Source organism: Nonomuraea marmarensis (assembly GCF_043197025.1).
GTDB lineage: Bacteria > Actinomycetota > Actinomycetes > Streptosporangiales > Streptosporangiaceae > Nonomuraea > Nonomuraea marmarensis.
The window spans coordinates 389,783-503,888 of sequence record NZ_JBICRM010000001.1 but is presented as its reverse complement, the minus strand read 5'-3'; the positions used below and the strand labels follow the sequence as shown (position 1 = coordinate 503,888).

103 protein-coding genes, 1 tRNA gene and 3 pseudogenes (2 of these 107 cut by a window edge) are annotated in these 114,106 nt (G+C 70.2%); 58 read left to right on the top strand and 49 right to left on the bottom strand.

The features are described from left to right. A protein-coding gene (locus ACFLIM_RS02475) for an ANTAR domain-containing response regulator (protein ID WP_393161374.1) crosses the window boundary here: on the bottom strand, positions 1-115 show its beginning. It extends 602 nt beyond the left edge of the window; only the first 115 of its 717 coding nucleotides appear in the window; its start codon is at positions 113-115; its stop codon lies beyond the left edge, outside the window. Between the two features lie 63 nt (positions 116-178). Between ACFLIM_RS02475 and ACFLIM_RS02470 the strand changes: the two genes are divergently transcribed. The 3 genes from ACFLIM_RS02470 (at position 179) to ACFLIM_RS02460 (ending at position 4,043) form a co-directional block, all read left to right on the top strand. Further along, entirely contained in the window at positions 179-1,999 is a 1,821-nt protein-coding gene (locus ACFLIM_RS02470) for a SpoIIE family protein phosphatase (RefSeq protein ID WP_393161599.1), read from the top strand. A 106-nt stretch (positions 2,000-2,105) separates the two neighbouring features. Further along, positions 2,106-3,209: a glycosyltransferase gene (locus ACFLIM_RS02465; protein WP_393161372.1), complete on the top strand. Its 1,104-nt coding sequence runs from the start codon at positions 2,106-2,108 to the stop codon at positions 3,207-3,209. 114 nt (positions 3,210-3,323) lie between these two features. Continuing rightward, the gene (locus tag ACFLIM_RS02460) at positions 3,324-4,043 is read left to right on the top strand and encodes a glycoside hydrolase family 16 protein (RefSeq protein ID WP_393161370.1); all 720 of its coding nucleotides are present in this window, start codon (positions 3,324-3,326) and stop codon (positions 4,041-4,043) included. Here ACFLIM_RS02460 and ACFLIM_RS02455 read toward each other — a convergent pair. Beyond that, complete coding sequence (locus tag ACFLIM_RS02455) at positions 4,028-5,089, bottom strand: PucR family transcriptional regulator (protein ID WP_393161368.1); 1,062 nt, start codon at positions 5,087-5,089, stop codon at positions 4,028-4,030. The two genes, ACFLIM_RS02460 and ACFLIM_RS02455, sit on opposite strands and share 16 nt — an antisense overlap. A 75-nt stretch (positions 5,090-5,164) precedes the next feature. Here ACFLIM_RS02455 and ACFLIM_RS02450 point away from each other — a divergent pair, with 75 nt between their 5' ends. After that, positions 5,165-6,082, top strand: a complete 918-nt coding sequence (locus ACFLIM_RS02450; RefSeq protein WP_393161366.1) for a proline dehydrogenase family protein — start codon at positions 5,165-5,167, stop codon at positions 6,080-6,082. Further along, on the top strand, positions 6,083-7,708 hold the full coding sequence (pruA, locus tag ACFLIM_RS02445; RefSeq protein WP_393161364.1) for an L-glutamate gamma-semialdehyde dehydrogenase: 1,626 nt from the start codon (positions 6,083-6,085) through the stop codon (positions 7,706-7,708). It begins immediately after the preceding gene. A 174-nt stretch (positions 7,709-7,882) separates the two neighbouring features. Here pruA and ACFLIM_RS02440 read toward each other — a convergent pair whose 3' ends face one another. After that, positions 7,883-8,755, bottom strand: a complete 873-nt coding sequence (locus ACFLIM_RS02440) for an SDR family oxidoreductase (RefSeq protein WP_393161362.1) — start codon at positions 8,753-8,755, stop codon at positions 7,883-7,885. A 116-nt stretch (positions 8,756-8,871) separates the two neighbouring features. Between ACFLIM_RS02440 and ACFLIM_RS02435 the strand changes: the two genes are divergently transcribed. Then, positions 8,872-9,294, top strand: a complete 423-nt coding sequence (locus ACFLIM_RS02435) for a winged helix-turn-helix transcriptional regulator (protein WP_393161360.1) — start codon at positions 8,872-8,874, stop codon at positions 9,292-9,294. 181 nt (positions 9,295-9,475) lie between these two features. On the opposite strand, the gene ACFLIM_RS02430 is transcribed toward ACFLIM_RS02435, so the two are convergent. After that, positions 9,476-10,081: an ArsR/SmtB family transcription factor gene (locus ACFLIM_RS02430; protein WP_393161358.1), complete on the bottom strand. Its 606-nt coding sequence runs from the start codon at positions 10,079-10,081 to the stop codon at positions 9,476-9,478. 67 nt (positions 10,082-10,148) lie between these two features. Between ACFLIM_RS02430 and ACFLIM_RS02425 the strand changes: the two genes are divergently transcribed. Both ACFLIM_RS02425 and ACFLIM_RS02420 read left to right on the top strand, forming a co-directional pair. Next, positions 10,149-11,552 (top strand): MFS transporter, encoded by a 1,404-nt coding sequence (locus ACFLIM_RS02425; protein ID WP_393161356.1) that lies wholly within the window; start codon positions 10,149-10,151, stop codon positions 11,550-11,552. A gap of 57 nt (positions 11,553-11,609) precedes the next feature. Next, positions 11,610-12,416, top strand: coding sequence for a serine/threonine-protein kinase (locus ACFLIM_RS02420; RefSeq protein WP_393161354.1), 807 nt, complete (start codon positions 11,610-11,612; stop codon positions 12,414-12,416). Positions 12,417-12,448: 32 nt separating this feature from the next. On the opposite strand, the gene ACFLIM_RS02415 is transcribed toward ACFLIM_RS02420, so the two are convergent. After that, on the bottom strand, positions 12,449-13,195 hold the full coding sequence (locus ACFLIM_RS02415) for a lysophospholipid acyltransferase family protein (RefSeq protein ID WP_393161352.1): 747 nt from the start codon (positions 13,193-13,195) through the stop codon (positions 12,449-12,451). Positions 13,196-13,297: 102 nt separating this feature from the next. On the opposite strand from ACFLIM_RS02415, the gene dhaK reads away from it, so the two are divergent. Genes dhaK through ACFLIM_RS02400 form a run of 3 tightly spaced genes read left to right on the top strand, consistent with a single transcriptional unit; the run spans position 13,298 to position 15,269 of the window. Beyond that, the gene (dhaK, locus tag ACFLIM_RS02410; protein WP_393161350.1) at positions 13,298-14,278 is read left to right on the top strand and encodes a dihydroxyacetone kinase subunit DhaK; all 981 of its coding nucleotides are present in this window, start codon (positions 13,298-13,300) and stop codon (positions 14,276-14,278) included. Beyond that, a complete protein-coding gene (dhaL, locus tag ACFLIM_RS02405; protein WP_393161348.1) occupies positions 14,278-14,895 on the top strand; it encodes a dihydroxyacetone kinase subunit DhaL in 618 nt (205 codons plus the stop codon). Before dhaK ends, dhaL begins: the two co-directional genes overlap by 1 nt. Beyond that, positions 14,895-15,269: a PTS-dependent dihydroxyacetone kinase phosphotransferase subunit DhaM gene (locus ACFLIM_RS02400; protein ID WP_393161346.1), complete on the top strand. Its 375-nt coding sequence runs from the start codon at positions 14,895-14,897 to the stop codon at positions 15,267-15,269. Before dhaL ends, ACFLIM_RS02400 begins: the two co-directional genes overlap by 1 nt. Here the strand turns inward: ACFLIM_RS02400 and ACFLIM_RS02395 are convergent. The 4 genes from ACFLIM_RS02395 to ACFLIM_RS02380 all read right to left on the bottom strand — a co-directional run bounded on the left by ACFLIM_RS02395 (position 15,266) and on the right by ACFLIM_RS02380 (position 18,802). Further along, on the bottom strand, positions 15,266-16,927 hold the full coding sequence (locus ACFLIM_RS02395) for a thiamine pyrophosphate-binding protein (protein WP_393161344.1): 1,662 nt from the start codon (positions 16,925-16,927) through the stop codon (positions 15,266-15,268). The genes ACFLIM_RS02400 and ACFLIM_RS02395 overlap by 4 nt on opposite strands. Next, a complete protein-coding gene (locus ACFLIM_RS02390) occupies positions 16,924-17,697 on the bottom strand; it encodes a cyclase family protein (protein WP_393161342.1) in 774 nt (257 codons plus the stop codon). The genes ACFLIM_RS02395 and ACFLIM_RS02390 overlap by 4 nt, the downstream gene beginning before the upstream one ends. Positions 17,698-17,761: 64 nt before the next feature. Continuing rightward, positions 17,762-18,352: a hypothetical protein gene (locus tag ACFLIM_RS02385; protein WP_393161340.1), complete on the bottom strand. Its 591-nt coding sequence runs from the start codon at positions 18,350-18,352 to the stop codon at positions 17,762-17,764. Positions 18,353-18,373: 21 nt separating this feature from the next. Further along, the gene (locus ACFLIM_RS02380) at positions 18,374-18,802 is read right to left on the bottom strand and encodes a CBS domain-containing protein (RefSeq protein ID WP_393161339.1); all 429 of its coding nucleotides are present in this window, start codon (positions 18,800-18,802) and stop codon (positions 18,374-18,376) included. Positions 18,803-18,939: 137 nt separating this feature from the next. Here ACFLIM_RS02380 and ACFLIM_RS02375 point away from each other — a divergent pair, with 137 nt between their 5' ends. The 15 genes from ACFLIM_RS02375 (at position 18,940) to ACFLIM_RS02305 (ending at position 33,204) form a co-directional block, all read left to right on the top strand. Beyond that, positions 18,940-20,331 (top strand): aminopeptidase P family protein, encoded by a 1,392-nt coding sequence (locus ACFLIM_RS02375; protein WP_393161337.1) that lies wholly within the window; start codon positions 18,940-18,942, stop codon positions 20,329-20,331. Between the two features lie 141 nt (positions 20,332-20,472). Continuing rightward, positions 20,473-21,264 (top strand): MlaE family ABC transporter permease, encoded by a 792-nt coding sequence (locus ACFLIM_RS02370; RefSeq protein WP_393161335.1) that lies wholly within the window; start codon positions 20,473-20,475, stop codon positions 21,262-21,264. After that, positions 21,264-22,118 (top strand): MlaE family ABC transporter permease, encoded by an 855-nt coding sequence (locus ACFLIM_RS02365; protein ID WP_393161333.1) that lies wholly within the window; start codon positions 21,264-21,266, stop codon positions 22,116-22,118. Before ACFLIM_RS02370 ends, ACFLIM_RS02365 begins: the two co-directional genes overlap by 1 nt. Before the next feature lie 4 nt (positions 22,119-22,122). Then, the gene (locus tag ACFLIM_RS02360; RefSeq protein WP_393161331.1) at positions 22,123-23,142 is read left to right on the top strand and encodes an MlaD family protein; all 1,020 of its coding nucleotides are present in this window, start codon (positions 22,123-22,125) and stop codon (positions 23,140-23,142) included. A 1-nt stretch (position 23,143) separates the two neighbouring features. Next, a complete protein-coding gene (locus ACFLIM_RS02355) occupies positions 23,144-24,178 on the top strand; it encodes an MCE family protein (protein ID WP_393161329.1) in 1,035 nt (344 codons plus the stop codon). Then, positions 24,178-25,203 (top strand): MlaD family protein, encoded by a 1,026-nt coding sequence (locus ACFLIM_RS02350; protein WP_393161327.1) that lies wholly within the window; start codon positions 24,178-24,180, stop codon positions 25,201-25,203. Before ACFLIM_RS02355 ends, ACFLIM_RS02350 begins: the two co-directional genes overlap by 1 nt. Beyond that, positions 25,200-26,222 (top strand): MCE family protein, encoded by a 1,023-nt coding sequence (locus tag ACFLIM_RS02345; protein WP_393161325.1) that lies wholly within the window; start codon positions 25,200-25,202, stop codon positions 26,220-26,222. Before ACFLIM_RS02350 ends, ACFLIM_RS02345 begins: the two co-directional genes overlap by 4 nt. After that, positions 26,219-27,229, top strand: a complete 1,011-nt coding sequence (locus tag ACFLIM_RS02340) for an MCE family protein (RefSeq protein ID WP_393161323.1) — start codon at positions 26,219-26,221, stop codon at positions 27,227-27,229. The genes ACFLIM_RS02345 and ACFLIM_RS02340 overlap by 4 nt, the downstream gene beginning before the upstream one ends. Positions 27,230-27,295: 66 nt before the next feature. Beyond that, positions 27,296-28,648 carry an MCE family protein gene (locus tag ACFLIM_RS02335; RefSeq protein WP_393161321.1) on the top strand — a complete coding sequence of 451 codons (1,353 nt, stop codon included), beginning with the start codon at positions 27,296-27,298 and terminating at the stop codon, positions 28,646-28,648. Continuing rightward, positions 28,645-29,502, top strand: coding sequence for a hypothetical protein (locus ACFLIM_RS02330; RefSeq protein ID WP_393161319.1), 858 nt, complete (start codon positions 28,645-28,647; stop codon positions 29,500-29,502). The genes ACFLIM_RS02335 and ACFLIM_RS02330 overlap by 4 nt, the downstream gene beginning before the upstream one ends. Before the next feature lie 17 nt (positions 29,503-29,519). Continuing rightward, on the top strand, positions 29,520-30,107 hold the full coding sequence (locus ACFLIM_RS02325; RefSeq protein WP_393161597.1) for a 4'-phosphopantetheinyl transferase family protein: 588 nt from the start codon (positions 29,520-29,522) through the stop codon (positions 30,105-30,107). A 10-nt stretch (positions 30,108-30,117) separates the two neighbouring features. Next, positions 30,118-30,294: a hypothetical protein gene (locus ACFLIM_RS02320; protein ID WP_393161317.1), complete on the top strand. Its 177-nt coding sequence runs from the start codon at positions 30,118-30,120 to the stop codon at positions 30,292-30,294. A gap of 76 nt (positions 30,295-30,370) precedes the next feature. Continuing rightward, positions 30,371-30,829 (top strand): MarR family winged helix-turn-helix transcriptional regulator, encoded by a 459-nt coding sequence (locus ACFLIM_RS02315; RefSeq protein ID WP_393161315.1) that lies wholly within the window; start codon positions 30,371-30,373, stop codon positions 30,827-30,829. Between the two features lie 60 nt (positions 30,830-30,889). Then, on the top strand, positions 30,890-31,537 hold the full coding sequence (locus tag ACFLIM_RS02310) for an LppX_LprAFG lipoprotein (protein WP_393161313.1): 648 nt from the start codon (positions 30,890-30,892) through the stop codon (positions 31,535-31,537). Beyond that, positions 31,534-33,204, top strand: coding sequence for an MFS transporter (locus tag ACFLIM_RS02305; RefSeq protein WP_393161311.1), 1,671 nt, complete (start codon positions 31,534-31,536; stop codon positions 33,202-33,204). The genes ACFLIM_RS02310 and ACFLIM_RS02305 overlap by 4 nt, the downstream gene beginning before the upstream one ends. 2 nt (positions 33,205-33,206) lie before the next feature. Here the strand turns inward: ACFLIM_RS02305 and aspS are convergent, their stop codons facing one another. The 5 genes from aspS to ACFLIM_RS02280 all read right to left on the bottom strand — a co-directional run bounded on the left by aspS (position 33,207) and on the right by ACFLIM_RS02280 (position 38,868). Further along, positions 33,207-34,469, bottom strand: coding sequence for an aspartate--tRNA(Asn) ligase (aspS, locus tag ACFLIM_RS02300; RefSeq protein ID WP_393161309.1), 1,263 nt, complete (start codon positions 34,467-34,469; stop codon positions 33,207-33,209). A 293-nt stretch (positions 34,470-34,762) separates the two neighbouring features. Then, positions 34,763-36,154 carry a ribosome biogenesis GTPase Der gene (der, locus tag ACFLIM_RS02295; protein ID WP_393161307.1) on the bottom strand — a complete coding sequence of 464 codons (1,392 nt, stop codon included), beginning with the start codon at positions 36,152-36,154 and terminating at the stop codon, positions 34,763-34,765. A 33-nt stretch (positions 36,155-36,187) separates the two neighbouring features. Next, positions 36,188-36,844 (bottom strand): (d)CMP kinase, encoded by a 657-nt coding sequence (gene cmk, locus ACFLIM_RS02290; RefSeq protein ID WP_393161305.1) that lies wholly within the window; start codon positions 36,842-36,844, stop codon positions 36,188-36,190. A 51-nt stretch (positions 36,845-36,895) separates the two neighbouring features. Further along, positions 36,896-38,251, bottom strand: coding sequence for a carotenoid oxygenase family protein (locus ACFLIM_RS02285; RefSeq protein WP_393161303.1), 1,356 nt, complete (start codon positions 38,249-38,251; stop codon positions 36,896-36,898). Positions 38,252-38,253: 2 nt separating this feature from the next. Further along, on the bottom strand, positions 38,254-38,868 hold the full coding sequence (locus ACFLIM_RS02280; protein WP_393161301.1) for a TetR/AcrR family transcriptional regulator: 615 nt from the start codon (positions 38,866-38,868) through the stop codon (positions 38,254-38,256). A 107-nt stretch (positions 38,869-38,975) separates the two neighbouring features. Here ACFLIM_RS02280 and ACFLIM_RS02275 point away from each other — a divergent pair, with 107 nt between their 5' ends. After that, positions 38,976-39,824, top strand: a complete 849-nt coding sequence (locus ACFLIM_RS02275) for a glycosyltransferase family 2 protein (RefSeq protein ID WP_393161299.1) — start codon at positions 38,976-38,978, stop codon at positions 39,822-39,824. 50 nt (positions 39,825-39,874) lie between these two features. Here ACFLIM_RS02275 and ACFLIM_RS02270 read toward each other — a convergent pair whose 3' ends face one another. The 10 genes from ACFLIM_RS02270 to ACFLIM_RS02225 form a co-directional block, all read right to left on the bottom strand. After that, entirely contained in the window at positions 39,875-41,020 is a 1,146-nt protein-coding gene (locus tag ACFLIM_RS02270; RefSeq protein ID WP_393161297.1) for an NAD(P)/FAD-dependent oxidoreductase, read from the bottom strand. A 97-nt stretch (positions 41,021-41,117) separates the two neighbouring features. Next, positions 41,118-42,215 (bottom strand): prephenate dehydrogenase, encoded by a 1,098-nt coding sequence (locus ACFLIM_RS02265; RefSeq protein ID WP_393161295.1) that lies wholly within the window; start codon positions 42,213-42,215, stop codon positions 41,118-41,120. 64 nt (positions 42,216-42,279) lie between these two features. After that, positions 42,280-42,639, bottom strand: coding sequence for a chorismate mutase (aroH, locus tag ACFLIM_RS02260; protein WP_393161293.1), 360 nt, complete (start codon positions 42,637-42,639; stop codon positions 42,280-42,282). 69 nt (positions 42,640-42,708) lie between these two features. Further along, positions 42,709-43,572 (bottom strand): pseudouridine synthase, encoded by an 864-nt coding sequence (locus ACFLIM_RS02255; RefSeq protein ID WP_393161291.1) that lies wholly within the window; start codon positions 43,570-43,572, stop codon positions 42,709-42,711. Between the two features lie 878 nt (positions 43,573-44,450). Then, complete coding sequence (gene scpB / locus ACFLIM_RS02250; RefSeq protein WP_393161288.1) at positions 44,451-45,146, bottom strand: SMC-Scp complex subunit ScpB; 696 nt, start codon at positions 45,144-45,146, stop codon at positions 44,451-44,453. Between the two features lie 370 nt (positions 45,147-45,516). Then, positions 45,517-46,323 carry a segregation and condensation protein A gene (locus ACFLIM_RS02245; RefSeq protein WP_393161285.1) on the bottom strand — a complete coding sequence of 269 codons (807 nt, stop codon included), beginning with the start codon at positions 46,321-46,323 and terminating at the stop codon, positions 45,517-45,519. After that, positions 46,320-47,261 carry a ParA family protein gene (locus tag ACFLIM_RS02240; RefSeq protein ID WP_393161283.1) on the bottom strand — a complete coding sequence of 314 codons (942 nt, stop codon included), beginning with the start codon at positions 47,259-47,261 and terminating at the stop codon, positions 46,320-46,322. Before ACFLIM_RS02240 ends, ACFLIM_RS02245 begins: the two co-directional genes overlap by 4 nt. 117 nt (positions 47,262-47,378) lie before the next feature. Then, entirely contained in the window at positions 47,379-48,284 is a 906-nt protein-coding gene (gene xerD / locus ACFLIM_RS02235; protein ID WP_393161281.1) for a site-specific tyrosine recombinase XerD, read from the bottom strand. A gap of 15 nt (positions 48,285-48,299) precedes the next feature. Then, positions 48,300-48,902 (bottom strand): NUDIX domain-containing protein, encoded by a 603-nt coding sequence (locus ACFLIM_RS02230; RefSeq protein ID WP_393161279.1) that lies wholly within the window; start codon positions 48,900-48,902, stop codon positions 48,300-48,302. After that, positions 48,899-50,563, bottom strand: coding sequence for a CTP synthase (locus ACFLIM_RS02225; protein WP_393161277.1), 1,665 nt, complete (start codon positions 50,561-50,563; stop codon positions 48,899-48,901). Before ACFLIM_RS02225 ends, ACFLIM_RS02230 begins: the two co-directional genes overlap by 4 nt. A gap of 110 nt (positions 50,564-50,673) precedes the next feature. Here ACFLIM_RS02225 and ACFLIM_RS02220 point away from each other — a divergent pair, with 110 nt between their 5' ends. The 3 genes from ACFLIM_RS02220 to ACFLIM_RS02210 all read left to right on the top strand — a co-directional run bounded on the left by ACFLIM_RS02220 (position 50,674) and on the right by ACFLIM_RS02210 (position 53,332). Further along, positions 50,674-51,336 (top strand): DapH/DapD/GlmU-related protein, encoded by a 663-nt coding sequence (locus tag ACFLIM_RS02220; RefSeq protein ID WP_393161275.1) that lies wholly within the window; start codon positions 50,674-50,676, stop codon positions 51,334-51,336. Positions 51,337-51,387: 51 nt separating this feature from the next. Beyond that, positions 51,388-52,512 (top strand): NAD(P)H-dependent flavin oxidoreductase, encoded by a 1,125-nt coding sequence (locus ACFLIM_RS02215; RefSeq protein ID WP_393161273.1) that lies wholly within the window; start codon positions 51,388-51,390, stop codon positions 52,510-52,512. Positions 52,513-52,573: 61 nt separating this feature from the next. Beyond that, a complete protein-coding gene (locus tag ACFLIM_RS02210; protein ID WP_393161271.1) occupies positions 52,574-53,332 on the top strand; it encodes a GntR family transcriptional regulator in 759 nt (252 codons plus the stop codon). On the opposite strand, the gene ACFLIM_RS02205 is transcribed toward ACFLIM_RS02210, so the two are convergent. Beyond that, positions 53,310-55,667: a GcvT family protein gene (locus tag ACFLIM_RS02205; RefSeq protein ID WP_393161269.1), complete on the bottom strand. Its 2,358-nt coding sequence runs from the start codon at positions 55,665-55,667 to the stop codon at positions 53,310-53,312. The two genes, ACFLIM_RS02210 and ACFLIM_RS02205, sit on opposite strands and share 23 nt — an antisense overlap. Before the next feature lie 69 nt (positions 55,668-55,736). On the opposite strand from ACFLIM_RS02205, the gene ACFLIM_RS02200 reads away from it, so the two are divergent. Together ACFLIM_RS02200 and ACFLIM_RS02195 are read left to right on the top strand one after the other, a co-directional pair. After that, positions 55,737-56,642 (top strand): phosphotransferase, encoded by a 906-nt coding sequence (locus ACFLIM_RS02200; RefSeq protein ID WP_393161267.1) that lies wholly within the window; start codon positions 55,737-55,739, stop codon positions 56,640-56,642. Positions 56,643-56,646: 4 nt separating this feature from the next. Beyond that, positions 56,647-57,252 carry a DUF4126 domain-containing protein gene (locus tag ACFLIM_RS02195; RefSeq protein WP_393161265.1) on the top strand — a complete coding sequence of 202 codons (606 nt, stop codon included), beginning with the start codon at positions 56,647-56,649 and terminating at the stop codon, positions 57,250-57,252. A gap of 10 nt (positions 57,253-57,262) precedes the next feature. On the opposite strand, the gene ACFLIM_RS02190 is transcribed toward ACFLIM_RS02195, so the two are convergent. The 3 genes from ACFLIM_RS02190 to ACFLIM_RS02180 are packed head-to-tail and all read right to left on the bottom strand — an operon-like array spanning position 57,263 to position 59,795. Further along, positions 57,263-58,054, bottom strand: a complete 792-nt coding sequence (locus tag ACFLIM_RS02190) for an alpha/beta fold hydrolase (RefSeq protein ID WP_393161263.1) — start codon at positions 58,052-58,054, stop codon at positions 57,263-57,265. Continuing rightward, positions 58,055-58,999 (bottom strand): alpha/beta hydrolase, encoded by a 945-nt coding sequence (locus tag ACFLIM_RS02185; RefSeq protein ID WP_393161261.1) that lies wholly within the window; start codon positions 58,997-58,999, stop codon positions 58,055-58,057. After that, a complete protein-coding gene (locus ACFLIM_RS02180) occupies positions 58,989-59,795 on the bottom strand; it encodes a glucose 1-dehydrogenase (RefSeq protein ID WP_393161259.1) in 807 nt (268 codons plus the stop codon). The genes ACFLIM_RS02185 and ACFLIM_RS02180 overlap by 11 nt, the downstream gene beginning before the upstream one ends. Before the next feature lie 139 nt (positions 59,796-59,934). Here ACFLIM_RS02180 and ACFLIM_RS02175 point away from each other — a divergent pair, with 139 nt between their 5' ends. Beyond that, positions 59,935-60,540: a hypothetical protein gene (locus ACFLIM_RS02175; protein WP_393161257.1), complete on the top strand. Its 606-nt coding sequence runs from the start codon at positions 59,935-59,937 to the stop codon at positions 60,538-60,540. 58 nt (positions 60,541-60,598) lie between these two features. Continuing rightward, positions 60,599-61,174 (top strand): Uma2 family endonuclease, encoded by a 576-nt coding sequence (locus ACFLIM_RS02170; RefSeq protein WP_393161255.1) that lies wholly within the window; start codon positions 60,599-60,601, stop codon positions 61,172-61,174. 10 nt (positions 61,175-61,184) lie between these two features. On the opposite strand, the gene ACFLIM_RS02165 is transcribed toward ACFLIM_RS02170, so the two are convergent. Beyond that, positions 61,185-61,670 carry a hypothetical protein gene (locus ACFLIM_RS02165; RefSeq protein ID WP_393161253.1) on the bottom strand — a complete coding sequence of 162 codons (486 nt, stop codon included), beginning with the start codon at positions 61,668-61,670 and terminating at the stop codon, positions 61,185-61,187. A gap of 344 nt (positions 61,671-62,014) precedes the next feature. Between ACFLIM_RS02165 and ACFLIM_RS02160 the strand changes: the two genes are divergently transcribed. Together ACFLIM_RS02160 and ACFLIM_RS02155 are read left to right on the top strand one after the other, a co-directional pair. After that, positions 62,015-62,890 (top strand): serine protein kinase RIO, encoded by an 876-nt coding sequence (locus ACFLIM_RS02160; protein WP_393161251.1) that lies wholly within the window; start codon positions 62,015-62,017, stop codon positions 62,888-62,890. A 64-nt stretch (positions 62,891-62,954) separates the two neighbouring features. Next, on the top strand, positions 62,955-63,728 hold the full coding sequence (locus ACFLIM_RS02155; protein WP_393161249.1) for an alpha/beta fold hydrolase: 774 nt from the start codon (positions 62,955-62,957) through the stop codon (positions 63,726-63,728). A gap of 61 nt (positions 63,729-63,789) precedes the next feature. On the opposite strand, the gene uvrB is transcribed toward ACFLIM_RS02155, so the two are convergent. The 3 genes from uvrB to ACFLIM_RS02140 are packed head-to-tail and all read right to left on the bottom strand — an operon-like array spanning position 63,790 to position 66,616. Then, on the bottom strand, positions 63,790-65,898 hold the full coding sequence (gene uvrB, locus ACFLIM_RS02150) for an excinuclease ABC subunit UvrB (protein WP_393161247.1): 2,109 nt from the start codon (positions 65,896-65,898) through the stop codon (positions 63,790-63,792). A 35-nt stretch (positions 65,899-65,933) separates the two neighbouring features. Beyond that, positions 65,934-66,167, bottom strand: coding sequence for a helix-turn-helix transcriptional regulator (locus ACFLIM_RS02145; protein WP_393161245.1), 234 nt, complete (start codon positions 66,165-66,167; stop codon positions 65,934-65,936). 14 nt (positions 66,168-66,181) lie between these two features. Beyond that, entirely contained in the window at positions 66,182-66,616 is a 435-nt protein-coding gene (locus tag ACFLIM_RS02140) for a hypothetical protein (RefSeq protein WP_393161243.1), read from the bottom strand. A 100-nt stretch (positions 66,617-66,716) separates the two neighbouring features. On the opposite strand from ACFLIM_RS02140, the gene ACFLIM_RS02135 reads away from it, so the two are divergent. The 7 genes from ACFLIM_RS02135 to ACFLIM_RS02105 all read left to right on the top strand — a co-directional run bounded on the left by ACFLIM_RS02135 (position 66,717) and on the right by ACFLIM_RS02105 (position 73,345). Beyond that, positions 66,717-68,333 (top strand): SPFH domain-containing protein, encoded by a 1,617-nt coding sequence (locus ACFLIM_RS02135; protein WP_393161241.1) that lies wholly within the window; start codon positions 66,717-66,719, stop codon positions 68,331-68,333. After that, positions 68,330-69,571, top strand: coding sequence for an SPFH domain-containing protein (locus tag ACFLIM_RS02130; protein ID WP_393161239.1), 1,242 nt, complete (start codon positions 68,330-68,332; stop codon positions 69,569-69,571). Before ACFLIM_RS02135 ends, ACFLIM_RS02130 begins: the two co-directional genes overlap by 4 nt. Positions 69,572-69,580: 9 nt before the next feature. Continuing rightward, a complete protein-coding gene (locus ACFLIM_RS02125; RefSeq protein ID WP_393161237.1) occupies positions 69,581-70,354 on the top strand; it encodes a sporulation protein in 774 nt (257 codons plus the stop codon). Between the two features lie 189 nt (positions 70,355-70,543). Continuing rightward, positions 70,544-71,563, top strand: a complete 1,020-nt coding sequence (locus tag ACFLIM_RS02120; protein ID WP_393161235.1) for a hypothetical protein — start codon at positions 70,544-70,546, stop codon at positions 71,561-71,563. Further along, positions 71,560-72,177, top strand: coding sequence for a hypothetical protein (locus tag ACFLIM_RS02115; protein WP_393161233.1), 618 nt, complete (start codon positions 71,560-71,562; stop codon positions 72,175-72,177). The genes ACFLIM_RS02120 and ACFLIM_RS02115 overlap by 4 nt, the downstream gene beginning before the upstream one ends. Positions 72,178-72,187: 10 nt before the next feature. Beyond that, complete coding sequence (locus ACFLIM_RS02110) at positions 72,188-72,997, top strand: inositol monophosphatase family protein (RefSeq protein WP_393161231.1); 810 nt, start codon at positions 72,188-72,190, stop codon at positions 72,995-72,997. Between the two features lie 105 nt (positions 72,998-73,102). Then, on the top strand, positions 73,103-73,345 hold the full coding sequence (locus ACFLIM_RS02105; protein WP_393161229.1) for a hypothetical protein: 243 nt from the start codon (positions 73,103-73,105) through the stop codon (positions 73,343-73,345). A gap of 6 nt (positions 73,346-73,351) precedes the next feature. Here ACFLIM_RS02105 and ACFLIM_RS02100 read toward each other — a convergent pair whose 3' ends face one another. Next, a complete protein-coding gene (locus ACFLIM_RS02100; RefSeq protein ID WP_393161227.1) occupies positions 73,352-74,524 on the bottom strand; it encodes an ArsB/NhaD family transporter in 1,173 nt (390 codons plus the stop codon). Between the two features lie 108 nt (positions 74,525-74,632). Here ACFLIM_RS02100 and ACFLIM_RS02095 point away from each other — a divergent pair, with 108 nt between their 5' ends. Beyond that, positions 74,633-80,212 carry a WD40 domain-containing protein gene (locus ACFLIM_RS02095; protein ID WP_393161225.1) on the top strand — a complete coding sequence of 1,860 codons (5,580 nt, stop codon included), beginning with the start codon at positions 74,633-74,635 and terminating at the stop codon, positions 80,210-80,212. 29 nt (positions 80,213-80,241) lie between these two features. On the opposite strand, the gene coaE is transcribed toward ACFLIM_RS02095, so the two are convergent. Next, complete coding sequence (coaE, locus tag ACFLIM_RS02090; RefSeq protein ID WP_393161223.1) at positions 80,242-80,844, bottom strand: dephospho-CoA kinase; 603 nt, start codon at positions 80,842-80,844, stop codon at positions 80,242-80,244. 31 nt (positions 80,845-80,875) lie between these two features. Between coaE and ACFLIM_RS02085 the strand changes: the two are divergent. After that, positions 80,876-81,004 (top strand): annotated as a pseudogene (locus ACFLIM_RS02085) (Clp protease N-terminal domain-containing protein); the annotation flags it as partial. A 445-nt stretch (positions 81,005-81,449) separates the two neighbouring features. Here ACFLIM_RS02085 and ACFLIM_RS02080 read toward each other — a convergent pair. The 5 genes from ACFLIM_RS02080 to polA all read right to left on the bottom strand — a co-directional run bounded on the left by ACFLIM_RS02080 (position 81,450) and on the right by polA (position 89,213). Then, positions 81,450-81,923 (bottom strand): GNAT family N-acetyltransferase, encoded by a 474-nt coding sequence (locus ACFLIM_RS02080; RefSeq protein ID WP_393161221.1) that lies wholly within the window; start codon positions 81,921-81,923, stop codon positions 81,450-81,452. 15 nt (positions 81,924-81,938) lie between these two features. Continuing rightward, the gene (locus tag ACFLIM_RS02075) at positions 81,939-83,474 is read right to left on the bottom strand and encodes an alpha/beta fold hydrolase (protein WP_393161219.1); all 1,536 of its coding nucleotides are present in this window, start codon (positions 83,472-83,474) and stop codon (positions 81,939-81,941) included. 201 nt (positions 83,475-83,675) lie between these two features. Continuing rightward, a complete protein-coding gene (gene rpsA / locus ACFLIM_RS02070; RefSeq protein ID WP_393161217.1) occupies positions 83,676-85,163 on the bottom strand; it encodes a 30S ribosomal protein S1 in 1,488 nt (495 codons plus the stop codon). Positions 85,164-85,355: 192 nt separating this feature from the next. Further along, complete coding sequence (locus tag ACFLIM_RS02065) at positions 85,356-86,450, bottom strand: polysaccharide deacetylase family protein (RefSeq protein ID WP_393161215.1); 1,095 nt, start codon at positions 86,448-86,450, stop codon at positions 85,356-85,358. A 72-nt stretch (positions 86,451-86,522) separates the two neighbouring features. Next, positions 86,523-89,213 carry a DNA polymerase I gene (gene polA, locus ACFLIM_RS02060; protein WP_393161213.1) on the bottom strand — a complete coding sequence of 897 codons (2,691 nt, stop codon included), beginning with the start codon at positions 89,211-89,213 and terminating at the stop codon, positions 86,523-86,525. Positions 89,214-89,344: 131 nt separating this feature from the next. Here polA and ACFLIM_RS02055 point away from each other — a divergent pair, with 131 nt between their 5' ends. From ACFLIM_RS02055 to ACFLIM_RS02030, 6 genes are all read left to right on the top strand, one after another. Next, positions 89,345-89,689, top strand: a complete 345-nt coding sequence (locus ACFLIM_RS02055) for a PaaI family thioesterase (RefSeq protein WP_393161595.1) — start codon at positions 89,345-89,347, stop codon at positions 89,687-89,689. A gap of 438 nt (positions 89,690-90,127) precedes the next feature. Further along, positions 90,128-91,417: a branched-chain amino acid ABC transporter permease gene (locus ACFLIM_RS02050; protein WP_393161211.1), complete on the top strand. Its 1,290-nt coding sequence runs from the start codon at positions 90,128-90,130 to the stop codon at positions 91,415-91,417. A 16-nt stretch (positions 91,418-91,433) separates the two neighbouring features. Then, positions 91,434-92,432: a branched-chain amino acid ABC transporter permease gene (locus ACFLIM_RS02045; RefSeq protein WP_393161209.1), complete on the top strand. Its 999-nt coding sequence runs from the start codon at positions 91,434-91,436 to the stop codon at positions 92,430-92,432. After that, complete coding sequence (locus ACFLIM_RS02040) at positions 92,422-93,372, top strand: ABC transporter ATP-binding protein (protein WP_393161207.1); 951 nt, start codon at positions 92,422-92,424, stop codon at positions 93,370-93,372. The genes ACFLIM_RS02045 and ACFLIM_RS02040 overlap by 11 nt, the downstream gene beginning before the upstream one ends. Beyond that, entirely contained in the window at positions 93,369-94,163 is a 795-nt protein-coding gene (locus tag ACFLIM_RS02035; RefSeq protein WP_393161205.1) for an ABC transporter ATP-binding protein, read from the top strand. Before ACFLIM_RS02040 ends, ACFLIM_RS02035 begins: the two co-directional genes overlap by 4 nt. A 61-nt stretch (positions 94,164-94,224) precedes the next feature. Then, the gene (locus ACFLIM_RS02030) at positions 94,225-94,626 is read left to right on the top strand and encodes a hypothetical protein (protein ID WP_393161203.1); all 402 of its coding nucleotides are present in this window, start codon (positions 94,225-94,227) and stop codon (positions 94,624-94,626) included. 42 nt (positions 94,627-94,668) lie between these two features. On the opposite strand, the gene ACFLIM_RS02025 is transcribed toward ACFLIM_RS02030, so the two are convergent. Further along, positions 94,669-95,964 carry an ABC transporter substrate-binding protein gene (locus ACFLIM_RS02025; RefSeq protein WP_393161201.1) on the bottom strand — a complete coding sequence of 432 codons (1,296 nt, stop codon included), beginning with the start codon at positions 95,962-95,964 and terminating at the stop codon, positions 94,669-94,671. A 326-nt stretch (positions 95,965-96,290) separates the two neighbouring features. On the opposite strand from ACFLIM_RS02025, the gene ACFLIM_RS02020 reads away from it, so the two are divergent. After that, on the top strand, positions 96,291-96,995 hold the full coding sequence (locus tag ACFLIM_RS02020) for a hypothetical protein (RefSeq protein ID WP_393161199.1): 705 nt from the start codon (positions 96,291-96,293) through the stop codon (positions 96,993-96,995). A 126-nt stretch (positions 96,996-97,121) separates the two neighbouring features. On the opposite strand, the pseudogene ACFLIM_RS02015 reads toward ACFLIM_RS02020, so the two are convergent. The 3 genes and pseudogenes from ACFLIM_RS02015 to ACFLIM_RS02005 form a co-directional block, all read right to left on the bottom strand. Beyond that, positions 97,122-97,340, bottom strand: a pseudogene (locus ACFLIM_RS02015) (ABC transporter substrate-binding protein); the annotation flags it as partial. A gap of 145 nt (positions 97,341-97,485) precedes the next feature. Further along, positions 97,486-98,079: pseudogene (locus ACFLIM_RS02010) on the bottom strand (ABC transporter substrate-binding protein); the annotation flags it as partial. Between the two features lie 416 nt (positions 98,080-98,495). Continuing rightward, positions 98,496-99,080: an ANTAR domain-containing response regulator gene (locus ACFLIM_RS02005; protein WP_393161197.1), complete on the bottom strand. Its 585-nt coding sequence runs from the start codon at positions 99,078-99,080 to the stop codon at positions 98,496-98,498. A 114-nt stretch (positions 99,081-99,194) separates the two neighbouring features. Here ACFLIM_RS02005 and ACFLIM_RS02000 point away from each other — a divergent pair. From ACFLIM_RS02000 to dapD, 5 genes are all read left to right on the top strand, one after another. Then, positions 99,195-99,269 (top strand) — tRNA-Leu (locus tag ACFLIM_RS02000). A gap of 65 nt (positions 99,270-99,334) precedes the next feature. After that, a complete protein-coding gene (locus ACFLIM_RS01995; protein ID WP_393161195.1) occupies positions 99,335-100,102 on the top strand; it encodes a helix-turn-helix domain-containing protein in 768 nt (255 codons plus the stop codon). A 21-nt stretch (positions 100,103-100,123) separates the two neighbouring features. Further along, entirely contained in the window at positions 100,124-100,288 is a 165-nt protein-coding gene (locus tag ACFLIM_RS01990; RefSeq protein WP_393161193.1) for a hypothetical protein, read from the top strand. A gap of 101 nt (positions 100,289-100,389) precedes the next feature. Continuing rightward, a complete protein-coding gene (locus tag ACFLIM_RS01985) occupies positions 100,390-100,812 on the top strand; it encodes a pyridoxamine 5'-phosphate oxidase family protein (protein WP_393161191.1) in 423 nt (140 codons plus the stop codon). Between the two features lie 24 nt (positions 100,813-100,836). Next, positions 100,837-101,799 carry a 2,3,4,5-tetrahydropyridine-2,6-dicarboxylate N-succinyltransferase gene (gene dapD / locus ACFLIM_RS01980; protein ID WP_393161189.1) on the top strand — a complete coding sequence of 321 codons (963 nt, stop codon included), beginning with the start codon at positions 100,837-100,839 and terminating at the stop codon, positions 101,797-101,799. Positions 101,800-102,018: 219 nt separating this feature from the next. On the opposite strand, the gene pyk is transcribed toward dapD, so the two are convergent. The 6 genes from pyk to gltB form a co-directional block, all read right to left on the bottom strand. Next, positions 102,019-103,449 carry a pyruvate kinase gene (gene pyk, locus ACFLIM_RS01975; RefSeq protein ID WP_393161187.1) on the bottom strand — a complete coding sequence of 477 codons (1,431 nt, stop codon included), beginning with the start codon at positions 103,447-103,449 and terminating at the stop codon, positions 102,019-102,021. Between the two features lie 35 nt (positions 103,450-103,484). After that, entirely contained in the window at positions 103,485-103,835 is a 351-nt protein-coding gene (locus ACFLIM_RS01970; protein ID WP_393161185.1) for a DUF2784 domain-containing protein, read from the bottom strand. Further along, on the bottom strand, positions 103,832-105,514 hold the full coding sequence (locus ACFLIM_RS01965) for a S8 family peptidase (protein ID WP_393161183.1): 1,683 nt from the start codon (positions 105,512-105,514) through the stop codon (positions 103,832-103,834). Before ACFLIM_RS01965 ends, ACFLIM_RS01970 begins: the two co-directional genes overlap by 4 nt. Before the next feature lie 130 nt (positions 105,515-105,644). Beyond that, the gene (locus ACFLIM_RS01960) at positions 105,645-107,087 is read right to left on the bottom strand and encodes an MDR family MFS transporter (RefSeq protein WP_393161181.1); all 1,443 of its coding nucleotides are present in this window, start codon (positions 107,085-107,087) and stop codon (positions 105,645-105,647) included. 31 nt (positions 107,088-107,118) lie between these two features. Next, positions 107,119-108,597, bottom strand: a complete 1,479-nt coding sequence (locus ACFLIM_RS01955; RefSeq protein WP_393161179.1) for a glutamate synthase subunit beta — start codon at positions 108,595-108,597, stop codon at positions 107,119-107,121. Positions 108,598-108,609: 12 nt separating this feature from the next. Beyond that, a complete protein-coding gene (gene gltB / locus ACFLIM_RS01950) occupies positions 108,610-113,115 on the bottom strand; it encodes a glutamate synthase large subunit (protein ID WP_393161177.1) in 4,506 nt (1,501 codons plus the stop codon). 409 nt (positions 113,116-113,524) lie between these two features. Between gltB and ACFLIM_RS01945 the strand changes: the two genes are divergently transcribed. Continuing rightward, a protein-coding gene (locus tag ACFLIM_RS01945; protein WP_393161175.1) for a bis-aminopropyl spermidine synthase family protein crosses the window boundary here: on the top strand, positions 113,525-114,106 show its 5' portion. Its footprint extends 966 nt past the window's final position; 582 of the gene's 1,548 nt are visible here — the first part of the coding sequence; the start codon lies at positions 113,525-113,527; its stop codon lies beyond the right edge, outside the window.

Genomic DNA, 114,106 nt, shown 5'->3' with positions numbered 1-114,106 from the left:
CCAGCGCCGTGGTCAGCCCGCGCAAGACGCTCTCCGTCGAAGTGTCCTCGCCCAGGCGCCCGAGCGTGGCCAGGTCGCGGGCGAGACCGGGGGTGATCATCGCGGTCGATTCCATAGCAACAAGCCTCTACCCGATATGGCTCCCCTTATCCGGGTGACGTAGCGTCAGAGGGTGAGCATGCCGGACCTCGAACACGCGCTGGACGCGCTGGCCGGGCGCGTCTCGTCGTTGCGTGAGGCGAGGACCGCCTACCCCGCTGAGCTGGCGCCCACGCTCGACGCCGCGCTCGCGGAGCTCGACACCGCGGCCGAGCTGCTGGCCGAGGCCGGCGAGGCGCTGCGCAAGGCGCCCAAGCGGCCCGGGAAGGACGGCGCGCAGCGGGAGCTGAAGCTGTTGCGCCAGGTGTTCAGGGCGTTTCCGGTGCCGGTCGTGGTGCTCGACGGCGGCGGCGTGGTCAGGCGGATCAACCCCGAGACCTCGCGGATGCTCGGCAGCCCCGACGGCTACCTGGTCGGCCGGTCGTTCCCGCTGCTGGTGGACGTGTCGCGGCGGGCGGCGTTCCGCTCGCATCTGACGTCGGTGCTGCAGACCGGGCAGCCGGCGGCGTTCGAGACGCGGCTGGCGCACCAGGGGCGCACGCACACGGTGCAGGTGGCGCTGACGAGGCTGACGATGCCGGGCGAGCCGCAGCAGATGGTGGCGGCGGTGGTGCTGCCGACCGAGGTGCAGCTGCCCGAGCCGGGCGGGCGGCGGCCGGAGCAGACCGACGGCGCGCTGCTGCTGGCGGCGGCCAAACGCCAGGATCTGCTGGTCAAGACGGCCACGCTGCTGCTGGACGAGGAGGCGCTGCTGCGGCCCGTCGCGCTGCCGAGGGCCACCAGGATGCTGGCGGCCGAGTGGGCCGACTGGGTGATCGCCGACATGGTGCGTGACGGGCTGCCACGCCGTTCTGTCGTGATGGCGCCCAAGAACCAGCCGATCGGCGAGCTCGTACGCCAGGTGGAGTCCGCCGACCCGGCGGGCAGCCACGTGGTGCTGCAGGTGCTGGAGCGCCGCTCCGGCGTGGTGCAGGAGATGGTGGACGACGAGACCCTGCTCGGGTTCTGCGCCGACGGGCCGCTGCTGACGGTCATGGGCGCGGGCTCGATGTTGTGCGTGCCGATCGGCGTCGCCGACGGCGTGCTGACGCTGGTGCGCACGCACGACAGGCCGCCGTTCACGCTGGCGGACCTGGCCGTCATGCAGGAGGTGGGGCTGCAGCTCGGGCTGGCGGTACGCGCGCAGACGAGCTTCCAGAGCCGTTCGCGGGCGGCGGACGCGCTGTCGGCGAGCGTCGCGCCGCGCAACCTGCCCGACGTGCCCGGCTATGAGGCGGCGGCCGTCTACCACCCCGGGTCGTCGGTGGGCGCCGAGTTCTACGACGTGTTCCCGGTCTCGGGCGGGTGGGGGTTCGCGCTGGGCGGCGCGGCGGGCAAGGGCGAGGAGGCGGCCTCGGTCAGCGCCATGGTCCGCGGCGGGCTGCGGGTGCTGAGCGGCTGGGAGTCCGATCCCGACCTGGTGATGCGCAAGGTCAACGAGGCCCTGGTCACGCAGGGCACCGGGCTGTTCGTGATGGTCGTGGCGGGGTTCGTACGAGGCCGGGAGATCAGGCTGTCGTCGGCCGGTCACCATCCGGCCGCGTTGCTGCAGTCCGACGGCGCCGTGCGTTTCGCCGCGGGCGGCGGCGTGCCGCTGGGCATCGCGCCCGAGGCGGAGACCTGCGTCGAGACGCTGACGGTGGCCACGGGCGAGACGCTGGTGCTCTATTCGGAGGGGCTGGTCTCCTCCAGGAACGACCTGGGCGAGCCGTACGGCGAGGAGCGGCTGGCCGACGTGCTCGGCCGGTGCGCGGGCCAGTCGCCGTCCACCGTGGTCAAGGCGGTGGAGGCGGACCGGCACGCGTTCTCGGCCGGCCAGGTGTGGGACGAGATCGTGGTGCTGGCACTGCGGGGTGTCTGATCTGCGGGGGTTTGCGACCCGGCCGAACCTGGGTATCGTCGGAGATATAGACCGCTGTGCCTAAGACGCAGGCACACCTTTCACGCATTCCACGCTGAGGTGTGCCATGAATATCGCGATCGTCGCTTCCGCCGGGGGAAACCAGCGTCACCGCATTCTCGCCGTCGCGCGCGAGCTGGGGCGCGAGCATCACGTCACGATCTACACCCGGCGTGACAACACCGAGGGCAAGCCCAAGACGCGGGTGGCCCCTGGGGTCACGCTGGAGCACATCGACGTGGGCCCCCCCAAGGAGCTCGCGGCCGACGAGGTCGCGCCGTTCCTCAACGACGTCGGCCACCACCTCATGGAGCGGTGGAGCCAGGACCGGCCCGACGTGATCCACGCGCATTCGTGGACGTACGGGCTGGCCGCCGTGGCGGGCGCGAAAGGGCTGAGTGTGCCGGTAACGCAGACGTTCCACGCCGTGGACGCCACGCACATCGAGCTGGAGCGGGCGCTCGGGCGCAGGGCCGACGCGGTCATCGCGGGCTCGGGCGACGAGGAGTCGGCGCTGATCCGGCTCGGTGTGCCGCGCGGCAACATCGCCGTCGTCCCGTACGGCGTCGACACCGAACGTTTCCAGCGCCGCGGCGCGGTGGCCACGCGGGGCACGCGCAAGCGGCTGCTGCACGTGGGCCCGCTCACGACGGACCGCGGCGCGCACACGATCGTCCGGGCGCTGCAGGGGCTCGGCGACGTGGAGCTCGTCATCGCGGGCGGGCCCGAGCCGGAGGACCTCGACGCCGACCGGGACGCCCGCCGCCTGCGCGCTCTGGCGGAGCAGCTCGGCGTGGCCGACCGGGTCACGCTGCTCGGCCAGGTGAGGCGGGCCGCGGTGCCGAAGCTGATGCGCAGCGCGGACTCCGTGGTGTCGGTGCCGCGCGAGGCCGTGACGGGGATCGTCGCGCTGGAGGCGATGGCGTGCGGCGTGCCGGTGATCGCCTCGGCCGTCGGGGCGCACCTGGACTCGATCATCGACGGCGTCACCGGGCTGCTGGTGCCGCCCGACCGGCCCGCGCGTACCGCGCGGCTGGCCCGCGAGCTGCTGTGGGACCCGACGCTGCGCACCGCGCTCGGCTACGCGGGGGCCGACCGGGCGCGCTCGCGCTACTCCTGGGAGCGCGTCAGCCAGGAGCTGGTACGCGTCTACGAGGCGACCTGCGCCTGAGACTCCGGCAGGTGGCACGGGTCACCTGCCGGCATCCTGTCCGGCCTGTGGCGAAATTGGCCAATGGGACGGATGGGGTGTCGTCGGAGTGAGATATTTGCTTCGATGGTCGGCATGTCCAGACGCAGTCCGATCTTGGCGGCGGCGGTGCTCGCGGGCATCGCCGCCCTCCCGCAGGCCGCGCAGGCGCAGACGTCGAGCTGGGGCGCCCCTGTCCTCGTGGAGAACTTCAACGGCTCCTCGGTCAACACGAGCAAATGGATGATCTACCACTCGCCCCGGGCGGAGCGTAACCCCCGCACCGGGAAGGCGGCGACGGTCTCGAACGGCGTGCTGCGCCTCAAGGGCGGCAGGTACGGCGGCAAGGACCTGTCGGGCGGCGTGGCCACCAGGCTCGCGCAGCGGTACGGCCGGTGGGAGGTCAGGTTCAAGGCCGAGGCGGGCGCCGGTTACACGCCGGTGGCGCTGCTGTGGCCGACGGCGCAGGGCGGGGGCGACGGCTACGCCGAGATCGACTTCGCCGAGATCGTGGACCCGAGGCGGCGGGGCGGCGGCATCTTCGTGCACGGCGGGCACGGCCGGGCGCAGCGGCAGTTGCGGGCCGACTTCACCAGGTGGCACACGGTGGCGGTGGACTGGTTGCCGGGCCGCCTGACGTTCTGGCTGGACGGGAGGAAGGTGTGGGACTACCGGGGCGCGTACGTGCCCGACGGGCGCAGGATGGGGCTGGCGCTGCAGAACGACGTGGTGTGCGAGCCGCGCTGCCGCGACGCCTCCACGCCTGAAACGGTGTCGATGTACGTGGACTGGGTGAAGGTCTACCAGGCGTCCTGAGTGCGCAGCCGGGCGGCCTTGAGGCCCAGGTGCAGGGCCAGGCGGTCGTCGCCGTCCGACAGGTCCCGGTGCGTGAGGCGTTCGGCCTTGCCCAGCCGGTAGTAGAGCGTCTGGCGGTGGATGCCGAGCTCGGCGGCGCTCTTCTGGACGTGGCCGCCGTGGTCGAGATAGACCTCCACCGTCTGGGCCAGCTCGGCGTCCAGCGCCGCGGTCTCGGCCGCCAGCTCGCGCAGGTCCGACTGGCCGAGCCTGGCCAGCAGGCGATGCACGCCCAGGTCCTGCCAGCGGGCGACGGGAGAGTGCCTGGGGAAGTGCTCGGCGATGCGCAGTGCCTGGCGGGCCTCGCGCCAGCTCAGCCAGGCGTCGGCCGGATCCGCCCTGGTCGTGCCGATGCCGGCGGCGGTGCCGTACGCGCTCTGGAGGGTTTGCGCCACCTCGCTCGCGAGGTGGGCGGGGGTGAGCAGGGCGACGGGCGAGCCCGTGCGGGCCAGGACGCCGCGCGGGAGCGTCCAGAGGGCGGCGAGGCGTTCCTGCGACTCGCGTACGGCGACGGCGGTGACGGGACCGGCGATCTCGATGGCGGCGCTCGCGCGTTCCTCGGGGTCGGCGGAGAGCAGGGCACGCAGGCCGTGGCCGAGGTCCTGCCTGCTCCTGGCCTCCTGGGCGAGGGCGGCGGCGGCCCTGGCCACCAGGGGCGCGACGGCGTCGAGGTCCGTGAGCTCGCCCGAGTCGAGCAGCCACAGGTAGCCGTAGGTCACGTCACCGTGCCGCAGCGGCCAGCAGACTCTGGCCAGCACCTTGAGCTCGGCGTCCGCCGGGATCCTGACCGGGCCTGCGGCCTTGGCGATGCCGTAGCGTTCGAAGTATTCGCGTACCTCGCCCGTGGCGCGCCTGCGCAGGATCGACTCCTGGCGGACCGTGTCGATGTCGCCGTGCTGCGCCCCGTAGGCCAGGAGGCGGAACGAGCGGTCCTCCAGCGTCGCGGACGCCCCCAGCCTGGCGGCGATCTCGTCGACGATCTCTTGTAGGTCTGCCGAGTCGTACATTTGTATGACAGCCTGCCACAAGCCGCGTTACGCACGTCGATGGCCCCCTCTGAGCTGCGTTTTTAGACTGGAGCCATGCTCGGTCAACTGCTGCTCGCCGCTTCCAGGAGCCGGGTCGTACGCGGCTCGGTGTCAGGCTTCCCGCTCACCCGGAAGGTCGTGCGGCGGTTCGTCGCCGGGGAAGGCGTCCAGGAGGCCCGCGACGCCGTCGAACGGCTGCGCGACGCGAAACTCGCCGTGACCGTCGACCACCTCGGCGAGGAGACGCGCGACGCGCGGGCCGCCGAGGACACCGCGAACGCCTACCTCACGCTGCTGGAGGCGCTCAGGCCGCTCCAGCTCGGGCGCCGGGGCGAGGTGTCTGTGAAGTTGTCGGCCGTCGGGCAGCGGCTGGACGAGTCGATGGCGCTGGAGTTCGCCCGCGAGATCTGCGCCGCCGCCGCGGTCAACGGCTCGACCGTCACCCTCGACATGGAGGACCACACCACCGTCGACTCGACGCTGACCATCCTGCGCAAGCTGCGCGAGGACTATCCCACGACGGGCGTGGCGATCCAGGCGTACCTGTTCCGCAGCGAGGAGGACTGCCGCGACCTGTCGGCGGAGGGCTCCAGGGTGCGCCTGGTCAAGGGCGCCTACCGCGAGCCCGCCTCGGTCGCGCACCAGGGCAGGACGGCCGTGGACAAGGCGTACGTGCGATGCCTGCGGATCCTCATGGCGGGGAAGGGGTACCCCATGGTGGCGACGCACGACGACCGGATGATCTCGATCACGGAGCTGCTCGCCGACCGGTTCGGGCGGACGATCGGCGACCACGAGTTCCAGATGCTCTACGGAATCCGGACCGACCGGCAGGAGGCCCTGGCCGGGGCCGGTCACACGGTCCGCGTCTACGTCCCCTACGGCGACGACTGGTACGGCTACTTCATGCGCCGCCTCGCCGAGCGGCCCGCCAACGTCGCCTTCTTCCTTCGTGCCCTTGGGGGTAAGTAAATGGATGCCATCAGCAACGTCCCGGTTCCCGCCAACGAGCGCGTGTTCGGCTACGCGCCGGGCAGCGCCGAGCGTTCCGTGCTGGAGGACCGCGTCAAGGAGCTGGCCGGGTCCTCGATCGACCTGACCATGACCATCGGCGGCGAGCAGCGCCTCGGCGGCGGCTCCCCCATCGACGTGGTGCAGCCGCACAACCACGCCTCCGTCCTGGGCCGTGCCAACGACGCCACGGCCCAGGACGTGCAGGACGCCGTCTCCGCCGCGCTGCGGGCGGCGCCCGCCTGGCGGGCCCTGTCGTTCGACGAGCGGGCCGCGATCTTCCTGAAGGCCGCGGACCTGCTCTCCGGGCCGTGGCGGGCGACGCTGAACGCCGCGACCATGCTGGGCCAGTCCAAGTCGGCGCAGCAGGCGGAGATCGACGCGGCCTGCGAGCTGATCGACTTCCTGCGGTTCAACGTGGCCTACGCCCGGCAGCTCTACGCCGACCAGCCGATCTCGTCGCCCGGCGTGTGGAACAGGATGGAGTACCGGCCGCTCGAGGGGTTCGTGCTCGCGATCACGCCGTTCAACTTCACCGCCATCGCCGGAAATTTGCCGACTTCTGCCGCTTTGATGGGGAATGTCGTCGTCTGGAAGCCGTCGCCCACCCAGCAGTTCGCCGCGCACTTCACGATGCGGCTGCTGGAGGCCGCCGGACTCCCGCCCGGCGTGATCAACATGGTCACCGGCAACGGGCAGGCCGTCTCCGAGGTGGCGCTCGCGCACCCGGCGCTGGCCGGGATCCACTTCACCGGCTCGACCGCGACGTTCCAGCACCTGTGGGGCACGGTCGGCGCGAACATCGCCCACTACCACGGCTACCCGCGCCTGGTCGGCGAGACCGGCGGCAAGGACTTCGTGCTCGCGCACCCGTCCGCCGACCCGGCCGTGCTCTCGACGGCGCTGATCAGGGGCGCGTTCGAGTACCAGGGGCAGAAGTGCTCGGCGGCCTCGCGGGCGTACGTGCCGCGCTCGGTCTGGAACCGCATGCGCGACGACTTCGTCTCCGTGTCCGAGTCGCTGACCGTGGGGGACGTGGCGGGGGACCTGTCGACGTTCATGGGGGCGGTCATCGACAACCGGGCGTTCGCCAAGCACAAGGCGGCCATCGACCGGGCGCGGGCGTCCGCGAACATCGACCTGCTCACCGGCTCGTACGACGACTCGGTCGGATATTTCGTGAAGCCGACCATTCTGGAGTGCGCCGACCCGGCCGACGAGATCTTCGTCAAGGAGTACTTCGGGCCGATCCTGGGCGTGCACGTCTACGAGGACCGCGACTTCGACACGGTGCTCGACCAGATGGAGGGCATCGCCCCGTACGCGCTGACCGGGTCGATCATCGCCCAGGACCGGTACGCCATCGCGTCGGCGTCGGAGCGGCTGCGCTTCGCGGCCGGCAACTTCTACGTCAACGACAAGCCGACCGGCGCGGTCGTGGGCCAGCAGCCGTTCGGCGGCGCCCGCGCCTCGGGCACGAACGACAAGGCGGGCTCGATCTTCAACCTGATCCGCTGGGTGAACGCCCGCACGATCAAGGAGACGTTCGTCCCGCCGACCGACCACCGCTATCCGCACATGGGCTGATCCATCACCCTGCGCCCCCGGCCCGGACGATCGGCCGGGGGCGTTCGACTCTCCACGCCGCGGGCGGCGGGTATCGGTGGTCATCTCCTTTCACGTCGGCCAGCAGCCGGAAACGATCGAGGCGTCCGCACCGGCGCGGCGACGCCGGGGACCGTCCCGGAGGACGCGGACGTCTCAGGACGCCAGCGCCGCCGCGATCGTGTCGGCGATCGGCGTCGTCGGGCGTCCGATGAGCCGCGACAGATCGCCCGGCGTGCCCGACAGCACGCCCCGGCTGATGGCGTTGTCAAGGTCCACGAGGACGTCGGCGAAGGCGTCGGGGACCCCCGCGCCGGTGAGCAGCGTCTTGCGCTCGGCGGCGGTGAGGGAGGTGTGGACGATCTTCTTGCCGCTCTGCCGAGACACCTCCTCGGCGAACTCCTCGAAGGTCCACGCGGTGTCGCCGCTCAGTTCGTACGCGGTGTTCAGGTGCCCGTCGTCCTTCATGACGACCGCGGCGGCCGCGCCGAAGTCCCTGCGCGGAGCCGTGGCGATGCGGCTGCCGGCGGCGATGTTGGTGACGATGGCGCCCCGCTCCAGCACTCCGGCGAAGTCACTGATGTCGCCCGCGTACACCTCGGAATACCAGTTGTTGCGCAGGAAGGTGTAGGGCAGCCCGGAGTCGAGGATCAGTCGCTCGGTCTTGCTGTGGTCGTCCGCGAGCAGGAAGTCGGCCTCGGGCCCGCCGAACGCGCCGGCGTACCCCAGTTGTGCCGCGCCCGCCTCCCTCGCCGCGTCGATCACCGTCGCATGCTGCTCCGCGCGCCTGCCAACGTCGCCGCCGGGGATCAGCAGCACCCGGTCCCCGGACCGGAACGCCCCCGCGAAGGTCTCGGGCCGGTCGTAGTCGGCGGTGTGCAGCCGGACGCCCTTCGCCACCAGATCGGCGGCCTTGTCCTTGCTGCGCGCGACGGCCGTGATCCCGTCCGCCGGTACACCGGCGGCAAGCAGGTCCGCGATGATGATACGGCCGAGCCGTCCAGTCGCTGCGGTGATGACGATGCTCATCGGAGTGCTTCTTCCCGTTCAGTGTGTGCCATCAGTGCAGGTCCTGCACCTGTAAGCTCACCATAGGACCTGTACTGAGGCTGCAATAAGTACCCACTTTGAAGTAAGGTACTGGTATGGCTGTAAGGGAAAGGCCGGTATCCGGAGGGCTCGCGCCGCGGGAGGAGACCCTGGGATCGCCGCCGAACGTCAATCGCGCGGACTGCCCCTCACGCGGTGTGCTCGAACATGTCACCAGCCGCTGGGCCGTACTGATCCTGGCCGCGCTGCGGCAGCGCTCGTACCGCTTCAGCGAGCTGCGCCGCCAGGTCGGAGGGGTGAGTGAGAAGATGCTCGCGCAGACCCTGCAGACCCTGGAACGTGACGGCTTCATCCACCGCGACGCCAAGCCCGTCATCCCACCCCGCGTGGACTACTCGCTGACCCCCATCGGCCACGAGGTCGCCGAGCAGGTATGGACGCTGACCCGATGGGTCGAAGGCAAGCTGGACCACGTCCTCGGGGCCCGCGAGGCATACGACGGGGCCCGCGAGACCTGAGATCACCCTTGGTCGCAGGGCCTTACACGGCGCCCGGCCACGCGACCTTGGTCATCACCTCGTCCAAGGTCGGGACCGAGGCCTCCTCGTTCAGCAGGTCGCGCACATAGTCCGTCAGCGACTTGCCTTCGCTCTCGGCCCTGCCATGCCCGTGTGCCCTGCTTCTTCGCCGGTGAGGCGCCTATCCGCCATCCCGTGTCCCCACTGGCAGGACGTCGAAGTGGATGACCACGTGGCCGAGCGACGGGTCCTCGGCGGCGGCGCGCGGCTCGCGTTCCCTGCGGTCCGACACCGTCCGGTACCGTTCCAGCACCTCGAACACCTCGTCCCGCATCTCCGCCGTCTCCGCCGGCGTGAGCCGCAGCGACCGCCGCCCGAACGTGCTGGCCTGCACCCACTCCTCCGGCGCCCCGGACGCCTCCTCGCGCCACCGGGCCAGCTCCGCGCCGCGCTGGCGCACCAGGTCGTCCAGCAGGAACTCCAGGGCGCTCGCCGCCTCGGCGTCGGGCGGCGTGTCGCCGTACGTGAAGCCGCCCCGCACGATGCGCCAGTATTTCTCCTTCCCGCGGCCCATCTCCGGCGCGACCTCGATCATGCCGTGCCTGGCCAGCTCACGCAGGTGGTAGCTGGTCGCGCCGGTGTTGTGCCCCAGCAGGGCGGCGAGCCTCGTGGCGGTGGAGGGCCCGTGCTCGTCCAGCAGGTCGTAGATCCGCAGTCGCAGCGGGTGGGCGAAGGACTTCAACGCGTTCGCGTCGAGCGTACGGGCGGAGAACCTCTTGCTCTGCATTCTGTGCAAGCCTATCTTTGCAAAGGAATCCATGCACACTTTCCCTTACACACTACTGGAGTGAACTGTGGCAGGTCTTGGGCGCTCGTTCGGGTTTCTGTGGTCCTCCACCGCGCTGTCCAATCTGGCGGACGGCGTGCTGAAGGTCGGCGCCCCGCTGCTGGCCGTGTCGATGACGCGTTCGCCCACCCTGGTGTCCCTGGTGGGAGCGGCCGCGACGGCGCCCTGGCTGCTGTTCGCGCTGCACGCGGGCGCCATCGCCGACCGGGCCGACCGGCGCCGCATTATGGTGCTGGCCAACACCGCCCGCACCGCGATCCTCGCCGCCACCGCCCTCCTGGCGGCCCTCGGCGTGCTGGACCTCTGGGTCCTGCTCGCGGCCGTGCTCCTGGCCAGCGTGAGCGAGGTCTTCGCCGACGTCTCGGCGCAGTCCATCCTGCCCATGACCGTGCCGCAGGAGCACCTCACCAGGGCCAACGGCCGCGTGTCCACGGCCCAGATGATCGGCAACGACTTCGTCGGCGCCCCGGTGGCGGGCCTGCTCGTCGCGGCCCTCCCCGCCGTCATCTTCGGCGCCCCGGCCTTGCTGTACGGCGTCGCGGGCCTGCTCCTGCTGGGCATGCGCGGCACGTTCGCGTTAGCCGGCTCCCGCAGGGGCGACCGCCCCAGTGACCCGGCGGACTCCCCTACGGGCGGTGCCGACGCCGGCGCAGACGGCCCCACCCACGCCGATCCCCGTATGCACGGCTACCCGAGCGAGGCGGCCGGACATCGGACGAGCCACGACCCTTCCGGCTCTCCGGCAGATCGGCGGCGGACGCTGTGGCAGGACATCGGCGAGGCACTGCGTTATCTCTGGTCCCACCGGGTCCTGCGGAGCCTGGCGATCACCGCGGGCCTGCTCAACCTCGCCAACGCCGCCTACTTCGCCGTCTTCGTGTTGTGGGCGGTCGGCGACGGGTCGATGATCGGGCTGGAGCCGAGCGAATACGGCCTGATGACGACGGCCTTCGCGGTCGGGGCGGTGTTCGGGTCGCTGCTGTCAGGGCGGGCGGCGAGGCTCTTCGGGGAGTTCGGGACGCTCGTGGGCGCGTGGCTGATCACCAGCCTGCTGCTCCTGGTGCCGATGATCGTACCTTCGCCGTGGACGCTCTACCCGACCGCCGTCCTGTGGGGCGTGACCGGGGCGGCCGGGAACGTGCTGGTGATCTCGATCCGGCAACGGCTGATTCCGGCGGAATTGCTCGGGCGGGTCAATTCGGCATACCGGCTCGTCGGGATGGGTGGGATGCCGCTGGGGGCGGCGCTCGGGGGCGTCGTGGCCGAGTTCGCGGGCCTCGGGGCCGTCCTGGCGGGCGCCACAGGAGTATGTTTGCTAGCAGTCGGACTCGTGTGGCGCGCTTTGTCGGATCGAATTTCTAGGCCGCTGACCAGCGAACCTACACTTTCCGACATATCCAGATCACGTTAGGCACCCTACAGCCTTTGCTGAAGTGACATGATTATCCCCCGAGCTTGAGGGGATGGTATGCGGGAGATCGGCGGACGGTACCTCCTGAACGAGGAGGCCGGTCGTGGGGGTATGGGAGTCGTCTGGCGGGCGTTCGATCAACTCCTCCACCGTTCGGTGGCGCTTAAGGAGCTGACCTTGGCCGGTGAGGCCGAGATGGTACGCCGCCGGGTGCTGCGCGAGGCCAGGATGGCTGCCGGCCTGTCGCACCCGAACATCGTGACGGTGCACGACCTGATCGAGGAGGGCGGCAAGCTCTGGATCGTGATGGAATACCTCGACGGGTTGTCGTTGCACCAACTGCTCTCCCAGGTGGGCACGCTGCCCGCGCAGTCGGTGGCGGCGATCGGCCAGCACCTGCTCGCGGCGCTGCGTACCGCCCACCAGGCCAGCGTGCTGCACCGTGACGTGAAGCCCGCCAACGTCATGCTGACCGGCGACCGGGTGGTGCTGACCGACTTCGGCATCGCCACGGCCGAGGGCGACATCCGCATGACGACGTCGCGGCGGCTGCGCGGCACGCCCGCGTTCATGGCGCCGGAGCGGCTGCACGGCGGGCCGGCCAGCAAGGAGGCCGACATGTGGTCCTTCGGCGCCACGCTCTACAGCGCCATCGAGGGCCAGCCGCCCTACCCCGGGCAGGACGCCGCCACGGTGCTCGGCATGGCGCGGAGCGGCCCCTACCCGCCGCCCCGGCGCGCCGGGGTGATGCGGCCGCTGATCGAGGGCCTGCTGTACCACGACCCGGTCCGCCGCTTCACGCCGGAGCAGACCGCGAGTCTGCTGGCAGGCATGCGCGCCAGCGCCTACCAGGCCGCCATCTGACCCCACCGGCGCCCCCGCCCAGGCGGGGGACGCTACTCCTTCTTCGCCCGGGCCTCGGCCTCGGCCGCGTCCATGGCGGCCGCCTCCTCCGGGGTCGGCGCGGTGCCCCCGAGGTGGGCAGGTTGCCACCACACCCCCGGTGGCACCTCCGGGTACGTGCGTTGCGCCCGGTCCACGAGCTCCGACATGCGCGCGTGCAGATTGGCCGCGTGCTCGTCGACGTTCTCGCCCCGCTTCGGGTGCATGGGCTCGCCCACCAGGATCGTGAGCGGCACGTGCCGCTGCAGGAGCTGCTTCGACCGCCCCTTGGTCCAGAAGCGCTGGCTGCCCCACAACGCCACAGGGATGACGGGCGTCTTGGTCGCCTGGGCCATCCGGATGGCACCGTTCTTGATCTCCTTGACGGTGAACGAACGGCTGATCGTGGCCTCGGCGAAGACCCCGACCACCTCTCCGGCCTTCAGCATCCGCAGAGCGGTGGCGTACGAGCCCGCCCCCGCCCCCCGGTCGACCGGAATGTGGTGCATCCCGCGCATCAGCGGCCCCGAGATCCGGTGGTCGAACACGTCCTGCTTGGCCATGAACCGCACCAGCCGCTTCGACGGCAGCGCCGAGAACCCGGCGAAGATGAAGTCGAGGTAGCTGATGTGGTTGCTCACCAGCACCGCTCCCCCGGTCCTGGGCACGTGCTCGGTCCCCTCCATGTGGAAGCGGACGTCGAGCATGCGAAACAGGGTCCGCGCGGCGGCGATCACCGGCGGGTACACGATCTCAGCCATGTCCAGAAGGTAGCCTACTCAGGCAGGTTTCACGGTAGTCGGGAGGCTGACCACCCACCGTCGACGCTTGCGTCTTCGTGAAAACGGGCAGATCTTTTCACCATGAAGAAGCTCATCAACACGGCCGACTCCGTCGTTGAGGACGCGCTGAACGGCATGGCCGCGGCCCACCCCTCGCTGCGGATCCGCGACCAGGTGGTCTACCGCGCCGAGGGCCCCCGCCCCGGGAAGGTTGGCCTGGTCTCCGGCGGCGGCTCCGGGCACGAGCCGCTGCACGCCGGTTTCGTCGGGTACGGCATGCTCGACGCGGCGTGCCCCGGCGAGATCTTCACCTCCCCGGTGCCCGACCAGATCATCGACGCGACCAGGGCGGTGGACGGCGGCGCCGGGGTCCTGCACATCGTCAAGAACTACACCGGCGACGTCCTGAACTTCGAGATGGCAGCCGAGCTGGTCGAGGACGTCGCGGTGGCGAGCGTGCTGGTCGACGACGACGTGGCCGTACAGGACTCCCTCTACACGGCGGGCCGGCGCGGCACCGGGGCGACGTTGTTCGTGGAGAAGATGGCGGGGGCGCTGGCCGAGCGCGGCGCGCCGCTGGCCGAGGTCGCCGCCGTGGCGGGCGAGGTGGACGAGCGCAGCAGGTCGTTCGGCATCGCGCTGACCTCCTGTACGACGCCGCACGCGGGCAAGCCGACCTTCGACCTGCCGGAGACGGACGTGGAGCTGGGCATCGGCATCCACGGCGAGCCGGGACGGGCGCGGGTGCCGATGGCCTCGGCCCGCGAGCTGGCCGGGATCGCCATGGAGGCCATCCACGGCGACCTGCCGCTGCGCGGCGACCTGCTGGTCATGGTGAACGGCATGGGCGGCACCCCCCTCATGGAGCTGTACGTGGCGTTCGCGGAGGTGGCGGCGTTCGTGAAGGGGAAGGGGGCGCGGGTGTCGCGCTCGCTCGTCGGCAACTACGTGACAAGCCTGGACATGGCAGGCTTCTCCGTGTCGATCTGCCTGCTCGACGACGCGGCCACCCGGCTGTGGGACGCGCCGGTCGAGACGCCCGGGCTGCGGTGGGGGCGCTGATGGACACCGACGTGTTCGTGGCCTGGTTCGAGGAGGCTGCCAGGCTGGTGCGCAGGGACCGCGACCGCCTGACCGAGCTGGACGCCGCGATCGGCGACGCCGACCACGGCACGAACCTCGACCGCGGCCTCACCGAGGTCGGCAAGGCGCTGGCCGACTCGCCGCCGTCCTCGCCGGGGCAGGTGCTGACGTCCGCGGGCGCGACGCTGATCCGCCGCGTCGGGGGCGCTTCCGGGCCGCTGTACGGGTCCGTGTTCCGGCAGATGGGCAAGTCGCTGGAGTCGCCAGTGACCTTGGCGGGGTTCGCGGGGGCCTTCGAGGACGGGGTTGTGGCGGTCGAACGGCTGGGCAAGGCCGCGCTGGGTGACAAGACCATGGTGGACGCGCTGGCTCCGGCCTCCCGTGCGCTGGCGCTGGCCGTACGGGATGGGGTGGGGGTGCGGGAGGCGTTCGAGCAGGCGGCGCGCGCGGCGGCGGAGGGGGCGAAGGCCACGATCCCCATGCGGGCGCGCAAGGGGCGGGCCAGTTACCTGGGAGAGCGGAGCGTCGGGCACGAGGATCCGGGCGCGGCCTCGGCGGCGTTGTTCATGGCGGCGCTGGCGGCTGTGGTCGCGTGATGGTGGGGCTCGTGCTGGTCTCGCACAGTGCCGGGCTGGCGGCGGAGGCGGCGGCGCTGGCCCGGGGGATCGCGGGCGCCGACACGCCCGTTGCCCCGGCCGGTGGCACGCAGGACGGCGGGCTGGGCACGAGCCTGGATCTCATCGAGGCGGCGGTGCGGGCCGTGGATCAGGGGGACGGAGTGGTGATCGTGCCCGATCTGGGCAGTTCGGTGCTGACCGCCCGCCTGGTGGAGGAGGATGGGCGGGTGGTGGTGGCGGACGTGCCGTTCGTGGAGGGCGCGATCGCGGCGGCGGTGGCGGCGGGCGCGGGCGTGCCGCTGGCCGACGTGCTGGCCGCGGCCGAGGAGGCCCGCACCTACCGCAAGCTCTAGTGCCCCTTGAACGCCTCCTCCAGCCACCAGGAGCCGTGCTCTCCGGTGACCTTGGCGTGCACCAGCAGCGGCCGATCTCGCGGCCCGTCCAGCCACTCGGCCACGCCCGCCAGGTCGGCCCGCTCCGTGACCGTCACGGCGGCGAAGCCGTGGCCCCTGGCGATGGCGGCCAGGTCGGCCGGTGGGAACCTGACCGTGTCGAGCGGGTGCCCGTGCGGCCCGAAATGGTGCACCTCGGCGCCGTACGCCTCGTCGTCGTAGACCACGATCACCATGGGCAGGCCGAGCCGGACGACGGTCTCCAGCTCCGCGATGCTCATGAGGGCGCCGCCGTCGCCGAGCGCGGCGACCGGCAGCCGGTCCGGCCGGGCCACGGCGGCGCCGATCGCCGTCGCCAGCCCCAGGCCGATCGACTGGAACGCCTGCGTGAAGCAGAATCCACCCTCGTCCGGGACATCGAGGAACATCGAGGGATATCCCATGAAATTTCCGGAATCGATGGAGATGATCCGCTCCCTGGGCAGCAGGTCGTCCAGGCCGATGGTGAGCGTCCTCGGGTCGATCCGGCCGCCGCCGCTCTCGTCCTCGTACGGCACCGCCCGCCAACGTCCCTCGGCCTGGATGCGGCGGGCGATCTCGGGCGAGCGATACCCCCGCCCGGCGGCTTCGGGCTTGGGCTCGGTGAGGTGGGTCGTCAGCGCGCTCGCGACGAGCCCCACGTCGCCCACCACACCCAGGTCGACGGGCACGTACGCCTTCAGCGCCGCCGGGTCGAGGTCCACCTTCGCCACCTTCGTGCCCGGTGAGATCAGCGTGCCGTGGCGAGTGGTCCACATGTTCAGCGCGCACCCCCACCCGATGACGAGGTCGGCGTCGCGGATCAGCTCGGCGGTCAGCGGCGTCGCGAAGCCGCCGCTCACGTCGAGGTCCCACGGGCTGCCGCGGAACAGCCCCCTGGCCACGGCCGAGGTGGCCGGCAGGGCGCCCACGAGGTCGGCGAGCTCCTCCAGCTCCCGCCGCGCGTGCCGGGCCCCGCGCCCGGCGATGAACACGGGCCGCCTGGACCCACTGAGCAGCCGCGCCAGCTCCATCACCGCACCGGGCGACGGCGCACCAGAGGTCCCTGTGACAGCGGATGACCGGCCCGACGCGCGCCCGGCCTCCAGCGGCCCGTCGAAGGGAGCGGCCTGGATGTCGAGCGGAAGGTTCAGCAGCACCGTACGCCGCTCCTCCACGGCCACCCGGTACGCCTCCGACGCCTGCTCCCCCGCACCCTCCGCGGAGGTGACCCGCATCGGCACCGCCCCCACCGCCCCGGCCAGGGCGGCCTGGTCGATGTGGAAGTTCGACGAGACCTCGGTGGCCTCTCCGGCGAGCAGGACCATCGGGGTACGGCTCTTGGCCGCCTCCGTGAGACCGGTCATCGCGTTCGTGAGCCCCGGCCCCTGATGCACCGACACGACCCCGACCCGGCCGCTCATCCGGGCATAGGCGTCGGCCATCGTGGTGGCCCCGCCCTCGTGGCGCGCGGCGACGTAGCGTACGCCGCTTGCCACGAGCGCGTTCGTGACGTGGAAGTTGCCGCTCCCGACCACGCCGAAGACCGTCTCGACGCCGCAGGCGGCGAGGACGCGGCCGACGGCCTCCGCGACGATCAACGTTCCACCAGAGCGAGCACCCGCACGGGGCTGCCGGAGCCGCCCACGATGGGCAGCGGCGGTGCGACCACGACGGCGCCGGTCCCCGGCAGGCGGTCGAGGTTGCGCAACTGGGTCAGGCCGTATTTGCCCGCGCCCAGCAGGAACGAGTGGCAGGGGAAGGCCGGGTCGAAGGAGTGGGCGGTGCCCGCGTCGGTGCCCACGGTCTCGACGCCGAGCCCGACGATCGGGGTCTCGGACGCCAGCCACGAGGCGCACTCCACCGAGATGCCGGGCGTGTGGGGACCGGTCTCGTCGGCGTTCAGGAAGGCGGCCTGGTCGCCGGATCGGGTGTCCCAGCCGGTCCGGTAGAGCAGCCAGCCGCCGTCGGGCAGCGGGCCGTTGGCGCGCTCCCACTCCTTGACGTGGTCGATCTGGAGGAGGAAGTCGGGGTCCTTGGCCGCCTCGTCGGCGAAGTCGAGCACGACGGCGGGCGCGATCAGGCTGCGCGCGGGCACCTGGGAGACGTCCTGGCCGTCACGGGCGGTCACCCAGTGGATGGGCGCGTCGAAGTGGGTGCCGGAGTGCTCGCCGGTGTGGATGTCGTTCCAGTACCAGGCGGGGCCGCGGTCGTCGTAGCGGCTGATCTCCTCCAGGCGGAACGGGATCGTGTTGCCGAACGGCTCGGGCAACTGGAGGATCGGTGTCTCGGACGAGAGGGGCGCGGTGAGGTCGATCACCTCGATCGCCCCGCTGCGCACGCTGTCCACGAAGCTCTGCAACACCGACATGTCTTCCTCCTTGATGGGCTGTGCGCATCCTCCTACGCCCGCCCGACCAGTGCAAACAACGGCGTTATGCCCTGGTCCACTGCGCGCATCCGCCGGTCTGGAACTCCTTGTCCGAGGGCCCGATGGTGACCGTGGCGGGCCCCGTCGGCATGCCGGTCGCGATCACACCGCCGGTGGCGCCCCGCAGCCGGGCCCAGAAGCACATGCTGTTGCCCGCCGTCGGCCCGGTCGTGCGGTAGGTCCCCGGCTGGATGTCGGTGCCCACGACGAGCGTGCGCAGGGACGCGGGATTGACGGCGGGAGTGGTACTGGCCCCTTGCGTCTGCCCCGGTGCGGTCTGGCTGGGCAAGGGCTGGCCGGTCTGAGCCGGTGGCGCGGTCGGTTGCGAGGTGGTCGCGGGCGGTGCCGTCTGGGTGGGCGCCGTCTGGGTGGGCGCCGTGGCCTCCGGTTCCGCGGTCTCGGTCTCCTCGACCGTGACCGTGACCCTGGGCGCGGCCGGCTCCGACGTCGTGCCCGCGCCGAACCCCACGAACACCCCCAGCAGGAACCCCAGCAGGGCGGCGAGCCCCGAGACGAGCAGGATGATCGTCGGACTGCTCGTCGCGCGAGGGTATTCAGGAGCCCGAGGGTAGTCAGGAGGCGGCCCGTACATCACGGACCAAGCCTGCCATCCCTGTCAACGATGGAGATAATCGACGAGCGACGCCTTCTCCGTCTCCAACTCCTCGATGGCGCTCTTGACCACGTCACCGATGCTCACGATGCCCACCAAGCGGCCGTTCTCGACGACCGGCATGTGCCGGAACCGCTGCGTGGTCATGGTCCGCCGGAGCGAGTCGACGTTCTCGCCCGGCCCGACCGTGCGGACCTCGGTGGTCATGATCGAGGACACCGGCTCGTCCAGGATCGCCGGGCCGCGGTCGTGCAGGCGGCGCACGACGTCACGCTCCGACACGATGCCCTCGATGGTGAAGCCGTCGGTGGAGACGACGACGGCTCCGATGTTGCGCTCTGCGAGTCTGGCGAGCAACTCCCGCACCGTCGCGCCCGGCGCCACGGTCGTCACGTCGCTGCCCTTGCCGCGCAGGATCGTCCCGATGAGCATGTGCACCACCTCTGCCCTCAGTGTTCCAGCCCTGCGTCCAGGCAAACAACCCCGCGGGGACGGAGTCAAGCGCTCACGTAGGCTGCTGCCGAACGTGAACCCGTACCAAAACCGAAATATCACTCAAGGACAGCTAAATGACCGAGCCGCTCAACACCGGAAGCCATGACCTGCCGATCACCGAGGAGCTGGCCGCGTTCATGCGGACGGGCTGGGCGGGCGCCCGGCGCGCCGAGGTGACCGCCCGGCCGATCGCGCCGTGGGCGGCCAAGCGCCGCACCGCGCTGGCGAACCGCTTCCCCGGCGAGCGGCTGGTGATCCCGTCGGGCAGGCTCAAGGTCCGCAGCAACGACAGCGACTACCGGTTCCGGCCGCACAGCGCGTACTCGTATCTGACCGGCGCGAACGAGTCCGACGACGTGCTGGTGATCGAGCCGTCGGGCGAGGCCGTCCTGTACGTGCGGCCGCGCGCGCCGCGCGAGGAGGGCCAGGAGTTCTACCGGGACCGCCGCTACGGCGAGTTCTGGACGGGACCGAGGCCTGACCTGGTGGAGGCGGCGGAGCTGTACCAGGTGGAGTGCGCGCACATTCGCGACCTGGACCTGGCGCGGCCGGCCAGGGTGCTGCGCGGCGTGGACGCCTCGGTGGACGCGACGGCGCCGCGTGGCGAGGGTGACGGCGAGCTGGAGTCGTTCCTGGCCGAGATGCGGCTGGTCAAGGACGAGTGGGAGGTCGGCGAGCTGCAGTCGGCCGTGGACGCGACCGTGCGCGGCTTCGAGGACGTCGTACGCGCGCTGCCCCAGGCGCTCGGGCACCCGCGCGGCGAGCGGTATCTGGAGGGCGTGTTCGGGCTGCGGGCGCGGCTGGAGGGCGACGCGGTCGGCTACGACAGCATCGTGGCCTCCGGGTCCCATGCCTGCGTCCTGCACTGGATCCGCAACGACGGCGCGCTGGACCCCGGGGACCTGCTGCTGCTGGACGCGGGCGTCGAGTCCGGCACGTTCTACACCGCCGACGTCACCCGCACGTTCCCCATGTCGGGCAGGTTCAGCGGCGTGCAGCGGCAGGCGTACGAGCTGGTGTACGAGGCCCAGACGGCGGCCATCGCCACCCTGAGGCCGGGCGCCCGCTTCCGCGACTTCCACCTGGCGGCGATGCGCGTCATCTGCGACGGCCTGCGCGACTGGGGCCTGCTGACGGACTCCACCGACGCCCTCCTGGAGACCGGCCTCTACCGGCGCTACACCCTGTGCAGCAGCGGCCACATGCTCGGCCTGGACGTGCACGACTGCGCGAAGTCACGCGCCGAGGTCTACCTGGACGGCGTCCTGAAGGAGGGCAACGTGCTCACGGTCGAGCCGGGCCTGTACTTCCAGCCGGACGACCTGACGCTGCCCGCGGAGCTGCGCGGCCTCGGCATCCGCATCGAGGACGACCTGGTCGTCACCGCCGGCGGCGCCGCGCTCATGTCCTCGGGTCTCCCCCGCCACCCGGACGAGGTCGAGTCCTGGATGGGTGCCCTGTTGTAACGGGGCGATCACGTTTCGTACCTGACTGACAACGTGTGACCTGCGTCTCATACCTTTCGCGCAAATTCCGGCGAAAGCATCGACTACTAGACAACCCGTCAGTAGGGTCAGTCATCCGTAGGCGGCGGAGGTGGTCACCTGATGGCCTTGTCCGGGTACGTCGGACGCCGGGCCGGATCGATGCTCGGCCAGGTCGGTGACCTGTTCGTCATCGTCCTGGAGGGATTGCGCAGGAGCTGGGACGTCCGGAGCTGGTGGTGGGAGTTCGTCGACCAGTGCTGGTTTCTCGCCCGCGTCACCAGCGTCCCCGTGTTGCTCGTCTCCCTGCCGCTGGGCGCCACCGTGGCGCTGCAGGTGGGCGAGCTGGCCTGGCAGCTCGGCGCCGGCTCGGCCACCGGCAGCGCGGTCTTCGTCGGCCTGATCCGCGAGGTGGCGCCGCTGGCCAGCGCGCTGCTGATCGCCGGGGCCGGCGGCAGCGCGATGACCTCCGACATCGGCGCGCGCAACATCCGCGACGAGCTGAGCGCGATGGAGGTCATGTCGGTCAACCCGATCCATCGCCTGGTCACCCCGCGCATGTGGGCGGCCAGCACGATCGCGGTGTGCCTGTGCCCGCTGGTCATCCTGTCGGGCGCGACCGGCGGCTACTTCTTCAACGTGGTCGTGCAGGGTGTCACCCCCGGCGCGTACTTCGACGGCGCGTTGTCGCTGGTCGTGGCCTCCGACCTGTACGTGACGCTGTTCAAGGCGTGGATCTTCGGGTTCATCGCGGCGGCGGTGGCCTGCTACAAGGGCATGACGTGCGCGACCAGCCCGGTCGGCGTGGGGCGGGCGGTCAACCAGGCGACCGTGGTGACGTTCATGCTGGTGTTCACGTTCAACTACGTGATCTCGGCCGTGTACTTCCTGGCCTACCCGCCGAGGTCGCTCTGATGGTGACGAGGACCGCCGGTCTCAGGCTCGCACTCAGGGGGCGGGATGTCGCCGAGCGGTTCGCGACGCTGGCCGACTGGCCGCTGTTCGTGTGGAAGGTGCTGTTCTACTCCGTCCGCGACGTGATCCTGCGGCTCAAATACTTCAAGGTCGTCATCAGGCAGGTCAGCGACGTCGTGGTCGGCGTCGGGGCGACCGTCATCGGCGGCGGCATGATCTTCGTGGTGTTCACGATGGCGTTCGTCGTCGGCGCGACCGTGGGCCTGCAGGGCTACCAGGGGTTGCAGGCGATCGGCGCGGAGTCGTTCATGGGCCTGGTGGGCAGCTTCGCCAACGTCCGCGAGATCACCCCGATCATCGCCGCGACCGCCCTGGCGGCCCAGGTGGGCTCGTCGTTCACGGCGGAGCTGGGCGCGATGCGGATCTCGGAGGAGATCGACGCGCTGGAGGTGATGGGCATCAACGCCTTCACCTACCTGATCTGCACCCGGGTCGTCGCGGCGCTGCTGGCGCTGATGCCGATCTACCTGATCGCGTTGTTCGCCAGCTTCTTCGCCACCCGGCTGATGTGCACGGTGTTGTTCGGTCTGGCGCCCGGGGTCTACGACTACTACTTCTACCTGTACCTGCCGGTCAGCGACATCGTGTTCAGCGTCGCCAAGGTCGGCGTGTTCGCCTTCGCCGTCATCGTGATCCACTGCTACCACGGCTTCCACGCCACCGGCGGGCCCGTGGGCGTGGGCGTGGCGGCGGGGCGCGCCATCCGCCAGTCGATCGTCACGATCGTGCTGCTCAACCTGCTGCTGTCGTACCTGTTCTGGGGTGGCGGCGGCAACATACCGCTGACGGGGTGAGCCGGTGACCCGATTCGAGCTCTCCCTCGCCGCCCGGATGGGCATCGCGCTCGCCGTGCTCGTGCTGTTCGCGGCCGGGACCTTCTACGTTGTACGCACCGCCAACGAGATCCGCGGGACCAGGATCGACGCCGTGTTCGGCCGGGCCGGGCAGGGCCTGGACACCAACTCCCCGGTTAAGATCCGCGGCATCACGGTCGGCGACGTGACGAACGTGTCGCTCGACGCCAAGGGCCACGCCGTGGTGACCATGCACGTCGAGCCCGGCGTCAGGGTGCCGCAGTCCACGGTCGCGTCCGTCGAGCCGACGTCGGTGTTCGGCCCCAAGTTCATCAACCTCAAGCTCGGCTCCGGCGAGACCACCGGCCCTTACCTGGCCGCGGGCGCCGTCATCACCGACACCGAGGAGCCGCTCGACCTGTCCGACACGCTCGGCGCCGCCTACCGCGGCCTGGACGCCGTCGATCCGCGCGAGGTCACGGTCATCGTGCACACCCTGGCCAAGGGGCTGGACGGCGAGGGCGAGAACCTGCGCGAGCTGATCGGCGACGCCGGCACCGTCGTCGGCGTCGCGCACCGGCAGCGCGGGCGGGCCAGGCAGTTCCTCCACGACGCCGCCCTGCTGGGCACGGCGCTGTCGGACAAGGGAGACGAGCTCGTCTCGATCTCGTCCGACGTCAACGTCATCACCCCGGACCTGCTGAAAAGGGCCGACAAGGTACGCGTCCTGCTCGACGAGGTGACCTCCGTCTCCGGCCTGGCGGCGCACGGGCTGTCCAAGCACCGGCAGGATCTGCGGGCCGGCGTGCACTCGGGCGAGCGGGTGGCCGCGCTCATCTACGCCCAGCTCGGCCTGGCCGGCGACGGCGTACGCGGCCTGAACAAGCTGGTGGACCTGCTCAACGAGCTGATCGAGGCCCAGGGTCCCGGCAACACCCGCCAGCTCCAGGTCGAGGCGTTCGTCGCCACCGACATCTGCGAGCTCATCGTCGGCGCCTGCGGCCCGACCGACGGGAGGCGGTGACATGCGGCACGCCTGGACGTTCGTGCGGTTCGCCCTGTTCGTCGGGTTGAGCGTGGCACTGATCGTGCTGATCACCGTGCAGATCGCCAGGGTGAGCACGGGCGGCGGATACCGGCTGATCGCGACTTTCGATGATGTGTCGGGGCTGGTCGAGGGCGACCAGGTCAAGATCGCCGGGGCGCCCGTCGGCCAGGTGGACACCATCAAGGTGGTCAACGGCCGGGCCGAGGTGAGCATGGAGGTGCAGGACGCGGTCAGGGTGCCGACCGACACCGAGGCCGCCATCCGCTGGCGCAACGCCGTCGGCCAGCGCGTGGTCTACCTGCTGCCCGGCACCGCGCCCGGCAGGCTGGCGCCCGGGTCGCGCATCGTGCGCACGTCGTCCGTCGTGGACATCGGCGAGCTGGTCAGCGACCTCGGCCCGCTGACCCGCAGCCTGGACCCCGACCAGATCAACCAGCTCCTCACCGCCGCCGCCAAGTCGCTCAAGGGCAACGAGCACAACATCCCGAGGCTGCTCGACAACGTCAACGCCATCACCACCACGGTCAACGACCGCAAGCAGACCATCCAGCAACTGCTGAAGGACTACGCCACCGTCACCGGCGTGGTCGCCAGGCGCGACAAGCAGATCGAGCAGCTCGTGGACAACCTCGTCACACTCTCGGAGGCGTTCGCCGACAACCGCGGGCTGATCGACGACGCGCTGGTGGAGCTGTCCACGACCGTGCACACCTCCAACGAGGTGCTCGGCAAGAACGCCGACGAGCTGGGCGCCCTGGTCGACAACCTGTCCGGCCTGACCGGCGGCATCCGGCGGCACGTGGACGAGATCGACAAGACGGTCAGCACGTTCCAGCCGTTGTTCGCCCGGGCCCACTCCACCGTCAATCGCGGCCACTACTTCATCACCGCGGTCCCCTGCGTCGCCCTGAGCGCCGCGCCCTGCCCGTACGGGATGCAGAGCCCGCCGCCGCTGCGCAACACCAGGATCCAGAGCGAGAAGGACCTGCGGAAGCTCATGGTGGGTCAGTGATGGCACTCAAGTCCTTCCGCGACCGCAACAAGATCGCCGTCGGCCTGGTGTCGGTGGCCACGCTCGCCGCGATCCTGGTCGCCACGTTCCTGGTCGGCAACCTGGGGCTGCTGGAGGGCGGCTACTACATGTCGGGCGTCTTCGTGGACTCGGGCGGCGTGCGCACCGGCAACGACGTCCGGGTCGCCGGGGTGCGCGTCGGCAAGGTCACCGAGGTGCGCCCCGACTACGCGCAGGGCAACGTGGTCGTCACCTGGAAGGTCGACAGCGACGTACGCCTCGGCCGCGGCACCCGCGCCGACATCGCCCTGTCCAACCTGCTCGGCGGCCGGTACGTCAAACTCACCGGCGCCGTCTCCGCCCCCTACATCGACCAGCTCCCCGAGGGCTGGCGGCGCATCCCCGTGAACCGGACCGGCGTGCCCACCCTCATCAACGACGCCATCAAGGACGCGACCCGGCTGGTCGAGCGGCTGGACACCGACGCCGTGGACGACCTGCTCACCGAGCTGGACAAGGTCGACCTCGCCAAGCGGGGCCGCGTCACCAGGCTGCTGAAGAACATCGGCGACCTGTCGGACACGATCAGCGAGAGCCAGCCCCAGCTCCAGCGCCTCCTCGACAACGGCACAAAGATCATTAATGTCCTGGAGAAGAAGGACAAGCAGCTCGGACGGCTCATCGACGCCATCGAGGTGATGCTTCGCGAGTTGCGCGCACGCCGTAACGAGCTGCGTACCCTGCTCGGCGACGGCAGCGACCTGGTGCGGAGCACGACCCGGCTGATCAACGAGCACGAGGGCTCGCTGATCCAGGTCCTCGACGACAACGCGGCCATCACCACGCGACTGAGCGACAGCAACAAGCAGCTCAATTCGCTCCTGGCATGGGCGGGCCCGACGTTCTCCGGTCTGTCCACGATGGGCGGCCAAGGCCCGTGGCTCGAGGCCATAGCCACGGGCCTGGGGCCCATCAACCCCGAGGTGCTCACCGCCATCGCCAAGGACAGAAAGAACGATCGATGAGACGACTTCTCGCGGTCCTGTTGGCCGGGATGCTCCTGACGTCGGGGTGCTCCGTGCTGGGGGCGGAGCCGTACCGGCTGGTGGCGATCTTCAGCAAGGCGCCTTCCCTGTACGAGGAGGCGCGGGTCAAGGTGATGGGGCTCGACGCCGGATATGTCGAGAAAATCCGCATTTTTGGGAATAAAGTGCGGGTTGATCTGCTGGTGGATCGGGTGGTTCCCCTTCCCGCCGATGTGAAGGCTGTGGTCGCGCCCCAGAACACGCTCGGCGAGCGGAACGTCGTCCTCTATCCCCCATGGAAGCCGGGCCAGCAGCGGATCCAGCCCGGGGCGACCATCCCGCTGGAGCGGACCGACCTGCCGGTGGAGATCGACGACGCGCTGGACGCGTTCACCAAGCTGACCGACGCGCTCGACGACGACAAGCTGGGCGACGTGGCGGGCGATCTCGCGCAGGGTGTGCGAGGGCGGGGCAAGACGATCAACAACGTGATCGCGGACACCTCCGAGCTCACCGGCACCCTGGCCAAGCAGGACCAGCAGCTCGTCGACCTGGCCAAAGGGCTGAACAGGCTGGCCACCAGCCTCAACAGGCGAGAGAGCCAGGTGACGGGCGCGATCGACTCGTTCGCCGAGGCCAGCGCGATCCTGGCGGAGGAGCGGCGGCGGCTGCGCGGCTTCATCTCCGGCATGGCCGACTTCGTGCGGCGCGGCGACGTGATCATCGAGCAGTATTCCGAACGGCTCCCGCAGGCCGCGAGCACCCTGGCCGAGCTGGTGCTGACGGTCCGGGCCAACAGCGCCTCCATGGCGCGGGCGGTCAAAGGAGCGGCCGACTTCGCCGACGTGATCGTCGACTCGTGGGACAGGAAGCAGCACGTGCTGAAGATCCGCGTCGTGCTCAACGCGATGACCAAGGCGTACCTGGCGCCGCTGTTCGACTCGCTGGGCCTGGGCAAGGTCCCGTGCCTGCCCGCCGGGCTCAGCAACTGCCCCTACGAGCAGGGGAGGAAACGATGAGATCGCGCCTCCTGGCCGGGCTGCTCGCGCTCGCCGTGACGGCGTCGTGCTCGCTGCAGACGCTCGGTGCCACCACCGGCGACCTCACCCTGAACGCGACCTTCGACGACGTGCAGAGCCTGGTGGCCGGGCACAGCGTGCAGATCTCCGACGTACGGGTGGGCACGGTCACCGGCATCCGGCTGCAGGGCTACCAGGCCAGGGTGACGATGTCGATCCAGTCCGAGCACCGGGTGCCCGAGGGCAGCACGGCCACGGTGGCCAAGACGTCGGTCCTGGGCGAGAACTACATCCTGCTCACCCCGCCGAAGGGCAAGGACCTGTCGACGGGACCGTACCTGAAGGACGGCGCCACGATCTCCGAGACGTCGGTCGAGCCGGACATCGAGCAGGTCACCGCGAAGGCCGGGCCGCTCATCGAGGCGCTCGGCGCGCAGGACGTGAACGCCATCCTGGACGCCGCCTCCACCGCGTTCGCGGGCCAGGGCGACGACGTCAACAAGCTGATCAAGCAGACGGCCGAGGTCACCGACGCCTACGCCGCGGCCCGCCAGGACCTCGGGACCAGCATCGACGCGCTGGCCAAGCTGGGCGACGACCTCGCCAAGGGCAGCCCCGAGCTGGACCGGCTGCCGGGGACGCTCGCCGCGGCCACCACGCGCATCGTGCACGGGCGCAAGCACGTGAAGAAGGTCATCGTCGCGCTGACCGAGCTGGCCAAGGAGGCCAACCTCACGGTCTACCCGCGGCACGCCGCCCGGCTGCGCACGCTGCTGCGCGAGCTGGCGGCGATCTCGTCGGCGATGCAGCGGGGCAAGGAGGATCTGAAGGCGCTGGTGGTGAAGCTGCAGAAGTTCATCGACGCGCCGCCGATCACCGTGAACGGGCAGGTGCTGATCTACCTCTGGCTGAAGGGCGTGCTGCTGCCCCAGCGAACCGCCACCGACAACGGGCCGCTGCCGAACCGGGTCGAGGACTTCCGCCTGCTGCTGGAGCCGCCGCGATGAAACACGGGAGCGAACCCGACGCAGTGAGCGGAGTGGACCGCGAGGAACGAGTGGGCCGCGTAGCGAATGAGGAGCGGTGAGCGACCAATGAAACACCGCATTTATCTGAATTTAGGGTTCTTTGTCGCGCTGGGCGTCGTCATGACGATCTGGGCCTTCAGCACGATCATCCGGCTCGACGCGATCGAGCGGCCGTACCGGGTGTCTGCCGAGTTCGTCTCCTCTCCCGGGCTGATCCGCGGCTTCGACGTGGCCTACCTCGGGGTACGGATCGGCAAGATCGGCGACGTACGGCTGGCGCCCGGCAGGATCGTCGTGGGGCTGGACATCGACAGGGAGATCCGGCTGCCGCAGGGCACCACGGCCGAGGTGCGGCGCAAGTCCGCCATCGGGGAGCCGTACGTGGAGCTCTCGCCGCCCGCCACCGGCGTGACCGGGCCCTCGCTCGCGGCCGGAGACACGATCCCGCTGGCCAAGACGTCGGTGCCGCTGGACTACAAGAAGCTGTTCGAGGGCGTCGGCAGGCTGCTGAACGCGGTGCCGCCCCAGGACGCCAAGACGATCACTCATGAGCTGGCGGTCGCCCTGGACGGCCGGGCCCCGGCGATCAGGAACATCATCGACGACGCCCACACCCTGACCGGCACCCTGGCCGACAACTCCGAGGTGCTCGACGACCTGTCGGTGCAGCTCACCCGGCTCACCCACACGCTCGCCGGCAAGCGGGGCAAGCTGGCCGCCGGGATCACGGACCTGAGCACGGTGACGGCCACGCTGCGCGCATCCCGTACCGACCTCAATGCCTTTCTCGACCAGGGGCCGGGGGTGTTCGCCCAGCTCGACGAGGCCGTCAAGAGGTCCAGGCCGGGGTTCTCGTGCCTGCTGACGGCGCTGGGACAGCCGCACGAGCCGGTGTTCTCGCCGCAGACCGAACGGAACGTGCACCACCTGCTGAGCATCGTGCCGACCGCTCTGAGCCTGTCCGACGACATCAGTGACCGGCGCGACGGCACGGTCTACGGCAGGGCGGCGTTCATCTTCAGCGTGCCGGGCGCGCCGGCGCCCGCCGAGGAGTACGCGGGCGCCGTCGGGCCGCCCACCGTACCCCGGCTGCGGGCCTGTCCCACCCCCGAGCCCGAGCCCGCCGAGGAGACCGACCCTCCCGAGAATGATCGTCGCCAGGAGGCCGCCGCGCCGGACCGATCCGAGCGTCCGGTGGCGCAGGACACCACGAAGCCTGACAACCCCGAGGCCACCGAGTCGCCCAGCGGCGTGGCCGCCACGAGTACCGCGTCCCCTACCCCACTGAACACCGCTCCCCTGATTGTCGCGATATTCCTCGCCATCGTGGCGAGTGGTGGCATCGTGGGCTGGATCGCGGCGGGCCGGGCCGCCCGCCGCCGTGAGGAGTCGACATGACCAAGCAGGACCTCGCCGAGGACCCCCGCACCGAGGAGGCCCACCCCGAGGAGACCAGCGACGCCGCCGCCGCAACGGACGCCCGCGCCGACCGCGAGCCACCGACGACAACGGCGGACGCGGCCCCCGCTGAGGCTCCGGACCCCGCTGCCGGTGACGACTCTCCGACGACAGCGGCGGGCGCGGCCTCGGACGCCGAGGAGGCAACGACGGCGGACACGACCTCCGACAGCGAGGAGCCGACGGCGGCGAGCGCGACTTCTGACGGCGCGGAGCCGGCCGGCACAGGGGGTGGCCGTTTCACCCGGGCCAGGGTCGTGGGGGCGCTGGCCGCGATGCTGGTGGCCGCCATCGCCGCCACGGCCGTCCTGCAGTGGATCTCCGCCGCCCAGGCCGAGGACGCGAGCGCCAAGCTGACGGCCGAGCGCTCATTGCGGCTGGAGGTCTCGGGCGCGGCGAGCGCGTTCAGCAAGGCCCTGCTCAGCTACGACTACCAGGACCTGCAGTCCACCCGCTCCACCCTGGCCGCCCAGGCGACCGGCGACTTCCTCGGCACCTACGACGCGGCGTTCGGCGGCGCGATGGCGCAGGTGATCGTCAAGCTCAAGGCCACCTCACAGGCCACGGTACGCGAGGTGTACCTCGCCGACGTGGACGAGGCCACCGCGCACGCCATCGTCGTGGTCGACCAGCAGGTGAACACCTCGGAGGCGATCCGCTCGGTGAAGGACTCCCACCTTAAGATCAGTCTGGTGAAGGAGAAGGGGGTCTGGAAGGTCCATGACGTGACCGTGCTCGGCGCGGCGTCCGAGGACCAGTACAACCTCACCGGCGACGACAAGAAGAAGGACTGACGATCGGCCCTTTGGCGATGGGCGGCCGCCCCGACGAGGTGCGCGCCCCTGAGAAGTGGCTAACCGAGGTGGAGCGGGAGCGGGCGGCGCGGTTCAGGTTCGAGGCGGACCGTGAGTGTTTCACCGCCGCCCACCTGCTCATACGCCTGTGCGCCGGCGCCGCGCTCGGTGCCGGGCCGCAGGAGCTGACGCTGCTGCAACACTGCGAGCTGCACGGCCCCGGGCACGGCAAGCCGTACATCGAGGAGGCTCCAGAGCTGGGCGTCAGCTTCAGCCACACGCGCGGCTACGTGTGCGCGGCGGCCGGTCCCGGCAAGGTCGGCGTGGACGCCGAGCACGTGCCGCCCGGCCCGCTGGACGCGCTGCTGGCCGACCGGGTGCTCACGCCGCGCGAACGCGCGCTGGTCACCGGGAACGACGAGCTGATCAGGCACTGGACGCGCAAGGAGGCGCTGATCAAGCGCGGCGAGCTGACGCTGGACCAGCTGCACGCCGGGGGTGACGACCTGACGGGCCGTCACCTGCTGGAGTGGAGCGCGGGGCCGGACATCAGAGTGGCCGTGATCACGGACACCGCCGCCAGGAGGGTGCCCGTCCCCGAATAGACTGGCACGCATGTTCTACCGCAAGTCCATCGAGGAGCGAATCGCCGATCGCATGGCTCAGCGCAAACCGCTCGAAGAGGGCAAGACCTTCGAGCACGGCCCGGCCAAGTTCGTGTTCATCTCCTTGATCGTCGCGGTGGTGCTCATGCACGTCGTCGGCGTCGCCATCGTCATGAAGTTCACCTGATACTTGCCGGCGCCCCGTGTTCGGCGGCCTGCCACAGGTCGCGGTGTCTGCACCCATGTGCGCTAGATTGGGGATCATGAGCGCGCCTCGCTGGCTTTCTCCCGCCGAACAGCGTGCCTGGCGCACGCATCTGGCGCTGCACAAGCTGCTCATGCACCGGCTCGACCGCGAGCTGCAGGAGTACGCACTCTCGTTGAACGACTACGAGATCCTCGTCAACCTGTCGGAGAGCCAGGACCGGCGCATGCGGATGAGCGACCTGGCGGAGGCGACGATCCAGTCGCGCAGCCGCTTGTCGCACCAGATCTCCCGAATGGAAGCCAAGGGCCTGGTGACCAGGGAGGACTGCCGGGACGACCGGCGGGGCACGTTCGCGGTGCTGACCGACGAGGGGTGGGAGACGATCCAGAAGGTGGCGCCGTTCCATGTGGCGAGTGTGCGCGAGCATTTCGTCGACCGGCTCACCGACGACCAGCTCGACGCGATCGAGGAGGCTTACGAGCCGATCGTCGAGCATCTGAAGAAGCTGCGCTGACACCCAACCGATATCGGTGACGGCCCACGGACGTTCCCGGGCGGTCGCTACGATCCGGACATGCTCAGAAAGCTACTGATCGTGGTCGTTCTCGCGCTGGTGTCGGCGTGCTCGTCGGGCGGCGGGGAAGAGCTGCCCGCTGGTCCTGATCTGATGAAGAAAGCCGCGGAGGCCATGAAGGCCGTCAAGTCGGCCAGCTTCTCGATCACGACGGAGGGCAAGCCGAAGGTGCCGGTCAAGAAGGCCGACGGCAGGCTCACCGCGACCGGGGACGCCGACGGCACGCTCACGATCGATCTGCTGGGCACGCTGCAGGAGATCAGCTTCGCCCTGGTCGGGGACACGGTCCACTTCAAGGGCCCGACGGGCGGCTTCCAGAAGATGACGCGGGATCAGCTCGCGCAGTTCTACGACCCTTCGGTGATCCTGGAGCCGACCAAGGGCATCTCCCAGTTGCTCGCCTCCGGCACGGATCCGAAGGTCGAGGGCGTGGAGGGCGGCTCGTACCGGGTGGCCACGACGTTCCCCGGGCAGGTCGTGGGCCAGATCATCCCGGGCGTCACGCAGGGCGTGAGCGGCAAGGTCTGGCTCGACCGGGCCACCAGCAGGCTCACCAAGGCCAGCCTGCCGTTGCAGGACGGCTCGGTGACGGTGTCGTTCAGCGACTATGACGCGCCGGTCACGATCACACCGCCCGCCGCCGGATGAGGCGCGCCCGCCGGGTCGTGCTCGGCGCGGGGGGCGCGGTGGTGCTGCTGGCCGCGCTGGACGCGTACGTGGTGGTGACGGTCCTGATCGACGTCGCCGAGGACGTGGACATCCCGCTGAACCACCTGGAGCGGGCCACGCCGATCGTCACCGGCTTCCTGCTCGGGTACGTCGCCGCGATGCCCCTGCTCGGCCAGCTCTCCGACCGCTACGGGCGGCGGCCGCTGATCCACGCGTGCCTGGCGGCGTTCGCCCTCGGCTCCGTGCTCACCGCGCTGGCGGCCGGTGAGGTGATGGTGGTCGCCGGGCGGGCCGTGCAGGGGGTGGCCGGTGGGGCGCTGCTGCCGATCACGATGGCGCTCATCGGCGACCTGTGGGACGAGCGGGAACGCCCGGTGGCCCTGGGGGCGGTGGGGGCGGCCCAGGAGCTGGGCAGCGCCCTCGGGCCCCTGTACGGCGGGGTGCTGGCGCTGATCCCCAGCGTCACGCTGCTGAACGTGGAGCTGGGCGGCTGGCACGCCATCTTCTGGCTCAACGTCCCCCTCGCGGCGCTGGCCGCCGTAGCGGTACAGCTCACGGTCCCGGCCGGTGGTACGGGGCGCGGCATCGCCTCGACGAAGGACGCGGCGACCCGCCCTCACGACGAACCGCAGGGCGACTCGGCCGACGGCAGAGCGACACCCGTTGACGCGACGAGCGAGGTGACACACACGGCCGACGCCGCTCACGCCGTTGAGGCGTCGTTGCGCGCGGCGGATCCCGTCGGCGCCGTTGCCGGGCGGCGGGTCGATGCCGTCGGCGGGGTGTTGCTGGCCCTGGCGCTCGGTCTCCTGGTCGTCGGCCTCTACAACCCCGACCCGGCCAAGGCCGTACTGCCGCCCTGGGGCCTGCCCGTGATCGCGGCCGGCGCGGTGGCGGCCGGGATCTTCGTGTGGTGGGAGATCCGCTCCCCCGTCCGCCTCCTCGACCTGTCCGGCACCCGCAAGGGCCCGCTCCTCGCCACCCTGGCCGTGAGCTTCCTGGCCGGGGCGGCGCTCCTGGTGACGATGGTGTTCGTCCAGTTCACCGCCCAGACCCTGCTCGGCAAGGACGCGCTGGGAGCGTCGCTGGTCCTGGCCAGGTTCCTCGCCGCGCTGACCGCCGGCGCCCTGTTCGGCGGTCTCCTGGCGCGCCGGCTGGGCGACCGTGTCGTGGCTGTGGCGGGCCTGGCGGTGGGGGCGGCGGGCTACTGGCTGATGAGCCGCTGGCCGCTCGACCTGGCCGGCGCGGGCCTCGTGGTGGACCTGGACCTGGTCGTCGCCGGGCTGGGCCTGGGCCTGGTCATCGCCCCGGTCTCGTCGGCGGTGCTGCGGGTCAGCCCGGCGGCCCAGCACGGCGTGGCGTCGGCGGCGGTCGTGGTGGCCAGGATGATGGGCATGCTGATCGGCATCGCCGCGGTGTCGGCGTGGGGTTTCTACCGTTTCCAGTCGCTGACCGCCCACCTGGACACGCCGCTCCCGTTCGGCGTGGACCCGGAGACGTTCCGGCGGCAACTGTCGGAGTACACGGCGCGGGTGCAGGCGGCACTGCACACCGAGTACACGGAGATGTTCCTGGTCACCGCGTTCATCTGCCTGCTGGGCGCGGCCGTCGCCCTGCTCATGCCACGCCGCGCCCAGAGGACCTGAAATTACGGCGAGAGGCGGTGCAGGTCGCGGGGGAAGGCGGTGGTCTGCCGGATGTTGGCGGCGCCGGTCAACCGCGCCGTCCACCGCTCCAGCCCGAGCGCGAACCCCCCATGCGGCGGCATCCCATACCGGAACGCCTGCAAATACCCCTCGTACGCCTCCGTCCCCTCACCCCGGGCGGCCAGCGCCTCCAGGTAGTCCGCGTACCGGTGCAGCCGCTGCCCGCCCGTCACCAGCTCCAACCCCCTGAACAGCAGGTCGAACCCGTTGGAGTAGCCAGGCCGCGCAGGGTCGGGATGGGTGTAGAAGGGCCGCTTGGACATCGGATAGCCGGTGACGTACAGGAACTCGGATCCGTGTTCCCGCAGCGCCCACTCCGACAACCAGCGCTCCTGCGCGGGTGACAGGTCCGGCTCCGGCGAGCCGGTCAGCCGCTGGGCCTCGGTGAAGTGCATGGCGGGGATCTCGGCGGGCACCTCGGGCAGCGTGCGGCCGAGGAGGTCGAGGGCGGCCCCGGCGCGGCGCCGTACGGACTCCAGCATGCCCGCCACCGCCTCCCGCAGCACCGCCATCACCTCCCGGTGGTCCTGGATGAAGCCCAGCTCGGCGTCGAGGCTGGTGTACTGGGCCAGGTGCCGTACGGTGTCGTGCGGCTCGGCGCGGAAGACGGGCCCGACCTCGTAGACCCGCTCGAACACCCCCACCATCGCCTGCTTGTAGAACTGCGGCGACTGCGCCAGATAGGCGGGCCTGCCGAAGTAGTCGATGCCGAAGACGTTCGCGCCCGACTCGGTGGCCGAGGCGACGATCTTCGGGGTGTGCACCTCCGTGAACCCGAGCCCGTCGAGCGTCTCGCGGAACCCGGCCACGCTCGCGGCCGAGATCTCCAGCGGCGCCTTGAGCAGCGGGTGCCGCAGCGCGACGGGCGCGTGGTCGAGGATGGTCGGCAGCGCCGCGCCCACCACGGGCCGGTAGAGGTCGAACGGCGGCGCCGCACAGGGCTCCGACACCACCTCGATCTCCGGCGAGACCAGCTCGAAGCCGCCAGGGGCCTGCGAGTTGGCGGCCAAGGTCCCGGTGACCTCGACGACGCTCTCCTCGCCCGGCAGGTCGCCCGCGGTCACCACCTGGGCGAGGCCGGTACGGTCCCTGACGACGAGGAAGGACACGGATTTCAGTTGCCGGCGGCGATGGACCCAACCGGCGATCGTCACTCGTTGGCCGGCGTGCTCAGCGAGCTCCGCCGACATGACACGAGAGATCATTACAGCTCCTCACGAGGAATTGCATGACCCCTTGGGAGTGCGGGGGAGAAGGGAGCTCCCGGTGCCACCGCACTTTCGCCGCCCCGGAGAGGCGGCCTCCACGACCCGATGACGGGGGTCAGACCGGCGGGGCATTTCCTCCCCGCACTCGGGAGTGTCTTCACCAGAGGGGCACGGGACCGCCTTCACAGCTGCCGGCGGCTCTCTGGACCCGGGCGGGACCTCTGGCTACTCGTCTCCGTCCACGTGTTGCGGTAGATCCTAAGGTCACGCCCGGCCGGACGGCAAAGCCATTACTTGTCCTTCTTGGCGCGCTTCTCCCGGATCTTCATGGTGACCTCGATCGGCGACCCCGAGAAGCCGAACTCCTCCCGGATGCGCCGCTCGATGAACCGCCGGTAGGTGTCCTCCAGCCACCCGGAGGTGAACAACACGAACTTGGGCGGCTCCACGGAAGCCTGCGTGGCGAAGAGGATCTTGGGCTGCTTTCCGCCCCGCACCGGCGGCGGCGTCGCCCGCACCAGCTCGGTCAGGAACGCGTTGAGCCGCGCCGTCGGCACCCGCGTGGACCACGAGTCGAGCGCCTTCTCCAGCGCGGGCACCAGCCGGTCCAGGTGCCGCCCGGTCACGGCGGAGATGTTGACCCGCAACGCCCACGGAGTGCGTACGAGCTGCCGGTCGATCTCCTTCTCCAGGTAGTAGCGCCGATCCTCGTCGACCAGGTCCCACTTGTTGAACGCCACCACCATCGCCCGCCCCGACTCGATGACCAGGCCGATGATGCGCAGGTCCTGCTCGGTGAGCGGCTCGCTGGCGTCGATCAGCACGATCGCCACCTCGGTACGCTCCAGCGCCGCCCGGGTGCGCATGGCGGCGTAGTAGTCGGCCCCCTGCAGCTCCCGGTCGCGCCGCCGGATGCCGGCCGTGTCGACGAAGCGCCAGGTGCGCCCGCCCAGCTCGACCAGCTCGTCCACCGGGTCGCGGGTGGTGCCCGCCATGGGGTCGACCAGCACCCGCTCCTCCCCCGCCAGCTTGTTGAGCAGGGAGGACTTGCCCACATTGGGCTTGCCGAGCAGCGCCACGCGGGCGGGCCCGCGCTGGGCCTCGAAGGTGACCTCGGGCGTCTCGGGCAGCGCGTCCAGGATGATGTCGAGCAGGTCGCCGCTGGAGCGCCCGTGCAGGGCCGAGACGGGGTACGGCTCACCGAGCCCGAGCGACCACAACGCGGCGGCCTCCAGCTCCATCTGCTGGTTGTCGACCTTGTTGGCGGTCAGGATGACCGGCTTGCCCGACTGCCGCAACACCGAGCCCACGATTTCGTCGGCGTCGGTCGCGCCCACGGTGGCGTCCACCACGAACACGATCACGTCGGCCAGCTCGACGGCCACCTGGGCCTGCTCGGCGATGCGCAGGCTCATGCCGGTGGCTTCGGGGTCCCAGCCGCCGGTGTCGACCACGGTGAAGCGGCGGCCGCGCCAGTTGGCGTCGTAGGTGACGCGGTCGCGGGTGACGCCCGGCACGTCTTCGACGACCGCCTCGCGGCGGCCGATGATGCGGTTGACCAGCGTGGACTTGCCGACGTTCGGCCGGCCCACGATGGCGACCACGGGCAGCGGCGTGGCGTCGCCGTGCTCGGTGATCTCAAGCTCGTCGAGGCCGGCCTCGACCCAATCCCCCGTTGACACGATTTTTCGTCCTTAGTGATGAGTGCCGCACCATCAGGTGCGCTCTTTGACCAGACTCAGCACCTCTGCGATGACCTCTTCGAGGCTCAAGGCGGTGGTGTCGAGCTCGACGGCGCCATCCGCCATCGAGAGTGGGTCCGTCTTGCGGGTCGAGTCCAGGTTGTCGCGCCTGGCCATGTCGGCCTGCTGGGCCTCCACGGTGGATCCGGCCAGCTCCGCGTTGCGCCGCCGGGCCCGGGCCTCCGCGCTGGCCGTCAGGTAGACCTTGACGGTGGCGCCGGGGCAGACGATCGTGCCGATGTCGCGGCCCTCGACCACGATGTCACCGGCGCCGATGATCTCCCGCTGCCGCGCGACCAGGCGGGTCCGCACCTCGGGGACGGCGGCCACGGCCGAGACCGCGCCGGTGACGTCGGCCTCCCTGATCGACCCCGCCACGTCGACGCCGTCGACGTGGATCGCAGGGCCGTCGGGGTCGGTGCCCGAGTCGATGCGCGGCTCGCCGCAGCGCGCGGCGATCGCGGCGGGATCGGCCAGATCGACGCCCTGCTGGAGCATCCACCAGGTCATCGCGCGGTACATCGCCCCGGTGTCGAGGTAACGCAGGCCCAGCGCACGGGCGACCCCGCGCGAAACGCTCGACTTACCCGACCCCGAAGGGCCGTCCATGGCGACGACCAGACCGGTCACGGCCTCTCCCTCTGCAAGTTTCTCCAACCTGAAGAGGCTACCGCCTCCAGCTCAGTCGGCGATCCAGCTTCCGTGGAAGCCGAGCGGCACCCTGGCGGGAAGGTGCACGGTGGCGACCGGTTCGCCGGTGAAGTCCTGTGCGGAAAGGATCATCAGGTCGGCCGCTCCCCTGGCGGGATCATTGACGTAGGAGAGTACGTAACCGTCGTCCTCGCCCGCTCCAGACCCGACGAACACCGGCTCCCCCACGTACGCACCCCGCCCGAAGTTCCGCGACTCCTGGGTTCCGCGTTCCAGGTCGTGCTTGATGAGCGTGTTGTCGAACGCCTCGTCGGGCAGATCCTCCAGCTCGGTGTCCGCCGGATAGACGACGTCGAGCAAGTCGTGGGTGGCCGAGGTGTAGCCGTAGCGGTACGGCCGGCCGGCGCGGCGCTCGTCCATGCGAGGGAACTCCTGCGCCCGGTCGTCCAGCCGGGTCCGCCCGACCTTGCCGGAGCGCGGGTCGATGCGCCACCGGTCGAGCTTGGGCGTCCCGCCCAGGTCGAGCCGCGCGTCCACGAACCGCTTCGGGTAGCGGACCACGTCCACGACCACCTCGTCGCCGTCGTCGTAGGCGTTGAGCGTGTGGAACACCCAGCACGGCTCCACCTCCACCCACCGGATGTCGCCGCTCTCGCGCGACATGAGCCCGAGCCTGGACCCGTGTGCATCGTTCCACGCGTACGGGAGCCGCCCCTGCTCGGCGTGGGCCATGCTGAACGTGACCGGCAGGTCGTAGATCACCACGTACCGCTCGGTGAGCGCGAAGTCGTGCAGCATCGGCTTGTCGGCGATGGGGATGTTCTTGACCTGCGAGACCACGCCCTTGGGATCGATCACGATGTGCTGGTGGTGGTCCCAGCCGAAGTGGTAGGCGACGGCGTGCAGCTCGCCGCTGAACGGGTCGAGGTGGGTGTGCGCGGCGAACCCGCCGGGCAGCCCGCCGTCGAAGTCGCACGCGCCGATGGTGTCGAGCTCGTACCCCAGCTCGTACGGCAGGCCGCCCGCCTCCACGGTCGCCAACGTGCGCCCGGCCAGGCCGATGACGTGCGTGTTGGCCGCCAGGTCCATGCCCGCGTGCACGGGCCCCGGCCTGGGCCGTTCGCCGAGATGTTCGGAGACGGCGGCGTTGCGCACCCAGCGGTTGCGGTACCACTCGGCGCGGCCGTCGCGCAGCCGCACGCCGTGCACCATGCCCTCGCCGGTGAACAGGTGACCGGCGTTCGGGTCGTCGAGGTTGAGCGGGTTGGGCCCGTTACGCAGGTAGCGGCCGTCGAGCTCGGCCGGGATGCGTCCGGTGACCTCGAGGTCGAAGGCGGTGATCTCCTCGGACGCCGGGGCGAACCCGCCGCGATAGGGAGTGGTCATGGTCACTTTCCCTCCGTCAGGAATGGCGTGAGGACCGAGGAGCAGAGCAGCCGGTATCGCGACGTTCCCTCAGCCCGATCGAAATAGCACGAAATTTCCAGACTTACGGCGCCATGCATGGCCATCCACAACACGTCCGCGATCTCCGCGGCGGGAGCCCCGCACAGCACCCCGGCCTCCACGCAGCCCGCCACGCAGTCGACCAGCATGTCGAACGTCCTCTTGGCCGTCTGAACCGCCTCCGGCCCCGGCTTGAACCCCGGAATCGCCCCCTGGAACATGACCCGGTAGTAGTCGGACTCGGTCAGCGCGTAGTCGCGGTAGGCCTCGGCCCCCGCGTGCAGGTGCCTGAGCGCGTCGTCGTCGGGCGGCACGGCGAGCAGCCGCCGCTCGAACCTGGCGAACCCCTCCAGCCACACCGCCTCGCTGAGCCCGTCCTTCCCGCCGAAGAGCGTGTAGATCACCTTCGTGGAGCAGCCCACCTCGCCGGAGATCCGCCGTACGGTCAGCGCCGCCGGGCCTTCGGTGACGAGCAGGTGGGTGGCGGCGTCGAGGATGGCCGCCCTGACGACGCTCTGCCCCTCCTGCTGGGCTTGCTGGTACGCGGTGACCATCATGTGTGGGTAACGCCGTTTCTAATCGGTAACGCTGTTACCACTCTTTCTACGCGCCCCTCGGTCCCTCGTCAAGGACTAAGGAGACATGTCCCGGTAAGTGACCTCTTGTGAGGGACGGAGCCCGGGTCACGGTCGTGGTGGCCAGCAAGGACAGGCTGCGGGCGCTGACCCGCTCGCTCCCCTTGCACCCGCGCCCGGTGATCCTCGTGGACAACGGCTCCACGGACGGTACCGCGGGGTTCGTCCGGCGGCACTTCCCCGACGTACAGGTGGTCGAGGCGGGCGCCAACCTGGGCGCACCCGGGCGCAACGTGGGGGTGCGCCGGGCCGAGACGCCCTATGTGGCCTTCGCCGACGACGACTCCTGGTGGGCGCCGGGGGCGCTGGAGCGGGCCGCCGACGTGCTGGACGCGTACCCGAGGCTGGGCCTGCTGGGGGCACGGGTGCTGGTGGGGCCGGAGGAGCGGCTGGACCCGGTCTCCGAGCAGATGCGGCGCTCACCGCTCGGCGTCGAGCCGGACCTGCCGGGGCCCAGCGTGCTGGGGTTCCTGGCGTGCGGGGCGGTGGTGCGCAGGGACGCGTTCCTGGAGGCGGGCGGGTTCGACGACGTCATCTTCTTCTACGGCGAGGAGGAGCGCCTGGCCGTGGACCTGGCCACGAAGGGCTGGGGACTGGCGTACGTGGACGACGTCGTGGCCCACCACCATCCGTCGCCGTCCCGGGATCCGCGGGCCAGGCGGGTGCTGGCCGCCCGCAACGCCGTGCTCACCGCGGTGCTGCGCCGCCCGTGGCGGGTGGTGGCACGGCGCTCGTTCGACGCCCTGTGTGCGGGTCCCGCGGGGTGGGAGGGGCTGCGTACCGCCGTGCCGAGGTTGCCCCGTGCGCTGTCCGAGCGGCGGGGACTGCCGCCCGCGGTGGAGCGGGCACGGCGCACGCTGGAGCGGGCCGGCGGCTGAGCGCGCACCACCAGGCGTCGCAGGCCGTATCGCACACCCGCCCTTACCTCTCAGCGCCCGGCCGTCAGCGAGAACACCCAGGCCGGCACCAGACCGCGCTTGAGCAGCTTGTACGTCGGGAGCGGGCTCCCGCTCACCGTCTCCTTGTACGCGACCGCCGCCCGCCCCTTGAGATACCACCTGCGCGGGCTGTCGTCCGGCCGGGTGAACTGGATGACCGCGTCCTTGCGCCCCAGGCTCAACGGCTGATGGAAATATCCGAACCTGAACGGCTTCGGCGTCTTCCCGCGCAGCGTGTCGGCCAGCGAGTCGGCCGCGTGCAACCCGGTCGGGATGCCGCCCTGGCAGGTGCCGTGCATGACGCCGAACCGCTGGCTGACCGCGGCGGCGTCGCCGACGGCGTACACGTCGGGGTGCGAGACGGAGCGGAGCGCGGAGTCCACCACGATCCGGCCGCGGGCGTCGGCGGTCAGCCCGGACGCCTCGGCCAGGGGCAGGCCCCTGGTCCCGGTGGTCCAGAGCGTCGCGTCGGAGTGGATCAGCTCGCCGCCGGCCGGCTCGACCGCGTCCGGCAGCACCTTGGTGATCTCGACGCCACTGCGTACCTCGACGCCGAGGCGGTCCAGCGCCGCGTCCAGGTAGGCGCGGGCCTGCTCGCCCATCATCGAGCCGGGCCGCCCTCTGGTGAGCAGGACGACGCGCAGGTGCGGGCGGGCCTCGGCCAGCTCGGCCGCCGACTCGACGCCGGTCAGCCCGCCTCCGGCGACGACGACTGTGCCTTCTTCGAGCGTGTCGAGGCGCTCGGCCAGCCGTACGGCCTGCCGGTAGTCGTCGTAGGCGTAGGCGTGCTCGGAGACGCCGGGCACCGCGGCGTCGGTGACGGTGCCGAGCGCGTAGACCAGCTTGTCGTAGCCGAGGACGCGCCCGCCTTGGAGCGTCACCTCACGGCGTTCGACGTCGAGCCGGGCCACCCGGCCCTGGACGAAGTCGATGCCGGTGCCCGCGACCACCTCGTCCAGCGGGTAGTCGGTCAGCCGCTCCCCCGCCGCCGTCTGGTGCAGGCGGAGCCGCTCGGTGAACCTCGTCGAGGCGTTCACCAGCGTGACCCGGCCGCCCGTGCGGCGGGTCTTGACGGCGGCCCTGATGGCCGCGGTGGTGCCGGTGTAGCCTGCGCCGAGTACCAGGATGTCGGTCATTGTCCTTACCTCCTCGATTCGCCCTGAAGACGGATCGAGGAGGCTCGGTTGTGACATCGGCCGCTGGGTAATCTCCCGGCCGCTGTGACATCGGCCGCTAGGGAACCTGCCAGCCGCGTTCGCGCAGGGCCTCGGTGAGCGTGGTGGCCGCGTCGGGCTGCACCGCCAGCTCGGCGATGCCCAGAGGCAGGCCGGGGGCGTGCTCCAGGCGTACGTCCTCGACGTTGACCCCGACCTCGTCGCACACCTGGAACAGCCTGGAGAGCTGGCCGGGGCGGTCGCCGATGACGACCTGGACGACGACGTAGGCGGAGGCGGGGCCGCCGTGCTTGCCGGGGATGCGGTCGTGGCCGGCCACGCCGCGCTTGAGCAGCTGGGTGATCTCGCCGGTGGCGGTGCCGTCGCCCTCGGCCATGGCGCGCAGCGCGGACGCGGCGTCGGCCAGGTCGGTGGCGACGGCTTCGAGCACCTCGGCGACCGGGGAGGCGTTGCCCGACAGGATCCCGAGCCAGAGCCCGGGGTCGCTGCCCGCGATCCGGGTGACGTCGCGTACGCCCTGCCCGGCCAGGCCGAGCGCGACGTCGGTGGCGTCGGCCAGGCGGGCGGCCACGGCGGAGGCGGCGACGTGGGGCGCGTGGGAGACGACGGCCACCGCGCGGTCGTGGTCGGTCGCGCTCACCTCGACCGCGTTGGCCCCGCACAGCTCGATCAGCCGCAACACGGCCGCCTTCGCCTCGGAATCGGCCTCCTCGGTGGGGCAGAGCGCCCACGGCCGGCCGAGGAACAGATCGGCCCTGGCCGCCCCGGGGCCGGACTTCTCGCGCCCGGCGAGGGGATGCGACGCCACGTAGGAGGACAGGTCGCAGCCGAGCTGCGCGGCCCGGTGGATGGGCTCGGCCTTCACGCTCGCGACGTCGGTGTAGAAGCGGGCGGCGTCGAGCCGCTGCAGCTCCAGCAGCTCGGTGGCCACGTGGGCGGGCGGCACGGCGATGATCGCCAGGTCCACCCGCTCGGGGGGTGCGGGGGGCTGGGCGTCTGGTTGCCACTCCTCGCCCGCGCCGAGTTCCCGTGCCAGCCGAACGGCGCCCTGGTCGCGGTCGGCGAGCAACACGCGTACGCCGCGCTTGCGCAGCGCCAGCGCCGCAGAGGTGCCGATGAGACCGGTGCCGACGACGAGCACGGTGCGAAGTTCCATCTGGATGTCCTGATTTATCGGGCTATTGGGGTTGTGAGTGTCGTGTGGCGCGCTTGCCGGGCGCTTACTGCGCGATGTCCTGCCGCAACGCCACGGCGCCACGCAGGTAGACATGCTGGATCTCGGCCCGTGGCCGGTCGGTCTCGACGTGGGCCATGAGCCGTACGACGCGGGGCAGCGCGCCGGGCACGTCGATCTCGGTGCAGCAGATCAGCGGCACGTCGTGGAAGCCCAGCTTCCGCGCCGCCAGCGCGGGAAACTCGGCCGTCAGGTCGGGCGACGCGGTGAACAGCACGCTGATCACGTCATCCGTGGTCAGCTCGTTACGCTCCATGATCGCCAGGACCAGCTCGGTGGTCCCTGCGATGATCGCGTCACGGTCGTTGGCATCCACCTGGATCGCCCCACGGATCGCCCGCACCATATGGTTCGTCCCTTCTGTAAGCGGGGGAGCCCGTGCGGAGGTTCGCACGGGCTCCTGCGTTCGGCCAGATTACAGCTTCACGGCCGCGTAGAGCTCGCCGACCTCGTGCAGGCTCAGCGCCCTGACGGTCCCAGGCTTGGTACGGCCCAGTTTCACCGGCCCGAACTCGATCCTGGCCAGGTCGATCACCCGGTGCCCCGACTCTTCCAGCATGCGCCTGACGACGTGCTTGCGGCCCTCGTGCAGTACGACCTCGACCAGCGCCTGCTGGCCGTGCTCCTGCACGATGGAGAAGCTGTCGGCCCTGGCGAGGCCGTCCTCCAGCTCGATGCCCTGCTTGAGCCTGCGCCCCAGGTCACGCGGGATCGGCCCGGGGACCTTGGCCCAGTATTTCTTCTGCACGCCGTAGCTGGGATGCGTCAGCCTGTTGGCCAGCTCGCCGTCGTTGGTGAGCAGCAGCAGGCCCTCGGTCTCGGTGTCGAGCCTGCCCACGTGGAACAACCTCGGCGCCAGCTCCTCGACGTAGTCGGCCAGGCACGGCCGCCCCTGCGGGTCGCTCATGGTGGAGACGACGCCGATGGGCTTGTTCATAGCGTAGTAGACCAGGTCGGGTGCGGTTGGAATGCGCTTCCCGTCCACGTGGATGATCTGGGTGGCGGGGTCGACCTTGGCCCCGAACCTCCGTACGACCTGGCCGTTCACGGTGACCCGGCCCTCGCCGATCATCTCCTCGCACGCCCTGCGACTGGCCACACCGGCCTGGGCCAGCACCTTCTGCAGCCGCACGCCGTCGGGGACCTCGGTGGTGTCACGCTCGTCGGTGTAGTCGTCGGGGTAGAAGTCACGGTCACGGAGGGGCTGGCGAGCGGCCTTGACCCGATCGCGCTGGGGACTGCCGTACGTCTGCCGCTTCCCAGCGCCCAGGGTCTGCACGTCGTCCCGCCGCGGCGCCCGCGCGCCACCGCCCTGCCGGGGAGCACGTTCGGTACGGGGTGCGTCGCCGTCACGCCTGCCGTAACGGGAGCGACTCGAGGACGCGGCGCCCCTGGGGGCTGCGTCTCCCCTGCGCCCGCTCCGGTCGGCGCGGAACCCACCACGCTCGTCCCGCCGCTCACCACCGTAACCGCCACGGTCGTCACGCCGATCGTCGCGCCGGTCCGACCGGTAGCCACCCCGGTCGTCGCGCCGGTCCGGCCGATAGCCGCCCCGGTCATCGCGGGGACGCTCGTAGCGCTCCTCGCGACCACCACGGGCGTAACCACCTTCACGGTCACCACGGGAGGAGCGCTCGTCGCCGCGCGGAGAGCGCTGCTCGCCGCGTGAGTAGCGATCCTCGCGCTGATCACGGGAGTAACGCCCGTCACCGTCACCGCCGCGTTCGGCGGGCCTGCCGTACCGGGCGCGAGATCCACCCCGGTCGGCGCGAAGGGAGTCACGTGAGGGCCGCGAGTCGCTCGCGGAGTCACGGCCATAGCCACGGTCGCGATCGTCACGGCGGGAATCGCCACGGAAACCGTCGCGGGACCCACTACGGGAGTCATCGCGACGCGGCCCACTACGGGAGTCGTCGCGACGCGGCCCGCCTCGGGAGTCGTCGCGGCGGGGCCCACCGCGGAAGTCGTCGCGGCGGGAATCATCGCGTCGAGGTCCGCCGCGGAAGTCGTCGCGACGGGGCCCACTGCGGGAATCCCCGCGGTCGGACCCGCCCCTGAAGTCGTCGTCGGAGCGGAAGGCGGGACGCCCGCCACGGCCGGAGCCGCCGGTACGTCCACGACCGCGTCCATCACCGGACGGGGTGCTGCGCCTGTTGATCACTTTGTTGTCTCCTCGAGATTTTCCACGTCGTCGGGGAGGAAGGGAGCGAGCTCGGGAAGCTCGCTGAGGTCCCGCAATCCCAGACGTTCAAGGAAGTATGAGCTTGTCCGGTAGAGCACTGCCTGGCTCTCCGGGTCGGTGCCGGCCTCTTCGACCAGCCCCCTGGCGACGAGCGTCCGCATGACGCCGTCGCTGTTGACACCGCGCACGGCGGCGACGCGAGCACGACTCACCGGTTGCCGATAAGCCACGACCGCGAGTGTTTCGAGCGCGGCCTGGGTCAGCCGCGTCTGCTGGCCATCGCGTACGAACCGCTCGACCAGCTGCGCGCAGTCGGCACGCGTGTAAAAACGCCAGCCGCCCGCGACCTCTCGCAGATCAAAACCCCGCCCTGCGGCGGTATATTCCGCCGCCAGACCCCGCAGGGCCGTGGCGACTTCGTGAGTGGGCCGCTCCAGCACCTGAGCCAGGGTCACTTCGGCGACAGGCTCATCAACGATGAGCAGAATAGCCTCCAACGCCGCCTCAAGCGACGGCCCCCCACCCCGGCCCCCTTCGCCACCGTCCTCCTGCGGCTCGTCGCCATCGCTGTCCTGTGCGCCATCGCCGGCGTCGCCCTGCGGCTCCTCACCGGCGCTGTCCTGCAGCCCTTCGTGCGATTCCGCGGACGCGCGCGTTGCGCCGGACTCCACCGCATCACGCCCCACCGACCCGGCGCCGGAAACCCCCCCTGCCGAGCCAGCGCCCGAAGCACCAGCATCACCAGAAGCACTGGCACCACCGGAAGCATCGGCAGCCGGTGCGGCCTCCGAAGCATCCGCTGACGCCCCGCCACCCGAAGCGGCGGCCGAGCCATCGTCCGAAGTATCGGCACCAGCCGCCGGCGCTGCATCCGACGTGCTCGCGCCCGGAGCGGCGTCCTCAGCCGCGGTCTCCTGGGCGGGATCACCATCGCCCTCCACCGCCGGGGCGGACGGTTGGGCGAGGGAGCCCGGGAGGATCATCCAGGCGGGCAGCGGCGGGTCCGAGTCCGGGGACTTGCGAGGGGTGGGCAGTGGGTTGTCAGTCATTCGGTGGTTTCTCCGCGGATTCCTCGTAGTCGTCCCCCACCGCGACGTCGCCGTCGTCGGAGCCCGTCCAGGTCACGTGCAAGTCTCCCAGCGGTTCGACTTGCTCGAACGTGACCGCCGACTCCCGGAACAGCTCCAGCACGGCCAGGAACCGGGCGATGATCTCGAAGGTGCCCTCGCAGTCGGACACCAGCGCGCGAAAAGTGGCCCGGCGGAGCCGGCGCAGGTGCATGACCAGGATCGCCGCCTGCTCCTTGACGCTGGCCAGCGGCTGGTAGATGTGCCCCACGCTGACGGTGGGCGGGAGCTTGGGGATGAAGGCCCTGGCGGCGATCCTCGCGAGTTGCTCGGGCCCGATGCCCAGGATGAGCTCGGGCAGCAGATTGGCGAACTGCGCCTCCAACGGCACGGTGCGCGGAAAGCGCAGCGCCTCCTCCGCCATCCGCCCGGCGAAGAACTTCGCCACCTCTTTGTACGCCTTGTACTGCAGCAACCGCGCGAACAGCAGATCCCTGGCCTCCAGCAGCGCCAGGTCCTCCTCGTCCTCCACCTCGCCGGAGGGCAGCAGCCGAGCCGCCTTCAGATCCAGCAGGGTGGCTGCGACGAGCAGGAAGTGGCTGGTCTGGTCGAGGTCCCACTCGGGCCCCCGGGAGCGGATGTAGGCGATGAACTCGTCGGTGACCTTGGAGAGCGAGACCTCGGTGATGTCCAGCTTGTGCTTGGCGATGAGCCCCAGGAGCAGGTCGAAAGGCCCCTCGAAGACGTCCAGGTGGACCTGGAAACCCTGCTCTGCGGTCACCTGGCCATTGTGGCAGGCGCCGGCCAGCGGGACAGCACCTCGCGGGCCAGCTCACGGTAGGCGCTGGCGCCCAGGGACGACGGGTCGAAGGTGGTGATCGGCTCACCGGCGACCGTGGCGTCGGGGAAACGCACCGTACGGTTGATCACCGTGTGGAACACCTTGTCGCCGAACGCCTCCACCACGCGGGCCAGCACCTCGCGCCCGTGCAGGGTGCGGGCGTCGTACATGGTGGCGAGCAGGCCCTCGATCTCGAGCTCCTCGTTGAGCCGCTCCTGCACCTTGGAGATGGTGTCCATGAGCAGCGCCACGCCGCGCAGCGCGAAGAACTCGCATTCCAGCGGCACCATGACCCCGTGCGCGCAGGTCAGGGCGTTGATGGTGAGCAGGCCCAGCGACGGCTGGCAGTCGATGAGGCAGACGTCGTAGTGCGGCAGCAGCGGCTTGATCACGCGGCCGAGCACCTGCTCGCGGGCCACCTCGGTGACGAGCTGCACTTCGGCGGCCGACAGGTCGATGTTGCTCGGCAGCAGGTCGAGCCCCTCGACGCCGGTTTCGAGCAGCACGTCCTCGGCGGTCACGCCGCGGTCCATCAGCAGGTTGTAGACCGTCAGGTCGAGCTGGAGCGGGTTGATGCCCAGGCCGACGGAGAGCGCGCCCTGCGGGTCGAAGTCGACCAGCAGCACCTTGAGCCCGTATTCGACGAGCGCCGCGCCCAGGTTGATGGTGGTCGTGGTCTTCCCGACGCCGCCCTTCTGGTTGACCATCGCGACCACGCGCGCCGGCCCGTGCACGGCGGGCGGGATCGGCTCGGGGAACACGGGCCGGGGCCGCCGGGTGGGGCCCAGATTGACGCCGTTGGAAGGCGTGTTGGTCTTCGTGTCGCCCCAGGGGTTGTCGGGGGTCCCCGGGGTCGAACCCTTGGTCGTCACAGTCACCAGCTCGAACCTCCCTGACGATCCCGAACCGGACCGTCCGGACGGACACTATGGCGTCACCACTTAACGCGGCAAGGCGGCACGCCGTGGGTGCCGCACGTCGCAAAAGACTATAGATCACTGCCGGGCACGCGGGTGCGCGGCGGCATAGACCTCGCGGAGCTTGTCGACCGTGACCAGGGTGTAGACCTGCGTGGTCGTCACCGAGGCATGGCCGAGCAACTCCTGGACCACCCTAACGTCGGCGCCGCCGTCCAAGAGATGAGTTGCAAAGGAATGCCGGAGAACATGCGGACTTATCCCGGCGAGTCCGGCGCGTTCGGCGGCCGCCTGGAGCACCTCCCATGCGCCCTGCCTGGTCAAACGCCCGCCGCGGGCGTTCAGGAAGACGCCGGGGGTGCCGCGCCCGTGGGCGAGCAGCCCTGGCCGGGCGCGTACCAGGTACGCATCGAGCGCCGAACGGGCATAACGCCCCAAAGGCACCACCCGGGTACGGCCGCCCTTGCCGCGCAGGCGTACCTGGTCCGCTTCGAGGTCGTCCACCGCCAGCCCGACGGCCTCGGAGATGCGGGCGCCGGTGCCGTACAGGACCTCGAGCAGGGCCCGGTTGCGCAGCGTGAGCGGCGCGCCGTCGGGGCCTGAGGCGGCGATGAGCCGCTCGACCTCGTCCACGGCGATCGCCTTGGGGAGCCTGCGGAGCTGGCGCGGCGGCCGGATCTCGTGGGCGGGGTCGTGCGCCGTGACGCCTTCGCGCAGGGCGAAACGGTGCAGCCCGCGCACGGCCGACACGGCGCGGGCGGCGGAGCTGGCGACGAGGGCGGGGTGCTCGCCGTCGCCCTCCCGCAACGCGGCGAGGAAGGCCTGCACGTCGGCCTCCCCCACCTCGTCGAGCCGCAGACGGCCGCGCGCCTGCAGGTGCTCGACGTATCGGCGCAGGTCACGACGGTAGGACGCGAGCGTGTTGGCAGCCAGGCCCCGCTCCACCGCCAGATGGGCGAGGTAGCTGGAGAGCACCGCCTCCACGAATTGGTCCTTCCGTCACGCCTCCGGGGCGTCGGCGGGGCGCAACAGGGCGAACCCCTCAACCGAAGCCGCATACGCGGCGAGGATACCGGCCACGGCCGGGGAATTGTGGATCATTCCCATGAGCGCGTTCTCGACCGCGTCGGCCAGCGGCACCCACACCACCGGCATGTCGATCTCCTCGTGCCGGTGGACGAAGTCCGTCTCGATCTCGGTCAGGCCGCGGGCGAGGAACACCCGGATCCGTTCGTCGGACATGCCGGGCGAGGAGCGCAGGTCGACGAGCGTGTGCCAGGTGTCGGCGCGGTATCCGGCCTCCTCCGCGAGCTCGCGGGCGGCGCCGGTGACGAGCGGTTCGCCTGGCACGTCGCGGATCCCGGCAGGCAGCTCCCACATCAGCTGGCGGGTGGGATGGCGGTACTGCCTGATCATCAGGACCCGGTCCTGGTCGTCGAGCGCGAGCACGGCGACGGAGCCGGGATGCACCACGTAGTCGCGGTCGGCCACCTCGTCGCGCGGCATCTTGACGCTGTCGGTGACCACCTTGATGACGTACCCCTTGAACCGTTCCGTCGATTCGAGGACGTCCCACGCCTCGGGCGTGTCTTCGATCTTCACGGGCCCACCTTCGCACTCACGCGGCTGTCGGCGTACACCAGAGCCGCGCTGATGAGGCCCTTGAACATCGGGTTGGCCCGCGTCGGGCGGGAGCGGAACTCGGGGTGTGCCTGGGTGCCGATGAAGAACGGGTGCAGGTCGGCGTGCAGCTCGGTGTACTCGACCAGGCGGCCGTCGGGCGACAGCCCGGAGAAGATCAGCCCGACCTTCTCGAGCTGCTCGCGGTAGGCGTTGTTGACCTCGTAGCGGTGGCGGTGGCGCTCGTCGGCCTTGGCCTTGCCGCCGTACAGCTGCCTGGCCAGGGTGCCCTCGACGAGCTTGGCGGTGTAGCTGCCCAGGCGCATGGTGCCGCCCATGTCGCGCTCGCCGGCGACGACGTCCTCCTGGTCGGCCATGGTGGAGATGACCGGGTGCTTGGTGTCGGGGTCGAACTCGGCCGAGTTGGCGTCCTCGATCTGGGCCAGGTTGCGGGCGGCCTCGATGACCATGCCCTGCATGCCGAGGCAGATGCCGAGCAGCGGGATCTTGCCCTCGCGGGCGTGCCGGATGGCGCCGATCTTGCCCTCGATGCCGCGCACGCCGAACCCGCCGGGGATCAGCACGCCGTCCACGCCGTCGAGCTCGCGCTCGGCGCCGTCGGGGGTCTCGCAGTCGTCGCTCTTGACCCACCGGATGTTGACCCGCGCGTCGTTGGCGAACCCGCCCGCGCGGAGGGCCTCGGTCACGGACAGGTACGCATCCGGCAAATCAATATATTTCCCCACGAGGGCGATGGTGACCTCCTTCGCCGGCCGGTGCACCCGGCGCAGGAGCTGCTCCCACTCCTTCCAGTCCACGTCGCGGAACGGCAGGCCGAGCCGGCGCACCACGTACGCGTCGAGGCCTTCGGAGTGGAGCACCTTCGGGATGTCGTAGATCGAGACCGCGTCCACCGCGGAGACGACGGCGTCCTCGTCCACGTCGCACATGAGGCTGATCTTGCGCTTGATCGCCGTCTGTACGGGCCGGTCGGACCGCAACACGATCGCGTCCGGCTGGATGCCGATGCTGCGCAACGCCGCCACGCTGTGCTGCGTCGGCTTGGTCTTCAGCTCCCCGGAGGGCCCGATGTACGGCAGCAGCGAGACGTGCAGGGTGAACACGTTGTCGCGCCCGACCTCGTGCCTGATCTGCCGCACGGCCTCCAGGAACGGCAGCGACTCGATGTCGCCCACCGTGCCGCCGACCTCGGTGATGACCACGTCCACCTCAGGACCGGCCATGCCCCTGATCCGGTCCTTGATCTCGTTGGTGATGTGCGGGATGACCTGGACGGTGTCGCCCAGGTATTCGCCCCGCCGCTCCTTGGCGATGACGTTGGAGTAGACCTGACCGGTGGTCACGTTGGCCGAGCCGTGCAGGTCGGTGTCGAGGAACCGCTCGTAGTGGCCGACGTCGAGGTCGGTCTCGGCACCGTCGTCGGTGACGAACACCTCGCCGTGCTGGAACGGGTTCATGGTGCCGGGGTCGACGTTGAGGTAAGGGTCGAGCTTCTGCATGGTGACCCTGAGACCGCGTGCCTTGAGGAGGCGACCGAGACTGGATGCCGTGAGCCCCTTGCCGAGACTGGAGGCGACACCGCCGGTGACGAACAGATGCTTGGTTTGCGATGCGCTGCGCAAAGGGGCTCCCGTGGCTCGAGGTGTGGTCGAAGTGTCCACGGGCTCTCAGGATATCAAACAACGCCCCTCACATGCCCGAACGGCATGACCTAGCGGTAACTTTGGTCCTTATGTCACTTGTACGGCGGGCGATGGGCACGCTGATCCACCAGGCCTACACGGCGATCCGGCACGCGGGCGCGATCAGTCCGGCCTCGCCCGCGGGCTACCGATTCCGCCGGCTCGGCGACGGAGTCAGCATCGCCTTCCCCCCGGGCGCGATCTTCGGCGAGCAGTGGATCGAGATCGGCGACCACACGCTCATCGGCGAGCGCGTGTCGATCTCGTGCGGCATGGGCCCCGGCGTGGATCTCGGCCCCGACTCGATCCTGCGCATCGGCGGGAGCTGCTCGATCGGCCGGGGCACGCACATCGTGGCCCACCAGTCGATCGACATCGGCCACGACGTCTTCACCGGCCCGTACGTCTACATCACCGACCAGAACCACGTCTACGACGACCCGGAGGTGCCGATCGGCAGGCAGTGGCCGCGCAACAGCCCGGTCTCGATCGGCTCGGGCTCGTGGCTGGGCGCGGGCGCGATCATCCTGCCGGGCACCACGCTGGGCCGCCAGTGCGTGGTGGCGGGCGGAGCGGTGGTGCGCGGCGAGTTCCCCGACCACAGCGTGGTCGCGGGCGTCCCGGCCAAGCTGGTACGGGGCTACACGGCGGAATTAGGCTGGCACGCCCCCGGCGTCGCCCTGACCATGGAGCAGCAGGCGACCGCGTCGTGAACCTGCGGCCAGGGATGGACCGAACAACGTTCTGGCGGTTAGCGTCGAAGCATGCGGACCGCCATATGTGAGCGTTTGGGGATCGAGTTCCCGTTGTTCGCCTTCAGCCACTGCCGCGACGTGGTGGCCGCCGTGACGAATGCGGGCGGGTTCGGGGTGCTGGGCGCGGTGGCGTACACGCCCGAGCAGTTCGACACCGAGCTGGCCTGGATCGACGAGCAGGTGGGCGGCCGGCCGTACGGGGTGGACGTGCTCGTACCCGGCAAGATCGACGCCTCCGCGCTCGACCGGCGCGCGCACCTGCTGGACTTCATCCCCGACCGGCACCGGGACTTCGTCACCCACCTGCTGTCCAAGTACGGCGTCAGCGCCCCGGCGCGGCCCTTGACGGCGGTGGCGGACGAGTTCGGCAGGCGGGTGACGGCGGCGGGGGCGACCGGGCTGATCGACGTGGCGCTGAAGCACCCGATCGGGCTGATCGCCAGCGCCCTGGGGCCGCCCCCGCCCGAGATGGTGGCCGCGGCCCGGCAGGCGGGCGTGCCGGTGGCCGCGCTGGTCGGCACGGTCGAGCACGCGCGCAGGCAGGTGGCGGCGGGCGCGGACCTCATCGTGGCGCAGGGCACCGAGGCGGGCGGGCACACCGGCGAGATCGCCACGATGGTGCTGGTGCCGCAGGTCGTGGACGCGGTCGCCCCGGTCCCGGTGCTGGCGGCGGGCGGGATCGCGTCGGGGCGGCAGATGGCGGCGGCCATGGCGCTCGGAGCGGAGGGCGTGTGGTGCGGCTCGGTCTGGCTGACCACGGAGGAGGCCGAGACGGCGCCCGCGGTCAAGCGCAAGCTGCTGGCCGCCTCGTCGCTGGACACGGTCAGGTCCAGGTCCCGTACGGGCAAGCCGGCCCGGCAGCTCAAGTCGGCCTGGACGGAGGAGTGGGACTCCGGCCAGGAGAGCCCGGGGCCTTTGGGCATGCCGTTGCAGCTGCTGCTGTCGGAGGGCGCGATGGCCCGCATCGGGGCGGCGGCCGAGAAGGGCGAGCCGGGGGCGCTGGAACTGGTCAACTACTACGTGGGGCAGGTGGTGGGCCAGCTCGACCAGGTGAAGCCGGCCCGCCAGGTGGTCTACGACCTGATCAGCGAGTTCGGCGAGGCGGTGGAGCGGCTGGCTCGGCTGTCCGAGTGAACACGTACAGGTAGGGGTGGGTCTTTGGCATTCATGCCCCAGACCGTGTCAAGATGCGCCTGTGGTCGGGACACCGCCTGAGCTGGAGCGTGGCACCGGCGTCCCCGCGCACGTGCAGATCGAGCGGTGGCTGCTCGAATCGATCTCCAGCGGCGAGATGGCGCCGGGCGACCGGCTGCCCGGCGAGCGGGAGCTGGCCGGGCGGCTCGGCGTGAGCAGGATGACGCTCAGGCAGGCGCTGGCCACCCTGGAGCGCGACGGCGTGCTGGTCAGGGTGCCCGGCAGGGCGGGCGGCGCGTTCGTGGCCGAGCCGCGCATCGAGTGCGACCTGACCGGGCTGGCCGGGTTCACCGAGCAGATGCGGCGGGCCCACCTGCGGGCCGAGGCCCGCGTGCTGGTGGCCGCGACGGTGCCCGCGCCGCGGGCGGCGGCCAAGGCGCTGGAGGTCGAGCCGGGCTCGCCGGTGCACGAGGTGGCCAGGGTACGCTCCGCGGGCCGCTCGCCGGTCGCCCTCGAACGCTCTTACTTCCCGCCCCTGCCCGGCCTGCTCGACCAGGACCTCACCGGCTCCCTCTACACCTTGCTGGCCACCCGCTACGACCTGGAGCCGCGCACCGCGGTCGAGCACCTCGAACCCGTGATCGCCCGCCCGGCGGAGGCCGCCGAGCTGGGCATCGCCCCCGGCGCGCCGCTCATGCTGATCGAGCGCACGGCTTACGCCGGGGACGGCCTGCCGGTGGAGTTCGCGCGTGACCTGTTCCGCCCCGACCGGGTCCGCATCTCGGTACGCAGCGGCGTCACAGGACCAGCGGCTCCTTGACCACCGTGCCCGGCACCCACACGCCCTCGACCTCGATCTCCACGGTGGTGCCCGGCTCGACCGGCAGGTAGGCGTAGGCGATGGACTGCTGGACGGTGTACCCGTAGCCGCCCGAGGTGACCCGGGCCACCGTGCGCCCGTCCACCCGCACGGGTTCGTTGCCCAGCGCGACCGCCCTCGGGTCGCGCAACGTCACGCACCGCAGCCTCCGCTCCGGCGCGGGGTCCAGGGCGTCCTTGCCCAGGAACTCCTTGTCCGGTTTGACGCAGAACCCCAGCCCCGCCTCGTACGGCGTCGTCTCGGACCCGAGGTCCGCGCCCCACACCCGGTACCCCTTCTCCAGCCTGAGGCTGTCGATGGCCCGGTAGCCGCCCGCCACCAGCCCATGCGGCCCGCCGGCCCGCCAGAGCGCCTGCCACAGGGCCAGCCCGTACTCGCTGGAGCAGTACAACTCCCAGCCCGGCTCCCCCACGAACGTCACCCGCAGCGCCAGCACCGGCACGTCCCCCACGGTGATCTCCCGCGAAGACATGAAAGGGAAGTCCAGCGGGTCCGGGGTCAGCTCGGCCAGGATGGCGGGGGCGTGCGGACCCCAGAGGGCGAAGCAGGCGTACTGACCCGTGACGTCGGCGATCCTGGCCGTGGCGCCGGTGAGCGCGGCCTGCTTGCGCAACCAGCCCAGGTCGTGCGAGCCGAACGCGGTGCCGGTGATGACGAGGAACTCCTGCTCGCCGCGCCTGGTGACGGTGAAGTCGCATTCGATGCCGCCGCGCCGGTTGAGCGCCTGGGTGTAGGTGACGGCGCCAACGTGGCGGGCGACCCGGTTGTCACACACCCATTCCAGCAGGTCGGCGGCGTCGGGACCGGTCACCTCGATCTTGGCGAACGAGCTCTCGTCGAACAGCCCCGCCGTCGTCCTCGTGGCCCGGTGCTCCGCGCCGATCGCGGGCGACCACTCCCGCCCGGCCCAGCCGTCGGGCCGCTCCTCCCCGCCGTCTTCGTTGGCGGCGTAGTAGTTGACCCGTTCCCAGCCCGACTTCTCGCCGAAGACGGCCCCATGGGCGGCGTGCCAGCCGTACGCGGGCGAGACCCGCAGCGGCCGGCCCGCCGACCGCTCCTGGCCGGGGTAGCGAATGTCGTAGTACGTCTCGTAGTTCTCGACCGCCCGCTTGATCGTGTACGACGGCGACCGGTACTGGCGGCCGAACCGGCGGATGTCCATGTGCCAGACGTCCATGCTCGGCTCGCCCTCGACGATCCACTCGGCCATCACCCTGCCGATGCCGCCCGCGCCCGCGATGCCGTGCGCGCAGAACCCGGCCGCCACGTAGAACCCGCCGACCTCCGTCTCCCCCAGGCAGAACTCGTTGTCGGGGGTGAACGCCTCAGGACCGTTGATCAGCTTGCGGATGCCGACATCGGCCATCTTGGGCACCCGGATCCGGGAATTATCGGAAATTTCCTCAAATCTGGGCCAATCTTCGGGCAGGAGGCGGCCGTTGAAGTCCGGCGGCACCGCGTCGAAGGCGTTCGGGCCGGCCGTCCAGGGGGCGGACGTGCGCTCGTACCCGCCCATGACCAGGCCCTGCACCTCCTGCCGGTAGTAGACGAGCAGGTCGGGGTCGCGCAGCGTGGGCAGGCCGGTGTGGTCGTGGCAGGCGTCGGTCACCACGTACTGGTGCGACATCGGCACGATCGGGATGCGCACCCCGGCCATGCGGCCGATCTCGGCGGCGAACATGCCGCCGCAGTTGACCACGATCTCGCAGTCGATGTCCCCCTGGTCGGTGCGGACCCCGGTGACCCGGCCGTGCGCGGTGGTGACGCCGAGCACGCGGGTGCGGGTGCGCAGGCTCGCCCCGCCCTCGCGGGCGCGGGCGGCGAGCGCGTAACAGAGCTGCGACGGGTCCACCTGGCCGTCCGTGGGCAGGTACGCGGCCCCGACGACCCCTTCGGGGCTCATGAGCGGGAACAGCTCGACGGCCTCGGCCACCGAGATCTCCTCCAGCGGCAGCCCGAACGTGCGCGCCCAGCCGATCTGGCGGCGGATCTCCGCCATGCGCTCGGGGGTGGAGGCCAATTTGATGCCGCCGCACTCGGTCCAGCCGGCGTCGAGGGTGCGGTAGAGCTCGACCGAATACTGGTTCATCCTGGTCAGCGTGGGGTCGGCGCGCAACTGGCCGACGAGTCCCGCGGAGTGGAAGGTGGAGCCGCTGGTCAGCTCATCCCGCTCCAGCAGGACGACGTCGCGTTCGCCGAGTTGAGTCAGGTGGTAGGCGACGGACGCGCCGCCCACCCCGCCGCCGATGATCACGATGCGGGCCGAGTCGCTCATGGTCGCGAGGCTAGCCGCCATACCGTAAAAGGTCTAGACCGTTTAGGGCCGCGCCGCATAGCATCGAACATGGCCGTCGCCGAGGTCCTCGATCGTATCCCGCTGCTGTCCGGCGTGCCCCGCTCCGTGGAGGAGCTGCCCGGCGGGCTGACCAACCACAACTACAAGGTCACCACCCCTTCCGGCGCGTACGTGGTGCGCGTGTCGGCCAGCGACGGGGCGCTGCTGGCGATCGACAGGGACGCGGAGTACGCCAACTCGATCGCGGCGGCGCGGGCCGGGGTGGGGGCGCCGGTGCACGACTACCTGCCCGAGCTCGGGGTGCTGGTGGTGGGGTTCGTGCCGGCGCGGACGTTCACGGAGGCCGACCTGCGGGAGCCGGCGAACCTGCCGCGGGTGGCGGAGGCGTGCCGGAGGCTGCATGCGGGGCCGCGGTTCGTCCGGGACTTCGACATGTTCGAGCTCCAGCAGCGGTATCTGGGGATCGTGCGGGAGCGCGGCTTCCGACTTCCTGCGAAATATCTCAACTTCATGCCCGCCGTGGCAGAAATCCGGAAATGTCTGGCGGTGCGGGACGAGGGCACCGTGCCGTGCAACAACGACCTCCTCCCCGGGAACATCCTCGACGACGGCGAGCGCCTCTGGCTGATCGACTACGAGTACGCCGGCAACAACGACGCCTGCTTCGAGCTCGGCAACATCTGGAGCGAGTCGGACCTGCCGCTGGGCCACCTGGAGCAGCTGGTCACCGCGTACTACGGCCGCCGCCTCCGCCACAAGATCGCCCGCGCCCGCCTGCTCGGCCTCATGTCCAAGTACGGCTGGACACTCTGGGCCTCCATCCAGGACGGCGCGAACGAGAGCATCGACTTCGACTTCTGGTCCTGGGGCATGGAGAAGTACGAGCGGGCGGTGACCGAGTTCACCGGATCCGGTCTGGCGCACCTCATGGACGAGGCGGCACGGGCAGACTAGGGACATGCTCGCCGCACTGACCGGTCTGGGCCTGTCCACGGCCGCCGGGTTGAACGCGTACATCCCGCTGCTGGTCGTGGGCGTCCTGGCGAACCTCACCGATTCCGTGAAGCTGCCCGACGGCTACTCCTGGTTGTCCAACTGGGGCGTGCTCGCGGTGATCGCGGTGCTGCTGGCCGCCGAGTTCGTCCTCGACAAGGTCCCCGCCGTGGACAGCGTCAACGACGCCATCCAGACCGTCGTACGCCCGGCCGCCGGCGGCGTGGTCTTCTCCGCCACGAACGCCGCCGCCGAACTGGACAGGTCCACCTGGATGACCGAGCACCCCTGGGCCGGATGGTTGCTGGGCATCGTGGTGGCGCTGGCCGTACACACGATCAAGGCGACGGCCCGTCCGATGATCAACGCGGGGACGGCGGGAGTGGGCGCGCCGGTCGTGAGCACGGCGGAGGACGCGGGTTCGCTGGGCATGAGCCTGATCGCGGTGTTCGCGCCGGTGCTGGTGATCGTCGTGCTGCTGCTGCTCGCGCTGTTCGCGTGGTGGTCGATCAGGAGGGTACGCCGCTTCCGCGCCCGCAGGAAGGCGGCCCGGGGTCAACCACCTGGATGAGGCCCGGGGTTCACAGCGTGCCGAGCCAGCCGCGCGCCAGGTGCACGAACTCGGCCGGGCGCTCCTCGTGCAGCCGGTGGCCGGAGCCCTCCCAGCACACGACCTTGGACGCGGGGTGCTTGAGCAGGCCCGCCTCCCACTTCGCCCGCTCGGGATCGGACCAGATGGACAACACCGGGCACTGCCTGCGGGCCAGGTAGTCGTCGCTCGCGGGCCGTACCCCGATGGCGTCGGGCCCGGTGAACATGGCCTCGAACGCCTGGGCGAGCACGTGGGGCGGCATGCCGTACAGGCGGCGTTTGTGCCAGCGCCTGATGACGGCGGGGGTGGCGGCGTTCGTGCACCACTCGTCGATCGCCTCGGCGACGGCGTGGGGGTGCTCGCCGCGCAGGCCAGCGATCATCTCGGGGAAGCCCCGGGCGATCCCGGCCGTCATGCCGTAGCCGGGATCGACCGCGACCAACCCGCGCACCTGCTCCGGGTGCTCCACGGCGAGGATGGACACCACCTGGGCGCCCATCGAGTGCCCGGCCGCGATCACCTGCTGGACGCCGAGGCGGCTGAGGAGGTGGTGCAGGTCCTCGGCCATCATGCGCGGCGTGTTACCGGTGTCCGGGACCGACGAGTAGCCGTGTCCGCGCAGGTCGGGGGCGATCACGCGATGCTCGGCCGCGAGCGCGTCGATGTGCCACGACCACTGGTGGGAGTCGGCGCCCCAGCCGTGGACCAGCAACAACGGCGGCCCGTCTCCGTCGTCGGTGTAGAAGAGCCTGACATTTCCGCCTACGTCGGCGTACGGCATCTATTGACCGGTCCCTTCGCGGATGGCCACGCACACCTGCTCGGCGGCCTCCTTGGCGGCGGGGAGCACCGTGCCCATCCCGAAGAACCCGTGGAACATCCCGTCGTAACGAATGCTGCGCACCGCGACCCCCGCCTCCTCCAGGCTTCTCGCGTACGCCTCGCCTTCGTCTCGGAGGGGGTCGTGCTCGGCCGTGATCACCAGGGCGGGCGGGAGCCCTCGGAGGTCGGCGCGGCCGGGTGAGCTGTACGGCTCCGCGCGCCGATCGCGGGTGGGCTGGTAGCAGTCCCAGAACCACCGCATGTGCGCAGCGGTCAGGAAATATCCCTCACCGTTCTCCGCGTACGACGGCGAGTCCTGGGCCGCGTCGGTGGCGGGATAGACGAGCACCTGCAGCCGGATGAGCGGCCCGCCCTCGTCGCGGGCCTTGAGACAGGTCACGGTGGCCAGGTTCCCGCCCGCGCTGTCGCCGGCCACGACGAGCAGCCCGGGGTCGGCGCCGAGCTCCGCCGCATGCCGGTGGACCCATCGCGTGGCGGCGTAGGCGTCCTCCACGGCGGCGGGATAGGGATGCTCGGGCGCCAGCCGGTACCCGACGGCCACCACGACGGCCCCGGAGCCCGCGCAGAGCTGTCTGCAGACGCCGTCGTGGCTGTCGAGCGAGCCCACGGTGAACCCGCCGCCGTGGAAATACACGACGACCGGCCACCCACCGTCCCCGTCCGGCCCTTGCCGCGGGCCGTCACCGTCGGGCCAGTAAACCCGCACGGGAACGTCCCCCGCCGCCCGATCCTCCACCCGAGCCACGGGCAGCGGCTCCTCTTCGAGCGGCGGCGCCTCCTCCAGCACCCGCCGCACCTCGACCGCGTCCCACCCACCGGCGCCCTTGGGGAAGAACTCGCTCATGGCGTCGATGACCGCCCGTGTCAGCCCGTCAACTGCCATCCTGCTCCACCTCCATGTCAAGACCCTGCTCGCCCGGGCCCTGTGTGTCGAGTCGGGGCAACAGCGCGCTCTCCCCCGCCGTCCACCCGCCGTCGATGGCGAGCTCGGCGCCCGTGACGTACGAGGCCGCGTCGGACAGCAGGAAGGCGATCGCCTCGGCGACCTCCTCCGGCTCCCCCCAGCGCCCGGCGGCGGCCAGGGGAAAGGTGCCGTCTCCGGAAACGGCCCCGAACGGCTGCGTCATCGGAGTGACGATCATCCCTGGATGCACGGAGTTGACCCGGATACGATCCCGGCCGAACTCCAGCGCGGCGATCTTCGTCAGCCCGCGCACGCCCCACTTGGACGCGCCATAGCCGCCCGTTCCGGGGAGCGCGGTGAGGCCCGCGACCGACGACAGGTTCACGATGGCGCCGCCGCCCGACCGGCGCATGGCTGCGACCACGGATTTCAGGCCCAGGAAGACGCCGACGAGGTTCACCTGGAGCACCCGCTCGAACTCGTCGAGGGGCTGCTGCTCGATCGGGAGCCCGGTGGCTATGCCGGCGTTGTTCACCAATCCGTCGAGCCTGTCGTGCTCCTCCAGGGTCGAGCCGACCACGGCGGCCCACTGGTCCGGATTTGTCACATCATGCTCGATAAATCGGGCACCCAGCTCCTTGGCGGTGGCCGTACCCTCCTCGACCAGCACGTCGGTGACCACGACCCGCGCCCCCGCCGCCACGCACCGCCGCGCGGTGGCCGCTCCCATCCCCCTGGCGCCACCCGTGATGATCACAACCTTGCCGTCCAGCACCGGTCATGTCCCTTCCCGCACGCAATCCGCAAGTACGTGAACTGAAACACAGGCGTTCGGTGCGATCAAGGGCTTGCTTGGTCGAACGCGCCAAGCCCGCTCCAGCCGACTATCCTCTAGACATCAACACCAACAGGAGGTGGCGAAGATCAGCGAGTTCCTTGTCGTCGTACTGGTGATCCTGGCGTTCCTCCTGCTGCTCGGCGGAGTGGGCATCTGGTTGCTGGTCAAGCTGGGCAGGAAGGCGGCGAGCAAGGCCAAGCAGGCCACGACGCGGCTCACCGCCCACGTCAACGCGATGGGCACGGGCGACGCCGCCGAGGTCGAGCGCCTCCGGCTCGACCTGCGCCGCGAGGTGTCCCTCACCCGCCAGGCCATCGACCACGCCCAACGCCAGGGCTGGGGCCTCGGCGACCTGCCCAGACTCATGGCCGACCTGGCCGCGCAGGCCGACGTGCACGACGGGCAACTCGGGATGTACGCCCAGCAGCGCCGCCTGTCATCGTTCGTCGACCACGCCACGCTCGACCGGCTCAGGGAGCACCAGGCCAAGCTGACGGCGATGTGCGCCCGCATCCGCGCCGACCTCATGGGCGACCAGGTCCACCACACGGCGTCGGGCATCGCCGACCTCAGCTCCCGCACGGACCTGGAGATCGAGGCCCGCCGCCGCGCCCCGGACCCGCTGGACGAGATCGACGAGCTCTACCGCCGCACGATGAACGAGCGCAAAGACCTCCCCTGACGACTACGCAACGTGGCACAATGGATTCGCCGCGTGAGATCACTGAGGAGGCAGATCGATGACCATGGCCCTTCCTGAGTGGTTCTATCCCGGCCCTCCGGGCGGTTGGACCGCCGACATGCTCGATCACCTTCCCCCCGACGCGCCTCGGCACGTCGAGCTGATCGATGGGTCCCTCATCATGATGTCGCCGCAGACCGGCTTTCACATGCTCGCACTCCGGCTGTTCGAGCGATGGCTCCGTCCGCCCAAGGAGCTCATGGCCGTGCGCGAGATGACGGTGACGCTGGGACTTCGTCAGCGGCCAGAACCGGACATCCTCGTAGTCAACAGGTCCGCCTTCAGCACGAAAGGCACTTCGTTCAAGCCCGAGGACGTCCACCTGGTTGTCGAAGTAGTCTCGGAGGAATCCAAAGAGCGGGATCGATCCACCAAGCCGATCAAATACTCAAACGCGGGTATCAAGCACTTCTGGCGAGTGGAGCAGGAAAATGGCCTGCCTGTGGTCTACACGTTTGAGCTCGAGCCGGCAGTGAGGGCATATGTCCCCACTGGTATCCACCGCAAGCGACTACAGACCAGCATCGGGTTCGACGTGGACATCGAGCTCGATCTGAGCACAGTCGCGGAATGAGGCCCCACGCTCAGCCGCCCCACTCCTGGTACATGAACGCGGCGAGCTGCGCTTCCGTGGCGCCCTTGCCGGCCATGGCCTTGGTGGCCTGGGCCTGCTCCCTGGTGGCCAGGCGGCCCTCGAGGAGGATCGGCAGGGACAGCCGCCGTAACAACACCTCGGAGTCCGAGATCCCGTACGGCCTGCGCGTCACGGCCACATTGACCCGCAGCGCGTGCTCGTTCCCGGGCGGAACGGCGGAGCGGTCGATTTCGATGGCCGAGTAGCGGAAGCCGTTCGCCAGGTCGCAGGCGGCGCATCCGGCCGGCCCGCTGCTGAGCCGGCCGTCGCATTCGGCGCAGGTGAGGCGGTCGTAGGCGGCGTCGACCACGCGCCACGGGTGCTTGTCGGGCTCGTCGGTGACCATCTCGGCGATGAGGTGCTCGTCCGGCGGCGTGGACGTGCCGAACTCGCGCTCCAGGAAGGCGCGCCAGCCCTCCTCGACGATCTCGTCCACCAGGCCTGCACAGCGGGGGCACCCTGGGGCTCCGGCGGGCTCCCAGTAGTCGCATTCCGGGCATCGGCGCATGCCCGGACCGTACAAGCTCGGTCGATCCCACCGCACCGCATTATCCCCCGAACGCACCCACCGCATGATTTTTCCCGCGCGGTTAATCGGTTGCGGCGCTCCGACGTGGCCCGGCATACTCGGGGCCGAGTTGATCGCTGTGACACGGAGGGAGGGTGAGACCGTGACGACGACTGTTCGCGTGCCGTTTTCCGCGTCCTCAGACCTTCCCACCTGGCGTTCGCTGACCTGATCGACGAGCCGGTGGGCCTCACACCTGGAGCAATCCCACCGTGCCGAAGAATTCACAGCACCGCCGCCGTGGCAAACACGCCCTCGACGCCGACGACGTCGAATGGCTCGAGAGCACTCCCGAGACCGACGACGGCCCGCCCGAAGGCGACCGCTGGTCCACCTGGGACCAGAGCACGCCGACGGAGAAGGGCCCCAAGCCGTACCCCGACTGGCTGGTCACCGAGCTGGCCGCCGTCGACACCGAGTACGGCTTGCTCAAGACCGGCAAGGAAGCCGACGTCCATCTGATCTCCCGAGGTGTGCCGGGCACGGACCGCGTGTGCCTGCTGGCCGCCAAGCGCTACCGCTCCTCCGACCACCGCATGTTCCACCGCGACTCCGGCTACCTGGAGGGCCGCAGGACCCGCGAGAGCCGCATGAACCGGGCCATGGCCAACCGCACCGCCTTCGGCAAGCAGGTGATCGCCGCTCAGTGGGCGGTCGCCGAGTTCGCGGCGTTGTGCCGGTTGTGGGAGCTCCGGGTGCCCGTGCCGTACCCGGTGCAGATCGTCGGGACGGAGATCCTGCAGGAGTTCATCGGTACGCCGGACGGGTACGCGGCGCCGCGGCTGGCCCAGGTGTCGGACGACCTGGACGACCTGTGGACGCAACTGGTGGCGGCCATGGTCACGCTGGCCAGGGAGGGCTTGGCCCATGGGGACCTGTCTCCGTACAACCTCCTGGTTCACGACGGCAGGCTGATGATCATCGACCTGCCGCAGATCGTGGACGTGATCGCCCACCCGGCGGGCCCGTCATTCCTCGACCGCGACGCCCACAACGTGGCCACCTGGTTCACCGCCAAGGGCGTCCCAGCCGCCGACCCGGAGTCCCTGGCGGCGCTCCTCCGCAAGGAGGCCGGAATGGCCCCGTAAGCGGCACAATGCCGCCGTTCGAGCTCCTCATATATTGGTCCCCATACAGGAGGGGAGACCGGTCATGCACGATGCCATCGTCCACCCCAGCGGTGCCCGAATGCGCTGGGTGGAGCTGCCGGGCGCGGATCCGGCCCGCGTCTACGTACATGGGCTCGGTGCCACCTCCGCCCCCTACTACGCGGAAGTCGCCGCTCACCCCCTGCTGCCGCGAAACCGCTCTCTCCTGATCGACCTGCTCGGTTTCGGCATCAGCGACCGCCCGCGAGACTTCGCCTACACCCTTGAGGCCCATGCCGACAGCCTGGCCGAGGCGCTGCGCAAGGCCGGGGTCGCCGGAGCGTCGATGATCGCCCACAGCATGGGCGGCGCGGTGGCGACGGTCCTGGCCGCCCGCCACGGCGATCTCGTCGCCAACCTGATCCTCGTGGACGCCAACCTCGACCCCCATCCCCCGGCGCCCGCCCGGACCGGCAGCAGTGGCATCGCGGCCTACAGCGAGGAGGCGTTCGTGTCGCAGGGGTGGAAGGAGGTGCGAGATCGGGTGGGCCCGCACTGGTGGTCCACGATGCGGCTGGCGGACCTGCGCGGGCTCCATCGCACGGCGGTCAGCCTGGCCAGGGGCACCACGCCCACCATGCGCGAGCTCCTGCAGGACCTGTCGATCCCGCGCGCCTACCTGCATCCGGAAGGCGATGCGCCCGCCGCGGCCGACGGTCTGCGCGCGTCGGGCGTCCAGGTCCTCGGGATCCCGGAGTCGGGCCACAACATCATGCTGGACAACCCCGAAGCTTTCGCCCGCACCCTGACGACTCTCCTGCCCCCAGACGCACCCTGACCCATTCGACCGCCCCACGACCGGGGGCCGGGGTCATGGACGGGGCGGTCAGGAGCCGGGACTACTCGACGCCGGCCTCGCGCATGTCGCGTAGCTCGCGCTTGAGCTCCTTGATCTCGTCGCGCAACCGCGCAGCCACCTCGAACTGCAGATCGGCCGCCGACTGATGCATCTGCTCCGTCAGCGAGTCGATCAACGACTCCATCTGTGCCCGAGGCATCTCGCCCGCGATGGCCTTCGCGTGCTGCCCCGCCTGTCGCCCCGCGAACCCGGGCACCGGCGCCTTGCCGCGCGACTGCTGCCGGCCGCCGCCGAGGAGCCGGTCGGTGTCGGCGTCCTCGCGCTGCAGCGAGTCCAGGATGTCGGCGATCTTCTTTCGCAGCGGCTGCGGGTCGATGCCGTTGGCCTCGTTGTACGCGATCTGCTTCGCCCGCCGCCGATTGGTCTCGTCGATCGCTCGCTCCATCGACGGCGTGACCTTGTCGGCGTACATGTGGACCTGGCCCGAGACGTTACGGGCGGCGCGGCCGATGGTCTGGATCAGGGACGTCTCCGAACGCAGGAAGCCTTCCTTGTCGGCGTCGAGGATCGCCACCAGCGAGACCTCGGGCAGGTCGAGGCCCTCGCGCAGCAGGTTGATGCCGACGAGCACGTCGAACTCGCCCTGCCGCAGCTCCCGCAGCAGCTCGATGCGCCGCAGCGTGTCGACCTCGCTGTGCAGGTAGCGGACCCGGACGCCGAGCTCCAGGAGGTAGTCGGTCAGGTCTTCGGACATCTTCTTGGTCAGCGTGGTGACCAGGACGCGCTCGTCCCGCTCGGCCCGCTCGCGGATCTCGTGGACCAGGTCGTCGATCTGGCCCTTGGTGGGCTTGACGACGATCTCGGGGTCGACCAGGCCGGTCGGGCGGATGACCTGCTCGACCACGTCGCCCTTGGCCCGCCCCAGCTCGTAGGGGCCCGGCGTGGCGGACAGGTAGACCGTCTGGCCGATGCGCTCCAGGAACTCCTCCCACTTCAGCGGCCGGTTGTCGAGCGCCGACGGCAGCCGGAACCCGTGCTCGACCAGCGTGCGCTTGCGGGAGGCGTCGCCTTCGTACATGGCGCCGATCTGCGGCACCGTCTGGTGGGACTCGTCGAGGACCAGGAGGAAGTCCTCGGGGAAGTAGTCGAGCAGCGTGTTGGGCGCGCTGCCGGCCTCCCGGCCGTCCATGTGGCGGGAGTAGTTTTCGATGCCCGAGCAGGTGCCGATCTGCCGCATCATCTCGATGTCGTACGTGGTGCGCATCCGCAACCGCTGCGCCTCCAGCAGCTTGCCCTGCCGCTCCAGCTCCGACAGCCGCTCGGCCAGCTCCGCCTCGATGCCGGCCACGGCGGTCGCCATGCGCTGCTCGCCCGCGATGTAGTGGGAGGCCGGGAAGATGTAGAGCTCCTCGTCCTCGGTGATGACCTCGCCGGTCAGCGGGTGCATGGTCGAGAGCTTCTCGATCTCGTCGCCGAACATCTCGATGCGTACGGCCAGCTCTTCGTATTTCGGGATGATCTCGATCGTGTCGCCGCGCACCCGGAACGTGCCCCGGGTGAAGGCCAGGTCGTTACGCGTGTACTGCATGTCGACCAGGCGCCGCAGCAACTGGTCGCGGTCCACGTCCATGCCGACGCGCAGCCTGGCCATGCGGTCGACGTATTCCTGCGGCGTGCCCAGGCCGTAGATGCAGGACACTGAGGCGACCACGATGGTGTCGCGGCGGGTGAGCAGCGAGTTGGTGGCCGAGTGACGCAGCCGCTCGACCTCGTCGTTGATCGAGGAGTCCTTCTCGATGTACGTGTCGCTCTGCGGCACATATGCCTCAGGCTGGTAATAATCGTAATAAGAGACAAAATATTCGACAGCGTTGTTCGGCAACATCTCGCGCAGCTCGTTGGCGAACTGGGCGGCGAGCGTCTTGTTGGGCTGCATGACCAGCGCGGGCCGCTGCAACCGCTCGATCAGCCAGGCGATCGTGGCCGTCTTGCCGGTGCCGGTGGCGCCCAGCAGGACGTTGTCCTTCTCCCCGGCCATGACGCGGCGCTCCAGCTCGGCGATGGCCGTGGGCTGGTCGCCGGAAGGAGTCATCTCGGTGACGACCTCGAAGGGCGCCACCTTCCGCTGCAAATCTGTGACCGGTCGCATGGTGCCACTGTAGGCGGCTCGACCGACAGAAACCGTCAGGCCGAACGCTCCCCGATCCGGGGGAAGGGGCTGGTGGAGAAGACGACCTCGACCGGTACCTCGAAATAGTCGGCGATCCGCAGCGCCAGGTAGAGGCTGGGGCTGTATTCGCCGCGTTCGAGGTAGCCGATGGTCTGGTAGTGCACCCCCAGCGCGTCGGCGAGTTGCCTGCGGGTGACGTTCCGCTCTGCGCGCAGCAGCGCGATGCGGTTGTAGACGGTCTCGCTCATCACCGCGTATCTTCTCAGCCGATCCGCTGCATCGCCCGGTCTCTGCGCTGTTGCATGAGCGAGCCGGACTCGCGCCTGGCCATCCTGCGCAGGATCGGCGGCGCGAGGAGCAGGCCGGCCACGAGAACGATCGCCAGGGCGATCAGGGTGGAGAGCGTCACCTGCACCACGCGGCCGACGAGGTAGCCCAGCATGCCCTGCGGCAGGGCCTTGGCGCGCAGCAGCGTGCCGTCCTCGCGTTCGACGGCGAGCGCACCGACGGTGCCCATCAGCCCGTTGAACGCCGCGTCCTGCGTGGCGTGCGCGAACTGCTCGCCGCCGCGGCTCCAGCGCACCTGCGCGTCGCGGGAGACCTCGCGGGACAGGCGGTCGGCGCTGCCGTCGGCGACGTCGAGGCGGCGTCGCTCACCGCCCCTCCAAGTAGTAGGCCTACTACATTGATAGCACACCTACTACGGGACGCAATAGACATGTGACACCGCATTGCAAGCGAATAGTAAGTCACACCCGATACGGTCTTAGTCGCCTGTAGCGGAAAAGGAAGGTTCAATGTCACGACCCAGAGAGGCACTGGTCCAGGCAGGTCAGGGCATAGCCCAAGCAGTCGCCCAAGGGGGTGACGTACGGCAGGCGATGGGACAGGCCATGGGCCAGGTCGTTGACCAGGCGGGGCAACTGGCGGGCCAGGGCCGCGGCTTCACGCTGAACCCCCACGACTTCGCCGCCGCCCGCGACGGGGGAGTGTCCGTCGGCACCCTCATCGAGGCCAGGACCGCGTCGCTGAACGAAGCGGGCGAGATCGTCAACCGCAGCTTCGCCGAGAACGGCATGCACGTCATCTCGCCGGTGGTGATCCCCAAGGGCAGCACGGCGAAGGTGATCGTGCCCCTGGGCATCCTGGTGGTGCTCGGCCTGATCGGCGCGCTCGGCAACGTCATCCCGAACACCGATCTGATCTTCGGCCCGCACTACTGGCTGGTGCTGGTGCTGGCCGCCGCGTTCCTGTGGTGGCGCCGGAGCGTGGTGATGGTGCCCGAGGGCTGCAAGGCGCTGATCACCAAGTTCGGCAAGCTGGTGCAGATCGCGGACCCGGGCCGGGTGACGCTGTTCAACCCGTGGAAGCGGGTCAGCTACATCGTCAACACCACCCGCGAATACCCCTTCAACGCGCCGATCAGCGAAGCCCCCACCCAGCAGGGCGTCAAGGCGAGCGTGGACCTGTTCCTGCAGTTCAGGATCGAGAACCCGGCGGAGTTCATCTTCGTGCTGGGCTCGGTCAGCGGCTTCCAGTCCAAGCTCCAGAACGCCATCAGCGAGGTCACCCGCTCCCTCATCTACGCCCAGCGGGCCGAGGACATCTACGACCTGGTGGGCGAGAGCACGCTGGGCATGCTGGAGAGCCTCAACCAGCAGTTCCTGCCCGCCGTACGGCTCACCGACGTGAACATCACCCACGCCGAGCCGTCCAGCCAGGAGTACCGCATGGACCTGGCCGCCCCCGAAATGGTCCGCGTCGCCAAGGAGGCCTACACCTACGAGTACGAGCTCCAGCTCCGCAAGGAGCAGAACGAGGGCGACCTGGTCAAGGAGCTGGCCGGGTTGCAGGAGACGCTGAGCGCCATCCAGGCGGAGATCGCCGGATACCAGGCCCGCATGGACACCGCGCTCGAACGCGCCACCCACCAGGCCACGGCGCAGGCCAGGCAACGCCTGGTCGAGGCCGAGTCCACGGCCAACGCCAACTCCGCGCTCCTGGAGGCCCAGGCGCTGGACATCAGGGCGCTGTCGGCCGCGGAGGCGCCCGAGATCCTCGACTACCGCTTCCAGCAGGACCTGCTGGCCAAGCTGGAGTCGGTCGCCACCAGGCTGCCGCAGGTGGTGCAGGTGGGCGAGCAGACCGACATCGACTTCCTGGCCCTGGCGCAGCAGCTCGTGGGCGGGAAGGGCGCGGTGCTGTTCTCCGCCGAGGACATGTCCGCCATCCGCGCCAGGCTCGGCGCGATCGGCGAGCGCGTGCAAGGGCGCGAGGACGAGATCGCCGCCCTGCTCAAGAAGGCCGCCGCCGACGTGGCCGAGCCGCCGAAGACGCCGGAGCCCGACCAGGAGCTGGAACGCACGGTCGAACGCCTGCTCCCCGGCACCCGCGTGGAAGGTGAGGTCCGATGACCCGCGAGTTTTCCAAGATCAAGGAGTCGCTGGCCTCCTGGGGCGACATCCGGCAGTTGCTGCGCGGCGGCGAGCAGGGCCAGCTCGTCCCGGTCGTCATTCCCAAGGACCGGCGCGGCTTCGCCTGGATGGCGCTGGTGTTCCTGGCGCTCTATTTCGCCGGCATGGCGGCGCTGACCGACCTCACCGTCATGGCGGCGCTGGCGGCGCTGTTCTTCCTGGTCGTGGCGCTGGTCACGATGTGGCGCAAGGCGATCATCGAGATCGAGGAGGGCACCACCGGCGTACGCAGCCGCTGGGGCGCCATCACCGGCACGCTCCCGCCCGGCCGCCACTACCTCTGGCTGCCGTGGGACCGGGTGGACGCGGTCGTCGACACCTCCACCGAGATCCCGTACTCGGCGCCGATCGTGGCCTGTCCCACGGCGGAGAACGTGCCGCTGAAGTCGATCGAGTTCTTCCTGAAGTTCCGCATCGTGGACCCGGTCGCGTTCGTCCGCACGATCGGCGCGGGCAACTTCGACTTGGTGCTCTCCAGCGCGGTTCAGGACGCGATCAGGCAGCGCAGCCGCAGGGTCAACACCGAGCGGGCGTACGACCTGCGCGGCTCCGACGTGGGCGACATGCAGGACGCGCTCAACCGCCAGCTCGGCCGGTACGGCGTGCGCATCACGGGCGCCAACATCCCCGACGTCCAGCTGCCCGACCAGTACCAGCAGCACCTGGCCACCCGCGAGAAGGTGGCCAAGGAGCTCTCGGCGTACGAGCGCGAGTGGGAGCTGACCCGCAAGCGCCGCATCGACACCCTGCTGATGGAGATCGAGCGCTCCAAGAAGACCCGTGACGCCCGCGTCGTCGAGGTCAAGGCCGCCCACAACACCGCGCGCAAGAACGTGGCGCGCATGCTGGAGGAGCAGGAGACCGAGGCGCAGCGGGTGACGTGGGAGATCGAGGCGCGGGGCCGGGCCGACCTGACCTCCGCCGAGAACGAGGCCAAGGCGCTGCGCCGGCTGGCCGAGTCGTACCGGGACAACCGGGCCGTGCTGCAGTACGAGCTGGCCCGCAGGCGCCTCGACGTGGGCGCCAAGCTGGCGGAGAACGCACCCCAGCCGCTGATCGTACGCACCCAGCAGGGTCAGTCCGACTCCGCGCTCTCCACCCTCCTCCTGGCCCAGTTGCTCCCCCGCATCTCGGGCACAGGGAACGGCCCAGTCAACGGCCACATTCCTTCCGCATAGGAGAACCCCATGGTGTTCCGCAAGTTGATGGCCGCGTTCGGCGCGGGCGTCGAGGTAGACACGGTGTTGACCAACACGGGCGTGCGCCCCGGCGAGGCGCTGCGCGGCGTCGTGCACTTCCGCGGCGGCAACTCCGACTACAAGGTCGAGGGCATCTACATCGACCTGACCGCGGTGGTCGAGATCGAGCAGGGCGACAACGAGTACAAGACGTCCTACAGCTTCCTGCGCCAGCAGGTCGCGGGGACGTTCCAGCTCGCCGCGGGCGCGCAGCACCAGCAGCCGTTCGAGATCGGGGTCCCCTGGGAGACCCCGATCAGCGCGATCGCCGGGCACCCGCTGCACGGGATGAGGCTGGGCGTGCAGACGGAGCTGGCGCTGGCGGGCGCGCTCGACAAGGGCGACCTGGACCCGCTGTTCGTCAGCCCGCTGCCGGCCCAGGACCACGTGATCGGCGCGCTCGACCGGCTGGGCTTCCAGTTCAAGAAGGCCGACCTGGAGCGGGGCACACTGTACGGCTCGACCATGCCGTTCTTCCAGGAGATCGAGTACTACGCGGGCGGCCAGTGGCGGCGTTACTTCAACGAGCTGGAGCTGACGTTCATCGCCGGGCCGCGGCAGATGGACGTCATCCTGGAGGCCGACAAGCGGGGCGGCTTCCTGAGCTCCAGCCACGACGCCTACAACCGGTTCACCCTGCGCTACGACGACCCGCCGAACTCGGCGGACCAGGCCCTGCAGCGCGGTCTGGAGCAGATGGCCCGCCACCGCGGGTGGTTCTAAGGATCGGCAGGTACCGGGCGGCGTCGAGCGGCAGCTCGACGCCGCCCGCCGCGGAATCCGGACTGGAGGCAATACTCCGCGGCATCTTCCGCTAGGTGATCGTGTGCTGGCAGTCGCTTGGCCCGGTCGTTACCATGACCTCGGGAACTGACTGATCGTCTGATGACGGGGCGCGCGATGGCACGGTTCATGGCTGCGGTGAAGCGGGTCGTCCCCTGGGCCGCTCAGAACGCCGACGGCGCCATCGCGCTGCTGCTCGCCGTCGTGATCGGCGTGCTCGGCATCATGCCCGACACGATCATCTCGACCGAGGTGCAGCGGCAGCTGGTCAACGCCGCCACGCTGGTCATCATGGCGCTGGTGGCCACCGCGCTGCTGCGCGACCGCGTCCGCCAGGCCCCGGTCGAGGAGACGATCACCTCGGGAGCGCTGGCCGAGCTGCCCGTGCGCCTGGCGCGCCTGGAGGAGATCGAGACCCTGGTCGGCAGCACCCGCAAGGCCCTCGACTCGCTCCAGCTCGTCAGGGTGCTCGGCAGCAAGCAGGAGATCGCCCAGTCCCACGCCGAGGCCCGCAAGGACACCGCCAGGTGGAGCTTCAAGGGCGGCACGGGCACCTACCTGCGCGCGGTCACCCTGCCCGAGTGCGTCGCCGCCGCCCGCAGGGTCAAGCGCCACCTCACGGTCAGGGTCGAGGTCATCGACCCGTCCAACGCCGAGGTGTGCGAGACGTACGCCCACTACCGCCGCTCGTTGTCCGACGTCCCCGACGGCACCGGCGAGACGTGGACGACCGACCGGGTCAGGAAGGAGTCGTACGCGACGATCCTGGCCGCCTTCTGGCACCGCCAGCGCTACGGCCTGCTCGACATCGGGGTGGGCCTGTCGTCGACGATGACGACGTTCCGCTGGGACGTGTCGGCCAGCCGCCTGATCATGACGGTCGAGGACCCGAACATGGCGATGACCGCGCTGGCGGGCACCTTCTACTACGAAAACTGCGACACCGAGCTGCGGCTCAGCTTCGAGCAGGCGCGGCGGGTGCCGCTGGAGATGTACAAGAAAGCACCGCTCAGCGATGAGCCCACCATCGAGGAGGTGCAGGAGCTGTTCGCGCGCATCGGGGTGCCCCTGCCCAAGTCCTACGACGGCCGCGACGTCGTCGACATCGCCCGTAAGGCCCTCCGTGCCGTGGATCCCTACGGATCATGAGCTACAGCGACGTACACGAGCTTCTCCGAGGGGGCGCGGCCAGGTCGTGGGCCCTCGACGTGCTCTCCGGGGACGACCTGACCGCGGTGCGGCACCCGCTCGGATTCGTCTGCCTTCCGCTGGAGCGCGACGGCGGCGAGGGGGTATGCCTCCATCTGTGGTCCGACTCGCTCTCGCACGCGGAGAGCACCACCTCGCAGATCCACTGCCACAGCTGGGACCTGGTCAGCCACGTGCTCTACGGCCAGATGCGCAACGTGCACGCGGTGGTCACCGACGCGGGCGCGGACGCCACGCACCGGGTGTTCGAGGTGGTCAGCGGGGCCGACGGCGACCGCATCTCGCCCACCCGCCGCACCGTGCGGCACGCCACGGGCCTGGTGGAGGTGTTCGGTCCTGGCGACACCTACACGCTGCCCGCCGACCGCTTCCACAGCAGCGTCGTCCCCGAGGGCGGCGAGGCGGCCACGATCGCGCTCGGGCGCGGCCGTCCCGGCAGCCGCGACCTGTCGCTCGGCCCGCTGGGCGCGGGCCCGCACCACGTGTCCAGGCAGCCGCTGGACGCCCGCGAGACCGAGCTGGCCGTACGCATGATCACCGAGCACCTGACCTGAGGGGTACCCGATGGACCTGGACCACGCTCGCACGGTCGCCGTCGAAGCCGCCGAGGCCGCGGGAGCCCTGCTCCTGGAGGGCACGCGGGGCGCGCTCGGCGTGCGGGCCAAGGGCGACGCGGGCGACGTGGTGACCGATCTCGACCTGGCCTCGGAGAAGCTGCTGCTGGAGCGCATCCTGACGGCGTACCCCTCGCATTCGGTGATCGCGGAGGAGTCGGGGCTGGTCGGGGCCGCGGGCGGCGAGTGGACGTGGCTGGTCGACCCGCTCGACGGCACCAACAACGTGGCGATCGGCCTGCCCGCCTACGTGGTGGGCGTGGCGCTGTGCCGCGGCGGACGTCCGGTGCTGGGCGTGGTGCACGACCCGGTCTCGGCCCAGACGTGGTCGGCCATCCGCGGGCGCGGCGCGCTCTCGTCGTCAGGGGTACGCCTGGCGCCCCCGTACGTGGAGAGCCCGCATGGCCCGCTGCTGGCCTGGACCCAGGGCTACGGCGTGACCAGGGACGACGCGACCGTGCGGGCGCTGAAGGCGGCACTGGAGCTCAACGCGCGGCGGGTGCTGCAGCTGTGGGCGCCGCTGCTGTCGTGGGCGATGCTGGCGCGCGGCGACATCGACGGCATCGTGGGCTACCGGGCCGAGGCCGTGGACCTGCCGGCGGGAGCGCTGCTCGCCCGGGAGGCCGGCATCGAGATCCGGGCGCTGGACGGGGGCCCGTTCGAGGAGGGCATCGACGGGACGGCCGAGGATCGCAGCTTCGTCGCCGCCCACCCGCGGGCCGTCCCCGGGCTCCTCGCTCTCCTGCGCCGCGCCCAATGAGGAAAAGTCCGCAGATAATGTGTGTCCTTTGTCGATGAGTTCCGCTCCCGTTCGACGTCTAGTTAGAGGGTGCCTGAAAGCGGCACACGTGGAGAGGAGCCCGACATGATGACCACGACCGAGCTGGCGCAGGTGCTCTTCGCTTCGGCCCTGCAGCCGTCCGACCACCTGTCCCCCTTCCAGATCCGTGAGGCCGTGGACGAGCGGCTGTGCGCGTGCGGCGGCGACCCGGCCCGGTGCGCGGCGTACGTGGCGCAGGAGGCCGGCGACCACCCCGACACGTACGTGGCGCGCATGCGCTGGGCCCTGACCGCGGTCGCCGGCGCCTACACGCTGGCCGCCGCCTGAGACCCTTCAGCCGAACTCCACCAGCGCCCAGACCGTCGCGACCAGCCCCACGACCGCCAGGCCCGTGCCGGTGAGCAGGAAGCGCCGCATCGGCACCGTGACGTCGTGGCGGCGGCAGGACTCGAACCACAGCAGGGTGGCCAGCGACGCCCACGGGGTGACGACCGGGCCCACGTTGGTGCCGGCCAGCAGGGCCAGCAGGTGGTCCTGGTCGACGGGCGGGATGACGGTCTCGACGGCCTGGTAGGCGGGCAGGTTGTTGATCACGTTGGACAGCCCGGCCCCGACGGCGGCCGTGCGGTAGGGGTCGCCCTGCGTGCCGATCATCCAGGTCATCAGGTCGGACAGGCCGTGCCTGCTGAGCGTGGGCACCACCAGGAACAGGCCGGTCACGAAGATGACGAGCTGCCACGGGATCAGGCTCCAGGTCAGGCGCTCGCGGGCGCGCAGCAGGAACGCCCCCGCGACGATGGCGGCCGCCGCCGTGGCGGCGAGGGCGACGTGCGCCTTGAGCAGCAGCATGGCGATGAACAGCAGGCAGCCGGCCGAGGCGACGGCGAACAGCACGCGGTCGGCGACCGGCTCCAGCACCGGCGGCGTGTAACGCAGGTCGCGCCGCTCGCCGCGGCGCCAGTAGAACGCCCACAGGAACGCCATCGTCACCGCGATCGAGGCGATCTGGGGCGCCCACATGCGGGCGGCGAACTCCTGGGCGTCGAGACCGATCTTCTCCATGCCGAGGAGGTTCGTCAGGTTGGAGACGGGCAGCAGCAGGCTCGCCGTGTTGGCCAGCCAGATCGTGGTCATGGCCAGGGGCAGGGGGGCGATGCGGGCTCGGGGGGCCAGGGCGAGCATGACCGGTGTGAGCAGCACCGCTGTGGTGTCCAGGTTCAGAAATATCGTAATAAATGACGCGAAAGCCGTACAAAGAAAGAAAAGGGCGGTGTAGTTGCCGCGCCCGAGCACCGCCATCCTCGCCGCGATCGCGTCGAAGACCTGGGCCTCCTTCGTCAGCTCGGCCAGCACGATGATCGCGACCAGGAAGACCAGCAGCGGGCCGATGTCGTCCAGGCTCTCAGCCGCGTCCTCCCACGGCAGCAACCCGGTCGCCACGAAGACCAAGCCGAGAGCCAGCAGCCCGATCCTGATCAGGTCGAGCACACCAAGACGCCGCCACACCCGACGATGATCGCACACACAAGGGAAGCCCGCTTCCCTTGAAAAGAAGCCTCTTCCACGCCTTTGGGGGGTACGCGGGGGGCTTGCCCCCCGCGGGATACTGGGCAGATGGCACGTGACGGCAGGCCGACCGAGATCTTCGTCAGCTACTCCCCGGCCGACACGGCCTGGGCGACGTGGATCGCCTGGGAGCTCGAGGCGGCGGGCTACAAGACCATGATCCAGGCGTGGGACTTCGTGCCGGGCACCAACTTCATCGACTTCATGGACCGCGGCGTGAGCGAGGCCCAGGTCGTCGTGGCGGTGCTCTCGCGCAACTACCTGACCTCGCGTTACGGGCGGATGGAGTGGCAGGCGGCGCTGCGGGCCGACCCCGACAGCCCCGCCAACAAGCTCGTCACGATCAGGCTGGAGGACGTCCAGGTCGGGGGCCTGCTGTCCACGATCACGTGGGTCGACCTGCTCGGCGTCACCGACCCGGGCCAGGCCAGGGCGCTGCTGCTGGGCCGGGTCAGGGAGGCGATGTCGGGCCGGGCCAAGCCGGAGGCGGCGCCCGCGTTCCCCGACGGGTCCGGCGTGCCGGTGATCGCGCCGACGCTGCCGCCGCCCGGCGAGCGGGCCAGGGCCCGCCGCGCGCCGGTCACGGCGCCGAAGTTCCCGCCCGCGCAGAGCGCCCACCGGGGGCGCGAGTCGATCAGCGTGTTGCACATCGGCGGCCCCAGATTCGGCAGGGGGCTGCCCGATCCGGGCGAGCCGTTCACGCCCGAGGACATGCAGGCGCGGATCTGGGCGGACCTGACCGCCATGTACGACCGGGGCATGCCGCGTCCCGATCTCATGGTCGTCAGCGGCGACCTGACCGAGTCCGGCAGCCTGGGGCAGTTCGGGCAGGCGACGCGGTTCGTGACCGACTTGAGGCTGCTGCTCGGGCTGGAACCGCACCGGCTGGTGCTGCTGCCTGGGCCGCGCGACGTCACCAAGGCCGCCGCGAACGCCTATTTCATGACCTGCGAGGCCGACGACGTGAGCCCGCAACCGCCCTACTGGCCCAAGTGGCGGCATTTCGCGGGGTTGTTCGGGGAGGTGTACCAGGGGCTGGACGACCGGGTGTTCGACGGGGGGCAGCCGTGGACGTTGTTCGAGGTGCCCGATCTGAAGGTGGTCGTGGCGGGGCTCAACTCGACGATGGCGATGAGCCATCTGGAGCGGGACGCGTACGCGCTGCTCGGGGAGGGGCAGGCGGCCTGGTTCTCCGAGCGGCTGCGGCCCTACGAGGAGAGCGCGTGGTTGCGGCTGGGCGCGATCGGGCATCCGCCGGGCGAGCTGAGGGACGCGCCGACGTTCGACCGGCTGCTCTCCCACCGGTTCGACCTGCTCTTCCACGGCGGATCCGGAGAGGCGGCCGAGGGCAGGATCGCCGCGCCGCGGTCCGGGCGGCACCAGGTGGTCGAGATCACGCCTGACGGGCTGCGTACCTGGTTGCCGGACGGCGGCCCGCCACCGGAGCGGGTGGCCTACCGGTGGCGGGCCGCGCGGGCCACGTTCACCGGCGAGAGCCCGCCCACCCCGCCGCCCTCGCCCAAGCCGGAGGAGCGCGCGCCGAGCCCGGTCGAGCTGCTGCTCGACCGCATCACCGAGGTCTGCGAGGCCAGGCACGAGCGGGCCAGGATCCGCAGGTTCGACGCGCACCTGGTGGTCACCCACCCCGAGGACGGGTTCGTGCGCCAGCTGATGATCGGCGCGCACGTGGGCGAGCTGACCGGCGGCGCCGCGGACGACTTCGCCCGCCAGGCGCACGCCGCCGACCTGGCCGCCGAGCTGGTCTACCAGGGGCCGCCCGCGTCCCGCGCGATCCGCGACGACCTCATGCGCAAGGGCGTGCGGCTGCGCAGCTTCACCGAGTTCCAGGGGCTGCTCGACCTGACCGGCTACGTCACCGAGCAGACGGCCAGGCTGACGACCGACCGGCGCTACCCGCCCGGCCTGTACGTCCCGCAGCGCTACCGCGAGCTGGACCGGCCGGGAAACCAGGTCAGGCAGGGGCTGACCGACGAGCTGATGCGGCTGCTGGCCACCGACCACGGCCGGTTCCTGCTGCTGCTCGGCGACTTCGGCCACGGCAAGACGTTCGCGCTGCGCGAGCTGGCCAGGCGCATCCCGGCCGAGCTGCCACACCTGACGCCGATCCTGATCGAGCTGCGCGCCCTGGACAAGGCGCACTCGGTGGACGGCCTGGTCGCCGCCCACCTGGCCAACCACGGCGAGGAGTTCATCGACCTCAAGGCGTTCCGCTACCTGCTCAGGCAGGGCCGGATCGTGCTGCTGTTCGACGGGTTCGACGAGCTGGTCACCCGGCTGACCTACGACCGCGCGGCCGACCACCTGGCCACGCTGCTGGCGGCGGCCGAGGACAAGGCGAAGATCGTGGTGGCCAGCCGCACCCAGCACTTCAAGTCGCACAGCCAGGTGCTGACCTCGCTCGGCGAGATGGTGGGGGTGCTGCCGCAGCGGCGGGTGCTCAGCGTCGAGGACTTCACGCCCGACCAGATCCGCTCCTACCTGGCCAACAGGTTCGACGACGGCGACGAGGCCGGCGCGCGCATGTCGCTGATGAGCGAGATCAAGGACCTGCTCGCGCTGGCCCAGAACCCGCGCATGCTGAGCTTCATCGCCGACCTCGACGCCGACCGCCTGCGTACGGTCGCCGGCGCCCGCCACACGATCAGCCCCGCGCTGCTCTACCAGGAGATCCTCGGCTCCTGGCTGGCCTTCGAGGAGCGGCGGGCCAGGATGCCGGGCTCGCCCGCCGCGCTGACCACCGACGGGTTGTGGCAGGCGGTGACGGCGCTGGCGCTGCGGTTGTGGGACTCCGGGGAGTCGCTGCTCGGCGTGGACGAGCTGACCGAGATCGGCGAGACGCTGACCGACCTGGCCAGCGGGCAGCTCTCGGCCGCGCACGCCGCGCACGCGATGGGCTCGGGCAGCCTGCTGGTGCGGACGGAGGAGGGGATGTTCGGGTTCATCCACGCCTCGGTGATGGAGTGGCTGATCGCCCGGCACATCGCCGCGGACAATCCCGGGTGGCTGGCGCGCCGGCCGCTGTCGGCGCTGACCGTGGAGTTCCTGTGCGACCTGGCCGACGTGCGAACGCTGCGCGCGTGGGTGGCCGATCCGCCGGCCGACGACGTGTCCAGGACGAACGCCGTCAAGATCGCCGCCAGGCTGCGCACGCCCGCCCGCGCCGACCTGCGCGGGGCCAACCTCAAGGGCGAGGACCTGTCGGCCAGGGACCTGCGGGAGGTCGATCTCACCGGCGCCGACCTGTCCGAGGCCACGCTGGCGGGCACGAACCTGTCCAGGGCGACCCTGCGCGAGGCCAGGCTGGTCGGGGCGCGGCTGGACAAGGCCGACCTGACGGGGGCCGACCTGAGCGGCGCCGACCTGTCGGGCGCGCGGCTGGCCCAGGTGGACCTGAGCGACGTGGCGGCCGAGGGCGCCCGCTGGCACCGGGCCTCCCTGATCAACGTGACCGGCTCGCTGCCGCACCCGCACGGGGCGGCGGTGGTGCCGGGGCAGCCGGTGGAGGTGGAGTTCGCACCGGCCGGGATCGGCGTCCCGTACGGATACCACTTCCAGACCAGCCGGCTACCCGAGCCGATCGCCTACAGCCCCGACGGCGCCACGATCGCCATCGGCAACGAGGACGGCGGCGTGCTGCTGTGCGTCGGCGGCGCGCCCGTGCGCACGCTGCAGGGGCACAGGGGCCGCGTCTACGCCGTCACGTTCGCGGGCGATCTGCTGGCCACGGGCGCCAGCGACGGCGCCGTCCTGCTGTGGGACGCCCTCACCGGCGAGCGTCTGCGCAGGCTGGAGGGCCACGCCGACGGCGTCTGGCCGGTACGCCTCAGCCCCGCGGGCGACCTGGTGGCCGCGGGCGGCGGCGACGGCGTCGTACGCGTGTGGGAGACGGCCACGGGGCTGCTCACGCACGAGCTGAGCGGCCACCAGGCGCCGATCTACACGGCGTCGTTCGGCCACGCGGTGCTGGTGACGGGCGACGCGGCGGGCGTGGTGCGCGTCTGGGACCTCGGTTCGGGGCAGGGCTCCGGGCAGGTCAAGCAGACGCTGGAGGGCCATCGCGGCAGCGTTTACCGCGCGCTGCACAGCCCCGACGGCCGGCTGCTGGTCACCGGCGACGAGGCGGGCGTCATCAGGTTGTGGGACACCGCCACGTGGACGCTCCTGCGCACGCTCACCGGGCACACCGGCAGCGTCTACTGCGTGGCGTTCGCGCCCGACGGCTCGCTGCTGGCCAGCGGCGACACGGCCGGCAGCGTACGCCTGTGGGACCCGTCCGGCGAGGCCCGCGGCGTGCACACCACGCACGCGGCATCGGTCTACCAGGTGACGTTCAGCCCCGACGGGCAGACCTTGGCCAGCGGCGACTCCAACGGCGTGGTCCGGATCCAGCCCACGGGCGGCGGGCGGCGCGTCGAGCTGACGGGGCATCGCAGCTCGGTGTGGCCGTTCGCGTTCCGCCCCGACGGTCAGCAGCTGGCCACCAGCAGCAACGACGGCACCGTGCGGCTGTGGGACCCCGGCTCGGGCCAGTGCCAGCGGTTGCTGCGCGGCCACGGGCGGCGGATCTCGTCGGTCAGGTTCAGCGCCGACGGGTCGATGCTGGCGACCAGCGGCAACGACGGCGTCGTACGCGTGTGGGAGCCCCGCACCGGGCGGCGGCTACGCGAGTTCAGCGGCACCGCCGACCGGCTGATCTCCGCCCTGTTCTCCCCCGCCGGGCCCGTGCTGGCCACCTCCAGCAACGACGGCGGCGTGCACTTCTGGAACGCCACCACCGGCGACTACGAGCGCGAGCTGAACGCCGAGACCGACCACGTCTGGGCCGAGGCGTTCAGCCCCGACGGCGACATGCTGGCCACGGCCAACGACGACGACAGCGTCCGGATCTGGTACCGGCCGACCGGGCGGCTGGCGGGCAACCTGACCGACCACCGCGGGCGGGTGCGCTCGATCGCGTTCAGCCCCGACGGCGCCTACGTGGCCACCGGCTGCGACGACAAGCTCGTACGCCTGTGGCACGTCGCCTCCGGCGGCCGGGTCGCGACCCTCGAAGGGCACACCGACCGGGTCTACTCGGTGGATTTCTCCCCTTCCGGGCGATACCTGGCCAGCGCCGGCAGCGACGGCCGGGCCATGGTGTGGGAGCTGCGGCCGGGACAGCCCTGGCAACCGCGGCTGGTGCACGCACTCGACCGGCACGGCGGGCGGTTGTGGAGCGTGGCGTTCAGCGCCTCCGGCGACAGCCTGGCCACCGGGGGCGACGACCTGCTGGTACGGGTGTGGGACACCACGACCGGGCGGTTGCGGCACACGCTGGCCGGGCACGCCCGCCGGGTGTGGTCGGTCGCCTTCAGCCCCGCCTCGGACCTGCTGGCCAGCGCGGGCGACGACGGCGTGGTGATCCTCTGGGAGGGCGGCGAGCGGCGGGCGACCCTGCTCGGGCTGGCCGAGGGGTGGGCGGCCCTGTCGCCTGACGGCCGCTACAAGGTCCAGGGAGACCCCTCCGGGCAGTTCTGGCACGTCATCGGGATGTCGCGGTTCGAGCTGGGCGAGCTCGACGCGTACCTGCCGGGGGTGCGGCAAGTGCCGCTCGACTCACCGTTCTGAGACGCCGGGGATCCGTTCGGTTAGCGCGATCAACCGGTGGCGGCGCGGCGTACCAGCTCGTCCCACACCTCGGCCACCCGGGCGTCCAGCTCTGCCAGCGAGCCCTCGTTGGGGATCACGATGTCGGCCACCGCCAGCCGGTCCTCCCTGCTCGCCTGCGCGGCGATGCGGGCCTTGGCGTCGGCCTTGGGCATACCGCGGTGCTCGGCCAGCCGCCTGATGCGCACCTCGTCGGCCGCGTCCACGACGATGACCACGTCGTACATCGGCGCCAGCTTGTTCTCCGCCAGCAGCGGCACGTCGTAGACCACGATGGCGTCGTCGGCCGCCCGCGCCTGCAGCTCGGCCACCCGCTCCCCCACCAGCGGATGGACGATCGCGTTGAGCGCCGCCAGCCGCTCGGAGTCGGCGAAGACGATGGAGCCGAGCTTCTCCCTGTTGAGCGAGCCGTCCGGGCGGAGCACCTCGTCCCCGAACGCGGCCACCACCCTGGCCAGCCCGGCCGTGCCGGGCTCGACGACCTCTCGCGCGATCCGGTCGGCGTCGATCACCACCGCGCCCCTGGCGGCGAGCCGCTTGGACACCTCGCTCTTGCCGGAGCCGATCCCGCCGGTGAGCCCAATCTTCAACACGGGAAAAGCCTACGGGGTCATCATCGAAGGCATGACGACCACGATCGTAAGGGCCGCGCACGAGCAGGCCGCAGCGGCCGGGGACGACTGGGTGGGGCCGCCGCACGTGGTGCTCGCCCTGCTCGCCGGCGACCCACTCGCCGCGCGGGTGCTGGCCGAGGCGGGCCTCGACCACACGCACGCGCTCGAACACCTGCCCCACCACGCCAAGCCTGGGCACCGGGCGGGCGGATTCGCCAACCCGGCCTTCTACAAGCTGTACGGCATCGCCACCGGCCTGGCGCTCGCCTCGGGCGTTCGGCATCCGTCACCGGAACACTGGCTCATCGCCCTGGCCTACGACGCCGAGCTGGACAGGGACCCGACGCCACTGCACCTCTTCAGCCTGGATCCGGCCAAGGTGATCGAGGCGCTGCGCCGGCACGGCGTCCAGGTGCCGCCGCTGCCGCCACCCGCGCACGTCCCGTGGCGGGGCCGCCACCAGATCGTCGTGCCCGCGTCCGCCCTGCAGGCCGCGCTCGACCGCCTGAACGCCGAGCATCCGGCGGGCTCGGAGTGGCGGTGGGGGTGGAACTGGGTCGACGACGACCTGGCCCGCGCCATGATCACCGCGGAGGAGGGGATCGATCTGGCTCTCTACGCAGGTGAACCAGCGTCAGGTGATCGTCCATCCGCTCGCGATGCGTCTCCCGGTAGCCCAGGCGGCGGTAGAGCCGCAGGTTCCCCTCCGACAGGTGCCCCGTGAACAGGTCGAACGCCGTCGCCTCCGGCACCGCCTCATGCAGGGCTTCGAGCAGCGCCGTGCCGAGCCCCTGACCCTGGCGGTCGGGAGCGACGACGAGCCGGCCGACCAGGCACGTGGTGCCGGAGATCCGCCCGCGCACCGCCCCGACGATCCGGCCGCCGTCGAGCGCCTTGAACACGACGGCGGTCTCGACGACCTTGCGCAACTGCTCCAGGGACTCGATGAGCGCCGGGATGTAGGGGTCGCCGTAGAGCTGGGCCTCGGTCACGTAGGCCGCCCGCTGCAGGGTGAGGATCTCTCCCGCGTCCGCCGCCACCGCCCGCTCGATCGCCACGCGAGCACCCTACACTCACCCGTCCATGCCCGCCGTCAGCTCTCCCGGGCAGCCGGTGCCGTGCTCCGGCAGCACGCCGTTGACGAGGAAGCCGTGCACGTGCGTACGCAGGCACGTCGCGCGCAGCTTGCTCACCCCCTGCTGCAGGTACGCGCCGTGCCCGTCACCGTGCCACAACACCGCCGCCCCCGGGATCCGCCTGGCCAGCCGAGCCGCGCCGGAGGCCGGGGCGGTGGTGTCCAGCCGCCCGATCCCGACCAGCACCGACCGGGGGTCGTTCGCGGTTGGCGGATGCGGCGGCCAGCTCGGCGTCCGCCCCCGCAGCCCCAGGCACCGGGCGACCTCGTACCGGCCGCTCAGCCACCCGACGCGCGGCGCCACGGTCCGCAACCGCGACTCCATCGCCAGGAACCGCCGGTAGCCGGGCACGACAGGCATGAAGTCATGACACGACAACGACCGCGCCACCGTCCCCGGCAGCACCGGATCAGGCCCTGCCACCGTCGCGGCCAGCCCGCTCGCGCCTGTCGCTGGGGCCGCCGTCGCGGGCAGCCCGCTCCCGCCCACCGCTGAGGCCGCCATCGCGGCCAGCGCGCTCGCGTCGCCCTCCCTGGCCTCCGACATGGCCCGCGCCAGCTCGGGCCAGCGCGGCGCGGCGAGCCCGGCCGTCACGGCGGCCACGAGCTGCCGATCGTCCACCGTACGCCCTGTCCCGGCGGGCAGCGGCGTACGCTCCAGCAGGTCGTCGAACACCGACACGGCGTCATCGTCATCGAGCGGGCACCCCATGCGGTTCCGGCACCAGTCGCGGAAGCGGTACAGCTGCCGCTCCTCCGCCCGCGCGTGCGCGATCAGCCGCCGTCCCAGGCTGGGCTCGGTGTGATCGGGCACGCCTTCGAGGTACATCCGCTCGACCCTGCGGGGGAACAGCTCCAGGTACGCCTGCCCGTACACGGCCCCGTAGGAGTTGCCGAAATACCGCAGCCGCGGCTCGCCCAGCGCGGCCCGCAGGGCGTCGAGGTCGTGGGCCACCTGCCAGGACGTGAGCCCCGCGTAGGCGGGCCCGGCGGCCGTGCGGCAACTCCTGTCGTAGGCGGCGTTGTCGCGGGCGTAGGCGCGCCACACGGCCGGTCCAGGGGTGAGCAGCCGCCTCGCGTCAGGCTCTGGGATCGTACACCGCACCGTCGCCGCGCTCCCCCGGTCGCCGAGCCCGCGCGCCTCGACGAGCACCACATCGAACCACCGCGTCAGCTCACTCACCATGTCAGGCTGGGCCCGCACGCCCTGCACGGTCGACCCGTCCCCGGTGTTCACCACCAGCGCCCCGAGGCTCCGGCGCGGGTCCTGAGCGGGCATCCTAGCCAGATCGATCTCGGTACGCGGCCCGCCCGGCCTGGCCCAGTCCACGGGCACCGACAACTTGGCACACTGCAGCCCGTCACCGCACTCCCACCACCCGAGCCCCCGCCGCGCCGGAGCCGCCACGGCGGCGGTGGGAGCGAAGGCCACCAGTACGGCCACCATCGGGAGCACCCGCTGAACCAAGCTCACTGCATCGCCCCTGGGAGTCGGTGTCAACAGCGCAGGTCAGTCTGTCAGCGACCCGACCGGCGGGCGGCGGGCTTTGCGAAGGCCCTCAGGTAAAATCTCCCGCCCCCTCGTAGTACGCCCACGAGCGTGCAGGCACGCGAAAGGCCCCGCACCACCACCGGTGCGGGGCCTTCCGGAAACGCTATGCCCTAGGACACGACGTCAGCTCTGACCACCCGCGAGCTTCTCGCGGAGCGCCGCGAGCGCCTCGTCCGAGGCGAGCGCGCCGCTGGCCGGGGCCGACGACGAGGAGCCGCCGGTCGACGGGGCCTGCGTCTCGCCGCTGTAGGACGACGGAGCAGCCTCGCCCGCCTCCGCCTCGGCCTTGCGGGCCTCCTCGATCTGCTTCTTGTGCGCCTCGAAGCGCGTCTGGGCCTCGGCGTACTGCCGCTCCCACTCTTCGCGCTGCTTGTCGAACCCTTCGAGCCACTCCCCGGTCTCCGGGTCGAAGCCTTCGGGGTAGATGTAGTTGCCCTGGTCGTCGTAGGTCGCCGCCATACCGTAGAGGGTCGGGTCGAACTCGACCTCGGTCCCGACACCCTCGTTGGCCTGCTTGAGCGACAGGCTGATCCGGCGACGGTCGAGGTCGATGTCGATGATCTTCACGAAGATCTCGTCGCCGACCTGGACGACCTGCTCCGGGATCTCCACGTGACGCTCGGCCAGCTCGGAGATGTGCACCAGGCCCTCGATGCCCTCCTCGACCCGCACGAACGCGCCGAACGGCACCAGCTTGGTGACCCGGCCCGGCACGACCTGGCCGATCTGGTGGGTGCGGGCGAACTGCTGCCACGGGTCTTCCTGGGTGGCCTTGAGCGACAGGGAGACGCGCTCGCGCTCCATGTCGACGTCGAGGACCTCGACCGTGACCTCCTGGCCCACCTCGACGACCTCGGACGGGTGGTCGATGTGCTTCCAGGACAGCTCGGACACGTGCACGAGGCCGTCCACGCCGCCGAGGTCCACGAATGCGCCGAAGTTGACGATCGAGGACACGACGCCCTTGCGGACCTGGCCCTTCTGCAGGGTGTTGAGGAAGGTCTGGCGAACCTCGGACTGCGTCTGCTCGAGCCAGGCGCGGCGCGACAGGACCACGTTGTTGCGGTTCTTGTCGAGCTCTATGATCTTGGCCTCGAGCTCACGGCCGACGTACGGCTGCAGGTCGCGAACGCGGCGCATCTCGACCAGGGACGCCGGGAGGAAGCCACGCAGGCCGATGTCGAGGATGAGTCCACCCTTGACGACCTCGATGACCGTGCCCGTGACGATGCCGTCCTCGTCCTTGATCTTCTCGATCGTGCCCCAGGCGCGCTCGTACTGGGCGCGCTTCTTGGACAGGATCAGCCGGCCCTCTTTGTCCTCCTTCTGGAGAACGAGGGCTTCGACGTGCTCTCCGACCTCCACGACGTCAGCAGGATCGACATCGTGCTTGATCGAAAGCTCGCGCGAGGGGATGACACCCTCGGTCTTGTAGCCGATATCGAGAAGGACCTCGTCTCGATCGACCTTGACGACGGTGCCCTCGACGATGTCGCCGTCGTTGAAGTACTTGATGGTCTCGTCGATCGCTGCGAGGAAGGCTTCCTCGGACCCGATGTCGTTGACCGCTACCTGCGGGGTACTCGAGGTGGCCTCAGTGCTGGACGTCATGTGTGGAATTGCTCCGAACGCGGACAGGATGTCGATGTGGCGGATGCGCGGCAGGCCCTCTTCCGCATCAAGCCGAGGAATGACGACATCGACGTGACCGAGCGCGAGCCCGCTCCGTCTGAGGCGCGCGCGAGCCCACAGCGCAGCGATCAGCATATGAGACCTTGGGCTCAGGGTCAATCCAGGGAGCCATCAATACGCGATGACCTGGAGCCCTCGCTTGGCGACGATATTACCTCGAAGTTTCTCCGGTATGGAGATCCGGTCGGGGTCGCCGTCAGAGACGTACCGCTCGCCAGGGTGCTTGTGCAGCCACTCCAGCCAGTATTGCGAGCACCACTTGCGGCACTCGCCCTTCTTGCCGTTGCTCTGAATGCGCTGGATCGCGCCGCGGTCGAAATTTTTCGCGTAGGGCGAAAATGACGGCTCGGCCCCGGCGAGGAACACGCCCGCGAAATCATAACGTGTCCCGTCCCAGGAGCCGCTCCGGGCCTCTTTCTTGGCCCGGGGCACCGAGCCGTACGGCAGGGCCATGGTCTTGGATGAGGGCGCGCCGAGCTTCTTGAGCAGGCGTTCGAGGCGGACGATCTGCTCGCGCACCCTCTTGCGCTTGATCGCGCGCAGGTTGGAGTGGCTCCAGGTGTGGTTGGCCACCTCGTAGCCGTGGTCGACCAGCCAGTGCACGGCGGCCTTCTGGGACTCCTTGTCCCACAGCCCGAACGGCTCCCTGTTGATCCAGAACGTGGCGACCGGCCTGAAGGACGGGTGTCTGCCGGCCACCTCCTGGATCACGCCCACCGCCGTGTCGGGCGCGGGGTTGCCGCTCGCGTCCAGCGCGAACTGGCTCGGATGCCCGTCGTCGAACGTCAGCACGACCGGGAACCTGCCCGCCGGCACCCGGATGTCGCCGGTGGCGAACTCCCTGGCGGTGATCGGCACGTAGCCTTGCCGGGCCAGCGTCTCCAGCTCCTTCCTCAGCTGCGCCGGGGTCCGGTCGATGGAGGCGATCGGATGGCTGAGGATGCGGTGGTACATCAGCACCGGCACCAGGCCGTCCTCGTTGGCGTGCACCTGCCGGGCGAACTCGGGCGTGGCCACCACCCCCGGCGGCTGGCCGACCGGCGTCAGGGTCGGCGGCGCGGGGCTGCTCTGGACCTCGGCCACGTCCTTCGGCTTCGCGTGCGGCCGGTTCTCGGAGGGTAAGAGGCTCAGCCCGACGATGGCCACCGTGACGACCACCACGTTCGCGATGCCGATGATCCGCGTGAGGGACGCTGGTATCCGCACAGGGCTCCCGGCCGCTCGGTGAAAACTAGGTTCAGGGTAGTGCAGAAGCACTCACAAAGCGGCCCGAAACCCTCAGTGGCCGGCGTCCTCCCAGGTGCGCCCGACGCCGACGGAGACCTCCAGCGGGACCCGCAGGTGGTAGGCGGCGTTCATCTGGTCGCGCACGAGCTGCCTGAGCCGCTCCAGCTCGCCCGGCGCCACCTCGAACACCAGCTCGTCGTGGACCTGCAGCAACATCCTGGAGGCCAGCCCCTCCTCTCCGAGCGCCTGCCGCACGTGGAGCATGGCGACCTTGATGATGTCGGCGGCCGAGCCCTGGATGGGGGCGTTGAGCGCCATGCGCTCGGCCATCTCGCGGCGCTGGCGGTTGTCGCTGGTGAGGTCGGGCAGGTAGCGGCGGCGGCCCATGATCGTCTCGGTGTAGCCGTCGGTGCGCGCCTGCTGGACGATGGCGTGCAGGAAGTCGCGCACGCCGCCGAACTCGGTGAAGTATTCCTCCTTCAGCGCCCGCGCCTCGGCCACCGGGATGTTGAGCTGCCCGGACAGCCCGAAGTCGGACAGGCCGTAGGCCAGGCCGTAGTTCATCGCCTTGATGCGGGCCCGCAACTCGCCGTCGATCTGCTCGGGCGGCAGGTCGAACACCCTGGCCGCGGTGGCCTGGTGGAAGTCGTGGCCGGACTCGAAGGCATCGATCAGCGACTCGTCGCCCGACAGGTGGGCCATGATGCGCAGCTCGATCTGGCTGTAGTCGGCCGTCAGCAGCGTCTCGTAGCCCTCGCCGACCACGAAGCCCTGCCTGATGCGGCGGCCCTCGGCGGTGCGGATCGGGATGTTCTGCAGGTTGGGCTTCTCCGAGGACAACCGGCCGGTGGCGGCGATGATCTGGTTGAACGTGGTGTGGATGCGCCCGTCGTCGGCGATCTCCTTGATCAGGCCCTCGACCGTAGTGCGCAGCTTCTGCTGGTCGCGGTGCCGCAACATGATCGTCGGCAGCTCGTGCTCGGTCTGGGTGGCCAGCCAGGCGAGCTGGTCGGCGTCGGTGCTGTAGCCGGTCTTGATCTTCTTCGTCTTGGGCAGGTTGAGCCGGACGAAGAGGATCTCCTGCAGCTGCTTGGGCGAGCCGAGGTTGAACTGCTCGCCGACGGCGCGGTGGGCCTCCTCCACGGCGTGCTTGACCGCGGCCCCGAACTCGGCCTCCAAGCCCGCGAAGTATTCGCCGTCGACCGCGATGCCCGCGCGCTCCATCTCGGCCAGCACGGCCAGCAGCGGCAGCTCCACGTCGGCCAGGAGCTGGGTGCCGCCGCGCCCGGCCAGGAAGCGCTCCAGGGACTCGGCCAGCTCGCGCGCCGCGTGGGCGCGCAGCGCGAGGTCCTTGGCCGGGGCGTCCTCGTCGTCGCCGAACAGCGCGGCCTGCCCGCTGGACTCCTCCTCGGCCCGCAGGTCGCGGTTGAGGTAGCGCCTGGCCAGGTCTTCGAGCGCGAACGTGCGCTGGCCCGGCATCGCCAGGTAGGCGGCCAGCGCGGTGTCGCAGCTCAGGCCGCGCAGCTCCATGCCCTGCGCCCAGAGCGCCAGGATGGGCCCCTTGGCGTCGTGGACGGCCTTGGGCTTGGTGTCGTCGCCCAGCCAGGCCCGCAGGGCCGCCTCGTCGGCCTCGGTGAGCTTGACGGGGTCGATGTGGGCGGCCGTGCCGTCGGGCGAGGCGATGGCGATGCCTTCGATGCGTCCGGTGCCGCTGCCGTAGGCCCCCTTGAAGGCGAGGCCCGTGCGGCCCTCGGGCAGCGCGGCCAGCCAGCCCGCCACGCGGTCGGGGCCGAGGATGACGGTCTCGACCTCGAAGCCCTGCTCGGGCTCCTGCTCGCCGGTGCCGAGCACCTTGAACACCCGCTCGCGCAGCTCGCCGCGGATCTGCAGGGTGTCGAACAGCTTGTTGATCTCCTCGCGCTCCCAGGCGCCCTGCTTGAGGTCGCCGAGGTCGGCGTCGAGGGGGACGTCGCGGAGCAGCTCGGTCAGCCGCCGGTTCATCAGCACCTGGGCGACGTGCTCGCGCAGCTTGTCGCCGACCTTGCCCTTGACCTCGTCGACCCGGTCGACCAGCGCGGTCAGCGAGCCGAACTCGCGCACCCACTTGGCGGCGGTCTTCTCCCCCACGCTGGGGATGCTCAGCAGGTTGTCGCTGGGGTCGCCGCGCAGGGCGGCGAAGTCGGGGTATTGGGCCGGGGTCAGGCCGTATTTCTCCTCGACCGCCTCCGGGGTGAACCTGGTCATGTCGCTGATGCCGCGCCGCGTCATCAGGACTGTGACGTGCTCGTTGACGAGCTGCAGCGCGTCGCGGTCGCCGGTGACGATCAGGACGTCCATCCCCTGCTCGCCGGCTCGGGTGGCGAGCGTGGCGATGAGGTCGTCGGCCTCGAAGCCGGCCTTGGACAGGCGCGGGATGCGCAGCGTGTCGAGCAGCTCGAAGATGAGCTGCATCTGGCCGCGGAAGTCCTCGGGCGTCTCGCTCCTGTTGGCCTTGTAGTCGGAGTATTCCTCATGCCGGAACGTCGGCTCCGACCTGTCGAAGGCCACCGCCACGTGGGTCGGCTGCTCGTCGCGCAGGATATTCGTCAGCATGGAGGTGAACCCGTAGACCGCCTCGGTGTGCTGACCGTCGGTGGTCATCAGGTTGGCGTCTTTGAGCGCGTAGAACGCGCGATAAGCCAGGGAATGCCCGTCGAGCAGCAGCAGGCACGGGCGGCTGGGGGTCACTTCACTCTTCGGCACACACGCAGCCTAGTCTGCGTCTGCGACAGAAAACCTGAGCTCGGAAGAGTGGAGACGTCCCTTTGACGCAGACCAACCCCCTGGACGCCTCGGTGCTCGGTGCGCTGCACGAGGGCACGCTCGCCGACCGCATGGGCATCGAGTTCGTCGAGGCGGGCGCCGAGCGGGTCGTGGGCCGCATGCCGGTCGAGGGCAACACCCAGCCCTACGGCCTGCTGCACGGCGGGGCCTCGGTGGTGCTCGCCGAGACGCTGGGCTCGGTGGGGGCCGCCATCCACGCGGGACCCGACCGCATCGCCGTGGGCATCGAGATCAATGCCACCCACCATCGCTCCGCGACCTCCGGCTTCGTCACCGGCGTGGCGACCAGGTCGCACGGGGGCCGCACGCTGGCGACGTACGACATCGAGATCACCGATGAGCAGGGACGACGCGTGTGCACCTCACGCCTCACCTGCATCTTGCGCGACCGCTGACCCGGCTGACCCGGCGGTCACTTCACCGGACCCTTTGCGCGCGGCCCCCGCGGGTCGCTACGGTTGTCCGAACAGAGCCCGCGGGGAGGCCCGGTAGATAACGTGTTCGGCCCGGCGTATGCGGGGATGTTCCCGTGTACGGCCGGGGAAGCCCTACATGGCCCCAAAGGCCGCCCCGCGGGCTCGTCCACGGTTTTCCGGAGATCGTTACAGATTTGTTTCCTCAAGCGCCAGGCGTCTAGCCCAATTTAGCCCCTGACCTGGCTTGTTGATTCCTCACATGAGTGACACGCACTTGTCACTAATTGGTGACGAACGATACTGAACCGGGCGGCGCCGGAATAAGCTCCCGCCATTGCATCCCAGTTGTGCCTGCGATGCGCACGTGTCGAGATGGAGGGGTCACAACCCCGCCTTGACCTACTTGAGGGAGCACCATTGCGCAGAGCCGTGATCGCGTTCACGGCCTTCCTGGGTGGACTCATCTTCCTGCTCGCCGGACCCGCCTACGCGGGACCCGCCGATTGCCAGGGCTTGAGGGGAACACTCAAACTCCAAGGCCAGCCAGTGAACGGCGCCAAAATCGCCGTGACCACCGAGGGCGGACAACCCGTCAAGGAGGTCACAAGTAACGCACAAGGCACGTGGGACGTTCAGGTCGAAGAACCAGGCAAATACAAGGTCACCCTGGATGTCGGCACCCTCCCGCAGAACGCCGCGGTGCGTGGCGGCAACAACGTCCGCACGCCGACCGTCTACGAAGGCAACTGCTCCACGGTCCTGTTCGCGCTCCAGCCCAAGGGCGCCCCGGGCCAGCCGCAGGAGGACACGAGCGGGCAGACCACGTTCTGGGAGCAGGCCGCCCAGCTCACCTTCGAGGGCCTCAACCTGGGCCTGATCATCGCCCTGGCGGCGCTCGGCCTGTCGCTCATCTACGGCACCACGGGCCTGACCAACTTCGCCCACGGGGAGCTGGTCACGCTGGGAGCGATCCTCGCCTACGCGTTCAACGTGGGCATGGGGCTGCATCTCATCCCCGCCGCGGCGATCGCGGTGGTGGTGGCGGGCGCGCTCGGATACCTGCAGGACCGCCTGTTCTGGGGCCAGCTGCGCAGACGCGGCACCGGCACCATCGCCATGATGATCATCTCGATCGGCCTGGCGCTGCTGATGCGCTACGTCTTCCTGATCTTCTTCGGCGGCCAGAACGAGGCCTACGCGCAGTACACCGCGCAGCCGGGCGTCGAGATCGGGCCGATCTCCGCCGCGCCGAAGAACTTCGTCGCCATGGGCATCGAGCTCGCGGTCCTGATCATCGTCGGCATCGCGCTGCTGCGCACCCGCACCGGCAAGGCGGCCCGCGCCGTGGCCGACAACCCCGCGCTCGCGGCCTCGTCCGGCATCAACGTCGACCGGGTCATCAGGATCATCTGGACCATGGGCGGCGCCATCGCCGCACTGGCGGGCATCATGCTCGGCCTGTCGCAAAACCTGAAATACACGATGGGCCAGGACATCCTGCTGCTCATCTTCGCCGGCGTGACGCTCGGCGGGCTCGGCACCGCGTTCGGCGCGCTCGTCGGCTCGCTCGTGGTCGGCCTGTTCATCCAGGTCTCCACGCTGTGGGTGCCGCCGGAGCTCAAGAGCGTCGGCGCGCTGGTCGTGCTCATCATCGTGCTCCTCGTCCGGCCACAGGGCATCCTGGGCCGCCGCGAGCGGATCGGCTGATCGGGGGAGGATCAGAATGGACTGGATCACGATCATCAGCACCACCCTCAAGGCCGCTGTCGGCGTCGAGACGGTGCTGTACGGAATCGCCGCCATCGGCATCAACATCCACTTTGGCTACACCGGCCTGCTCAACTTCGGCCAGGCCGCGTTCATGGGCGTGGCAGGCTACGGCCTGGCCGTCACGGTCGCCGTGCTGGGCCTGCCGTTCTGGCTCGGCATCATCATCGGCCTGGCCGCGGCCGTGGTCCTGGCGATCCTGCTGGGCATACCGACCCTGCAGCTGCGCGCCGACTACCTGGCCATCGTCACCATCGCGGCTGCCGAGATCGTCCGGCTCGTCTTCCGCTCGGTGCAGTTCAAGGACGTCTTCGGCGGCTCGGACGGCCAGCGCGGCTTCACCGACGGCTTCTACGCCCTCAACCCCTTCCCCGAAGGGGACTACGGCTTCAACCTCGGCCCCGTCCCGCTGTTCTTCAACTACCGCACGCTGTGGGTGCTGGTGGTCGGCTGGGTGCTGATCGCGCTGTGCTGCCTCATCGTCTACCTGCTGATGAAGAGCCCCTGGGGCCGCGTGCTCAAGGCCATCCGCGAGGACGAGGACGCGGTGCGCAGCCTCGGGAAGAACGTGTTCTCGTACAAGATGCAGTCGCTGGTCCTGGGCGGCGTCATCGGCTGCCTCGGCGGCTTCATATACGGCCTGGCCTACGCCTCCGTGCAGCCCGACGTGTTCGGCACCGAGACCACGTTCTACATGTACACGATGGTCATCCTCGGCGGCGCCGCCCGCGTGCTCGGCCCCGTCATCGGCTCGATGCTCTTCTGGGTGCTGCTGGTCCTGATCTACGGCGTGCTCTCCGAGGCGGTCGCCGCAGGCTACATCACGTTCATGGACACCAACCAGGTCGGCGCCTTCCGCTGGATCCTGGTGGGCCTGGGCCTGATCCTGTTGCTCATCTTCCGGCCACAGGGCATCTTCGGTGATAAGAGGGAGATAGCAATCGATGCACGCTGAGACCGATACTCAGGCAGGGAGCACCGACCGCAAGGCCGCGGCGCTGGCCGCCTTCAAGGACCTGGCCCGCGAGCCCGGCGTGCCCAAGCCGGACCCCATCCTGGTGGTGGACGACGTGGTGCGCCGCTTCGGCGGCCTGACGGCCGTCGAGGTGGGCCACGTCGAGGTCCAGCGCGGCTCCATCACCGCGCTGATCGGCCCCAACGGGGCGGGCAAGACCACGTTCTTCAACCAGCTCACCGGCTTCGACACGGCCGACTCGGGCTCGTGGACGTTCAACGGGCGCGCCATGAACGGCGTGCCCGCGCACAAGGTGGCACGTTCCGGCATGGTGCGCACCTTCCAGCTCACCAAGGCGCTGTCCAGGCTGACGGTGCTGGAGAACATGCGCCTGGGCGCCCAGCAGCAGAAGGGCGAGAACTTCTGGCGCGCCCTCGTGCCGAGCTTCTGGCGCGGCCAGGAGGACGCGATCACCGAGCGGGCCGAGGAACTGCTGGCCCGGTTCAAGCTCGACACCAAGCGCGACGACTTCGCCGGCTCGCTGTCCGGCGGCCAGCGCAAACTGCTGGAGATGGCCCGCGCGCTCATGGTGCAGCCCGAGCTGGTCATGCTCGACGAGCCGATGGCGGGGGTGAACCCGGCGCTGACGCAGTCGCTGCTCGGCCACGTCAAGGACCTGCGCGCGCAGGGCATGACGGTGCTGTTCGTGGAGCACGACATGGACATGGTCCGCGACATCAGCGACTGGGTGATCGTCATGGCCCAGGGCCTGGTCATCGCCGAGGGACCGCCCTCGACGATCATGTCCGACGAGCGCGTGATCGACGCCTACCTGGGCGCGCACCACGACGCCCCGCTGTCGGAGAGCGAGCTGGAGGCCCAGCTCCACGAGGCTGAGGCGGCGCTGGAGGCCGAGATCGAAGAGGAGACGCAGAAGTGAACGCCGTCCCAGAGCCGGAACAGTCGAAGGCGGCCGTCACCGACCGCAGCGCGCACCTGGAGGGCGCGGCCGAGGCCGTGCTGCGGTGCGACGAGCTGATCGCCGGCTACCTGCCGGGCGTCAACATCCTCAACGGCTCCGACCTCTACGTCAAAGAGGGCGAGCTGATCGGCATCATCGGCCCCAACGGCGCCGGGAAGTCGACGCTGCTCAAGGCCATGTTCGGGCTGGTCAACATCCGCAGCGGCACGGTGCTGCTCAAGGGCGAGAACATCACGAACATGAAGGCGCACTCGCTGGTCTCGCGCGGCGTCGGCTACGTGCCGCAGACCAACAACGTCTTCCCCAGCCTCACCATCGAGGAGAACCTCGAGATGGGCGCCTTCCAGGTGCCGGGGAAGTTCAAGGAGCGCTTCGAGTTCGTGGCCGAGCTGTTCCCCGCGCTCAAGGAGCGGCGCAAGCAGCGCGCCGGATCCCTGTCCGGCGGTGAGCGGCAGATGGTGGCCATGGCCAGGGCGCTCATGACCGAGCCGTCCGTGCTGCTGCTCGACGAGCCGTCGGCGGGCCTGTCGCCCAAGCTGCAGGACCTGGTGTTCATCCAGGCCCAGCAGATCAACAAGGCGGGCGTGACGGTGATCATGGTGGAGCAGAACGCGCGGCGCTGCCTGCAGATCTGCCACCGCGGCTACGTCCTCGACCAGGGCCGCAACGCCTACACCGGCACCGGCCGGCAGCTCGCCAACGACCCCAAGGTCATCGAGCTCTACCTGGGCACGCTGGCCAAGGCGTAATAGGTCACGAGACGGCGAAGGGGCTCCCCAGCGGGCCCCTTCGCCGTTTTAAATGTCCGGTGTGAAACGTTTAGCGGCAGTAGCACTCATGTTGCCCATCCTGCTCGTCGGCTGCCAGGACAACGCCTCCTCAGCGGAGAAATACAGCACCGGCGGCGATCCCACCGACAGCCCGTGCGCCCGCGTGGTCTCCGCCATCGGGTACGCCGGCCTCATGCTGAAACCGAAGGGCCAGGAGGACCAGCAGTACTTCGAGGACGCCCTGATCGGCCGCCTGGCCGAGGCCCGCGGTATCACGCTGGAGTTCGGCGACCGGCTGCCCGACTCGCTGCACGGGGCCGTGGAGACCGTCAAGACCACCACCGCGGGGCTGTCCAGGAACGACGTGCCGCGGGAGCGGCAGGTGGCGCTGCTGAAGCAGTACCGGGTCGCCGCCGACCAGATCGTGGCGGGGTGCAAGTAGAAAGGGCCCGGTCGCGGTGACCGGGCCCCTTACTACGCCGGACTAGCCGGCGATGTTGCCGGTACGGTATTCAAGCGCCTTGGTGGGGTACTTGTTGTCGTCGCCGTACTGGTAGATGCCGATGGTGGCCACGGCCGGGTCACCGGCCGCGTCGAACTCGACCGGGCCGCTGAGGCCGTCGTAGTCGATGTCCTTGCCGGCCTTCAGCAGGTCGACGCACTCCTTGAAGCTCTTGCACTTCTCGCCGCCCTTGCTGACCTCCGCCAGCTTGGCCGCGATGTCGACGCCCGCGTCGCTCTTGGCGGCCTCGGCGGCCAGCGCGATCAGGTTCGCCGCGTCGTAGGACTCGGGGGCGTAGCTGAAGTCCTCGAGGTCGGCGTTGACACCCAGGAGCTTCTTCTGGAAGTCCTCGGGAGCCGCGGCGCCGGGAATCGTGCCCTTGACGCCGTCCAGCGTGCCCTTGGGCATCTTCACGTAGTTCGTGTTGGACGTGTTGCCGTCCACCATGTACCACTTGTGCTTGCTGGCCGGCAGGCCCTGCTTGACCAGCTCCGCCACGACCTTGGCGGTCTCCTCGAAGCCGATCAGGACGATGCCCTTGGGGTTCTTCGCCTTGAGCTTGGCGACGTCGGCGGAGAAGTCGGCGGCCTTGGGGTCGTAGTCGACGCGCTCGACCACTTCGGCGCCGCCATCGGTGACCGTCTTCTGGACCTGGTCGGCCAGGCCCGTGCCGTAGGAGTCCTGCATCGCCATGATGCCGACCGTGTCGTTGCCGTCGGCCACGATCAGGTCGCCCAGCACGCGGCCCTGCAGCTTGTCCGGCGGCGCTGTACGGAAGTAGAGGCCCTTGTCCTCGATCGTGGTGAACTTGTCGGAGGTGTTGGCCGGCGAGAAGTGCACCACGCCCGCACCCGTGATCTTGTCAATCACCGACTCCGACACCGACGAGGACGCGGCGCCGATGATGGCGTCGGCCTTCTGCGCCAGCAGCTTGTCGACCGACTGCGAGGCGATGTTGGTCGTCGTGTCACCCGAGTCGGTGTCGAACTTCGCCACGGGCTTGCCGAGCACGCCCCCAGCCTCGTTGATCTCCTTGAGCGCGAGGTCGACCCCCGCGAACTCGGGCGGGCCGAGGAAGGCGAGCGAACCGGTCTGGGGCAGTAGCGTGCCGAGGGTGAGCGTGCCGTCGCCCTTCGCCGCCGGTGCCGACGAAGCGGGCGCTGCACTTGGTGAAGCTTGCGTGGCGGTGTCGCCGCCGCCACCGCCGCAGGCTGTCAGGGCCAGGCTGGTGGCAGCCAAGACAGCCAGCGCCCGCCCCACGGGAGCAATGCGGATCATGAAGCGTCTCCTTCATTTCCAGGCCGGGATCCCTCAGCACCGCCGAGCGTTCCCGATCGAATGATGGAAACGTACAAAATCGCCGCGTGCTCCAACCAGATCCAGAGGGAACTGTCGGCACTTGGATGCGGAGTCGTAATCAGTCCTCAACTTACGGGACCTGCGGAAGCACACTTAATGTGCTTGAGGTGAAGCGCATTACACTACCGCTCGTCATGGCCGTGCTCGTTGCCGGTTGCGGCGCCTCAGAGCCGCCTGTGCCGCCGCCGGCCACGCCACCCGGCGGTGTATCCGTCTCACTGGCGCAATGGCGTTCAGACGAGCCTGTGCACGCGCTCGAGGTGGCCGTCCGCAACACCAGTGCCACGCCGGTGTATTTCGCCGACGTCCAGCTGGTCACACCCTCCTTCAAGACGCTGCCCGCGGAACGGACCGACGCCGTCATCAAGAAGACCGAGCGCACGGACCTGCAAATCACGTACGGCGCCGCCAACTGCTCCCCCCAGGGCCTGCCCGAGGTGAGTCCCGCCACGGTCGTGGCCCACGTCAGCACCGGCTCCGAGCAGCCGCGCAAGGTGGTCTTCGACGTACCGCACCCGGACCCGCTGCTGGCCAAGCTGCTGCGCGACGAATGCTCCGAATTCCTGATCAAGCAGGCGGTGAGCATCGAGTTCGGCCCCGAGTGGAAGCAGTCGGGCAAGGCCATGCGGGGCGACCTGATGATCACCCGCCGCGGCGCCGGCAAGGTGAGCCTGAACGACATGGGCGGCACCACCCACTACATCGTCACGCCGGAGCACCGGCCGCTCGGGGTGCTGGAGGCGGACCGGCAGCGGCTGCAGGTGCCGATCGCGCTCACCCCCGGGCGCTGCGACCCGCACGCGTTCGCCGAGGCCAAGAAGGCGTTCCTGTTCCCCGTGCGGGCCAGCATCGACGGGGGCCAGGAACGCGTGGTCATCGTGGTGCCGCCCAAGCCGCTGCAGGATCGCCTCATCGCGTACGCGCTGAAGGCGTGCGGCCTGGGCGGCTGAGTCTCAGCCCTCGATGTTGCCGGTGCGGTACTCCAGCGCCTTGCCGGGGTACTTGTTGTCGTCGCCGTACTGGTAGACGCCGATCGTGGCCACCGCGGGATCACCGGCCGCGTTGAACTCGACCGGGCCGCTGACGCCGTCGTAGTCGATGTCCTTGCCCGCCTTCAGCAGGTCGACGCACTCCTTGAAGCTCTTGCACTTCTCACCGGTCTTGCTGACCTCGGGCAGCTTGGCCGCGATGGACTTGCCGGTGTCGTCCTTGGCCGCCTCGGCCGCCAGGGCGATCAGGTTCGCCGCGTCGTACGACTCCGCCGCGTAGGTGAAGTCCTCGAGCTTGGGGTTGATCTCCAGGAGCTTCTTCCTGAAGTCCTCCGGGCCTCGGCGCCGGGGATGGTGCCCTTGACGCCCTTGAGCGCGTGCCCTTGGGCATCTTCAGGTAGTTGGTGTTCGACATGTTGCCGTCCACCATGTACCACTTGACCTTGTCGGCCGTCAGGCCCTGCTTGACCAGCTCCTGCACGACCTTGGCGCCCTCCTCGAAGCCGATCAGCACGATCGCCTTCGGGTTCTTCGCCTTGATCCTGGCCACGTCGGCCGAGAACTCCGCCGCCTTCGGGTCGTAGTCCACCCGCTCCACGACCGTGGCGCCGGCCGCCTCAGCCGTCTTCGTGACCTGGTCGGCCAGGCCCGAACCATAGGAGTCCTGCATGGCCAGGATCCCGATGGTGTCGTTGCCATCGGCGACCACCAGGTCACCCAGGACCCGCCCCTGCAGCTTGTCCGGCGGCGCCGTACGGAAGTACAACCCCTTGTCGTCGATCGTGGTGAACTTGTCGGAGGTGTTCGCGGGCGAGAACTGCACCACACCGGCACCGGTGATCTTGTCGATGATCGACTCCGACACCGACGACGAGGCCGCGCCGATGATGGCATCCGACTTCTGCGCCAGCAGCTTGTCGACCGCCTGCGAGGCGATGTTCGTCATGGTGTCGCCCGAATCCGTGTCGGACTTGGCGACCGGCTTGCCCAGCACCCCGCCGGCCTCGTTGACCTCCTTGAGCGCCAGGTCGACGCCCGTGAACATGGGCGGCCCCAGGTACGCGAGCGAGCCCGTCTGCGGCAGCACCGTACCGATGGTCAGCGTGCCGTCCCCCTTCGCGGCAGCCGGGGTCTCGGAGGCGGGACTCGTGGCCTCAGGGGTGGCGGTCGTACCACCGCCCGAACACGCCACCAGCACCAGGCAGGCCGCGACGGCGACGACCGGCGCGCGGGATAAGCGGATCGCGGTGGCGGCGCCTGGCGCGCGGGAAATGCGGATCACGGCGGGGGCGCGGGAAATGCGGATCATCGAAAGCGTCTCCGTTCGAGATGAGCGGACCTTCCGTCCGCCCATCAGTTACGCGCCGGGACGCCTCCCGCGAAAGCACCCGAAGCCGGTTGGATGCCCACTCGTGACCACACCACAACCCACCGGGCCAAATCACCTGATAGAAGGCTTCTTCAGCCCCGCTCGGTCGTGTCGTCTATAACGATCTGAGCAACCTCACGCATGCTCAGCCGCCGATCCATCGACGCCTTCTGGATCCACCTGAACGCCTGCGGCTCACTCCAGCCGTGCTGCGTCATCAGCTTCCCCTTGGCCCGCTCCACCAGCTTCCTGGTCTCCAGCCGCTCCGACAGGCTCGACACCTCGGCGGCCAGCGCCACCATCTCCTCGTGCCTGCTCACCGCCATCTCGATGGCCGGCACCAGATCCGCCTTCGTGAACGGCTTGACCAGGTAGGCCATCGCCCCCGCGTCCCTGGCCCGCTCGACCAGATCCCGCTGGGAGAAGGCGGTCAGGATGAGGCACGGGGCGATCCGCTCCGCCACGATCCGCTCGGCCGCGGAGATGCCGTCGAGCACGGGCATCTTCACGTCCAGGATGACGAGGTCGGGCCTCAGCTCGTCGGCCAGCCGGATCGCCTGCTCGCCGTCACCGGCCTCGCCCACGACGATGTAGCCGTCCTCCTGGAGCATCTCCTTGAGGTCGAGGCGGATCAGGGCCTCGTCTTCTGCGATCACTACTCGCCGCTGCGTACTCACGAGCAGAAGAGTACAGACGTCCGGTAGATTAGATCCACGCCGGATCGATGTGGCCCCCAGGTTGGGCTAAGCTTCGGTCGTGCAACACCCATAAGTCTGATATTTCGGACATCAGCCCCGGTACCCCAATTGGCAGCAGGGAACGGATTCAAAACCCGTACAGTGTGGGTTCGAGTCCCACCCGGGGCACTTGACTAACCGCCCGGTCTCCTTGACCGGGCGGTTTTGTCGTACCCGACTGCGACACTCTCCGCATGTACGATCTCGCCGTCCGTGACCAAGCGCTCCGGCTGCTCGCCTCGGGACTCAGCATCAGCGAGGCGAGCCGCCAGACCGGCGTCAACCGATCCACCATCCGCGTCTGGCGCGACGGACCCACCGGCTCTTCGATGACCGGCACTTGCCCCCGTTGCGCCGAGCTCCCGCATGCCCCGGATCCTGCGGACGTCTACGCCTACTTGCTCGGCCTCTACCTCGGCGACGGCTGCATCAGCCCTGTTGGCGACTTCCGCAAGGGCGTCTGGTCACTGCGGATCATGTGCGCCGACAGCTGGCCCGGCCTGATCCGTGAGTGCGCAGCAGCACAGGGAGCCATCCGCCCTACCAACAAGGTGCGGATATTGCAGAAGCAGGGCTGCTGCGAAGTCAACTCCTACTCCAAGCACTGGCCGCACCTGTTCCCCCAGCACGGACCTGGCATGAAACATCACCGGGCGATCAAGCTGGCCGACTGGCAGCAGGAGATCGTCTCAGCGCATCCTGGACGGTTCGTCAGGGGCCTCATGCATTCCGACGGCTACCGGGGGCTCAATCGTGTCCGCCACGACCTCCCGAGCGGCGTCCGCTGGTACGAATACCCGCGCTACCTGTTCAAGAACGAGTCCCCCGACATCCTCGCCCTCTGCGGGGAGGCGCTCGACCTACTGGGTGTCTCCTGGCGCTTCAACAAGCGCAACGAGTTGTCCGTCGCCAGGCGGGAGGCTGTGGAGCTGCTCGACCTCTACGTGGGCCCCAAATACTGAGCCGTCACGGCGTCCAGGCCGGTGCTGGACGGTGTGCCGGCGACGGTGGTGCTGGCCTGGCCCGAGCAGACGCGGTCGCGGGCGCTGGCGGCGTTCGTCCACACCGCGACGACGGTCGCGCAGCGCCTCACGTGCTCGCCGGCCGACGGAGCGGGCCACGTTCCGCTGACGCGACCGCTCGCCTGAGCGTCCTGACCGCGGCAGGGATCGCGGCGGTCAGCAGCTTTCGGGAACGCTCCCACCGGGAATAGCCGTCTCAAGATCGGTGCAGACGGGGGTGGGGCGGGATGCCGTTGAGCGTGGCGGCGCGGGCGGAGTTCCTGGCGGAGGCGCACATCGCGAGCCTGGCCGTGGAGGCGGGTGATGGCCGGGCGCCGCTGAACGTGCCCGTCTGGTACGACTACACCCCCGGCGGCGAGATCCGGTTCCTGACGGACGGCGACTCGCGCAAGGCGCGGCTGATCTCGAAGGCGGGCAGGTTCTCGATGCTGGTGCAGCGGGTCAGCCCGACCTACCGGTACGTGTCGGTGGAGGGGCCGGTCGTGCACTCAGGGCCCACGACTCTCGAGGAGCTGACCCGCATCTCCTCCCGCTATCTGCCGCCCGACGCCGTGTCCGGCTATGTGCAGGGCTCGGATCTGAACGTGCTCGTGACGTTCAGGATGCGCCCGGAACACTGGCTCTCCGCGGACCTGGGCGCCCTGGGCTGACCTCGAAACGGTATTTTTGGGCCCGTGACTGCTTTCGATCCCACCTCGACCGGCGCGTTCGGCGTCGGCCTCGCGACCGTCGCCGCCGACGGCACCGTACTCGACACCTGGTTCCCCGCCCCTGAGCTGGGCGACGCGCCCGCGACGGGCACCGAGCGGCTCTCCGCTGACGACGCCGGTGAGCTGGCCGAGCCGGCGGGTCCTGATGCGGCGCGGGGGGTGGAGGTGGTGGCGGTGCGCACCGGCATCGCCAAGCTCTCGGAGGCGCCCGTGGACGCGTATGACGTCTACCTGCGGCTGCACCTGATCTCCGCGCGCCTGGTCAGGCCGCACGGCGTGAATCTGGACGGCGTTTTCGGCCTGCTGGCGAACGTCGTGTGGACCAACTTCGGCCCGTGCCCGGTCCCGGACTTCGAGCGGACGCGGCTGCGGTTGCGGGCGCGGGGCGCGGTGACGGTGTACGGGGTGGACAAGTTCCCGCGGATGGTGGACTACGTGTTGCCGTCCGGGGTGCGGATCGCCGACGCCGACCGGGTACGCCTGGGCGCGCACCTGGCCAGCGGCACCACGGTCATGCACGAGGGCTTCGTGAACTTCAACGCCGGCACTCTGGGCGCCTCGATGATCGAGGGCCGGGTCTCGGCCGGTGTGGTGGTCGGCGACGGCTCCGACGTGGGCGGCGGCGCCTCGATCATGGGCACGCTGTCGGGCGGCGGCAAGCAGGTCATCTCGATCGGTGAGCGGTGCCTGCTGGGCGCGAACGCCGGCATCGGCATCTCGCTGGGTGACGACTGCGTGGTGGAGGCGGGCCTGTACGTGACGGCGGGCACGAAGGTCGCCCTGCCGGACGGCACGGTGGTCAAGGCCGCCGAGCTGTCGGGCTCGAACGGCATCCTGCTCCGCAGGAACTCCCAGTCGGGCGCGGTGGAGGCGGTGCCCCGCAAGGGCACCACCGTAGAACTCAACGCCGCCTTGCACGCCAACTAACGCACTGGCAGCGGGGTAGGCGGCCCACGACGTGCCCGTCGGGGTGAGCTGCCGGCGAATGGCGCTCACCCCGGTGCGGTAACCAGCCCACGAGGGGCCACGACGGGGGCCCACAGGGCGCTCCGTAGCGGCGCCTGACCCGTGAAGGGTCAGCGGCCGTTTCCTGGAGGGTCCTCAGCGGTCTACGGCGGGTGGCCGACCCCGGCGAAGCGTAAAAGATTACTGTGCGTGTGATACCGCGGAGCCGATGGTGTGGACGCGGAGGGCGTTGGTGGAGCCCGGGGTGCCGGGAGGGGAGCCGGCCACGATGACCACCTTGTCGCCCTTCTCGAGCTGCCCCAGCGACAGCAGCGACGCCTCCACCTGCCGCACCATGTCGTCCGTGTGGTGCACGAACGGCACGTGGAACGTCTCCACCCCCCACGTCAGCGACAGCTGCCCCCGCACGTGCGGCGCGGACGTGAACGCCAGCAGCGGGATCGGCGACCGGTAGCGCGCGAGGCGGCGAGCCGTCTCCCCCGACATCGTGAACGCGATCAGCGCCTTGGCGCCCACGATCGCCCCCACCTCGGCCGCGGCCCGCGCGATCGCGCCGCCGGTGGTCTCCGGCATGCGCTCCAGCGTGTGCGTGGCGTGCAGCCACGACTTCTCGGCGGCGCAGGCGATGCGGTCCATCGTGGCGACGGACTCGATCGGGTAGCTGCCGACCGAGGTCTCACCCGACAGCATGACGGCGTCGGCGCCGTCCATGACCGCGTAGGCCACGTCGGAGGCCTCGGCGCGGGTGGGGCGCGGGGAGTTCATCATCGAGTCGAGCATCTGGGTGGCGACGATGACCGGGCGGGCCTTCTCGCGGCACAGCTCGATGATGCGCCGCTGGACGATCGGCACCTGCTCGAGCGGCAGCTCGACGCCCAGGTCGCCACGGGCCACCATGATGCCGTCGAAGGCCTCGACGATCTCGGGAAGGCGGTCGACGGCCTGCGGCTTCTCGATCTTGGCGAGCAGCGGCAGGCGTACGGCCTCCTGCTCCATGATGTTGCGCACCACGTCGGCGTCGGACGGGCGGCGGACGAACGACAGGGCGATCATGTCGACGCCGGTGCGCAGCGCCCAGCGCAGGTCGGCTTCGTCCTTGTCGGTCAGCGCGGGCGCGCTGACGTTGACGCCGGGCAGGTTGAGGCCCTTGTTGTCGGAGATCATGCCGCCGATGACGACGCGGGTGACGATGCGATCCCCCTCGACGCGGGTCGCCTCGAGAACGAGGCGACCGTCGTCGACCAGGATCGTGTCACCGGGGCGGACGTCGTTGGGCAGCCCTTTGTAGGTGGTGGAGACCTGCTCGCGGTCGCCTGGGACGTCTTCTGTGGTGATGGCGAAGACGTCGCCGAAGCCCAGCCTGACAGGACCCTCTTCGAACGTGCCGACACGGATCTTGGGGCCCTGCAGGTCGGCGAGCACGCCTACACCGCGGCCGAGTTCGGCCGCCACCTCCCTGACCCTGTCGTAAACCTCTCTGTGCATGTCATGATTGCCATGGCTGAGGTTGAACCGTGCCACGTCCATGCCTGCGGCGATGAGTTCGCGGAGGCGTTCTTTGGAGGATGTGGCGGGGCCTAGGGTGCAGACGATTTTCGCACGACGAGTCACGAGTCCTACCTTAATTGGTACAGACCACTTGGCAGTCACTGACGACGGAGAACGTAGCCGACGTAAGCGAACAGAACGAGAACGGCGACCCCCAGACGTGCCAAGTTCGTGTACTGCTCCGGGTAGATCACGCCCTCGATGTAGCGGTCGATGAAACCGCTGGCAGGCAGCCCTTCGAGCCCGGCGGCCCGGCGCCCCCAGTCCTCGGCGAGGGTCAGCGGGCACTCGACTCCGGTGACGATCGAGACCAGCCCCCAGGCCACGACGGCGAGGTGCGCCCAGATCGTCCGCCGCCACCGCCACGCGACGAACCCGCCCAGGGCCAGGTAGGCGAGAAAGGCGAAATGCACCACCATCGCGGCGTCCGCGACGAGGCGATACATCATGGTTCGAAGGTAGCCGCCCTCCAGGCGTCCACGATGCCGTGGCCGTAGAAACCGTTACGGGATTGCGCACCTTGGCAGTCATGGGTCACGTTCTCCCCGTACGCCTTGTACACGTACTGGCGGGGCGATGGGCAGCCTTTCGGGGTCGCGGACTCGTAGAGCAGGGTCTCGACGGTGGCCGGGGCGAGGTCGAGGCCGCCCTTGCCCGGCTTGCCGAAGCGGCTGATCAGGATGGCGGCGACGCCGGTGGCGTGCGGCGCGGCCATGGAGGTGCCGTCGAGGTACTGGTAGTAGGAGCAGGCGCCGCCCGTGCAGTCCTTGACGACGTCCGCGCCCTTGGGGTTTCCGTCGGCGTCGATGCGCCCGGCGGCGCGCAGCACGCGCTCGGGGGCGGCGGCCAGGATCGACCTGGTGGCCTTGGTGTCCTTGCCGTCGAGCGCGTCACCGCCGGGCGCGGACAGGTCGGTCTGCTCGACACCGTAGTCGCTGTAGATCGCCTTGCGCCCGGAGGGGCCGACCGCGGAGACGGAGATGACGCCGCCGGACTCGGCGGGCACGTTGATGCAGGAGTTGTCGACCCGGCGTTCCTTCTCGTCGCCGCGCGGGTAGCCGGGGCTCTGCTTGTCGGCCGTGGGGCGGCCGAGGTCGGTGGAGCCGTTGCCGAGGGCGGTGATGAGCGTGACGCCCTTCTGGCGGGCGTAGTCGAGGGCCCGCTGCATGCCGGTGATGATGGCCCGCTGTTCGAGCTGCTGCTTCTTGGTGTCGGACTTGTTGGCGGCGCAGTTGAACAACCAGGGGTCGACGTAGTAGCTCATGTTCACCACGTCCACGCCGATGTCGGCGGCGTAGGTGAGCGCGTCGAGGCTGGGCTTGAGGAAGAAGAAGCCGGAGTCCTGCCCGGCCCTGATGTTCACGATCTGCACGTTCGGCGCGACGCCCGCGATGCCGATGCCGTTGATCGGGGAGGCGATCGTGCTGGCCACGTGGGTACCGTGGCCGTCGTCGTCCTCGTCCACGGGGTCCTTGCAGCCGGCGACCTCGCAGGGGCCGTCGAGCTTCTCGCCGTACTCGTCGTTGGGCTTGTCGGTGACGAAGTTGCGGCTGAGCTGCCGGTTGAAGTTGGGGGCGATGTCGGGGTGCTTGCCGTCGACGCCGGTGTCGATGACGCCGACCAGCACCTGCTTGGTGCCGGGCGCCTTCGCGTGCGCGCGGTCCGCGCCGATCATCCGCATGTCCCACTGGCGGCCCGCGAGCGGCTCTCCCGTCCTTTTGGTGAACGACGACCCGTCGGGGAAGGCCGCGGACTCGGTACGGGCGGCGGTTCCGGCACGGCGGGCCCCGGTTTCGGTCGAGGGGGCGGTGGTTTCGGTCCGGGGCGTGGTGGCGAATCCGATACGACGGTCATCAGGGGACACGCCGACGATGGCCTGGTTCGCGTCCAGGGCGTCGACGAAGGAGCGGCCGCCCTTGGCCATGAGATAGCCGAGCCTGGCGTCCTCGCCCACCGCGGTGCCACCGGCCCGTTGGATGGCCTCCAGCGCGTCGCCGTGCCGTCCTCCGGCGTAGAAGACGAGGTATTCGGCCTGCTGACCAGCAGGTTTGTGCGGTGCCGGGGCCGAGCAGGCCCCGAGCGCGACTACGGCGGCCAGCGCCGTCATACCAGAGGCGAGCCGCCGCATTCTTCCCCCAACCACCGACTTACCGCAGAACCTGAATCTTCCCGACAGTAATCGAGTGAAGCAACTTAGCGGTAAATTTCGGTCGATGGGTGGCGAAGCGGACCCGATCTTCGAGCCCGCTTCGCCTACGTCACACGGGATGCGTCAGCCGTACGTTCCGCAGGAAAGCCAGCAGCGCCGCGCCGAGCAGCATCATCGGGCCCACCCACGCGAACACCCCGCCGATCGCGTGCGAGAACGCGAGCTGCGTGGCGTGCCGCGCGGCCTCGGGCAGCGCCTGGATAGCCTCGGGCGTGAGCGCCGCCTGCCCCAGCGCGAGCCTGCCGCTGAAGACGCCGCCCAGCACGGCCACGCCGACGGCCCCGCCTACGCCCCTGGCGAACGTGACGGCCGAGGTCGCCGCCCCCCTGTCGGCCTCCGGGGTGGTGGTCTGGACGGCCAGCACCAGGTTCTGCGCGACCATCCCGAACCCGAGCCCGAACAGCACCATGTACGCGCTGGAGACGAACGCGCTCGTCCCCAGATCCATGGTCGAGAACAGGAACCCGGAACCGGCCGCGATCGCGGCGCCCGCGACCATGAACCACTTGTACCACCCGAACCTGTGCACGAGCTGCCCCACCAGCGTCGACGACACGATCATCCCGGCCATCATCGGGAGCAGCAGCAGCCCCGAGTCCGCCACGCTCGCCCCGGTGGCCAGCTGCAGGAACACGGGCAGGAACGTGGCCGCCCCCATCAGCGCCGTGGCCATCAGCACGACCGCGGCCACCGGGATCGCGAACGACCTGTCGCGGAACAGCCGCAACGGCAGCACCGGCTCGGCCGCGTTCCGCTCCACCAGCGTGAACAGCACGGCCAGCAGCACCGCGCCCGCGCCGAGCCCGACGACGACCGGCGAGGACCAGGCGTAGACGGTGCCGCCCCACGAGGCGAACAGTGTCAGGCAGGTCAGCAGGCCCGAGATCAGCGCGGCCCCGAGCCAGTCGATCCGGTGCGGCGAGGTGCGGCGGGGCAACTTCAGTACGGCGACCGCCACGGCCAGGGCGACCGCGCCGAGCGGCAGGTTGATGTAGAAGATCCAGCGCCAGGAGACGTGCTCGGTGAGATAGCCGCCGATGATCGGCCCCGCGATGGAGGCCACCCCGAACACCGCGCCGAAGATGCCCTGGAACCTGGCCCGTTCGCGGGGCGTGGCCAGGTCCCCGGCGATGGTCATGGTCAGCACCATGAGCCCGCCCGCCCCGATGCCCTGGAAGGCGCGGAAGGCGATGAGCTGGCCCATCGACTGCGCGACCCCGCACAGGGCCGAGCCGATGACGAACACGACGATGGCCGACAGGTAGAGGTTCCTGCGGCCGTACATGTCGCTGAGCTTGCCATAGAGGGGCGTGGCGATGCCGGAGGTCAGGGCGAATGCCGTGACCAGCCACGACAGGCTCTCGATGCCGTGCAGCTCGCCCACGATGGTCGGCATGGCGGTCGCCACGACCGTCTGGTCGATGGCGGCCAGGAACATGACTGATCCGGCACGGCTCCCGCCGTACCGGATCAGGTACCTGTCACGCGGCACGGCCCCCGCCGTACCGTGTGACAGGCGTTTGTCAGACGAGCGGGCGCGCGGTCGGCAGGATCGGGTACGGCAGCGCCGTCTCCCCGGTCAGGAACCGGTCCACGCCCGAGGCGGCGGCCCGCCCCTCGGCGATGGCCCACACGATGAGCGACTGCCCGCGGCCCATGTCGCCGGCCACGAAGACGCCGTCCACCTTGGACATGTACGTCTTGTCGCGCGAGACGTTGCCCCGCGCGTCGTAGAAGCCGTCACCGGCGACCTCGGCCAGGTCCTGGAGCAGGGCGCCCTTCTCCGGGCCGAGGAAGCCCATGGACAGGGTGATCAGCTCGGCCGGGATCTCCCGCTCGGTGCCCGGGACCGGCTTGAACCCGGCCTGCGGCCCCTCGACCTCGACCAGCCGCAGCGCCCGCACGTTGCCGTCGGCGTCGCCGACGAACTCGGTGGTGGAGACCGCGTAGACCCGCGCTCCCCCGCCGTCGGCCAGCTCCTCGTGCGCGGTCTCCATCTTGAACAACATGGGGTACGTCGGCCACGGCTGGCTGCCTGGCCTGGCCGCGGGCGGCTGGGGCATGATCTCCAGCTGGGTGACGGACTCGGCGCCCTGCCTGATGGCCGTGCCGATGCAGTCGGCGCCGGTGTCGCCGCCGCCGATCACCACCACGTGCTTGCCCTCGGCCGAGATCGGCGACCGGTCGAAGTCGCCCTCCTGGACCCTGTTGGACGGCGGCAGGTATTCCATGGCCTGGTGCACGCCCTTGAGGTCGCGCCCGGCCACCGGCAGGTCGCGCCACTGGGTGGCGCCGCCGGACAGCACCACGGCGTCGAACCGCTCGCGCAGCTCGGCGGCGGTGATGTCGACGCCGACGTTGACGCCGGTGCGGAACTCGGTGCCCTCGGCCCGCATCTGCTCCAGGCGGCGTTCGATGTGGCGCTTCTCCATCTTGAACTCGGGGATGCCGTAGCGCAGCAGGCCGCCGATCCGGTCGGCCCGCTCGAACACCACCACGTCGTGCCCGGCCCTGGTGAGCTGCTGGGCGGCGGCGAGCCCGGCGGGGCCCGAGCCGACGACAGCGACCTTCTTGCCGGTCCTGACCGCCGGGGGCTGCGGGGTCACCCAGCCCTCGGCGAACGCCCGGTCGATGACCTCGACCTCGACCCGCTTGATCGCCACGGGGTCGGAGTTGATGCCGAGCACGCACGCCGCCTCGCACGGAGCCGGGCAGAGCCTGCCGGTGAACTCCGGGAAGTTGTTCGTGGCGTGCAGCCGCTCGATCGCCTCGCGCCAGTCGGTGCGGTAGACGAGGTCGTTCCACTCGGGGATGAGGTTGCCCAGCGGGCAGCCGTTGTGGCAGAAGGGGATGCCGCAGTCCATGCAGCGGGCCGCCTGCTTGGTCAGCTTCTCCTGGGAGAAGTCCTGGTAGACCTCGCGCCAGTCGCTGATGCGGACGTCCACGGGGCGGCGCGCGGGCAGCTCCCGGTCGTGCGTGAGAAAACCCTTGGGGTCAGCCATCGGTACGCCTCCCTAGCCCTGAACCGCGGCAGCCATGACCGCCTCGTCGATGTCCCTGCCTTCGATGCGGGCGGCCTCGGCGGCCGCCAGCACCCTCTTGTAGTCCGTCGGCATGATCTTGCCGAACCTGCCGAGCGCCGCGTCCCAGTCGGCGAGGAGCTCCTTGGCGACCGGCGAGCCGGTCTCCGCGAAGTGCTTCTCGACCGTCTCCTTGAGGAACTCGGCGTCCTGCTCGGTGAGCGCCTCGATGGCCACCATCTCGCGGTTGACCCGCTCGGGCCGGACATCCAGCAGGTACGCGATGCCGCCCGACATCCCGGCCGCGAAGTTGCGCCCGGTCGCCCCGAGGACGACGGCCTTGCCGCCGGTCATGTACTCGCACCCGTGGTCGCCCACGCCCTCGACGACCGCCGTGGCGCCGGAGTTGCGCACGCAGAACCGCTCGCCGACGACGCCGCGGATGAACACCTCGCCGGACGTGGCGCCGTACAGGGCGACATTTCCGGAAATGATGTGACCGTCGAGCGGGGCCGCCTCGTGCGGCCGGACGGTGATCCGCCCGCCTGACAGGCCCTTGCCGAGGTAGTCGTTGGCGTCGCCGGTCAGCCTCAGCGTGATCCCGCGTGGCACGAACGCCCCGAACGAGTTGCCCGCCGAGCCGGTGAACCCGATGTCGATGGTGTTCTCGGGCAGGCCCTTGCCGCCGTACCGCTTGGTGACCTGGTAGCCGAGCATGGTGCCGACCGTACGGTTCACGTTGCGGATGGGCAGCTCCAGCGTGACCGGGGTGCCCTCGTTGAGCGCGCCCTCGGCGAGCTGGATCAGCGTGTTGTCCAGCGCGTGCCGCAGCCCGTGGTCCTGCTCGACGATGCGGTGCATCGCCGTGCCCGCGGGCAGCTCCGGCTGGTGCAGGATCGGCGACAGGTCGAGCCCGCTGGCCTTCCAGTGGTCCTCGGCCGCCGTCGTGTCGAGCAGCTCGACGTGCCCGATCGCCTCGTCGAGCGAGCGGAAGCCCAGCTCGGCCAGGTATTCGCGGATCTCCTGCGCGATGAACTCGAAGAAGTTGACCACGAACTCGGGCTTGCCGGTGAACCGCTTGCGCAGCTCGGGGTTCTGCGTGGCGACGCCCACGGGGCAGGTGTCGAGGTGGCAGACCCGCATCATGACGCAACCGCTGACGACGAGGGGGGCGGTGGCGAAGCCGTACTCCTCGGCGCCGAGCAGCGCGGCGATGACCACGTCGCGGCCGGTCTTGAGCTGGCCGTCGACCTGGACGACGATGCGGTCGCGCAGGTCGTTCAGCAGGAGGGTCTGCTGGGTCTCGGCCAGGCCGAGCTCCCACGGCGCGCCCGCGTGCTTGAGCGACGTGAGCGGAGACGCGCCGGTGCCGCCGTCGTGCCCGGAGATGAGCACCACGTCGGCGTGCGCCTTGGACACGCCCGCCGCGACCGTGCCGACGCCGACCTCGGCGACCAGCTTCACGTGGACCCTGGCCTCCGGGTTGGAGTTCTTCAGGTCGTGGATGAGCTGGGCCAGGTCCTCGATCGAGTAGATGTCGTGGTGCGGCGGCGGCGAGATGAGGCCGACGCCGGGCGTGGAGTGCCTGGTCTTGGCGATCCACGGGTAGACCTTGTGCCCCGGGAGCTGACCGCCCTCGCCGGGCTTGGCGCCCTGAGCCATCTTGATCTGCAGGTCGGTGGCGTTCACCAGGTATTCGGAGGTGACGCCGAACCGGCCGCTGGCCACCTGCTTGACGGCGGAGCGGCGGGCGAGGTCGTACAGGCGCTCGGGGTCCTCGCCGCCCTCGCCGGTGTTGGACTTGCCGCCGAGCCGGTTCATCGCGATGGCGAGCGTCTCGTGCGCCTCCATCGAGATCGAGCCGTACGACATCGCGCCGGTGGAGAACCGCTTGACGATGTCCTCGACGGGCTCGACTTCCTCGATCGGAATCGGGTTGCCCTGGCGCAGCTTGAACAGGCCGCGCAGGGTCATCAGCCGCTCCGCCTGGGAGTCCACGAGGTTCGTGTACTCCTTGAAGATCTCGTAGCGGCGGGTCCTGGTGGCGTGCTGCAGCTTGAAGACGGTCTCGGGGTTGAACAGGTGCGGCTCGCCCTCGCGCCGCCACTGGTATTCGCCGCCGACCACGAGCCTGCGGTGGGCGTTCTCCACGCGCGGGTAGGCGTGGCGGTGCCGCTGCTCGACCTCCCCGGCCAGCACGTCGAACCCGACGCCGCCGAGCCGGGAGGTGGTGCCGGCGAAGCAGGAGTCGATGACCTCCTGGCTCAGGCCGAGCGCCTCGAAGATCTGCGCGCCGGTGTAGGAGGCCACCGTGGACACGCCCATCTTGGACATGACCTTGATGACGCCCTTGCCGTACGCCTTGATCAGGTTGCGCACGGCCTTGCGCTTGTCGAGCTGCAGCGCGCCGGTGTCGACCAGGTCCTCGATGGTCTCGATGGCAAGGTACGGGTTGATCGCGGCCGCGCCGTAGCCGATCAGCAGCGCCATGTGGTGGCACTCGCGGGCCTCGCCGGTCTCGATGACCAGGCCGATCTTGGTCCGGGTCTTCTCCTGGATCAGGTGGTGGTGCACCGCGCCGGTCAGCAGCAGCGACGGGATCGGCGCCAGCGCGTCGGACGAGCCGCGGTCGCTCAGCACGATGATCCGGGCGCCGTTCGCGATCGCCCTGGACGCCTCGCGCCTGATCTCCTCCAGCCGGCTCAGCATGGCCTCGCCGCCGCCCGCGACCTCGTACAGGCCGCTGATGACGGACGGGTGGAAGCCGGGCAGGTCGTGCTCGTCGTTGATGTGGATGATCTTGGCGAGCTCGTCGTTGTCGATCACCGGGTACGGCAGCACGAGCTGGCGGCACGACGACGGCCCGGGGTTGAGCAGGTTGCCCTCGGGCCCGATGGTGCTGGCCAGCGAGGTGACCAGCTCTTCACGGATGGCGTCCAGCGGCGGGTTCGTGACCTGCGCGAACAGCTGCGTGAAGTAGTCGAACAGGAGCCGCGGCTTCTCGCTCAGCACGGCGACGGGCGTATCGGTGCCCATGGAGCCGATCGGCTCGGCACCGGCCTTGGCCATCGGCGACAGGATGATGCGCAGCTCTTCCTCGGTGTAGCCGAAGGTCTGCTGCCTCTTGACGAGCGCCTCGTGCGTGGGGATCTCGTGCTGCCGCGCCGGCAGCTCCTCGAAGCGTACGAGCCCGGCGTGCAGCCAGTCCGCGTACGGCAACTCGGCCGCCAGCTCGGCCTTGATCTCGTCATCCTCGATGATCTTGCCGCGGGCGGTGTCGATCAGGAACATCCGCCCCGGCTGCAGGCGGCCCTTCCTGACCACGTCCTCGGGCTTGAAGTCGAGCACGCCGGCCTCGGAGGCCAGCACGACCAGGCCGTCGGCGGTCACCCAGAACCGTCCGGGGCGCAGGCCGTTGCGGTCGAGCACGGCACCGGCCAGGGTGCCGTCGGTGAACGTGATCGACGCCGGGCCGTCCCACGCCTCCATCAGGGTGGAGTGGAACTCGTAGAAGGCCCTGCGGGCAGGGTCCATCTCGGTGTGATTCTCCCAGGCCTCGGGGATCATCATCAGCACGGCGTGGGGCAGGCTCCGGCCGCCGATGTGCAGCAGCTCCAGGGCCTCGTCGAAGCTGGCGGTGTCGCTGCCATCCGGGTCACAGATGGGCAAAAGTCGCGAAATATCGCCAGGAATGTGGGCGGACTCCAGCATCGCCTCGCGAGCCCGCATCCAGTTGCGGTTGCCCTTGACCGTGTTGATCTCGCCGTTGTGGGCGATGTAGCGGTAGGGGTGGGCCAGCGGCCAGCTCGGGAACGTGTTGGTGGAGAAGCGCGAGTGCACCAGCGCGATCGCGGTCTCGTAACGCTCGTCGCTCAGGTCGGGGAAGAACGGCTCGACCTGGTCGGGTGTGAGCATGCCCTTGTAGACGATCGTCCGGGCGGACAGCGAGGGGAAGTAGACGTCCGCCTCGTGCTCGGCCCGCTTGCGCAGGCAGAACGCCAGCCGGTCGAGCTCCAGCCCTTCCTCGCCGTCCGGACCGGCCACGAACAGCTGGGCGAAGTGCGGCATGACAGCGCGGGCACTCGGCCCGGGCAGCGCGCGGTCGACGGGCAGCTCCCGCCAGCCGAGCACGGTGAGGCCCTCCTCGGCCGCGATCTCGTCGATCAGGCCGGTTGCGACGCTCCTGGCCTGCTCGTCGATCGGCAGGAAGGCGATGCCGGTCGCGTACGCGCCGGCGGTGGGAAGCGCGAACGGGACGCTCGCACGGTAGAACCCATCGGGGATCTGCGTCAGGATCCCGGCGCCGTCGCCGGTGTCCGGCTCGCTACCCTTGGCCCCCCGATGATCAAGATTGCACAGAGCCGTCAGCGCCTTGACCACGATCCCATGCCCACGGCGCCCGGCGACGTCGGCAACCATGGCGACACCGCAGGCATCATGCTCGTTGGCGGGGTGGTAGAGGCCCTGGGGCTCGGGGAACCCGAGGTGGGCAGCAGGCATTTAATCCCTCCCGTCGTCATCGTCTGTCTGAACTGCGCTACAGGCGGGGACGACGTTGGCCCTGCTGCATATCGTGCGTAGAGGTTACCGCACCCTGCCGGAATGGTGCCCGCCACGTCCGCATTGCGAACATTCGACCCCATCCCAACATCCGAACTCCCTATCCCAAACCCCGTACGAGCCCTCCGAAATTCCCGATCCTGAGCGACGGTATGCGCCACAGGGAGCGATTCCCCACCTCTCACGTCCCTGGGCCGAGCAGGAGGAGCGCGCCACCAGCCCACCCCGAACCCCACCCAGTTCCCACGCGAGCCCAGCCCAAACCCAGCCCACCCCATCCCACGCCGGCCAACCCCGGAGCCTCGGCGCTCGACCGGCGACACCCCAGGCGGTCGATAGGGTTGCCCACATGGATCGTGACAGGGTGGAGCGCCTGCTCCGCGAGGCCGGAACGGACAGCAGACGGCTGAGACACGCCCTGACCCTCCTGTGCGGCGGCCAATGGTGGACGCTGGCGGCCCTGGTCAGGGAGACGGCCACCGCCAGGCGCACCGTCGAGACCCTGCTACATGAGCTCCCTCTGGAGTACACGGGAAAAACGTTCAGAATTCCCCTGACCGACACCCCCGCCTACCAGGACCTCCTCGCCCTGGCCCCGCCGCCCGAGGACCCGGTGGCCCACCTGCTCCCCCACTACGCCCACGAGCTCGAACGCCTCACCACCCTCATCGCTCAGGCCCCGCGCGCCCGTCACGTGCTCGACCACGTCTCGGCCACACCGGAGACCGTGCTACGGCGGGCCCTGCTGCTGGGCGCCCGCTTCTGGCTCCCCGGCGCACGCCTGCTGTGCGTGGGCGACCACGACCTGACCTCCCTGGCGGTCAAGCTGATCCACCCCGAGACCGACGTCACGGTGATCGACATCGACGACCGCATCCTGGCCTACATCGACGACCAGCGGCTGGACGTCCGCACCCGTTGGGCCGACCTC

Excerpts from the sequence above, each read along its gene's own strand:
- ACFLIM_RS02375 (WP_393161337.1), top strand. The coding sequence starts at position 18,940 with ATGACCGAGCCGCTCAACACCGGAAGCCATGACCTGCCGATCACCGAG.
- ACFLIM_RS02155 (WP_393161249.1), top strand. The coding sequence starts at position 62,955 with ATGCACGATGCCATCGTCCACCCCAGCGGTGCCCGAATGCGCTGGGTG.
- ACFLIM_RS02045 (WP_393161209.1), top strand. The coding sequence starts at position 91,434 with ATGGACTGGATCACGATCATCAGCACCACCCTCAAGGCCGCTGTCGGC.
- ACFLIM_RS02215 (WP_393161273.1), top strand. The coding sequence starts at position 51,388 with ATGCGGACCGCCATATGTGAGCGTTTGGGGATCGAGTTCCCGTTGTTC.
- rpsA (WP_393161217.1), bottom strand. The coding sequence starts at position 85,163 with ATGACGTCCAGCACTGAGGCCACCTCGAGTACCCCGCAGGTAGCGGTC.
- ACFLIM_RS02320 (WP_393161317.1), top strand. The coding sequence starts at position 30,118 with ATGTTCTACCGCAAGTCCATCGAGGAGCGAATCGCCGATCGCATGGCT.
- ACFLIM_RS02350 (WP_393161327.1), top strand. The coding sequence starts at position 24,178 with ATGGCACTCAAGTCCTTCCGCGACCGCAACAAGATCGCCGTCGGCCTG.
- aroH (WP_393161293.1), bottom strand. The coding sequence starts at position 42,639 with ATGGTGCGGGCGATCCGTGGGGCGATCCAGGTGGATGCCAACGACCGT.
- ACFLIM_RS02185 (WP_393161261.1), bottom strand. The coding sequence starts at position 58,999 with ATGGCAGTTGACGGGCTGACACGGGCGGTCATCGACGCCATGAGCGAG.
- ACFLIM_RS01995 (WP_393161195.1), top strand. The coding sequence starts at position 99,335 with ATGTACGATCTCGCCGTCCGTGACCAAGCGCTCCGGCTGCTCGCCTCG.
- ACFLIM_RS02335 (WP_393161321.1), top strand. The coding sequence starts at position 27,296 with ATGAGGAGCGGTGAGCGACCAATGAAACACCGCATTTATCTGAATTTA.
- ACFLIM_RS02115 (WP_393161233.1), top strand. The coding sequence starts at position 71,560 with ATGAGCTACAGCGACGTACACGAGCTTCTCCGAGGGGGCGCGGCCAGG.
- ACFLIM_RS02105 (WP_393161229.1), top strand. The coding sequence starts at position 73,103 with ATGATGACCACGACCGAGCTGGCGCAGGTGCTCTTCGCTTCGGCCCTG.
- ACFLIM_RS01955 (WP_393161179.1), bottom strand. The coding sequence starts at position 108,597 with ATGGCTGACCCCAAGGGTTTTCTCACGCACGACCGGGAGCTGCCCGCG.
- ACFLIM_RS02415 (WP_393161352.1), bottom strand. The coding sequence starts at position 13,195 with ATGGCTGAGATCGTGTACCCGCCGGTGATCGCCGCCGCGCGGACCCTG.
- ACFLIM_RS02310 (WP_393161313.1), top strand. The coding sequence starts at position 30,890 with ATGCTCAGAAAGCTACTGATCGTGGTCGTTCTCGCGCTGGTGTCGGCG.
- ACFLIM_RS01970 (WP_393161185.1), bottom strand. The coding sequence starts at position 103,835 with ATGATGTATCGCCTCGTCGCGGACGCCGCGATGGTGGTGCATTTCGCC.
- ACFLIM_RS02205 (WP_393161269.1), bottom strand. The coding sequence starts at position 55,667 with ATGAGCGACTCGGCCCGCATCGTGATCATCGGCGGCGGGGTGGGCGGC.
- dhaK (WP_393161350.1), top strand. The coding sequence starts at position 13,298 with ATGAAGAAGCTCATCAACACGGCCGACTCCGTCGTTGAGGACGCGCTG.
- ACFLIM_RS01985 (WP_393161191.1), top strand. The coding sequence starts at position 100,390 with ATGCCGTTGAGCGTGGCGGCGCGGGCGGAGTTCCTGGCGGAGGCGCAC.
- ACFLIM_RS02365 (WP_393161333.1), top strand. The coding sequence starts at position 21,264 with ATGGTGACGAGGACCGCCGGTCTCAGGCTCGCACTCAGGGGGCGGGAT.
- ACFLIM_RS02460 (WP_393161370.1), top strand. The coding sequence starts at position 3,324 with ATGTCCAGACGCAGTCCGATCTTGGCGGCGGCGGTGCTCGCGGGCATC.
- ACFLIM_RS02455 (WP_393161368.1), bottom strand. The coding sequence starts at position 5,089 with ATGTACGACTCGGCAGACCTACAAGAGATCGTCGACGAGATCGCCGCC.
- ACFLIM_RS02370 (WP_393161335.1), top strand. The coding sequence starts at position 20,473 with ATGGCCTTGTCCGGGTACGTCGGACGCCGGGCCGGATCGATGCTCGGC.
- ACFLIM_RS02135 (WP_393161241.1), top strand. The coding sequence starts at position 66,717 with ATGTCACGACCCAGAGAGGCACTGGTCCAGGCAGGTCAGGGCATAGCC.
- ACFLIM_RS02120 (WP_393161235.1), top strand. The coding sequence starts at position 70,544 with ATGGCTGCGGTGAAGCGGGTCGTCCCCTGGGCCGCTCAGAACGCCGAC.
- ACFLIM_RS02465 (WP_393161372.1), top strand. The coding sequence starts at position 2,106 with ATGAATATCGCGATCGTCGCTTCCGCCGGGGGAAACCAGCGTCACCGC.
- ACFLIM_RS02025 (WP_393161201.1), bottom strand. The coding sequence starts at position 95,964 with ATGATCCGCATTGCTCCCGTGGGGCGGGCGCTGGCTGTCTTGGCTGCC.
- aspS (WP_393161309.1), bottom strand. The coding sequence starts at position 34,469 with ATGATCTCTCGTGTCATGTCGGCGGAGCTCGCTGAGCACGCCGGCCAA.
- ACFLIM_RS02040 (WP_393161207.1), top strand. The coding sequence starts at position 92,422 with ATGCACGCTGAGACCGATACTCAGGCAGGGAGCACCGACCGCAAGGCC.
- ACFLIM_RS02430 (WP_393161358.1), bottom strand. The coding sequence starts at position 10,081 with ATGCAGAGCAAGAGGTTCTCCGCCCGTACGCTCGACGCGAACGCGTTG.
- ACFLIM_RS02110 (WP_393161231.1), top strand. The coding sequence starts at position 72,188 with ATGGACCTGGACCACGCTCGCACGGTCGCCGTCGAAGCCGCCGAGGCC.
- gltB (WP_393161177.1), bottom strand. The coding sequence starts at position 113,115 with ATGCCTGCTGCCCACCTCGGGTTCCCCGAGCCCCAGGGCCTCTACCAC.
- ACFLIM_RS02220 (WP_393161275.1), top strand. The coding sequence starts at position 50,674 with ATGTCACTTGTACGGCGGGCGATGGGCACGCTGATCCACCAGGCCTAC.
- ACFLIM_RS02340 (WP_393161323.1), top strand. The coding sequence starts at position 26,219 with ATGAGATCGCGCCTCCTGGCCGGGCTGCTCGCGCTCGCCGTGACGGCG.
- ACFLIM_RS02280 (WP_393161301.1), bottom strand. The coding sequence starts at position 38,868 with ATGATGGTCACCGCGTACCAGCAAGCCCAGCAGGAGGGGCAGAGCGTC.
- ACFLIM_RS02420 (WP_393161354.1), top strand. The coding sequence starts at position 11,610 with ATGCGGGAGATCGGCGGACGGTACCTCCTGAACGAGGAGGCCGGTCGT.
- ACFLIM_RS02380 (WP_393161339.1), bottom strand. The coding sequence starts at position 18,802 with ATGCTCATCGGGACGATCCTGCGCGGCAAGGGCAGCGACGTGACGACC.
- ACFLIM_RS02270 (WP_393161297.1), bottom strand. The coding sequence starts at position 41,020 with ATGACCGACATCCTGGTACTCGGCGCAGGCTACACCGGCACCACCGCG.
- ACFLIM_RS02470 (WP_393161599.1), top strand. The coding sequence starts at position 179 with ATGCCGGACCTCGAACACGCGCTGGACGCGCTGGCCGGGCGCGTCTCG.
- ACFLIM_RS02315 (WP_393161315.1), top strand. The coding sequence starts at position 30,371 with ATGAGCGCGCCTCGCTGGCTTTCTCCCGCCGAACAGCGTGCCTGGCGC.
- ACFLIM_RS01965 (WP_393161183.1), bottom strand. The coding sequence starts at position 105,514 with ATGCGGCGGCTCGCCTCTGGTATGACGGCGCTGGCCGCCGTAGTCGCG.
- ACFLIM_RS02285 (WP_393161303.1), bottom strand. The coding sequence starts at position 38,251 with ATGACCACTCCCTATCGCGGCGGGTTCGCCCCGGCGTCCGAGGAGATC.
- ACFLIM_RS02435 (WP_393161360.1), top strand. The coding sequence starts at position 8,872 with ATGGCTGTAAGGGAAAGGCCGGTATCCGGAGGGCTCGCGCCGCGGGAG.
- pruA (WP_393161364.1), top strand. The coding sequence starts at position 6,083 with ATGGATGCCATCAGCAACGTCCCGGTTCCCGCCAACGAGCGCGTGTTC.
- ACFLIM_RS02195 (WP_393161265.1), top strand. The coding sequence starts at position 56,647 with ATGCTCGCCGCACTGACCGGTCTGGGCCTGTCCACGGCCGCCGGGTTG.
- ACFLIM_RS02305 (WP_393161311.1), top strand. The coding sequence starts at position 31,534 with ATGAGGCGCGCCCGCCGGGTCGTGCTCGGCGCGGGGGGCGCGGTGGTG.
- ACFLIM_RS02400 (WP_393161346.1), top strand. The coding sequence starts at position 14,895 with ATGGTGGGGCTCGTGCTGGTCTCGCACAGTGCCGGGCTGGCGGCGGAG.
- ACFLIM_RS02095 (WP_393161225.1), top strand. The coding sequence starts at position 74,633 with ATGGCACGTGACGGCAGGCCGACCGAGATCTTCGTCAGCTACTCCCCG.
- ACFLIM_RS02055 (WP_393161595.1), top strand. The coding sequence starts at position 89,345 with ATGGGCATCGAGTTCGTCGAGGCGGGCGCCGAGCGGGTCGTGGGCCGC.
- ACFLIM_RS02170 (WP_393161255.1), top strand. The coding sequence starts at position 60,599 with ATGACCATGGCCCTTCCTGAGTGGTTCTATCCCGGCCCTCCGGGCGGT.
- ACFLIM_RS02125 (WP_393161237.1), top strand. The coding sequence starts at position 69,581 with ATGGTGTTCCGCAAGTTGATGGCCGCGTTCGGCGCGGGCGTCGAGGTA.
- ACFLIM_RS02200 (WP_393161267.1), top strand. The coding sequence starts at position 55,737 with ATGGCCGTCGCCGAGGTCCTCGATCGTATCCCGCTGCTGTCCGGCGTG.
- ACFLIM_RS02330 (WP_393161319.1), top strand. The coding sequence starts at position 28,645 with ATGACCAAGCAGGACCTCGCCGAGGACCCCCGCACCGAGGAGGCCCAC.
- ACFLIM_RS02190 (WP_393161263.1), bottom strand. The coding sequence starts at position 58,054 with ATGCCGTACGCCGACGTAGGCGGAAATGTCAGGCTCTTCTACACCGAC.
- ACFLIM_RS02355 (WP_393161329.1), top strand. The coding sequence starts at position 23,144 with ATGCGGCACGCCTGGACGTTCGTGCGGTTCGCCCTGTTCGTCGGGTTG.
- ACFLIM_RS02145 (WP_393161245.1), bottom strand. The coding sequence starts at position 66,167 with ATGAGCGAGACCGTCTACAACCGCATCGCGCTGCTGCGCGCAGAGCGG.
- ACFLIM_RS02345 (WP_393161325.1), top strand. The coding sequence starts at position 25,200 with ATGAGACGACTTCTCGCGGTCCTGTTGGCCGGGATGCTCCTGACGTCG.
- ACFLIM_RS02265 (WP_393161295.1), bottom strand. The coding sequence starts at position 42,215 with ATGGAACTTCGCACCGTGCTCGTCGTCGGCACCGGTCTCATCGGCACC.
- dhaL (WP_393161348.1), top strand. The coding sequence starts at position 14,278 with ATGGACACCGACGTGTTCGTGGCCTGGTTCGAGGAGGCTGCCAGGCTG.
- ACFLIM_RS02440 (WP_393161362.1), bottom strand. The coding sequence starts at position 8,755 with ATGAGCATCGTCATCACCGCAGCGACTGGACGGCTCGGCCGTATCATC.
- ACFLIM_RS02450 (WP_393161366.1), top strand. The coding sequence starts at position 5,165 with ATGCTCGGTCAACTGCTGCTCGCCGCTTCCAGGAGCCGGGTCGTACGC.
- ACFLIM_RS02390 (WP_393161342.1), bottom strand. The coding sequence starts at position 17,697 with ATGTCGGTGTTGCAGAGCTTCGTGGACAGCGTGCGCAGCGGGGCGATC.
- uvrB (WP_393161247.1), bottom strand. The coding sequence starts at position 65,898 with ATGCGACCGGTCACAGATTTGCAGCGGAAGGTGGCGCCCTTCGAGGTC.
- ACFLIM_RS02325 (WP_393161597.1), top strand. The coding sequence starts at position 29,520 with ATGGGCGGCCGCCCCGACGAGGTGCGCGCCCCTGAGAAGTGGCTAACC.
- ACFLIM_RS02130 (WP_393161239.1), top strand. The coding sequence starts at position 68,330 with ATGACCCGCGAGTTTTCCAAGATCAAGGAGTCGCTGGCCTCCTGGGGC.